Below are 89,684 nucleotides of genomic sequence, written 5' to 3' on the forward strand. Positions count from 1 at the left end.
AATATCAAATATATTAAATTTTAAGGGGGCATTTTATGGAATGGTTAAAATTAATAGGTATTCTAGTTATTATTATCGGATTCCTATTTAAGTTTGATACGATTGCGGTTATTTTAGCTGCTGCAATTGTAACCGGACTTGTATCCGGTATGGATTTCTTTGAAATATTAGACGTCCTCGGCAAAGCTTTTGTCGATAATCGCCTGGTATCTCTTTTCTTATTAACCTTACCTATGGTTGGTTTAATTGAACGATTTGGATTAAAAAAACAAGCAACCGTATTAATCGGAAAGGTTAAATCCATGACCAGCGGACGTTTATTATCCTTATATTTATTAATTAGAGAAATTGCAGGACTCGCTTCCATTCGGATCGGAGGTCATCCTCAATTCGTACGTCCGTTAATTAATCCGATGGTTCAAGGGGCATTGAAAACAAAATATAATTTAAAACCTGAACAAATCGATGAAAAAGATGTGGAGAAAATTAAAGCAGAAGCTTCGGCTATGGAGAACTACGGTAACTTCTTTGGCCAGAATTTATTTGTAGGTGCTGCTGGCGTACTTTTAATGGTCGGTACATTCAATTCACTTGATATTAAAGTCAATGCGGTCAGTTTAGCACTTGCTTCTGTACCAATCGCAATCATCACAATTCTGATTGTCGTAGTTAAAAATATTTTGTTAGACCGTTACTTAGAACGTAAATACAGAAACAAGGAGGATCAAGCATGAGTCAACATACATTAGATACTATCCTTGAGTTCTTTTATATTTTAATTGGTATCCAATTACTTTATACAGCTTACCGTGTATTGCGAGATCCAAACAAAGAAAAACGTATTGGCACTGCCCTCTTTTGGGTATTGCTTGCGATAACATTTATTTTTGGACCGTATATACCAAACGTAATCAATGGTGCACTTATCTTGTTAATGGGACTATTAACATTAACGCGTCAGGTTACTATCAAAAACATTGTGGACGTTACTGAGGAACAAGGTAATCAAGGCGCTGAACGTTTTGGCAATAAACTCTTTTGGCCAGCAGTTGTTTTAGCTGTTGTAGCTGTCATCATTTCAAACTGGACACCTCTTGGTGGCGCTATTGGCTTAGGAATTGCTTCAGTTGTCGGTTTGATTGCTGCGTATTTCATTATCAAGCCTAAAGCAAAATACATGTTATATGACAGTGATAGATTGACACAACAAGTTGGAACAGTTGGTATCTTACCGCAATTCTTAGCAGCATTAGGAGTACTATTTACAGTCAGCGGTGTTGGAAAAGTGATTTCTAACGGTATTTCAAGTTTCTTACCTGAAGGCAATCACTTAATTGGCGCCACTGCGTATATATTAGGTATGGTCATTTTCACAATGTTGATGGGTAATGCATTTGCAGCTTTTACTGTTATTACCGCAAGTATTGGTATTCCTTTCGTCATTGCACAAGGTGCTGACCCTGCAATTGCTGGTGCACTAGCGATGACTGGTGGTTTCTGTGGTACTTTATTAACGCCAATGGCCGCAAACTTCAATACATTACCTGTTGCTTTATTAGAAATGAAAAATGAATTTAGTGTCATCAAAGCACAAATCCCAGTGGCTTTCATATTAATCTTAGTACATATCGGATTAATGTATTTCTGGGCATTTTAATAAACAGATAAAGGAGAAGATAACATGAATATTTTAGTTACAGCTTTTGATCCGTTTGGTAAAGAAAAAACAAATCCAGCTTTAGAAGCAGTGAAGTTATTACCAGAAACAATCGGTGAACATACGATTACGAAATTAGAAATCCCTACTGTATTCAACGAATCGGTTGAAGCTATTAAACAACAACTTAAAATTGAAACATATGATGCGGTACTTGCTATTGGACAAGCTGGCGGCAGATTTGATTTAACACCCGAACGTGTCGGCATTAATGTAGATGATGCAAGAATTGCAGATAATAAAGGTAATCAACCCATTGATGAAGTTATTCAAGAAGATGGCGCACCTGCTTACTTTTCAAATATGCCAGTAAAACGCCTTACACAAGCGATTAAAGATGCAGGTGTTCCTGCTTCACTTTCAAATACTGCAGGAACTTTTGTATGTAATCATGTACTCTATCAATTAGGATATTTGCATGCGACTACTTTCCCTTATATTCAATTTGGTTTTATTCATGTACCGTTCATTCCTGAACAAGTCACGAATAAACCGAATACACCTTCTATGGCGCTAGATACTATTGTTAAAGGGTTGGAAGCGGCAATCTCAGAGTTATCAGCAGATAATCGTGATGAAACTATCGCATTAGGTGAAACACATTAATTTAATAAGATGTATACAAAATAACCGCCTCATCGGGCGGTTATTTTCATATGCTACTTATTCAGTTTACGCTCAGTATAGCTTAAGAAATATTTTATGATTGGCGCGATTAAGAATAAAATGAAGAAAATTCTAAAGATATGGAAACTAGAAATGATGGCTACATCAGCATGTGTTTCCATCGCAACCAAGACAATTTGACTCATACCTCCGGGTGCTGCACCTAAGAATAAATCATTTAACGGCATATGATTAAAGAGTGATATTAAATAGACCATGACACCAGCTAATAAGATGAGCATAACATTTTGGAAAGCAATAGCAACTGCCACGCGTCCTTTTAAATCATTCATTAATTTAGAAATTTGAATACCGATTCTAATCATATAGGCAATCTGTGCTGCTGCAATTAAATAGTTATCCAGTGAAAATGTTTCATTCGTAAACATGTTCCAAGCAATTAATACCACAATTGGAGCCAGCAATTGCTTCGTTGGAAAATTAATTTTTGCCATTACAAAGTAAACGATCGCAATAGCAACAATCAACAATACGATTTGTCCAATATTCAACACGTGAGTGAGCGGTTCAAGTTCCACCAATTTACTGCTAGATGCTTCTCCGCTTCCACTCGACATAAAATAAGACATCATTGGAACCAAGATGACTACGAAGATAACACGTGAAGTCTGTGTTAAACTCACTACTAATATATTGGCACGCTTGTCTTCCTCAGCCATAATTAACATCTGGCTTAATGCTCCAGGAATAACACTTAACAATGCTGTTTCATTATTTACTTTTGCAATCTTTTTAAAGAAATATGCAATCAGTATTGCCATCCCCAACAGCAATACTGTTACTAAAACAATAGATAACCAGTTTTGCGTAATATCATTTAAAACCGTCCGTGTAAATGTGGATCCAATTTGTACCCCTAGTAAAATTAAACCCAACTGACTGAGCCAAAACGGCCATTCTACTTCCAACTTGAAGACTCGGATACAAATGATACTTGCGATTATAGGACCAAACATATAAGGCAGCATGATATTCATTGCAGATAGAATCAAACTGATAACGATTGCTAGTAATAATACGATAATATTATTACGCAATTTTTTATTCATTGATTACCACTACCCTTATCCCACTACTTTTCATTCATTATCATCATAACACGCTTTATACGAAAGTTATAAGAATTGATTTCTAACCGATATTATAATCGTTCACAAAAATAATTTATACAAAAAGAGAGTGAGACACCTAGAATTTGATGTCTCACTCTCTAATTAAGTGAATTTATATTATTTATTTGTGACGCGTTCAAATGCTTTATCAAACGCTTCAATTGTTCTCTCAATATCTTCTTTTGTATGCGCAGTAGATAAGAATGTACCTTCGAATTGAGATGGTGGTAAGAAGACGCCTTCTTTAGCCATTTCACGATACATTTCTGAGAAGAGTTTCAAGTCACTTTGGTTTGCTTGAGCAAAGTTAGTCACTGGACCTTCATTTAAGAAGTAACCAATCATTGAACCTGCTCGGTTAACTGTTAATGGTACATTATGTTTTTCAGCAACTTTTTTCAAACCTTCTTCTAAAATATCTCCAAGTTCATTGAAGTATTCGTAGCTTTCTGGTGTAAGTTGACTCAATGTTTCATAACCACTTGTCATTGCTAATGGGTTACCTGATAATGTACCTGCTTGATAAATTGAACCCACTGGCGCAATTTTATCCATAATTTCCGCTTTACCGCCGAATGCACCGACTGGTAAACCGCCACCGATTACTTTACCTAAGCAAGTTAAGTCAGGCATAACATCGAAGTAACCTTGTGCACAGTTATAACCAACTCTGAAGCCAGTCATAACTTCGTCAAAGATTAATAATGAACCATACTCATTCGTGATATCTCTTAATCCTTGTAAGAAACCTTCAATTGGTGGAACAACCCCCATATTACCTGCTACAGGTTCTACAATCACGCCGGCAATGTCATCGCCATACATTTCAAACGCTTGTTTAATCGCATCTAAATCGTTATAAGGCACTGTAATCGTACTTTTTGCTGTTCCTTCAGGTACGCCAGGAGAATCTGGTAAACCTAAAGTCGCAACACCAGAACCCGCTTTAATTAAAAGTGAGTCACTATGACCATGGTAGCAGCCTTCAAACTTCACGATTTTATCGCGGCCTGTGTAACCTCTAGCCAAACGAATTGTATCTTGAGTTGCTTCCGTACCTGATGAAACCATTCTGACTTTTTCAATTGATGGTACACGGTCGACTACAAGTTCTGCTAATTTAATTTCTTCTAATGTAGAAGCACCAAAACTTGTACCTTTATCGACTGCTTTATGCAAGCTGTCAATCACTTGTTTGTTTTCATGACCTAAAATTAAAGGTCCCCAGCTTAATACATAATCAATATACTCATTTCCATCGATATCATAGATTTTAGAACCTTTACCATGATCCATAAAGATTGCTGGCATATCTACAGATTTAAATGCACGAACTGGACTATTCACACCGCCAGGCATTAATTTTTCTGCTTTTTTAAATGCTTCAATAGACTTTTCGTAACTCATTTATTTGTCCTCCTTATCTAAATAACGACAAACATCTTTCGCGAAATACGTAATAATCATGTCTGCACCTGCACGTTTCATTGAAACCATTTGTTCCATAACGTTACGTTCTTCGTCAATCCATCCTTGTAATGCAGCTGCTTTAACCATACTGTATTCACCGCTGACATTATATGCGATAACTGGAACATACGTTCTTTCTTTAACATCTCTGATAATGTCTAAGTAACTTAACGCAGGTTTCACAATCATCATATCTGCACCTTCTTTTAAGTCACTTTCAAGTTCAAGCAGTGCTTCACGACGGTTAGCTGGATCCATTTGATACGTTCTGCGATCACCGAATGATGGTGTTGATTCAGCAGCATCACGGAATGGACCATAGAAACTTGATGCATATTTAATACCATAGCTCATGATTGGAATATTGTAGTAACCTGCATCATCTAAACCTTTACGAATTTCAGTCACAAAACCATCCATCATATTACTTGGCGCAATGATGTCAGCACCCGCTTCTACTTGAGAAATTGCTGTTTTCACAAGCAATGGTAATGTTTTATCATTATCAACATCATGTGTATGGTCATCAATTAAACCGCAGTGGCCATGATCTGTATATTCACATAAACATGTATCTGCTAACACTAACATGTCTGGATAAAGTTTTTTAGATTTTCTAGTTGCCTGTTGTATGATACCTTCATGTGCATAAGCACCTGTACCCACTGAATCTTTTTCATTTGGGACACCAAAGAACATCACCGCTCTGATACCTAAATCATAAGCTTCTTGCAATTCTTCTTCTAGGTGATTCAAGCTGATTTGATAAATCCCTGGCATAGATGGAATTTCTTGTTTAACATCGTCTCTTTCTACGACAAAGATAGGATAAATCAAATCTTCTTTACGTACGTGATTTTCTCTTACAAGACTGCGCATTGATTCATTAATACGTAATCTTCTGTGTCTATCAAAACTCATTTAAGATTCCTACTTTCTTTTATTGTATAGATTAAACCATCAATTGTTTGTTTTCGTGCTATGACAGCATCATAACCATTTTTACGAACTGTTTCATAAGTTGGTTGACCAATAGCATAACACTCAAAATCAGGTTGTACTTGGCATCGTTTCAATGCTTTAAAAAAGTTCTCAGCGGAAGATGAACTCGCAAATGCAATACCATCAGCTGACTGTTCTTTTAACAACTTAATCGCATAAAGAATATTCTGTTGATGCTCAACAGGTTCATATAAATCAATTTTTACCACATCTGCCCCACGTTCTTTTAATACCTCTTCTAATATAGGTCGTGCTGCTTTACTGCTGGGTATAAAAATAGAGGCTCCTTTTTTGAACGTAAACTTATCTAGAAATCCTTCTTGTGAAAAATCTTCAGGACAAAAATCTACTTCTATACCATGTTGTTCACAAAAGCGTTGTGTTTTTTCACCTATAACTGCTACCTTTTCATAGCGTAATAGTGAAAGATACGGTAAAAAATATCGCACTGCATTTTTAGAAGAAAATACAAGCCAAGTATAAGAACGATTTAAAACAGAATCATCAAAAGCGAGTGGTTCTAATTTAATAAAAGGCAAATGTATCCATCCTTTATCTTCTGTTGGCATTGAACTAGATTGCGTCATTATGACTGATGCACTCATAGCAATTCATCTCCGACTTATAGATTAGGCTTCATCATTTAATGCTTTAATGATTTCATATGCACCTTGTTCTTTCAAGACATCACTTGCTGCTTTGCCAAGTTCAACTGGGTTTTGTCCGTTAACTGTATGTTCAAAGCGTTGTTTACCGTCAGGTGACATGATCAAGCCTGTAAATGTTAGCTGTCCGTCATTATCAACAGTTGCGTAACCTCCAATAGGGACTTGGCAACTACCGTTCATTTCTTTAAGAAACGTACGCTCTGCAGTAACGCATTCTGCTACGCTTTGATTATGCACTTTTTTCAACAGGTCTAAAAGTTCTTCGTCATCACTACGACATTCAATTCCTAGTGCACCTTGACCGATTGCTGGAATGAGTAAATCTGGTTGTAAATACTCGGTAACGATATCATCAGACCAACCCATTCTACGTAGGCCTGCAGCTGCGAGAATAATCGCATCATAATCTTCAGTTTCTAGTTTATTAAGTCTTGTATCGATATTACCTCTAATCCATTTGATTTCAAGATTAGGGTATTTTGCTAGGATTTGTGCGCCACGTCTTAAAGAACTTGTACCAACAATGCTACCATCCGGTAAATCTGCAAGTTTCACATGATTTTTAGAAATAAATGCATCAAATGGAATTTCTCTATCAGGAACACAGCCAAGTGTTAGCCCTTCTGGTAATTCACTTGGCACGTCTTTTAAAGAGTGAATGGCTAAATCAATCTCATGGTCAAATAAGGCTTGTTGTATTTCTTTAACAAACAAACCTTTACCCCCGACTTTAGAAAGTTGTCTATCTACAATCTGATCACCTTTTGTGACGATTTCTTTGATTTCAATATCTAAATCTGGTTGTACCTCTTTTAACTTTTCAATAAATTGACGACTCTGAGTCAATGCCAATTTACTTCTTCTTGAACCAACGACAAGCTTACGCATGCCAACGTCCTCCTCTGCATAAGGTTATACTTTATCCGAAGAAATTCGGAAAATGAGAAATAAACAATAAGTTGAACATACTGAAAAGATAAATCAGCATATTAAATAAAACATGATTTAAAGGGCTTACCCATTTTCTTGTTCGTAAGAGAATGTAGATACCATAACAAATCATTACAATTATTGAAGATACCACTTTAGGATCTAGCAAAATATTGAAACCTATTGTCTGAAAACCCCATTGTGCGCCTAAAATTACTCCGATAATTAAAATAACTAATCCGATGACTGTTGAATAAAACGTCATCTTTTCTAAGCTGTACACACTACCTATTCTAAAATATTTTTGATCGAAATGCTTGTGTTTAAGGTTACGATACTGCAATACATATAACACACCATTTACAAATGCGAGTGAAAATAATGCATAACTGATAATGGCCAGCGAGACATGTATAATCAACAATTCATGATTAACATTGAATTCTGCATCTCGAATATATGTTTCATTTGGTCTGAAGGTATGTATCGACATCACAACAAACCCAATGGCATTAAACAAAAATATAGAAAAGTCTAAATGTTTTACAACACTGATGACTATAGAAATCGATAAAATCATCCAGTTCAAAAAATAAAACACATCAAAGACCGAACCGAGCGGAACCGCTCTGGCCATATTGATATATAAAGACAAAGAGATTGTTTGCAGTAACCAAACAATCCCTAGTGTGTAGAACCCTAAGGTTCTAATTTTATGATTCTTTTTAAAAAAATCATAAAAATAGCAAGAAATACTGAGTAAATAAATCAGCAAGGTTACTTCATGGAAACGCACGAAAAATATATCTTGCATATCATCACCATACTATGGCTGTTTAATCAAAACCTAAGATTTGTCTTGCTGAAAGTCGGCGTTCTTTTTTTGCAAAACTCTTTTCATATTCGCTTTCAGCTTCAATATCAAAGATATTTTGGAACAGCTCTAATTTTTCACTGCTATTTTTATCATTACTCAATTCTTTAGCTTGTTTAATCGGATCTTTCAACATTTGATTAATGATACTTTTAGTATGTTTAGAAATCACTTTACGTTCACGTTCACTTAAATCAGGTAATTTACGGTCAATGCTATCCATAGTTTCTTGTTGGATATGCATTGCTTTTTCACGTAAAGCTCTGATAACAGGAACGACACCTAACATGTTGACCCAATCGTTATGCGTTGCGATTTCATGTGGAATTTGTTCAGCGATTTGCGCTGCTGCTGCTTCTCTTTCACGTAAATTAGCATCAACAAGTCCTTTTAGGTCATCGATATCGTAGCTGAAAATGTTCATGTCGGATTCAATAGCTGGATCAATATCTCTAGGTACCGCAATATCGATTAAAACCATTGACTCTTGTTTACGTTGACGTTTTACAGATTCCATTATATTTCGAGTAATAATATAGTCAGATGCACTTGTTGAACTAATTACTATATCCGCATTGACTAATAAGTTTTCTAATTCTTCCATAGTGGCATAAGAAGCTTGATGCTTCTCTGCTAATTGACGTGCACGCTCAGCTGTTCTATTCACAACCGTAACATGTTCGATACCTGAACCCATTAGGTTCAGTAATGAGAGTTCACTCATTTCGCCGGCACCAATAATCACAGCGTGTTGTGATTTAAAATTGCCGAATACTTTTTTAGCTAATTCTACGGCTGCATATGAAACACTGACAGCATTATCAGCAATATCTGATTCATGATGTGCACGTTTCGCAAATGTGATTGCTTGTTTAAATAAATGATTGAAAATCGTACCTGTTGTACCAACTTCTTGTGCTGTAAAGAATGCATCTCTCATTTGGCCAAGAATTTGTGTTTCCCCTAACACAATAGAATCTAAGCCTGAAGTTACATTAAATAAATGTTCTACAGCTTCATCCCCCACCAATGCTTCAGACATTGATTTGATTTCTTCAACTTCTAAACCGAATTTACGCGCTAAAAAGCGTTGGATGTAATAACGTCCAGTGTGAATCTGGTCTGCTACTGCATAGACTTCTGTTCGGTTGCATGTTGATAAAATCACGTTTTCTAATATTGATTTAGTTTCAAATAAATCAATATGCGATTCTTGTATGGCATCAGCTTTGAAAGCAACTTTCTCTCTCAGTGCTACATCAGCGGTACGATGGTTGATGCTTATCGCAATTATATGCATTTTTAACGCCCTCCATACTATTGACAATACACTAATTATAACACACAAATTTAAACCTTAAAGCCATCAAACCTTTTTAATTAGAAATATTCTAATCTAGAAAAGGCCTAGTCATAATTTTGTCATATTTCACTTTAAATGCTAACTACATCCATATTATTGACACATTTGCTAAAAAGTTGATACTCACAATCTTTATCATGATTCACAGGTTTCATAAACAATAAAGGTCATCTTTTTTACATAAAACTCATTATAAATAACTTTGAATCGCATTCCATATCACTTGTTGATTCTTATTATTTATCGATGAATAACTGATAATTGTATCTTCACTTTCCATTTCAAGTTTTTCTCTAATCACTTTAAGATGCTTTTGAATCTTACCTTTAGCGATTTTATCTTGTTTCGTCGCAATGATTAAAACCGGCAGATCATAATACTTTAAGAAATCATACATCAGTACATCGTCTTGAGTCGGCGCATGTCTAATATCAATTAATTGGATTACCAGCTTCAATTGTTCACGTTCAGTAATATATTTTTCTATCATTTTACCAAACTGTTCTCTCTGTTTTTTACTTACTTTCGCATAGCCATAACCTGGTACATCCACAAAAACAAGTTGTTGATCTATATCATAAAAATTCAATGTTTGTGTTTTCCCTGGCTGTTGTGAAGATCTTGCCATATTTTTACGTCCAATCATACTATTGATGAACGTTGATTTGCCTACATTTGAACGCCCGCTTAACGCCACTTCATCAAGCCCTGTTTCTGGATACTGATCGGGTTTGACTGCACTGATTAACAGTTCTATATTATTTGGGTTGATATTCATATTCGACCTCTTTTCTACTACTTTTAGATTGATTCGCGTTTCATTATATCAAATTTTAATTTTAAAAGTGAATATATTATCAAAAATGCCCATAAAAATAGCACTCTCATACTCTCAACAGAGTAAAAGAGTGCTTGATTTATCTAAACTATGCAGAAGTTTTTTCTAAATTCACTTTGTTACCTTCTGCATCGTACAATTCTGGTGTAGATTCATTATTGATTGTATCAGCAGTGATAACCACTTTTGCTACATCATCTGTAGACGGAATATCATACATGATTTCAATTAATGACTCTTCAATGATTGAACGTAAGCCACGTGCACCAGTTTTACGTTCGATAGCTTTTTCAGCAATCGCTGATAAAGCTTCTTCAGTAAATTCTAGTTCAACATGATCTAGCTCAAGCATTTTTTTGTATTGTTTAACTAACGCATTCTTAGGTTGCGTTAAGATATTTTTCAATGCTGAAATATCTAATGTTTCTAAGTTTGCGACAATTGGAATACGTCCGATAAATTCTGGAATTAATCCATAAGATTGTAAATCTTCTGGACGAATGTGTTCTAATAGTGCACTTTCATCAACTTTCGCCGCTTCATTGCTTGCGAAGCCGATTACTTTTTCACCTAAACGACGTTTGATGACATCATCGATACCATCAAAGGCACCACCAAGGATAAATAAGATATTCGTTGTATCAATTTGAATAAACTCTTGGTTAGGATGCTTACGTCCGCCTTGAGGTGGAACACTTGCAGTTGTACCTTCTAGAATTTTAAGCAATGCTTGTTGAACACCTTCACCTGACACATCACGTGTAATTGAAGTGTTTTCTGATTTACGTGCAATCTTATCAATTTCATCCACGTAAATAATACCTTTTTCAGCTTTATCAATATCAAAGTCAGCTGCTTGGATTAAACGTAGTAAGATATTTTCTACGTCTTCACCAACATAACCTGCTTCAGTTAAACTTGTTGCATCCGCAATCGCAAATGGAACATTCAATGTTTTAGCTAAAGTTTGTGCAAGTAATGTTTTACCGCTACCTGTAGGTCCGATTAAAGCAACGTTACTTTTTTGTAGTTCTACATCGTCATCATTCGGTCCTAGTTGTTGGATACGTTTATAGTGGTTGTATACAGCAACAGATAATGATTTCTTAGCTTTTTCTTGACCAATTACATAGTTGTTTAATTGATCCATAATCTCTTTCGGGGTCGGTAAATCTGTAAATTCTTCTGTAGCAGTTTGCGCAAGTTCTTCTTCAACAATTTCTGAACATAATTCAATACATTCATTACAAATGTACACGCCGCTACCAGCTACAAGTTTCTTAACTTGGTCTTGGTCTTTACCACAGAAAGAACATTTCAATTTTTCTTCATCTTCATTGAACTTAAACATTTATTATTTACACCTCTATTCCATAAAGACTATACTAAAACACTTTATAGTATGCAATAAATGTGTTTATAGACTTTATCGTTTCTTTTAAAACCTGTATATATCCGACATTTTTGCAGGTTTTAGTTCATTTACAATTATTTTTATTTTATCTATGGTGATTTCATTACTTTATCAACTTGTATATTGAATATATCATTTTGTAAAGGTTATGCAACAAAATTGCTTACAAACAATATAGCACAAGCATATCTAAAACGAAATGATTTCGACCGTAAATCACTGTAGAGGATGAAATCACATGTTTTAATTCATATGATGCACATGCATCTCAGTATGAATCAGTTATCATGCAACTTCACCCTCTACCTATTCATTTATTCAATTGGAAATGAATGAATTATTTTTCTTCTTTTTCTTCTTCTTTGTTATCTTCTTTACCTTCAACAAATTTAGCATTGTCTACTAATAAATCGATAACTTTTTTAACACGTACATCACCTTTAATTAAGTCAGTGTTGCCTAATGTTTTCTTGATATCTTCAGCAGAGATACCGAATTGTGTGCTCATTGCTTCTAACTCTTTATCAACATCTTCTTCAGATGCTTCTACGTCTTCAGCATTCGCAATCGCAGTTAATGTTAAGTTAGTTTTAACACGTGCTTCTGCGTCGTCTTTCATTTGTTCTCTTAATTGAGATTCATCTTGACCAGAGATTTGGAAGTAAGTTTCTAAGTTAAGACCTGATTGTTGAATACGTTGTTCGAATTCTTGCATCATACGGTTTAACTCAGTGTTAATCATAGCTTCTGGAATATCTACTTCAGCATTTTCAACTGCTTTGTTGATTGCTTCTTCTTTTTCAATATTTTCAGCATTGACTTTCTTTTCTTCTTCAAGACGTTTGCGAAGATTTTCTTTATATTCATCAACGTTATCTGCATCTGAATCTAATTCGTTCGCAATTTCATCGTCTAATTCTGGAACATTTTTGTATTTGATTTCATTAATTTTTACTTTGAATGTTGCTTCTTTACCAGCTAATTCTTCAGCGTGGTATTCTTCTGGGAATGTAACTTTAACGTCTTTTTCTTCACCAGTTTTTAAGCCAACTAATTGTTCTTCGAAACCAGGGATGAACATACCTGAACCGATTTCTAAATCGTAACCTTCAGCTTGTCCGCCTTCAAATTGTTCACCATCAACATAACCATCGAAGTCTAAGTTTAAAGTATCGCCTTCTTCAACTGCACCATCTTCTTTGATTACCATTTCAGCTAAGTAACCTAAGCTGTGATCAATTTGTTCTTGTAATTCTTCGTCTGTTAATTCAGCATTTTGTCTTTCAATTTCAAGACCTTTGTATTCACCAAGTTTTACTTCTGGTTCAACTGTAACAGTAGCGTTGAATTTCAAGTCTTTACCTTTTTCGATTTGTGTTACTTCGATTTCTGGTTGATCAACTGGTTTGATACCAGTTTCTTCGATAGCTTCACCATAAGCTTCTGGTAATAAGATATCTACTGCATCTTGGTAAAGTGCTTCTACACCAAAACGTTGTTCAAAAATTTGGCGAGGAACTTTCCCTTTACGGAAACCAGGAATATTTACTTGTTTAACTACTTTCTTGAATGCTTGATCGATTGCTTGATCTACTTTTTTAGCAGGAACTGTAACTTCTAAAACGCCTTGGTTACCTTCCTTTTTTTCCCATGTTGCTGTCATGTATAAAAACCTCCATGATAATCCTTTTTTAATTTTTCAACTTTTTCATTATAGCATACGTATAAATTGGTTACAAACCTGGTGATTAGAACGTATACGCAATGTTAAAACAAACTAATTTTTCATTTTCTATCAAGGTCAATAATATCATATTACCCCAATTATTGAGTGATATTCTGTTCTATCGCATGAATCCACTTCAAAACAGGTTCACTCATATGTTTCTCTGCTGATTCTGATAGATTCAACATATCTTCTATATAATTGAAGAATGTGTCAATCCATGCGTCTACAGGTGCTTCTTGTTCGATTTCCAATGGATAAATACCAATTGCAAAACCTTGCAACATCTGTGAAATTTCACTTCGCATCTGACTGCCGAATTGGTCTTCAAATTGTTGCATCACCGCTGGAATTACCTTTTGTGTAAAAGATGCATATTCAAGTCCTGGCAGATCTTTCGGTACGACTTTAAATTCTGCATTATTTTTAACAAAATTGATTTCGTGTTGATACTGCGCTTTTTTCAAATATTCTAAGATAATTGTTTGCACATGCGAATGAAGTCGTTCTTGATTTAAAATTTCCGCAAAAGTTTCCGCAAAGCCATATTGGCCTTCATGCATCATATCGAATAATAAATATAACTGTTGATCAATAGTCAGCGTTGTAAAGCGACTCATTTTTGAAATATAGTGCTTTTTATTTTGATTCAGCTGCATTTGTGCATCTTCTTTAATAGGAAACAACTGCATGCGTATATCATGATCTTTTACTTGATCAATAATCTGATTGAACAGGTTAACACATTCATAATATTGGCCTAACCCATGCAGACTTGTCATATAATACACCATTAAGCGATTATATGCATCGAAGCCTTGTTTCAACAAGATAATCGCTTCTTCACGCAATTCTAAGTATTGTTCCATTCTCAGAAGCATTTCACACTTCAGTAAAGCCAAGTCAGTATCGAGCTCAAAATCTTTTTCATACTTCATAAAAAGATCATACATCTCATCATACTGTTCATGCTTAAAAGATGTTTTAATATCATTAATCAATTTAGATTGATTTTGTGGAAATGGGATTATGTCAGTCATTATTAACACCCGCTTCTAATTAAATGCTTGTAAGATTAATGCACTCCATGTTTCAAAATCATCGTAATTTTCAATTTTACCTTGATTCATCCATTTGATTTTAAGTGTGTCAGTTTCTTTTGCTTCTACACTATTTGAATCTACTCTGATTTTAAATACGACACCTAAATGAACTTCTCCTACTTCGTTCGTATCATCGTTAATAAAACCAATGTATTCCATGTTTTGTGTTTTGCTGCTGTTAAGACCGACTTCTTCTTCTAGCTCGCGTTGTGCGTTCACACGTAAGACTTCATTAATAGATTGTGCATCCATAACATCATTCATATGACCGCCGACACCAATTGATGACTGTCCATGCAGACGACTTTCACCGCCACCAGAAAGGCGTTCATATACTAATATTTCGCCCTTTTCGTTCTCTAATAAACAATATGAAATTAATTGTTTATATGTCGGATCTTCTTCCATATCACCGCGACGTTTCACTTCGTACTTGTCTAAGTTATCGAAAATCGCTTCCCCTGACGGATCATTTTTTGATAAGAAACCATTAAATGCGTCTTTTTCTTTGTTAAAAACAATTTCTCTTGGTACTACAATTATTCTTTCATCAAATTTCGACATGTGTTTCTCCTTTACTTTGTGTTTATGTACTTGTCTGTATTCTATCAAAGTTTTAAAATCAACGTAAAGTTGTATTAAAAAAACTCAATCATCAGTACGCTTATCTACCAATGATTGAGTATTGTAAATGAATTATTTTAAAGCTGCTTTAGCTTTTTCAACTAATTCGCCGAAAGCTTTGTCGTCTGAAATTGCAATTTCAGAAAGCATTTTACGGTTAATGTCGATGTCAGCTTGTTTTAAGCCATTCATTAATTTTGAGTAGCTTAAGCCGTGGTTGCGAGCTGCTGCATTGATACGAGTGATCCATAATTTACGGAAGTCACGTTTTCTTTGACGACGGTCACGGAATGCGTATTGACCTGATTTCATTACTTGTTGTTTAGCTACTTTATATAAAGTATGTTTAGAGCCGAAGTAACCTTTAGCTAATTTGATTACTTTTTTACGACGCGCTCTTGTTACTGTTCCACCTTTAACACGTGGCATATTGAATTCCTCCTTGGTTATATCTATAACTCTGATTATTTTTGATTTGTTTCAGGCGCTTTCTTTATTTCAAAGCTAAAGCTGACCTGTGTGTTTATCTCGTTAATAACTTATTTTTTGTAAGCTAATAATTGTGCTACACGCTTCATATCACTTTTAGAAACTAAAGCTGATTTACGTAATTGACGTTTTTGTTTAGTGCTTTTGTTTGCGAATAAGTGAGAAGTATAAGCTCTTGAACGTTTTAATTTACCTGAAGCAGTTCTTTTAACACGTTTAGCTGCTCCGCGGTGTGTTTTCATTTTAGGCATAATGAAATTCCTCCTGTAATATCTTTAAAAATTATTTTTCTGCTAGTGGTGCTAGCATAATAAACATTTGACGGCCTTCCATTTTAGGCTTTTGTTCAACTGTAGCGATATCTTTGCATTCGCCTGCAAATTTCTCTAATACACGTTGACCAATTTCCTTATGAGTGATGGCACGTCCTCTGAAACGAATTGAAACTTTACATTTATCGCCTTTAGTTAAGAATTTGCGTCCTTGTTTCAACTTAGTTTGGAAATCATGTTCCTCAATTGTTGGACTTAAACGAATTTCTTTAACATTGATAACTTTTTGTTTTTTCTTCATTTCTTTTTCTTTTTTCTGTTGCTCGAATTTGTATTTACCGTAATCCATAATACGAGCAACAGGTGGTTTAGCGTTAGGCGCTACTACGACTAAATCTAAACCAACACGATCAGCCATTTCTAATGCTTCACGTTTTTGTTTAACACCGATTTGTTCACCGTCTTGACCAATGACACGAATTTCTCTTGCGCGAATTCTATCGTTAACTTGCGTTTGATCTTTTGCTATGGTTAACACCTCCGTTATATTTACGAAATATCCCAAGTAAAAAAGAGCGGACACAGAAGTGCCCGCTCTTTTCCATAAAGTCAACGTCATCATTGTAACGTTGTTTTGGACCTGCCAACAGCCTTAAGCGTCGCTACAGGTGAGAAGCGGGAAGCTTCTACTTGGTTCGTTTCGTATTCAACGTATACAATCATATCAACATTACAAGACAAAGTCAATTAAAATTTTTAACTTTATTTAAATTGGCTCATATCCACGTCTTGACTTAAGTCAACTTGTTTCAATGGAATTTTTTTAGTTTTATATCTGATTTTATGATACAAGAAGAATGCTAAGAAAACTGGAATACCCATGTAAGTGATAATGAAGCGATTTGGATCAAAATCACCTGTTTTAATGAAATCAACATCTTGGCCGATAATAACAATCACACATAAGATACCTGCGAAAATCGGACCGAATGGGAACCATTTAGCTTTGTATTTCAATTCATGTTTATCATAATTTTGGACTTTAAAAGCACGTCTGAATCGGTAGTGACTGATTGCAATACCAACCCATGCGATAAAGCCTGTCATACCACTTGCTGCAACGATGTATTCATATGCATCACCGCTTAAGCGTTGTATTAAGAAGATTAATACTGTTACGGCGCCAGTTGCGATTAATGCTAAGAATGGCACACCATGCTTTGTAGTTTTACCAAATGCTGATGCTGCAAGTTTATCTTTACTCATAGAGTACAACATACGTGTTGATGCGTACATACCAGAGTTACCTGCTGATAATACTGAAGTTAAGATAACTGCGTTCATAAATGATGCCGCAAACGCTAAACCAGCATTTTTAAATACTAATGTAAATGGTGATGTCGCGATGTTATCTTCTCCGCCCATCAATGCTGGATGAGTATAAGGAATAATCATACCAATTACAAAGATAGCTAAGATATAGAATAATAAAATTCTCCAGAATACTTGTTTAATTGCTTTTGGTACAGCACGTTCAGGATTTTCTGATTCCCCTGCTGTAATACCGATTAACTCTGTTCCTTGGAATGAGAAACCAGCAATTAAGAATACACCTAAGATTGATAATAAGCTTCCGCCTAAATTACCACCTAAAATCGGGCCGTCACCAGAAGTGAATGTTTCAAATCCGATGAATTTACCGCCCATGATACCGACAATAGTAAGTAAGCCGATACCAATAAAGACAATAACTGTAATTACTTTAATTAATGCAAACCAATATTCACTTTCACCATACACTCTAACTGATAATGAGTTTAAAGCGAAGATGATGATAAGGAAGAGTACACTCCATGCCCATGCAGGAATGCCTTTCATTGGATCCCAGTACTGAATCACTTGCGCTGCAATCGTTACGTCAGCTGCTACAGTGATAACCCAGTTAAACCAATAGTTCCATCCTAAAGCAAAGCCTAATGATGGGTCTACAAATCGTGTTGCGTACGTACTGAATGAACCAGATACTGGTAAGTACGTTGCCATTTCTCCTAATGATGTCATCAAGAAGAACACCATAATACCGATAACTGCGTAGGCGATTAATGCGCCGAGTGGTCCAGCATCATGAATTGCACCGCCAGATGTAACGAATAATCCTGTTCCGATACATCCCCCGATGGCGATCATGGAAATATGACGGTCTTTCAGACCTCTTTGGATGCCTGCATCCTGATTAGATTGATTGTTCATAATCGATTCCTTTCTTTAGTATAGAGGCTTGCATGAATACAAAAAATGATGGCCGCTACAGATATGCGACCATCACTTGAAATTTATCATATACGGTAGCACATCACATTATGTGACAGTCCAGTTCCTATTCGGAAACTGACCCAAAATACAATAGTTATGGCTATTGTAAATTTCGGCATCTTTGCCTTTAACTTATTCAACCTACGCTCCAATAAAGCTTCTGATAAGCAACTCATCAAAGATGCAACCTCTAACACTTTTTTAATATTTAATTAACTACATTGTAATATACCTTAATTCAAGACTGATTTCAAGGTCTTAATTCGAACGTTGTTTTTTTAGACGAATTTCATCGACTAAATTCCAGATGAATTCATCTTTTTCTACAGTTTCTTGATCTTTAGAACCGTATTTACGCACGTTCACTTCATTGTTTTCAATTTCTTTGTCTCCAATTACAAGTTGATATGGGATTTTATGCATTTGTGCTTCACGGATTTTATATCCCATTTTTTCATTACGATCATCAATTTCTACACGCACACCTTGTGATTTTAATTCATCTTGGATTTGACGTGCATAATCATAATGTAAGTCCACATTAACTGGGATGATTTCAACTTGCATTGGTGCTAACCAAGTTGGGAAAGCCCCTTTAGTTTCTTCAGTTAAGAATGCTACGAAACGTTCCATAGTTGATACCACACCACGGTGGATAACTACTGGACGGTGTTCTTCACCATCTTTACCGATATAAGCTAAGTCGAAACGTTCTGGTAATAAGAAGTCAAGTTGAACTGTTGATAAAGTTTCTTCTTTACCCATAGCTGTTTTAACTTGAACGTCTAATTTAGGACCGTAGAATGCCGCTTCACCTACCGCTTCTTCATACGGTAAGTTCATTTCATCTACTGCTTCTTTCAACATTGCCTCAGCTTTGTTCCACATTTCATCATCATCGAAATATTTCTCTGTATCTTCTGGATCACGATAGCTTAAACGGAAGCTGTAGTTTTCGAAACCAAAGTCTTTGTATACTTCTTGAACTAATTCAACTACACGTTTGAACTCTTCTTTAATTTGATCTGGGCGTACGAAGATGTGTGCGTCATTTAAAGTCATACCACGTACACGTTGTAAGCCTGATACCGCACCACTTGCTTCATAACGATGCATTGTACCTAATTCAGCAATACGAATTGGTAATTCTCTGTATGAATGTGGTTTGTTTTTATAAATCATCATATGGTGTGGACAGTTCATCGGACGTAAAACCATTTCTTCAGTTTCGTCCAATTTCATTGGTGGGAACATGTCATCTTGGTAATGATCCCAGTGTCCTGAAGTTTTATATAAGTCAACATTAGCTAAAACAGGTGTATAAACATGGTCATAGCCTAAACTAACTTCTTTGTCTACGATGTAACGTTCAATTTCACGACGAATTGTTGCACCATTTGGTAACCACAATGGTAAACCAGCGCCTACTAATTGACTGTTCATAAATAAGTCTAATTCTTTACCGATTTTACGGTGGTCACGTTCTTTACGTTCTTCAAGCATTTTTAAATGTGCTTTTAATTCTTTTTTATCAAAGAACGCTGTACCATAAATACGTTGTAACATTTTATTGTTGCTGTCACCGCGCCAATATGCACCTGCTGTAGATAATAGTTTGAACTCTTTGATTTTTGAAGTAGATGGTACGTGTACACCACGGCATAAGTCAGTGAATTCCCCTTGTGTATATAGTGTCACATTTTCATCTTCAGGAATTGCATCGATTAATTCTTGTTTATACGGATCGTCTTTAAAGAAGTCTTTCGCTTCATTACGGCTGACTACTTTACGTTCAATTTTATGATTTTCATTTACAATTTGTTTCATTGTTTTTTCGATTTCAGGGAAATCATCTGAAGAGATTTTAGCATCAGTATCGAAATCATAGTAGAAACCGCCTTCAATGACAGGACCTACACCGAATTTCACGTCGCCATACAAACGTTTTAATGCTTGTGCCATTAAATGCGCTGTAGAGTGACGTAACACTTCAAGTGCTTCTTCACTGCCAGGAGTTACGATTTCAATTGATCCATCTTCTTCAAGTGGACGAGTCAAATCAACCATTTGTCCATTAAATTTACCTGCTACTGCTTTTTTTCTTAACCCAGGACTGATTGATTGTGCGATTTCTTCAGTAGTAATGCCTTTATCAAATTCAGAACTGTTGCCATCTGGAAATGTAATACTAATTTTGTCCATTCATAAACGCCTCCATTTATAATCTTCACGTAAAACAAAAAGAACCCCGCCCTATAAAGGGACGAGGTTCTCGTGATACCACCCTAGTTTAAGAAACAGAACATTCCCATGATACTGTTTCTCATCTCTGCATAAGATAACGGTCTTGAGCCGGATATCCATTACGAATATCATTTATCTAAAAGGGAGTAACATATTAGTATGTTAACTGCTTTCTCATCATCAGCAATTTTCTGTATAACAGTGAAAAACATGTCATATCCTTTAATGTTTACGTTGATTTAGATTTAATTCTATTATAACTCATTTTCAAAAAATATCAATCATCACGATAATTCTCGCCGACTAATTCATAGGGTTCTGCTAAAGATTTAATACGTTCCATAATTCTAGCAGCTTTTGTCTGTTCAGAGCCATCTCGCGTCATCGCTAAATGGTGTTCTAAAGCTTTGAAATCAAAGTTTGAGCTAAAGAATGTCGGCAACTCTTGTACCATTCTATAATGCAGTAATGGTCCGATGACTTCGTCACGCACCCAAGGTGTGACTTCTTCTGCACCGATATCATCTAGCATGAGGATATTCGCTTCTCTGACCACTTGTAATTTACGTTCAAATGAACCATCTTTAAATCCATTTTTTAACGTACGGATGAATTCAGGTAGGTATACAATCGTTGAAGGAATCAGTTTGGACTTCAATTGATTGGCAATCGCACCTAAAATAAAGGATTTACCTGTACCAAAAGAACCATATAAATATAAACCTTTAACACTTTCTCCTCTTACGATTGCTTTACATAATTCATCAGCTTTCATAGCTACATTTAAACGTTCACGATTATCCATATAAATATCTGCTAATTTAGCATCTAACGTATCTCTCTGCATATGATGTGAAGTGATTAAATGTGCTTCTCGTTGTTCTTGATCGTGTTTGATTTTGCATGGACATGGAAGGTATTTGATTTTAATTCTGTTATGTTCAATATAGAGTTCAGGTACATGACCTTTAACAAAGTTAGGACAATCTTTGAATTCATGGCCATCATAATGTTTTTGCTGGTCTTTATATTCTTGCAAAATATTCAAGTCTTCTTCAATCATCCGATTCGTTACTTCAGATTGATGTTCTTCTAGGAAGCGTTTAACGTCAGGATCATTAATTACATCTCTTTTGATTTTCTCAAATCTTTTTTGAAAATCTGGAGATGTCTGCATGATATTGCTGAAACGTTTCATATTATTCATCCTCCTTCCATGTTTCTTTTAAGTGTTGTAAAAAGGCTGCACTATCTTGCGCGAGAGATTGGTCGGTTGAAGCGGATGAACGTTTTTCACCTTTCTTACGACGTTTTTCATGTTCTCGATTCAACAGCCAATCAGGTGTAATCTCTTTTGATACAGGATTTCTTCTATTATTAAAGCGTTTTGGACCGCTTTGTTGTTGATAACTTTTAGTTTGACGTTCTTGTTCATCCTTTTTCAACTTCATCACATGATGATAGGCTTCTTCTGCAGAACTGATTTCCAATTTTTTCCAGTTTGATGCAATCTCTAATATATACTTTTTAGTCAATTTCATCCCACTATTTAACATAGCGTATTGTAATAACATATTAATTACACCAAACGGTAATTGTTCTCGCACGATTATGTCTTCTATCATATATTTTTGTTGAGGTGTCGGTTCTGAACCCGACCACCCTGTCAACATATCAATCGGACTTAAATTATCCATTAATTTAAACCATTGTTTAAACTCTTCATCTGTTTGAGGAATAGAATTGATTTCTATTTGTGCCTCTTCTGCAGTTTCTGGTCGAACAGGTTCTGCTTGCGCCTCTAAAGACGGCAATTGATTTTCGTGTTCAATCGCATAAAACGCACGCGCTTGTTTACGCAATTCTTCAAACGAAATTTTTTGTGCACTTGTCAGCGATTTTAAAATCAAATTCTTCATCCCTTCCGGCGTTATACCGTATAGCACAGCGAGTTGTGTAATGAGATGTTTCGTTTTTTCTTCTATTATTTCTGCACTGACAAAATGATTGCTTAGTAATTGATACAACAATTCGAAGTCAAAGTGAACACGGTCTAAGTTCATACCATCGTATTTTTGTGTTTCTGTTATTTGATGTGTCGTATCTACCTTATCTAACGCATGATTTGGTACTTTAAAAACATCTGTAAAATTTCTTGTCACTTCATGATAATTTGATAAATCAACTTGTGTCGTTTCAAAATAACGACGTAATTCATGGAAACGTTTACCCTCAACTTCTTTATAGAGATAAACAGATAACATAGGATCATTGAAAAATGTTTTTGGTGATGGCGGATCGACTAACAAATACACAAATTGTGATTGATTTTCATCATGTTTTGCATAGGTTTTAATCAGTCCAATCGCTTCCAAACGATTCATTTCTTCTCTGAATTGACCTAGGTTTAATTTCAACTCACTCATAATCACATAATGTGTATAGTCTTTTTGTTGTTTAACCTCTGCAAACTGAGAAAGATAATGATACACACCGATGGCTGTTGTGCCGATAAGTGGTGTAAACAAACGGTTCAATACTTCGAGTTGAGATGCAGAAAGTTTTTGTGCTTGCAGCACTTTGAATGGATCTTGCGGACGTAATCCAAAGTCATTTTGACTCAACTTCATCAAGATTCACTCCGTTTATTCTTTTCTTGTAAGATGCCTTGCATAGATTCAAGCAATTGATCGACATCTTTAAATTCTTTATATACAGAGGCGAATCTTACATAGGATACTTGATCCACATGCATTAATAAATTCATCACATGTTCGCCAATTTCTCTTGAAGAAACCTCTGCATGGCCTTCATCTCTTAAACGCCATTCTACTTTATTTGTAATATCTTCAAGCTGTTGATAACCGACTGGTCTCTTTTCACACGAACGAACGAGCCCATTCAATATTTTGTCACGTGAAAACTGCTCACGTGTGCCATCTTTTTTCACTACGATAAGCGGACTCATTTCAATATGCTCAAATGTAGTAAAACGAGTGCCGCAATTTTCACATTCACGGCGTCTGCGAATGGCATTGGCTTCATCAGCATGTCTAGAATCTATCACACGAGAATGCGTAGAATTACATTTAGGGCATTTCATTCATTTTCACCTCTTTAATTGATTACGCCTATTATACTATAAAAGTGCAAGTCACAAAAGAAAGGAAGCCAGCACATAAAAAAACCAGTTAATCAGAGCCCTACTTCTGATTAACTGGTTAAAAATTTATGACAGCAGTTTCAATTAAGCTGTTGCTTTTTCTTTTGTTTTTAACAATTCACCAATTTGAACTGCAATATCAACAACGCGGTTAGAATAACCCCATTCATTGTCGTACCATGCAATCACTTTAACTTTCTTGTCATCCATTACAAGCGTTGACATTGAATCAACGATTGCTGAGTTAGGGTTTGTGTTAAAGTCAACTGATACTAGCGGCTCATCTGAAACAGCTAATACGCCTTCTAAGTCAGCATCTTCAAATGCTTTGTTGACTTGCTCAGCTGTTACATCTTCTTTTAAGTCTACTACTAAGTCTACTAATGAAACGTTTTTAGTAGGAACACGAAGTGCCATACCATGTAATTTACCTTCTAATTCAGGTAAAACTTCTTTCAATGCTTTTGCAGCACCTGTTGAAGTTGGGATAATACTTTCGTTACAAGAACGCGCACGGCGTAAATCTTTGTGTGGGTTATCAATATTTTTTTGGTCGTTTGTAATCGCATGTACTGTAGTCATTAAACCATTTTCGATTCCAAAGTTGTCGTTTAATACTTTTGCTACTGGACCGATACAGTTTGTCGTACATGAAGCATTACTAAAGATATCGAATTCTTCAACATCTAAGCTGTCATCGTTAACGCCTTTAACAACCATTTGTACGTGACCGCCTTTTGAAGGACCTGTTAATAAGACTTTTTTAGCGCCTGCTTTAATATGTGCATCCGCTTTGTCTCCGTGATTAAATTTCCCAGTCGCTTCTATGACAATATCAATATCTAAATCTTTCCAAGGTAAATTTTCTGGATTACGATCTGAAACTAATTTAATATCATGACCATCAATACGAATACCATTTTCTGTCGGTTCTACATTACCGTCATATTTACCATGTGTTGTATCGTATTTTACTAAATGTGCAATCGTTTCTGGAGGATAACTCGCATTAATTGCCACTACATTTAAATCATCATTTTTAGAAGCAATACGCAAAACCATGCGCCCAATGCGTCCCATTCCATTAATTGCAATATTCGTTGTCATAAAAAGCACCCCTCGTTTTATATGTGTTATACTTTATGGAATCAGTATAACATATTCACGTTAAAATGAAAGCGTTTTAGCAAAATAATTAAAAAAATTACTTATCACTAATGATAAGCAATTTTTTGTATTCATGTTCAGATTAAAATCATATTCACATTAAACCTCTTCAGAACTTTGAATATAACCTTCTTCCATCAACAATGCTTCAAGGTTTTGTTTAAGCTCTAGCAACGTACCGCGATTATCAATAACACGATCTGCCATACGACGTTTTTTGTCGATAGAGATCTGACTATATACACGCGCTTTCGCTTCTTCTTGTGTTAAGTCATTACGTTCCATTAAACGTTCCACTTGAATACTTTCAGAAGCATAGACTAACCATGTTTCATCAATAGTATCTTGAAGGTTATTTTCAAATAATAATGGAATATCCATAATTACATTGAAGCCATCTTTTAAATAAGCTTCTTTTTGTCTTTCCATTAAATCTCTCACGATAGGATGTATGATTTGGTTTAATTTCTCTCGCATTTTGTCATCATTAAATACGATTTCACCGACGTATTTGCGATTCATTTCACCATTTTCATCTATCGCTTCATCGCCAAATACTTGGCGGACTTGTTCTAAACCTTCAGAACCTTTTTCTACCGCTTCTCTTGCCGCAATATCCGCATCCACAATTTTAAAACCATGGACTGCAAGCAATTCAGATACAGTAGATTTACCTGTTCCGATTCCGCCTGTTAAACCAATTACTTTTTGCATAATCTAATCTCCCTCGTTCAATTTATTTATTTTTGACAGTTTGGACAAAAGTGACTGTTTCTGCCACCTATCACTTCTGTCTCAATCGGTCCGCCACATACAGGACAGATTTTCTTTTTATATACATTTAAATACTCCTGCATATGTCCGGTTTGACCATCTGCATGGCGATAATCAGAAATGCTGGTTCCGCCTTGCTCAATACCTAATGTTAGAACAGCCACTACTTCATCAAACACACGCTTTTGCTCTTGTTTCGTTAAAGTATTAACTTTGCGTTTTGGATGAATACGTGCATTAAATAAAGCTTCACAAGCATAAATATTACCGCAACCTGCAATAACATGATGATCTAAGATCACTTGTTTAATCGGCTTATTCTGATACCTCGGCAATGCTAATTGTTTTTGATAGTGTGTGTATGCATTGTCATCAAAAGGCTCTGGAGCCATCTTTTCAAATGACGTGTATGCTGTAATATCATCAACATTTTTAATTTCACCAAAGCGTCTAATATCAGAAAAGATTAATTGTTTGCCGTTACTAAGTTTGAAATTGACGTGCCAATGTTTTTGATAATTCGGTACAATAATCTCCGTTAAGTCATTGACTACGAAATAGCCGCCAGTCATTCCTAAATGACTGACTAATACTCTTTTATCTTCATCTTTCTCTAAATATAAAAGAATATATTTACTTCTGCGTTCCACACGTGTAATTTTATAGCCTTCTGTACGATTTTTAAACATCGGCAAATCAATTTGTTTAATAATTGTGTCTCTACCGCTCGCTTTTCCATCGATGACTTTATCCGAGAACTCAACACTTTCAATAATTTGATTAATCACAAAGGGTTCAATCCCTCTTTTAACGTGCTCTACTTCTGGTAATTCAGGCAATTTGCGACCTTCTTTCTATTTTGCATCGTACCATGTTGGACCATAGTTAGTATCCACTTGTAATGGTACTTTTAATTCAATGGCATTATCCATAATATCTTCAATAAATTCACTGAAAGCTTCTACCTCATCTTTTGGCAGTTCAAAAATCAACTCATCGTGTACTTGCAGTAATAAGTGTGCATTGAAATCTGTTTCTTTCACAGCTTTATCATAATTAACCATTGCTAGTTTGATAATATCTGCAGCACTGCCTTGAATTGGTGTATTCATAGCTGTTCTTTCTGCAAAACTGCGTTGATTAAAGTTTCTGCTTGTAATATCAGGGATATATCTGCGACGGTGTAATAATGTTTCTACATAACCTTTTGCTTTCGCATCTTTAACGATATCACTCATATATTGTTTAACGCCTGGGAAACTATCTAAATAATCATCTATAAATTTCTTCGCTGCTTTTCTCGTAATACCTAAACTTTGGCTTAAACCATAATCACTAATGCCATATACTATTCCGAAGTTTACAGCTTTAGCTTGTCGACGCATTAAACCATCTACTTCGTCTGCTTCAACACCAAAGACTTTCATGGCTGTAGCTGTATGAATGTCTCTTCCTTCTCTGAAGGCATTCATCATGCTTTCATCTTGCGTAATATGAGCAAGTACGCGTAATTCAATTTGAGAATAGTCCGCTGAAAGAATAACGTTATCCGCTTCTGCAGGTTTAAAGGCCTTTCTAATGCGGCGACCTTCTTCTAAGCGTACAGGAATATTTTGCAAGTTAGGATCGACAGATGACAGACGTCCTGTTTGTGCAAGTGTTTGGTTAAAGTGTGTATGAATGCGATTATCATCTTGTATCACTTTTTGTAAGCCTTCTACATAAGTAGATTGTAATTTAGATAACTGGCGATATTCTAAGATATCTTCGATAATCGGATGTTCACCTTGTAGTTGTTCTAAAACATCTACTGCAGTTGAGTAACCCGTTTTCGTTTTCTTGATAACTGGTAACTTCAAGTTTTCGAATAATACGACACCCAATTGTTTCGGTGAATTAATATTGAATTCCTCACCTGCTGCTTCATGAATACGAGCAATTAAAGTATCAAGCTTACCTTGAATTTCTCTTTCCATTTCTTTTAGCTCTTCAATATCCGTGTAAATGCCCATTTCTTCCATTTGTCCTAAAATGCGCGCAAGCGGCAATTCTAAGTCATTGAATAAATCTAATTGATTGTACTCTTTCAATGCATCAATCATTACAGGTGTGCTCGCATCAATCGCATCCAAAATCGAAGCAATATAAGGATTCAACACATCATCTTCTGGCACTTGTCGTTTTTTGCCTTTACCAAAAACGTGTACTGCTTCAGGTACATAACCTTGGCCATAATCGACAACTACTGAATGAACATCATCAATTGAGCGAGATGGATTTAAAATGTAGCTTGCTAACATGATATCAAACGTAATATTTTTAATATCGATATTCATGCGATGCGCTTCTGCATATGTTTTTTTCGCATCATAGACATACTTTTCTGTTTGTTCGTCTTCTAACCATTTTATTAACTCAGGATAATTTTGAATCTCATCCGCATTAATCACCACAAAGTGTTCATCTGCTTTAAAGCCGAATTTCAAAATATCTGCAGTGAGATAGTCACCTTCATCTACTTCAAAGTGAAGCGCTGCTTGTTTTAATTGATCAAAGTCAATTGCGTTGAAATCTGTTTCAATATCATATGTTCGATCAGATTCAGTTTCAGTATCGGCATCAACATCGATTTGGTTCAACATTTGTTTAAAATCAAGTTCTTTAAACAGTTCAATTTTTTGTGTTTGATCCACTTCATCAGGCAACTTCGTTTCTTCAAGTGTAACTTCAATTGGACTTTCTCTATTAATCGTTGCTAACTCTTTACTCATCAACGCATCATCATGACCGTTTTCAAGTTTTTCTTTTAACTTTTTACCAGAAACTTCATCTAAATGATTATAAAGGTTTTCAACTGAATCAAATTGATTTAAAAGTTTAATAGCAGTTTTTTCACCGACACCCGCGATACCTGGGATATTATCTGAGCTATCTCCCATTAAACCTTTCATATCAATAATCTGTGACGGTGTTAAACCATTATATTTTTCCGCGATGAATGAAGGTGTGTAATGGTCAACATCTGTCACACCTTTTTTCGTATAGTATATTGTTACGTTATCAGAAGCAAGTTGCGTTAAGTCTCGGTCACCCGTTACAATTATTGTCTCAAAACCTGCTTTATCTGCAGCTTGACTTAACGTTCCAATAATATCATCCGCTTCATAATTTTCTAGTTCATAATGCTTAATATGATACGCATCTAATAATTGTCTGATTAACGGAAATTGTTCACTTAATTCTGGTGGCGTCTTTTGTCTGCCGCCTTTATATTCTTTAAATGTTTGATGTCTGAATGTCGTTTTTCCAGCATCAAATGCGACTAAGAAATGGGTCGGTTTTTCTTCTTTGATAATTTTTTCTAATAACATCGCAAATCCATAAGTGGCATTTGTATGAATTCCTGCACGATTCGTTAAAAGAGGCAATGCATAAAATGCTCGGAAACTTAAACTATTCCCATCAATTAACACTAATTTTTCCACACTATAACCTCCAGAATTGATTTGTTTCTATTTTATCATATGTGACATAGCCACTCATAAAAATAGCGCCGGAATTCCATCCGGCGCATATATTAAGATAACTTAATTGATTTATTTTTATTATCGAAAAATATCACTTTAAACGTTGTACCTACGCCAACTTGACTGTCTATTTGAATACGTCCGTGATAAGCTTCGACAATATGTTTCGTAATAGACAAACCAAGTCCTGTACCGCCTGAATCACGGCTTCTAGCTTTATCTACACGATAAAAACGTTCAAAGATATGTTTTTGATCTTCTGGAGCGATTCCAATCCCAAAATCTTCGACCTCTAAGACACGTTTTTCTCCATCTTTATAGACACGCACATGAATACGACTATCTTGAGGTGAATAGTTAATCGCATTGCTGACGATGTTCACCACAACCTGAGCAATTTTCGATGTTTCGGCATCGATAATCACGTAATCTTCAATATCCGTTTCCAACGTAATATTTTTCTTTTTACCATTTGTATATAAAGTTTTTACGGTGTTTCTCGTTACATCAGATAAATCCACAGGTTCTGTTTCAATTTCTTTTTGTTGTTCAATATGTGATAAATCTAATAAATCTTCGACCAATGACTCAATACGATTAGACTCTTTCAAAATAATATTTAAGAATTCATCCAACGTCGTTTCATCATTCTTCGCCCCATCAATTAAAGTTTCCGCAAATCCTTTAATTGAAGTGATAGGTGTTTTCAGCTCATGTGAGACATTTGCGACAAATTCACGACGCAAATTCTCTAATTTCTTCAAGCTGGTAATATCGTGAAGAACGACAACCATCCCTTGCATTCTTTTCTTTTTACGAGATAAAATCGGCACACAGACGGTATCAAAATAACGTTCGTGAACATTATTCAAATATACTTTGACTTGTTCATTCATCGTTTTCTCGGTTTTAAAGGCATCGATAATCAATGTATTCAATTTACCTTTGATCACACGATTGTAATTTTGATTCACGACATTTGTTTCAGGATTAAACATTTCATAATATGCTGTATTCGCGATAACAATTTTACCGTATTTATCAATCATTAAAACTGAACTTGGTATATTTTCAAGTGTTGTTTTCAAACGATTTGATTGAATTTTTTGTTCGTTATACATTTTTTGTAAACGACGTGCTAATTCATTCGTTGTTACGAATAAGTCTCGCGTTTCTTTCACATTGCTTTCAGGTACTCTGATATGATAGTGCCCTTGTGCTAAGAGTTTCGTCGCATAAGTTACATCATTAATCGGTCTGATATATGTGCGGTTAATGTTTCTAACAATTAAGAAGACTAAGGCAATAATGAATAAACCAATGATCGCAATATATTTCCAAGCTTCAAATTGTAGTTGTGTAATTTCATTATCGTAACCTGTAATTATAATAAAATGATCATTACTAATATATTTATAAGTAAATCTACGATTGTCATGATGCGTATCATAAAGCAGATTAGATGGATTTCCAACTACATTGATGTTTGGATTTGCGGGAACTTTTTTATCTGATTTAAATAATGTTTTACCTCCATCATTGCTATGTATGGATATTGTAAAATTATTTAAGTGTGCGTATTCTTTTAAAGCCTCTTCATGATGTGCTTTGTATGTCTTGTTGATACGCTCAGCATCATGCTTCAAGTTTTCAGCATCTCTCGATGAAATCGTTGTATAAATCGCATGATTGATTAGTAAACCTAAAGCAACAAGACAAGAGATAATCAAGATGGCTAACGTCAGCAGTAATCTTGTGTAAAACTTCAATTTGCAGATTTAGGTCTTTCTAGTTTATAGCCTAATCCACGAACAGTTTTAATAAGCTTCGGCTGCTTAGGGTTTTCCTCTAATTTATCTCTTAAATGACTGATATGCACATCAACAATTCTTGAATCACCAGTAAATTCATAATTCCATACAGAGTTCAACATGTGCTCTCTTGTAATAACACGACCTTGGCGCTCGATTAAATAAAGAAGTAACTCAAATTCTTTAGGGGTCAATTCTAACAGTTCATTATTTTTATATACTTCAAAGTATTCAGGTCTGATTTTGATTGAACCGATGATTACATCTTCACTATCTGTTTCTTCTTCTTTTTGACTGTGAACTTGTTTAGATCTGCGTAAAATAGCTTTTACACGTGCTACAACTTCTCTTGGTGAGAATGGCTTAGTCATATAGTCATCTGCACCGAGTTCCAAGCCTAATACGCGATCAAACTCGTCATCTTTGGCAGTCAACATTAAGATAGGAACAAGATTTCGGTCTGAACGAATCGTTTTACAAACTTCAATGCCATCCAACTTCGGCAACATTACGTCTAATACGACTAAATCTGGTTGTACGGCATTCAGTTTTTGAAGTGCTTCTTCACCGTCATAAGCAACTTCTACTAAATAACCTGCTGTTTCTAAATTGTATTTCAGCAAAGTTACAATGGATTGTTCATCATCGACTACTAAAATTTTTTGTGTCATAGTCTTACCCCCTGTGTATTTTTCATCTTAATTATAACTTATATTTTCAAAAAGATAACATACTACGAAACATCTTTACATAAACTTAACATTCACTTAACAAGTTCAATCATTCAAAAAAATAAAGCTATACCGCCCTTATCAGAGCAGTATAGCTTGAAATCAATTAAGTCTTATAGATTTTTGATTAACTCGTCAGCGAACTCAGAAGTTTTTACTTCTTTAGCGCCATCCATCATACGTGCGAAGTCATACGTTACAACTTTAGATGCAATTGTTTTTTCAATTGAATCAGTAATTAAGTCAGCAGCTTCTTGCCAACCTAAGTGTTCTAACATTAATACTGCACTTAATAATTCTGATGATGGGTTTACTTTATCTTGGTCTGCATATTTAGGTGCAGTACCGTGAGTTGCTTCAAAGATAGCGTGGCCAGTATCATAGTTGATGTTCGCACCAGGTGCAATTCCGATACCGCCGACTTGTGCTGCTAATGCGTCAGAAATGTAGTCACCATTTAAGTTCATAGTTGCTACTACATCATACTCAGCAGGACGCGTTAAGATTTGTTGTAAGAAGATATCAGCAATTGAGTCTTTGATAATGATTTTACCATCTGCAACTGCTTGATCTTGGATTTTGTCCGCTTCTTCTTTACCTTTTTCATCTACTAAGCGATCATGTTGTTGCCAAGTGAATACTTTATCACCGAATTCACTTTCAGCTAAATCATAACCCCATTGTTTGAATGCACCTTCAGTAAATTTCATGATATTACCTTTGTGCACTAATGTAACTGATTTACGATTGTTATCAATCGCATATTGGATAGCTGAGCGTACTAAACGTTCAGTACCTTCTTTAGATACAGGTTTTACACCGATACCAGAAGTTTCAGGGAAACGAATGTTTTTAGCACCCATTTCATCTTGTAAGAAATCGATTAATTTCTTAGCTTCTGGCGTACCTTCTTTAAATTCGATACCTGCATAGATGTCTTCAGTATTTTCACGGAAGATAACCATGTCAGTGTCTTCTGGACGCTTAACAGGAGATGGAACACCTTTGAACCAACGTACTGGACGTAAGCAAGCATATAAGTCTAATGTTTGACGTAATGCTACGTTTAATGAACGAATACCGCCACCGATTGGTGTAGTTAAAGGTCCTTTGATTGCGATTAAATACTCTTCAATCGTATCTAAAGTTTCTTGTGGTAACCATTCGCCAGTTTCATCATATGCTTTTTGACCAGCTAAGATTTCTTTCCATTCGATTTTTTTCTCGCCATTATAAGCTTTTTCAACCGCTGCATCTAATACACGGCTTGCTGCTCTCCAGATATCTGGTCCAATACCATCACCGATGATAAATGGAATAATAGGATTATTCGGTACTAATAAACCGTCTTCTTGTTTAACAATTTTTTCTGGTGCCATTCTAAATTCCTCCGTTAATATAAATTTTGTGATTAATGATTCAAGAATGTCGCTGTTAAAAATTAGCGCTCTTCAATTGGTAAATACTTACGATTTGTTTCACCGATATATTGAGCACGTGGTCTCATAATACGATTATCTCTATATTGTTCGAAAATATGTGCTAACCAACCTGCAGAACGACTGACTGCGAAAATTGGAGTAAATAAATCATGTGGAATATCCATGCTGTGATAAACAGTCGCACTATAGAAGTCAACGTTAGCAATAATGCCTGTACGTTCTTTCATTAAGTCTTCAATCGCTACTGAGATATCATATAAATGTTTTTGACCTGTCTCATCCGTAATTTTTTTACTCATTGTTTTTAAATATTTCGCACGTGGATCTCCGTCTTTATAAACACGGTGTCCAAAGCCCATGATTTTCTCTTTGTTTTTCAATTTATTATCAATATATGGTTCAACTTCATCCACTGAATGAATTTCAGATAACATGTTCATAACACGTTCGTTTGCTCCGCCGTGTAAAGGCCCTTTTAATGAACCTACAGCTGCAACAATACCTGAATACATATCTGATAAAGATGATACTGCACAACGTGCTGTAAATGCTGATGCATTCAATTCATGGTCAGCATGCAATACCAATGCTTTGTTAAATGCTTCAACTTCAATGTCTGTTGGCTCTTCACCACGTAACATATATAAGAAGTTAGCTGCATAGCATAAGCCTTGTTTAGGATAAACTGGCTCTTTTCCTTGTCTTACACGTTCAAATGACGTCACAAGTGATGCCATTTTTGCTTGGATTCTAATTGCACGTTCTAATTTTTCTTCATCCGTTTCTGACTCTGCATTTTCATCAAAGTGTGCAATATAAGAAACTGAAGTTCTTAATGCTGTCATTGGATGAACGTCGTCTGTTGCATAATCTTCGAAATGCTCATAAACTTTTTGGTCTAGTTTTGCATACTCATATAATTTTTCTTGCAACTTGTTCAATTCGTCTTTCGTCGGAAGTCTGTAATTCCATAGTAAGAATACAACTTCTTCAAATAATGCGTTTTCTGCTAAATCATCGATGTCATAACCAGCATATGTCAATTGGCTATCGATAATTGAGCTTACCTTTGTTTCAGCTGCAATTACCCCTTCTAAACCTTTATGCAATTCTGCCATATTAATTTCCCCTTTTCTATAACAAATTGAAATGGCTTTCATTTAGTATTATATCCAATATTAACGGTTTTGTGAACAATTTCGAAACTTTGTATAAAGCGGTTACATTGCTCAAACAGCTAAAACAACCTGTTCAGACCATATCTCATTGCCTTTATTGGTATTATATTACATTTTTATAGTTTTAAGTAACGAAAACCCATGCAAATTAACCGATTATTTTTAATTTATTATCATTCATCATAACTTAAATTCATTGATAATTGCATGAAAATTCTCAATATTTTTAAAAACCATTTGTCATATTCTATGGATATGTGCATAATATTATTAAGGTGCAAAAAGGGAGTTGAATTAATTTATGTCAAACAATTTACAAAGAGAATTAAGCAATCGGCACATACAGTTAATCGCAATTGGCGGTGCGATCGGTACTGGATTGTTCTTAGGGGCAGGACAAACGATTGCGATGACGGGACCTTCGATTTTATTAACATACATCATTATTGGTTTAATGTTGTTTATGTTTATGAGGGGTTTAGGGGAAATCTTAATTACAAACACAAAATTTAAATCATTCGCAGATGTGACAAATGAATATATCGGACCCTTTGCTGGGTTTGTGACAGGTTGGACATATTGGTTATGTTGGATTATCACAGGGATGGCAGAAGTTACAGCCGTAGCGAAGTATGTCAGTTTCTGGTGGCCTGAAATTCCTAACTGGGTCAGCGCTTTAGTCTGTGTACTTGTTTTAATGGCATTCAACTTATTAAGCGCAAAACTTTTTGGAGAATTAGAATTCTGGTTCGCAATTATCAAAGTTACGACAATCATCGTGTTAATCGTTGTCGGATTAGGTATGATATTCGTTGCTTATGAAACTAAATTCGGTCATGCGAGTATCACACACCTTTATGACCATGGTATTTTCCCTAAAGGTGTATCAGGTTTCTTCATGTCTTTCCAAATGGCACTCTTCTCATTCGTAGGGATTGAGTTGATTGGTGTAACAGCTGGTGAAACAAAAGACCCTGAAAAGATTATTCCTAAAGCAATCAACAGTGTACCTGTACGTATCTTACTATTCTATGTAGGATCACTTGCAGTAATTATGTCAATCATTCCTTGGTATAAAGTAGATCCTTCTGACAGTCCATTCGTAAGATTGTTCGCGTTAGTCGGAATACCTTTCGCAGCAGGTATCATCAACTTTGTTGTACTGACAGCTGCTGCATCATCTTGTAACAGTGGTATTTTCTCAAACAGCCGTATGTTATTCGGTTTATCAAGACAAGAACAAGCACCACCTGTTTTCAACAAAACAAATAAAAATGGTGTGCCGCACATTGCAATCTTTGTTTCATGTGCATTATTACTTATCGCAGCATTATTGAACTATATTTTCCCAGATGCAACATTAGTATTCACATATGTAACAACAGTATCAACAGTTTTATTCTTAGTAGTTTGGGCATTGATTATCGTTGCTTATATTAACTATCATAAACGCAATCCAAAAGCACACAAAAATTCAATTTATAAATTGCCAGGTGGACGTTTCTCAGGATACATGATTTTATTTTTCTTCATCTTTGTATTCGCATTGCTATTCGTCAACCCGGTAACAAGAACTGCAGTATTTTTATCTCCAATCTGGTTTATCCTTTTAGGATTAATGTACTGGAGATACACACAACAACTTAAGAAACATCAATCATAAAAATTAAAAATACGCACCCTAACAAAATGCGTTTACTCACTTTTAGAGTAAGCGCATTTTGCTTTGTCTAAAACCTATCCTATCCTCTTCTATCCCCTATATGAGCCCCATAGATTAACAACACTCTCTTTATTATAAATACATATCTGATGTTATATCATGCTTAAAACAATGCATAGACTGCTTTTAAATGCTACATGAATTATAAGGTGATACATTCACTTCCCAAATCAAAATAAAAAACTGTCTGCTCCAGAGGAACAGACAGCTTGTCTAATTAAAGTTTAATATTGATAATTTAGAGATGATTAAAGTACGTTTGCATAACCGTCATATACACGGCCAGTGTTTGCATCAACTGTGATTGTAACATCATCAGCGATTAATTTAGTTGCGTTTTTAGCACCAACGATTGTTGGGATACCTTGTTCTAAACCGATGATCGCACTTGGTGATGTGATACCAGCTTCTTCAGCAACTAAACCAGCAGCTTGTTCTACATAAGGTACGAATGTTTCATCTGTAGAATGAGTAACGATTACTGAGTTTGAAAGATCTCTGCCTTCTAATTCAGAAGCTTCATTAACAACTACTGCGTTACCTACTACTGAATTACGTCCAACACCTTGACCTTTAACAAGTTCGTCACCAACTAAGTGTAATTTCATCATGTTAGTTGTACCTTTTTCACCAGTTGGAACACCAGCAGTGATGATTAATAAATCACCATTTTGAACGCGGCCAGTTTCGATTGCTGTTGCTACTGCATTGTTAAGTAATGCGTCAGTAGTTTTGCGTCCTTTTTTAACAACTGGGAAAACGCCCCATACTAATGCTAATTGACGAGCTGTTTCTGGGTTTGGTGTTACAGCGATAATGTCTGAATGTGGACGGAATTTAGAGATAGTTCTTGCAGTTGAACCACTTTCAGTTGCAGCAACGATTGCTTTAACTTTTAAGTTAAGGGCAGTATGTGCTACAGAAACACCAATTGCATTTACTAAGTTAGTTTCTTCTAATTTAGTACGGTCATTTAATAATTTTTTGTAGTTTTGAGCGGCTTCAGCTGCAACTGCAATGTTTCTCATTGCTTTAACAGCTTCTTCAGGATATAAACCTGCAGCAGTTTCACCAGATAACATAACTGCATCTGTACCATCATAGATAGCGTTAGCTACGTCACTTGCTTCGGCTCTTGTTGCACGTGGGTTACGTTGCATAGAGTCTAACATTTGAGTTGCTGTGATAACTGGTTTACCTAATTTGTTACATTGTCTGATAAGGTCTTTTTGGATTACAGGTACATTTTCAGGTGGAATTTCAACACCCATGTCACCACGAGCTACCATTAAACCATCAGAAACTTCAAGGATTTCTTTAATGTTGTCGATACCTTCTTGGTTTTCGATTTTAGGAAGAATTTGAATGTTAGTATTACGTTCTTCTTCTAAAATTTTACGGATATCTAATACGTCACTTGGACGACGTACAAAGCTTGCTGCGATTAAGTCGATGTTTTGATCGATACCGAAGCGGATATCATCAGCATCTTTATCAGTAATACCAGGTAAGTTAACTTTAACGTTTGGTAAGTTAACACCTTTTTTATTTTTAATTTCACCTGAGTTGAGGACTTCACATAAAACTTCGCCTTTATCTTTATTGATTTCTTTAACTTCTAATTCTACTAAACCATCATCTAATAGAATGTAAGAACCAATTTCAATGTCGTTGATTAAATCTGCATATGTTACAGAAAATTTCTCAGCTGTACCTAAAACTTCTTCCATGCTTACGATAACTTCTTTACCTTTTTCTAAGAAAATCACACCGTCTTTCATGTTGTGTGTTCTGATTTCAGGTCCTTTTGTATCAAGCATGATTGCAATAGTTTTGTCTAAACGTTGTGCAACTTCTCTGATGCGGTCAATACGAACTTTGTGTTCAGCGTGATCACCGTGTGAGAAGTTCAAACGGGCAACGTTCATGCCAGCGTTCATTAATTTTTCTAACATTTCTTCAGATTCTGATGCAGGTCCAATCGTACAAACGATTTTAGTTTTTCTCATTATAAAAGCCTCCTAAAAATTTCACTAAATCTATCATTAAATTGATAATTCTTGTGCTAACTCATACATATCAAAATTAAACTTACTACCTTTATTACTGAAGATATCATCAAATGGTGTTTGAGTTAATTCATTTTGTTTAATGCCAACTCCCAATGCTGTTTTACCTTCAATTAATAATTCTACGGCATGACCGCCAAGTCTTGATGCCAACACTCTGTCTTGTCCAGTTGGGCTACCACCACGTTGGATATGACCGAGTACAGATACACGTCCATCTACATGGATGTATTTTGCTAATTCTTCTGCACAATCTTGTCCTGACATAACACCTTCAGCTACCATAACGATAGAATGTTTTTTACCTCTTTTAATACCGGCTTCTATTTTTTCTGCGATATCTTTGATATCTGTTTTTACTTCTGGAACGAGGATTGTTTCTGCACCGACAGCTAAACCAGCCCACAATGCAAGGTCACCACAATCACGGCCCATAACTTCAATAATAAATGTTCTCGCGTGACTTGAAGCAGTGTCTCTGATTTTATCGACAGAATCAATAATTGTATTGAGTGCTGTGTCAAAACCAATTGTGAAGTCTGTACCTGGAATATCATTATCGATTGTTCCCGGAATACCGATAGTTTGAATTTCAGGGCATTCTTCACTGATACGTTGAGCGCCACGATAACTTCCGTCACCGCCGATTACAACTAATCCATCAATACCATGACTTCTTAAATTTTCAATTGCTTTGGCACGTACTTCTTTGTCCTTAAATTCTGGGCAACGTGCAGAGTAAAGGAATGTACCTCCTCTTTGAATTGTATCTCCCACTGATCCTAGTTCAAGCTTTTTAAGATCATCATTTATCAATCCGAGGTAGCCTTGGTACACACCGTAAACTTCAATCCCATTATAAATGGCAGTACGCACAACTGCTCGAACAGCAGCGTTCATTCCCGGAGCGTCTCCACCACTAGTCAAAACTGCAATTTTTTTCATGACAACTGACCTTCCTAACTTGTATGATTTACATTAAAAATACCATAAAATAGCGTGGTTATCCATAAAAATACCATGCAATCCATAATGTAAACGTTTTATATTTCTATTTTCGAAATATAGCCACACTTTTTATTTAATATGGATACGATAGACATATTTTTACAGTCTAATTTTTTCAATTTCTGCTATTTTTAACCATCATAACCGGATTAATTCTCAAATACAAAATGAAAAGGATTCTACACTCTTCCCTAAAAAAGAAGTATAGAATCCTTTTCCCTTATTGTTCTTTATATTCACCCATTTGACGGAATTTATCAAAACGATCGTCAGCTAACGCTGGACCATCTAATTTTTTCAACGCATCTAAATGAGAAACAAACGCCTGTTTAATACTGCGCGCTTGTTGTTCAATATCTTTATGTGCGCCGCCAAGTGGTTCTGTAATAACTTCATCAATCACACCTAATTCTTTTAAATCAGGTGCTGTGATTTTCATTGTTTCAGCAGCAATTTTTGAAAGGTTGCTATCTTTCCATAACAACGCTGCTGCACCTTCTGGTGAAATCACTGAATACGTACTGTTTTCAAGCATTAACACTCTATTTGCAATACCAATACCTAAAGCACCGCCGCTTCCGCCTTCACCAATAACTAAAGTGATGACAGGTACTTTCAAGCTAGACATTTCTATTAAGTTTTTAGCAATAGACTCACTTTGACCACGTTCTTCAGCAGATTTACCAGGGTATGCGCCTTTAGTATCTATAAATGTAAAGATAGGTCTGTTGAACTTCTCAGCTTGTTTCATTAAACGTAACGCTTTACGGTACCCTTCTGGATGAGCCATTCCAAAATTACGGTAAATATTATCTTTTGTATCTTTACCACGTTGTTGACCAACTACAGTGACTGGCTGACCATTTAAATATCCAATGCCGCCTATCATTGCTGGATCATCTCTGAAATTTCTATCCCCATGTAATTCCATGAAATCATCAAAGATGTATGGAATATAATCTAAGGTTGTAGGTCGTTCTTGCATTCTAGCTAATTGAACACGGTCCCAAGGTTTAAGATGCTTGTATATTTTTTCAGTTTCACGCTCTAGAGAAGCCTCTAACATATCAATTTCCTCTTGCAAATCTACATCATTTTTCTCTTGTGATTCTTTCAAAGCATCTATTTTATTTTTTATATCAAATAACGGCTTTTCAAAATCAAGCATCTTTTTTCACCTCTTGTCCTGTATGCATTTTCAATAATTGACTTAAAGTAGCACGCATATCTTTACGATGAACTACTTTATCTAATTGGCCGTGTTCTAATAAGAATTCCGCTGTTTGGAAATCATCCGGTAATTTTTCATTAATTGTTTGTTCAATAACACGACGACCCGCAAAACCGATTAAAGCACGCGGTTCTGACAAGTTGATATCACCAACTGATGCAAAGCTGGCAGAAACACCACCTGTTGTAGGATGTGTAATATAAGAAATATATAATAAACCAGCATCAGAATGACGTTTCAATGATACGCTTGTTTTACCCATTTGCATTAATGAAATAATACCTTCTTGCATTCTGGCACCGCCACTTGCAGAGAAAAGGATAAACGGCAGACGTTGTTCTGTACAATAATCTATAATACGGCAGATTTTCTCACCGACAACAGAACCCATACTCCCCATTCTGAAACGTGAATCCATAACTGCAACGCCGTATTTTGTACCATCTAATTCGGCTGTTCCAGTTACTACCGCTTCATTCAAATCTGTTTTGCTTTGATCTTTTTGAATTTTTTCTTCGTAACCAGGAAAGTCTAAAGGATTGGCAGATGTCATTCCTTTATCAAACTCTTTAAATGTTCCTTCATCTGAAATTGCTTCAATTCGTTTATATGCAGTCAAAGATAAGTGATGATCGCAATTAAAACACACATTGAGGTTTTCAGATAGTTCTTTTGTATACATGATTTTTTTACATTTTGGACATTTAGTCATGATACCTGATGGAACGTCATTCTGTTTTGAATCTTGGACAGTTACATATTTTTTCTTTTTACTGCCTCGATTGAAAAAATCTTTAAACATTGGTCAACCTCCACATCACTATTATGTTAATTTAAAGACATAACAGTACATTGTAAAAATAATCTATTTAATATCAGTTAATCTCATCGTTTTATTGTATATTTCATCTGGGTCAACTTCAACCCTAGCAACTCCAGATTCCATAGCTGCTTTCGCTACATTGCGTGCAACCGATGGTGCTACACGTTTATCAAATGGTGCTGGAATACAGTATTCCGGTGACAACTCATCCGGCCCAATTAAATTAGCGATAGCTTGTACAGCAGCTTGTTTCATTTTCTCATTAATATGTGTTGCACGTACATCTAAAGCCCCTCTGAAGATGCCTGGGAATGCTAACACGTTATTAATTTGGTTCGGATAATCTGAACGGCCTGTTCCAATTACTCTTGCTCCAGCCGCTTTTGCGTCATCTGGATTAATTTCTGGATTAGGATTTGCCATCGCAAAAATGATACTGTCTTTATTCATTGATTTTACCATATCTTGAGATAATGCATTAGCAACAGAAACACCGATAAAGACATCAGCACCTTGGATAACATCAGCTAACTTACCTTCTTGTTTATCCTTGTTCGTCCATTCTGCCACAAATTCTTTGGTTTCATTCATGCCATGCGGGCGTCCTTTATAAATAGCACCTTTAGAATCACACATAATCATATTGCGCACACCGTATGAATATAATAATTTCACAATCGCAATACCTGCAGCGCCTGCACCATTCAATACCACTTTGATATCTGATAGCGATTTATCTGTAATTCTTAAAGCATTAATCAATCCAGCCATTGTCACGATTGCTGTCCCATGCTGATCATCATGAAAGACTGGAATTTTAGTTTCTTTTTTTAATCGGTTTTCAATTTCAAAACAGCGCGGCGCAGAAATATCTTCTAAGTTGATACCGCCGTAATTAGGTTCTAATAATTTAACTGTTTTGATAATTTCTTCTGTATCTGTTGTATTCAAAGCTATTGGTACACCACTTACCCCAGCAAAGCTTTTGAATAGAACTGCTTTACCTTCCATTACAGGAATACTTGCTTCAGGACCAATATTACCTAATCCTAATACTGCAGTGCCATCTGTTACTACAGCTACAGTATTGCCTTTAGATGTATAATCATAGACTTTACGAGGATCCTCATAAATCTCTTTACATGGTTCTGCAACACCAGGAGAATAAGCTAAACTTAATTCTTCTTTATTTGTAACTTTTACTTTGGGTGTAACATCAAATTTACCTTGATTTCTTTTATGCATTTCTAAAGCATCGTCTCTTAATGACAAACCAATCGCTCCTTTGTTCTGTATCTTAATATCGAAATAAATTCACGCATATTATGTTCAATCTATTACTGAGTTGTTTTATTATTTTTACCGAAAATTTACAATAAACTTTTGGTTTTAGTACTACTCTGAATTTTATGTACTGATTATAACACAGATGTCACTGTTTCACTGATTCTCATGGGTTAAATTATTAATTTCCTTAATTTTGTCAATGAATTGCTTAAAAGTTTTAAAAGTCTGTAACTAATGCAATCCATTGTCACAGACTTCTATTACATTAAGCGAATATTTTCAGGATCAATTTGTTCAACCAATCTTTCAATCGTGTCAACATCACGTTCAATTCTTCCAACTTGCCGCATTTGGTTTGACTGTTCATCATAAAAATATATTGGAAGTTGTTGATGTGTTTCAGATGTTTCAGTATCAAACTCTAAATCATCAACATTAATTTTTCTGAGTATAATACGTGTTGCTTTTTCAAACATCGTTTTTTCATATGCATCTAAATCTTGTATTTCATTAATAATTAATTGATGCTTTTGATTTCTATTTTCGAATTTCCCTTTTACAATAAACGGTTTTTCTTCTAATAGAAGTGTTTCATAACGTTGAAAAGTATCAGGGAAAATAACACCATCTAACGTGTGCTCACCATCATTTAAAGTCGCAAAAGCCATCGGTTGCCCTTTTTTTGTACGAATACGTCTCAGTGTGTCCATTTGTACAAGTACAGGTTGATGATTGTTCGCATTGTTTAATTTATAAATGCCTAAAAACTGTTTTGAATCAAACAATTTTTCCATTGGATGTTTTGTAATATAAAATCCTAAGTATTCTTTTTCAAAGTTACTTAATGCTAAATCAGGCAACTCTTCTTTTTGTTGGTACTCTAATTTCGGTGTCACAAAGTCAAAAATCAAAGCATCTTGTTCGACTTGACTTGATGAATCTAAAACCTCATCTAATGTTCCTAATAAGGTTGCACGTGTTTCACCGAATTGATCAAATGCTCCCACTAATATGAGCGCTTCTAATAACTTACGTGTTTTAACACGCCCAGATAAACGGCGTGTAAAATCAAAGAAATCTTTATATCGACCATTTTGATAACGCTCATCTACAATGGCTTTAACACTTTGATAACCGACACCTTTGATGGTACCTAAAGATAAATAAATACCTTGTTCAGCTGCTTTATAATACCAATGACTTTCGTTGATGTCTGGAGGTAAAATCTTTAAGTTCATCGTTTTAGCTTCAGCAATCATCTGTTCAGTCTTTTTCTCACTGCCAATCACATTCGTTAAAATATTGGCATAAAAATAATTAGTATAATGTACTTTTAAATACGCCATCGTATAGGCGACTTTAGAATAACTCACCGCATGAGCACGTGGGAAACCATAATCTGCGAATTTAAGAATTAAATCAAAGATTTGTTTACTTAATTGTTCTGAGTAGCCATTTCGACTGGCACCTTCTACAAAGTGTTGACGTTCATTTTCCAACACAGCCCGATTCTTTTTACTCATTGCTCGACGTAAAATATCCGCTTCTCCATAACTGAACCCTGCGAACTTACTTGCAATCTGCATGATTTGTTCTTGATAAATAATAACACCGTATGTGGATTTTAATATCGGTTCTAAATCAGGATGGAGATAGGCCACTTTAGATGGGTCATGACGTCTAGCAATATATGTCGGTATTTCTTCCATTGGACCTGGGCGATATAAAGAAGTCATTGCGACAATGTCCTCAAAATGTTGCGGCTGTAAACGTCTTAACGCATCTCTGACACCGTCTGATTCTAATTGGAATAATCCGGTTGTTTCCCCTAATGACAACATTTTAAATACTTTCTCATCATCAAAAGGAATAGATTCTATATCAATATCGATATTTAAATCTTTCTTTACTTGATTGATGATTTGGTGAATGATGGATAAATTTCTCAGACCTAAAAAGTCGATTTTCAACAAACCAAGTCGTTCGTCTTCAGTCATTGTCCACTGTGTTAATAGACCCGTATCTCCCATTAATAATGGTACATATTGATATAATGGGCGTTCGTTAATAATAATGCCTGCCGCATGCGTTGATGTATGTCTCGGCAATCCTTCTAATTTCCTACTGAGTTTGAACCACATTTCATGCCTATGATTGCGATGCACAAAGTCTTTAAATGCTTGTGTGTCATAAGCTTCATTTAAAGTTATACCTAATTTAGACGGAATTAAATGTGAAATTTCACTGAGTGTTTTTTCTTCAAACCCCATAATACGTCCTACATCTCTTGCGACTGCTTTCGCTTGTAAATGTCCGAATGTCACAATACCTGAAACATGGTAATCTCCATATTTTTGTTGTACATATTCAATCACACGTTCACGTTTTGTATCTTCAAAGTCGATATCAATATCTGGCATTGTGACACGTTCGGGATTTAAAAATCGCTCAAATAATAAGTTATATTTTAATGGGTCAATCGTTGTGATATTCAACAAGTAACTGATTAGAGAACCTGCAGATGAACCACGACCTGGACCGACCATGACATCTTGTGTTTTCGCGTAATGAATCAGATCGCTTACAATTAGAAAATAATCTTCGTACCCCATTTTCGTAATGACATCGAACTCATAATCTAAACGTTTTCTATACTGAGGAGTATCTAAGTTCATACGTTTAATAGCATTATCTAATAATTGGTATAAGTATTCTTTAGATGAAGTACCTTCAGGTGTATCATACTGTGGTAACAGTGATTGATGATATTCAATCGTAATATTACATTGATCAGCAAGGTCATTTGTATTATCAATAATGTCTTGAGATAAACTCAAGCTATCTATATCAGCTTGGCTATATAAATAGGCATGCTGTTCGCTACCTGTATTTACCAAGTCTAACGCTTTATTATTTTTAATTGCTTGCAATGCACTGACAGTTTCAGCATCTGCTTCATCAAGATATTTTGCTTCTTGCATCCACACTTGATTTAAATCTAATTGTTCTGCTGCACCGCTGCTTAAATGATCCGTGAATACATCTGCGTGTTCATTAAACATTTCCGCTAAATTCATTTGTTCAGCATTGATACGCTTAAAAATAATGACTAAATCATTTTGGTAATGTTTTAGCCATTCTGTAGAAATCGTACGTTTATCTTGTATTTTAATTGCTGAAGAAAGTTGATATAACGATTTTAATCCTTGATTATTTTTAGCTAATAATACTGTTTCTAACTCTGTTAAGCCATCACTTAAATCTACAGTCATACCGATAATGGGTTTGATGTCTGCTTGTCTGCATGCATCATAAAATTGAGGGACAGCATACAAGACATTTCTATCAGTTAGTGCCAACGATTGATAGCCTTCTGCGACTGCTTTTTCAACAATGTCAGAAACACGTAGACTAGATTCTAGCAAATCATACGCAGTGTGGATATTTAGATGTGCCTTCATAATTTTGTCCCTCCCTTTTTAATATTGTGCAGTTAGTCTATTAATTTTTGATTTAAGGCTTCTGCTAAACGATCAAATTCTTCCCAACTATAAACTGTAACACCAGATGCATTCGGGTGTCCGCCGCCTCCAAATTGTTGTGCAACGTCATTGATAACAACTTTTTTAGAACGCAGACGACAACGAATATCTTCGCCTTCATCAACTGCAAAGACCCAAATTTTTAAACCGCGTAAATCAGCAATTGTATTTACAAATTGAGAAGCTTCGTTCGGTTTAATATCAAATTGTTTTAAAACATCTTGTGTAATTTGAACTTTCGCAAAGCCGTTGTCATTAATTTCAAAGTTTTGTAGCACATAGCCTTGGAATGGCATAAGTTTAGGATCTTTTTCAGCCATTTTATTCAATTCTGCAGTGTGGTCAAATGGATATTTTAAAAGTTGTGCCCCAACTTCCATTGTATGCGCACTTGTATTGCTGAATAAGAAACGACCTGTATCGCCAACGATACCTAAATACAGTAAGCGTGCTGTTTCTGCATGAATGATGGATGTATCATTAAAATGCGCAATGATATCAAAGATGATTTCACTTGTTGATGAAGCTTCAGTGTTCACATAATTTAACTCGCCATATTGATCTAATGCAGGATGATGATCTATTTTGATTAAACCTTTACCATTAGCAAAACGTTGATCATCAATACGAGGCGCATTAGCTGTATCACATACGATGACTAATGCTTCTTTGTAAGTATCATCACTTACTGCATCAAATGTTCCCATAAAATCTAAAGAAGGCTCACTTTCACCTACAGCATAGATATTTTTATCTGGAAATTTTAATTGTAAATAAGATTTTAAACCTAATTGAGAACCATAGGCATCTGGATCTGGTCGCACATGTCTATGGATAATAATTGTATCTTCTTGTTCAATTCGGTTCATAATTTCATTAAATGTATTCATATCATTACTCCTTCATTATCTGTTGATGCAGTACATCAGCTTTCTAGCATTTGACAAATAATCAATGCTTTAGCTACATCTTGTTGTCCTTCACGCATGCTGACCTCAATTTTAGCAAAGTGTCTCCCAACATCTAACATGTCATAATTAATTTCAAGTTCTGTTTCAATAGAAACTGTCTTCATATAAATAATACTTAAACTTTCAATCATAACTTCTTGTTTTTTTATTTGACGCATTTTATAGCGAATCGTTTCTTCAATAATTGCGACAAAAGCACCTTTACTTAACGTCCCGTATTGGCTTGTCAGTTGGGGTGCAACATCTACAGTAATTTTATCTTTATTAATTGAAATGTACTTGCCGACTTGATCATTGATGGTCTCTCCTACTTGCGGTTGACGTCCTAATAATTGCATAGCACGCAGAACATCTTCACGTGATACTACGCCAAGTAATTTCTTATTGATTGTCGTGACCGGCAGCAATTCAATACCTTCCCATATCATCATATGCGCACATGTCGCAACAGTTGTAGACACTTGCACATTTAACACCGGTTTAGTCATTACTTTATAAAGATATTCTTCTGAATCTTTTGCAATAATATCTTTACTTGTCACAATCCCGACCAATTTAAAGTCATCATCGACAACTGGAAATCTTGAATGTCCTGTCTCTTGTGAACGACTTTTGACATCTGCAACTTTCATTGTTTCTTTCAATACAGTCTCTTCAGTGACAGGTTTAACAATATCTTCAACAATTAAAATTTCTTTACGAATGATCTGATTATACATCGCACGGTTAATCATATTCGCAACTAAATATGAATCGTAATTAGACGATAAGATAGGCAAATCATGTTGATCTGCATAACGTTTAATTTCAGGTGTTGTACTAAAACCACCTGTAATCAACACTGCACTGCCATGTCTCAATGCTTCTAATTGTACATCCGTCCTATTACCGACAATCAACAAAGTATTTTTAGTCAGATATTTAACCACATTTTCTAATTTCATGGCACCAATAGCAAACTTAGTCAGCGTGTTATGAAGACCGTTACGACCTGCAAGTACCTGACCATCAATAATTTTAACAATTTCACCAAACGTTAAATGTTCGATTTCTTCTCTAGTTTTCTTTTCTATTCTCACAGTTCCGACTCGATCTATGGTAGCGACGAGTCCAAGTTGTTCAGCATCTTTAATTGCACGGTAAGCTGTTCCTTCAGATACCTCTAAATCTTTTGCTATTTTACGGACAGATATTTTCTGACCCACAGCGAGTGATTCAATGTGTGCAAGAATCTGTTCATGTTTTGTCATTACTTACTTCCCTCATTCTCTGCTTACTCTTCTTATTAATTATAACTTGATTCAGTCTAAAAATCGAAGTTAATCTCTCTTGAATTTTAACATGTTATAGGTGGAGTACCTAACTCAATAGTTGACATTTTGTAATTTAAATACGGTTTGTTAAGTTGACAATAAATTTAATTGGAAAAGTTGACACATTTTTATTAGAATATGTATTAAGGAGGGATTGAGAATGTATAAAAATATTTTACTCGGCGTTGATACTGATTTAGAAAACAAAAAAGCATTAGCTAATATCAGAAAATTGTCTGGTGAAGGCACAATTGTCACATTATTAAATGCGATCACTGAACAAGATGCACAAGCATCTATTAAGGGCGGCACACATTTAAACGATTTAACAAAAGCGCGTAGTCAAGAATTACAACCAACACGTGATATTCTTGATGAATACGGTATCGAATACGATGAAATCATTGTACGCGGTAATCCAAAAGAAGAACTTGTTAAGTTTGCGAACAGTGGTGATTATGACATTTTAGTAGTAAGTAACCGTAAAGCACAAGAGCAAAAGAAATTTGTGCTAGGCAGCGTCAGCCATAAAGTCGCAAAACGTGCTCATATCCCAGTATTGATTGTAAAATAATGAAAAATGCTTGTACATTGAGTTGTACAAGCATTTTTATTATCTGTGTTATTAGAATTCTACAGCTTCACCTGGTTTTAAGATTTGTACTTCGCCTTCTTTAACCAATTTCTTGAATTCTTCAGGATCTTGTTCAATATATGGGAATGTGTTGTAATGCACAGGCACAGTGATTTTCGGTTTGATAAACTCGTTGATTGCGTAGCTAGCATCTTCAATACCCATTGTGAAGTTATCACCGATTGGTACGAAGCATACATCCACTGGATGACGATCTGCGATTAATTTCATATCACTGAATAAGCCAGTGTCACCGCAGTGATAAATCGTTTTGCCTTCAATTTCTAAAATCAAACCAGTTGAAGAACCTAAATAAACTGGAATACCGTTTTCATTTGTGATACTTGAACTATGGAACGCTTGTACATACTTAACTGTTCCAAAGTCAAATTCCCATTTACCTCCGATATTCATTGGGTGTACATTTTCTACACCTTGTGCAGTTGATAAATAATCTGCAACTTCCGCAAGGCCGACAACTGTCGCATTATTTTTTTGCGCAATTTTCACAGTATCACCGAAGTGGTCTGCGTGACCATGCGTTAAAATAATATAATCTACCTCTAAATCTTCTGCATTTAAATCTGATAAATCATTACCAGTAATAAATGGATCTACGATGACTTTCTTGCCGTTTGCTTCAAAATAGATTGTTGATTGTCCATGAAATGATAATTCCATTTTAAAAAGCCCCCTTATGCTTCAATCTTAACTCTAGTATAACATTTACTCCACTTTAGTCTAAATGACACCATTGCCTTTTGAATTCTGAACCGCTTTGACTTAAAATAAAGTTAATCATACGAATGGAGGTTGAAGAATTTTGAAAACAGAAGAAATTGTTAATGAAATACGTAATCAAGATGCAGGGGCTGCTTGGATTACGACACCGCTTAACGTATTCTACTTTTCTGGCTACTTAAGCGATCCCCACGAACGTTTATTAGCCTTGCTAATTACTGCTGAGGGTGAAGAAGTTTTATTTGTCCCTAAATTAGAAGTAGAAGAGGTTAAAGCCTCTCCGTTCACTGGTAAAGTTGTCGGTAATGCTGATGGTGAAGATCCATTTAAGCTTGTAGATTACAACTTTGATAAAATTCTTGTGGAAGAAGATCATCTGACATTAAAACGTCAAAAAGAATTAATTGAAGGATTTGGTGTTGAAACATTCGGTTCAATTGACCAAACAATCAAAGATTTACGTAATGTCAAAACTCCTGAGGAAATTGACAAAATCAAAGAAGCTGCAAGACTTGCTGATAAATGTATTGAAATCGGAGTAGATTTCTTAGAAGAAGGCGTAACAGAAAAACAAGTGGTACGTCATATTGAGTATGAAATTCAAACAAAATACGGTGTCAGTGCAATGAGTTTCGATACAATGGTCTTATTTGGTGACCATGCTGCTTCACCACATGGTATTCCTGGTGATCGCCAACTTCAAAAAGATGAATATGTCTTATTCGACTTAGGTGTTATTTATGAAAACTATTGCTCAGATATGACACGAACAGTAGCTTTCGGTAACCCAAGCGAAAAAGCACAATCTGTTTATAATGTTGTATTAGAAGCTGAAAAAGCTGCAATTGACATGATTAAACCGGGCGTAGTTATTGGTGACGTAGACAGAAAAGCACGCGGTATTATTGCTGATGCTGGTTATGGTGAATACTTCGTACACCGTCTTGGTCACGGTTTAGGCTTAGAAGAACATGAATATCAAGATGTTGCTGGATTCAACACAAATCAATTTGTTCCAGGTATGGTTGTCACAGTTGAACCTGGTGTTTATGTTCCTGGTGAAGTGGGAGTCCGTATCGAAGACGACATCTTAGTCACTGAAGATGGAAATGAAGTCTTAACACATTATGATAAATAATGAGAGAGTATTGATTTAAGGTGGAGTACGAATACTCCACCTTTTTTATGAGCTGAAAAATTTCTATGTATAGAAAGACGCCACCCCATCGCTGTTCATACCCCAAACAGCAATGAGATGGCGTCATTTTTGATGTTTTCAGAGCTTTATACGCTCCTTACATCCCATTAAATTAATAATTAATTTAATGCTTGATCTACTGGTGTATACGGAAGATCAAACGTGTTAGCTACACCTTCATTTGTAACTTTACCGTCGTACACATTCAATCCTAAAGATAATGGTTGGTTATCTTTCAATGCTTGTAAATAACCTTTGTTTGCGATTTGTAGCGCATAAGGTAATGTCGCATTGTTTAAACCAATTGTAGAAGTACGTGGTACCGCACCTGGCATATTTGCTACTGCATAGTGAACCACACCATGTTTAACATAAGTTGGATCATCATGCGTTGTAACGTGGTCAGATGTTTCGAAGATACCACCTTGGTCGATAGCGATATCTACCAATACAGCACCGTCTTTCATGTCTTTAACCATTTGTTCAGTTACAAGTTTTGGTGCTTTAGCGCCTGGAATTAATACCGCACCGACAACTAAATCACTTTGCGTAACATTTTGTTCGATATTAAGCGGGTTAGACATAACTGTATGCACACGTCCGCCGAATAAATCATCAAGTTCTTGTAAACGTTTTGGATTAACGTCTAAGATTGTTACGTCGGCACCTAAGCCTAAAGCGATTTTCGCTGCGTTTGTACCTGCTTGGCCGCCACCGATAATTGTGACTTTACCTTTAGGTACACCAGGAATTCCTCCTAGCAATACGCCCATACCGCCATAAAATTTTTGCAAGAATTGCGCACCGATTTGTGTCGCCATTCTACCTGCAACTTCACTCATTGGCGTTAATAATGGTAATGATCTATCTGGTAATTGCACCGTTTCGTATGCAATCGCAACGACTTCATTATCAACAAGTTCTTTTGTTAATGTTTCGTCGTTTGCTAAGTGTAGATAAGTGAATAAGATTAAATCTTTCTTGAAATATTTGTATTCTGGTTCAATTGGTTCTTTAACCTTGATAACCATTTCAACATCCCAAGCTTCGCCAGGTCCATCAACAATTGTTGCACCTGCGTCTTTATAATCCTCATCTGTAAAGAATGAACCTTCACCTGCGCTGCTCTCTACTTTAACTGTGTGCCCTGCTTCAACTAAAGCATGAACACCGCTTGGTGATAAACCTACTCTGTTTTCATTATTTTTTATCTCTTTTGGAATACCTATTTTCATTCCGTACACCTCCCATCCTTATCCTAACGCTTATATGCTGAAAGCGCAATCATTACGGTTGGAAAAGGATGATAAGATTAAGTTATCATGAAAGATAAGATATTCATAAAATTCAATCAATTATAAAAATTCAATCGCTACTTTTATTTCTAATATTCTGTCAATGTGGTAAAATATAAGTGAATAGAAGAAGGAGGTCATGTACGATGTTAACTTATAAAAATATTTTAATCGCAGTAGATGGATCACAAGAAGCTGAATGGGCATTCAATAAAGCGGTGGAAGTAGCGAAACGTAACAACGCTAAACTTATCATCACTAATGTTATTGACTCTAGAACATATACTTCATACGAAGTTTATGATGTTCAGTTCACTGAAAAATCTAAACAATTCGCTGAAGAATTACTTAGAGGTTATAAAGATTTTGCCCAAAAAGAAGGCGTGGAAGACGTTGAAACACTCCTTGAGTTTGGTTCACCTAAAGCAATCATTCCTAAAAAAATCGCACAAGAAGTCAAAGCAGACTTAGTTATTTGCGGTACTTCTGGTTTGAATGCGGTAGAACGCTTTATCGTAGGATCTGTTTCAGAAGCTATTGTTCGTCATTCACCTTGTGATGTTCTAGTAGTTCGTACAGAAGAAATGCCTGAAGATTTCGAACCTCAAGTAGCAACTGAAGAATTACGTAAACAATATCAAGCAAGATAATTAATTTGCTTTTACTATGAGTGTTTGACCGGTCAGTTAATAACTGATCGGTTTTTTTATTACTTTAAAAATTATCATTACGCATAAAAAATCCAGTTAATAAGGTTATTTCCCCTATTAACTGGATGAATTTTATCAATTATAAACTACCGAATTTAACTGCATCACGTGCAATCATTACTTCTTCGTTTGTTGGAATAACTAATACTTTAACTGGTGAATGTGGGTAGTTGATAAATCCTTCTGAACCATGAATTTGTTCGTTTTTCTTAGGATCCCAATAAACACCCATGAATTCTAAACCTTCTAATACACGGCCACGCACTTCGTCAGAGTTTTCACCGACACCTGCAGTGAAGACAATAACATCTACACCGTGCATTTTCGCTGTATAAGAACCAATATATTTGTGGATACGTGAAGCAAATACATCTAGTGCTAATTGTGCACGTGTTTTACCTTCATCCGCATCTTGTTCTAAGTCACGTAAGTCACTTGAAGTACCTGAGATACCTAATAAACCTGATTCTTTATTTAGGATATCTAACACTTCTTCAGCGTTTTTACCTGTTTTTTCCATAATATATGGAATTAATGCTGGGTCAATATCACCAGAGCGTGTACCCATTGTAACACCTGCTAATGGTGTGAAGCCCATTGAAGTATCTACTGATTCGCCGCCATCGATTGCTGCAATAGAAGCACCGTTACCGATGTGACAAGAAATAATACGTAATTCTTCAATTGGACGATTTAAAATTTCAGCAGCACGTTGTGATACATATTTATGGCTTGTACCGTGGAAACCATATTTACGGATGCCATAGTCTTTATAGTAATGGAATGGCAAGCTGTATAAATATGCTTGTTCTGGCATTGTTTGATGGAATGATGTATCAAACACTGCAACATGTGGAATATTCGGCAATAATTTTCGGAATGCACGAATACCCATTAAGTTTGCTGGATTGTGAAGCGGTGCTAATTCTGTCAATGATTCAATTTGTTTCTCTACCTCGTCTGTAACTAACGCAGATTCAGGGAATAATTCCCCACCATGAACAACACGGTGTCCTGTACCATCAATGTCATTGATGTCACGAATAATACCGTGGTTAATCAAGCTATCCAACATTAAATCAACAGCTTTTACGTGGTCGCTGATTTCTTTTTCATCAGTATACTTTTGACCATTAAATTCTACTGTGATTTTTGAGCCTTTAAGGCCGATACGCTCAATTAAACCTTTACTTATTAATTTTTCTTCAGGCATTTCTATAAGTTGGAATTTCAGTGATGAACTACCTGCGTTAATTGCTAACACTAATTTTGACATAAAACTATGCCTCCAATATTTACATTTTCTTTTACCATATCTATTTAACCATTAATACAGTTCAATTTCAAGATTATTACAGTTTATTTTTTGTGATGATTTTGTTGCAGCCATTCTGACAATTCTTTTAAAAATCCTTGAAACTGTTGCGGAGATTTAAAATCTGGTATATTAGCCAACAACACTTCAACAGCATGCGTTACCTCGCGTTCTTTTTTCTGTAAAATCAGGATTGATTTGCGAGATTGCTCAGTTTTGAACAAAGTTTTCGGTAAGTTCAAGAATGCTTGCATTTCTGTATCTGTTGCAATGAATTTTTCGAGCTGTTTTACATGTTCACCTTCAAAAATATTGCTAGGCACAATTAAAAATGCAAAACCTGCAGCTCTTAAGGCTTCAATTGCTTGTTCAATTAATAAGAAATGCGCATAACTATGTCCTTCTTCAAATCCCAATTTCATTTCATGACTGCGATCATCTACTGGATAATAACCTACAGGCAAATCTCCAATCACGACATCCGCTTCTTCAAACGGTAAAGGCAATATCGCATCTTGTGGGTAAACATCAAAAGGAATTTCCAAGAAATTCGCTAGATGTACACTGACACGAGATAACACTGGATCCACTTCAACAAGATGATGCATTAATGTCTGTTCTGTTAACACTTCATGCACAGTTGCACTTAAATGACCACTGCCGCTGGTTAAATCAACAATGTTCAGTTCTTTTTTATCTTGTGTAAACTGTTGTACTAAGAATCCAAGAATCAAGCCGATCGAGTCAGGAGTAATTTGGTGATTTGCCTGAATATCTTGTTCTTGCAACAAGCTTAAATATGCAAATTGGAAAGCTTTACGTCGGTCTGCTAGTGTTGCTTGTTCTAATAAGTCACGGTCATTACGATAAATCTGTTCCATCGCAAGCCCTAAGTTCTCAATAAAACTTTGACCATTTTCTTTATTGAGTTCTTTTGTTTTAGTATCTAATTCATGAAACAAACGTTCCATAATTGTTTGTTCTTCAGCCATTTTAAAATCCTTCCTAAAAAGACTGCTCATAATCAATGAATCTAAAATCCTTACACTAATTATGAGCAGTCTGGTCTAAATTTATTAACTTAAAATTACTTTAAATACTTGCTTTACTTTAGTCTAATTCTCTATATGCTTTTAATGCAGATTCGAAATCAGGGAAGTCTGTTCCTTCATTCACGATTTCTTTATAAACAACTTTGTTATTTTTATCTAATACGAATACTGAACGCGCTAATAATTGTAAGTCGTCCATTAATACGCCAAAGTTTTTACCAAATGAATGTTTTTGGTAGTCACTTAATAAAATAACATTGTCTAAACCGCTTGCTGCACACCATCTTTTTTGAGCGAACGGTAAGTCTTCAGAAATAGTAAGCACTACGCCACCTTCTTCTGATGCTGCTTCTTCGTTGAATTTACGTGTTTGTTTATCACAAACCCCTGTATCAATAGATGGTACTGCACTGATTAGTTTTTTCTTGCCTTCGTAATCTGCAAGTGTAACTTCTTCTAAATCATTGTTTACTACTGTGAAGTCTGGTGCTTCTTGCCCTTCTTCTACTGCATTACCTACTAATGAAACGGGATCTCCGCCGAATGTAATTTGTACCATATTAATAAACAACCTCCTGAGATTTTGTTAGTACTTTTTCTTTACCCCATTATACCGATATCAACACGTCAACTCCAATATTTATCCTTCGATTGAATGAACTATTTACTATTTTTCATGTAGAAGATGCCTTGAATTGAAAGATTTATCGTCATAAACAAAAAGTAAACTGCGTACAGTTTAAGACGCAGTTTACTTTAATTAAACCATTGATGCATATAATCATAGATATTTTTAAGAATTAATGCACTCGTTACGATGACAAACAATACTCTGACATAACCGACACCTTGTCTCAGTGCAAATTGCGCACCTGCATAGGAACCGACAATCATACTGAAAGCCATAATCAAACCGATCCCGTAATCAACTTTGCCTAGCAACATAAATAACAATAATGCACCGATATTTGAAGCGAAATTAAGGACTTTCGCGTTACCAGCAGCACTTAAGAAATCAAATCCGACTATCAGTAAAGTGAACAACATGAACGAGCCTGTGCCTCCACCTAAAAAGCCGTCATAAAAACCGATCAGTAATAGTACACTTGTAAAGAGAATCGCTTTTTTAGTTGAAAGCTTTTGATATGTTCGTATACTGCCCCAATCTTTACGCACGAGTGTATAAATCATCACAATCGTTAAGATGATTATGACAAGCGGCTTTAAGACTGAAGCTGGTAAAAAGGAAGCCAAGCTCGCACCACCCACTGCCGCTAAAAAGACAAATGGGAAGAGCTTGCCTACAATTTTCAAATCGACCTTGCCGGAACGTATAAACTTAATCGCACTGGTTAAAGAACCAAATGAACTTGCTAGTTTATTTGTTCCAAGTGCAGTTGCTGGCGGGAGACCTATGGCGAGTAGAGCCGGTGTAGATATTAAACCACCGCCACCAACTACTGCATCAATAAACGCAGCTAAAAATCCAAATACAATTATGATTAATATCAGTGTCAAATCCCATTCCACGATGTTTACCCCTTTTTACTCACATATTACTTAGAATAAATCTTCCATTAACGCTTCTGTTGTTTTGTCTTTTTGACTTTGATAGTTTTTAGTGACTTCAATAGTTTCAATACCTTCTACAGCACGATCAATCATTTCACTAAAGTCATATACACTTTCATAGCGTTCTACCTTTTCAAAATCAGGTTCTGTAACCGGGTTTTTAGGAGTGAAAATTGTACAGCAATCTTCAAATGGTTGAATTGATGTTTCAAACGTACCATATTGTTTTGCTTTAATGACAATTTCTTCTTTATCTAAAGTTAATAATGGACGTAAGACTGGCGTTGAAGTAACATGGTTAATCGCATACATACTTTTAAGTGTTTGGCTGGCAACTTGTCCTAAGTTTTCACCATTAACAATCGCATCTGCGCCAATTTGATGTACTACTTTATCAGCAATGCGCATCATCATTCTTCTTGTAGATGTCATAGTATAGCGTTCATGGACTACTTTATGAATTTGTTTTTGAACTTCTGTAAATGGAACGATGTGCAATTTGATCGGCCCTACACGTTCAGCTAAGATACGCGTTAGTTCAATGACTTTTTCTTTAGCTTTTTCACTTGTAAATGGCGGACTATGGAAATGAATGGCTTCTACTGTTACACCACGACGCATGATTTCCATACCTGCTACTGGTGAATCAATACCGCCTGATAACATTAATAATGTTTTACCGCCTGTACCAACCGGTAATCCGCCAACGCCATCAATCACACGGTCATAAATATAAATTGCATCTAAGCGTACTTCTGTTTTAATGACATGATCTGGTTGTTTAGCATTTACATGGACTTGTTCATTGTTTTCTAACACTGCCCTGCCAAGCATACGTTGTAATTGATACGTATCATATGGAAATTGCTTGTCCGCACGTTTCACATCGATTTTGAATGAATCTCCGTCTGCATAGGCTTTCGCAAATTCACTTGCTTGTTTTTTCACTACTTCTAAATCTTTTTCAAGCTTCATCACAGGACTGATGGACTTCACACCAAATACTTGGCTAATACGACGCATAATTTCTTCGATATCCGCTTCAGGTGTGACTTCAATATACATTCTGTCTCGGTTTGCTTTAACATGGTAGCCTTGAAGCGGCATTAAAGCCTGTTTGACATTTGAACGTAAACGGTTCACAAACATTTTTCGGTTCGCACCTTTAAGCGTTAGTTCACCATAACGCACTAAAATATGATCATAGATCATTTCTTTAACAACTCCTTCATTTCTTCATAAACAATTTTAAACGCTTCTTTAAATCCTTCAATGTCTGATTCAGTCGTTATTGCACCCATAGAAATACGAATACTGCCTTCAATTCTTGATTCACTGATCCCCATCGCTAGTAACACTTCATTTAAACGACTATGTTTTGATGAACATGCACTTGTTGTAGATAACATGATACCTTGTTTTGAGAAAGCATTGACTAATACTTCCCCTTTCACGCCATCAAATCCAACATTTAGAATATGTGGTGCACTTTGATGTGGTGAATTCACATGTACCCCTGGATACGCTTTAAAGAAGTTTCGTAAGTCTTCATTCCATTCAGTCAATCTTGAATTCAGTTGTTCTTGTTCGCTTACAGCATGTTTCAACGCTTTAACAATCGCAATATCTACCGGTAAATTAACTGTTCCACTTCTTAAACCATATTCTTGGCCACCGCCATGAATCACAGGTTCAAGATTATGAATATTACGTACTAATAATAAACCCTGTCCCTTTAAGCCATTAAACTTATGACCGCTAAAACTAACACTGTCTACACCATTAAAGTGTAAAGAAGTTTTTCCAATAGCTTGCACAGCATCCACATGAAAATGTGCTTTTGGATACGCTTCAAGTATTTCCGCAATCGCTTCAATCGGTTGAATTTGGCCAGTAATATTATTAACGTGCATACATGTGACAAGACCAACATTCGGATTCATCAATGATTTTAAGTGTTCTAAATCAATGGTGCCTGCTTTTGTCACATTCACATAACGTAATTTAAACCCTTCTTCTTCTAAGTGACGCATCACTTCTAACACTGATGGATGTTCTAAAACAGAAACAATAATTTCATCAGCATAAGGTTTTCGGTTATAAGCAGCACCTTTTAATGCCATATTATTGGATTCTGTCGCACCACTTGTAAAAATAATATCGTATCTATCTTCTAAGTTCAGAATTTGGTTGATTTGTAACTTCGCTTGTTTCAACAATTGTTCAGCTTGCAAACCTGCTTGGTGTGGACTATTCGGATTAAAATATAAATCTTGGTTGACTTTAACAAAGGTGTCTAACACATCTTGTGCAGGTTTTGTAGTCGCTGCATTATCTAAATAAATCACTTTTCGTCACTTCCACTTAATGAATTCTATCTTTTTAAGTCTTTTGTTCCAATTTTAATATTTTACCACAAATCAATGAATTCTCAATAAGCAAAAAGAAGGCGAGAACAAAATACTGCTCTCGCCTTCTTGTATAAAGTACTAAATTTGACTTTGTGAAACAACTTCATCTTCAATACGTTGTGAAATCCCTGGATCTAATGAATCTAAAGCTTGTTCTGCAATTTCAATCGCACGTTTGTATCTATTATTTTTAAATAGACGTTCTGCTTCATTCAAGCTCTTATCAATGCTGCTGTCATCTTTACGATAACGGTTACCATACTGGATTAATTTTTCAGCAAGAACTGCATTGACTAAAACATCCATTGCTTCATTTTCGAAATTATTCATTTGTAAGACAACTTTTGTAACTTTATCTTTCAAATGCTTCACATGGATTGGACGTTCATCAAACTGACTGTTGATTTCACGCACTTCATGGTCAATTTCGTTTTTCATAATAATGAAGCGTTCTGGAACACTTGTTAAGTTAGAAGCTAATAACTTACGATAAATTTCTTCTTTCTTACTTTGCACACGTAACAAGTTATCTTCTGCTTCAGCTTCATCTTCACGTAATTGAATTAAATGGTTTTGAAGTTTTTCTTGTTTTTCATTAATCACTTTAACGTGATCTTCGATATACGCTAAATTGTCTTGAACTTCACTGTAACGTACTGTCGATTTTGACATTTCTCTTAAAATTTCATCATAAACTGAGATCAAGTTTTGAATTTCATTTTCAAATTGACGTACATTTTGAATGTCTGTCTCATTGATATAGTAATTTTCACGTACATATTCAATTTCCGTTTGTAATGTATAATTTGTATCTTTCGCACGGAACAAGTCATTTGTGATAACTTCTTTCGTTTCATCTACTTTATTTTTCGATTTCACTTCATGCTCGATTAAATCATACATTTCATCAAGTTGATCATTGATAGCGTTTAATTTGTCGTTTGCTTCTTCAAGTTCTAAACGACTGATCATCGGTTCAACAAAGCTCAACTCTGTTTTCATTGATTGTAAGTTACTGTCGACTTTAACATGGTCTAAATCATAGCCTTCAACTTTCAAGTCTCTGCAACCATATTTCAAGTCTTGGAATTGACCTGGAAGTTCTTTTTGCGCTTCTCGGATTAATTCCGGAATTTCTTGCATATCTTTTTGTAAGTAATTGATGTCTTCGTTAAGCGTTTTAATATGCTCATAAGCTTGTTTGTAGTTCCCCTCTTCTTTTAACTCAGTATACTTAACAAGCTCTGGTTCGAACAACTCAATTTCTTTTTCTAATGGTGCTGCCGCTTCACCGAATTGATGACGGTTTGCTAAAACATCACGTTTCATTTCACGGTATGCAACTTTGCTTTCTTCAAATAAGCGGTCACTTTCTTTATGCAAAGCTAAAATGTTTTCAACTTCTTCAGTTAATTTTGCATGTTGACTTTCATAACGATCCATTAATGCGTTTGCATCGTCTAACTCAGCTTGTGCTGCAGCAAATTTGAATTTATCAAAGTTTTCTTCCGCATTATGAATTTTCTCTTCAACCGGACTTAAATTATCATTAGTATTTTTTAATGATTCGCGCTTTAAGCGGTCATATTCTAGTTGTGTTTCACCCTCAAGGGTTAAATCGTCCAACTCTTTCAGACGATCGTCTAATGTTAGTTTCTCAACCTCTATCTTGCGCTCTTCGGTTTTTTCGACCACTTGACGTTTTGAAGAACGGAGATAGAACATGATACCGACAATTATAAGTGCAATAATTATAATTGCTAAGATGATATACAGTGCCATTGTTTTCTCCTCCTATTTAATCACTTCTCATTATAGCGTAATTTCTTGCCTCATTAAAATAAAATATTAATTTTCTTTATACAAATTGCTGATTAAGCACCTTAAATTGAAGTCTTATAGATGTCCATATTATAATATGGAAAATGCTAGACAGAAAAGAGGTCATTATTTATGAAACAAACGACGACAAACTACCAATCAATTGCACAACAAATGAAAGGTTTAAATGCAGATGAAAAATATTTAATCACTTTGCTAAGTAACACTTCTGCCCTTTTAAACGAAAACTTAGATAATATTAATTGGATTGGTTTTTATTTAATGGAAGCAGGACAACTCATTTTAGGGCCCTTCCAAGGCAGACCTGCTTGTACACCTATTCAAGTCGGCAGTGGTGTTTGCGGAACATCTGTTGAAAAAGATATCGTTCAACGTGTAGAAGATGTTCACCAATTCCCTGGTCACATCGCATGTGATGCACGTAGCCGATCAGAAATTGTCATTCCATTGCATCGTGATGGTGAAGTCATCGGTTTATTAGATATTGATGCACCGATCACAGGACGCTTTACTCAAACTGATGAAGAAGGCCTAGTCTCATTAATGAAAATTCTTGAAGAACAAATTGCACGAACAGTGAAATAATTGTTTTGCATGGAAATATAGATAAACCCTTGACTTTATTCGTCATAATGGTACAATACTCTTTGTGTGAAATAACGAAAGTAGCAATTGTATATTAATAGGCTCTATGTTGTTCCCAACGCGGACGTGCCGTGTAACCGGAGCTATGAGGCGAGGACACACAAAACAATATATCCTATTAAGCATACAATACTCTTCTTTGTTTTTTCATAACAACTACAAAAAACAAAAGGAGGAGTCTTAACATGGCTCGATTTACAGGTTCAAACTGGAAAAAATCTCGTCGTTTAGGTATCTCTTTAAGCGGTACTGGTAAAGAGTTAGAAAAACGCCCTTACGCACCAGGTCAACATGGTCCAAACCAAAGAAAAAAATTATCAGAATATGCGATTCAATTACGTGAAAAACAAAAATTACGTTACTTATACGGAATCACTGAAAGACAATTCCGTAACACATTCGATATCGCTGGTAAACAATCTGGTGTTCACGGTGAAAACTTCATGCGTTTACTTGCTCGTCGTTTAGACGCAGTTGTATATGCTTTAGGTTTAGCACGTACACGTCGTCAAGCACGTCAATTAGTAAACCACGGACACATCGAAGTAGATGGTGGTCGCGTTGATATCCCATCATACACTTTAAAACCAGGTCAAGTGATCTCAGTTAGAGAAAAATCTCAAAAACTAGACATCATCCTTGAATCAGTTGAAATCAACAACTTCGTACCAGAATACTTAGAATTCGACGAAGAAAAATTATCAGGTACTTTCGTACGTATTCCAGAACGTAGCGAATTACCAGCTGAAATCAACGAACAACTTATCGTTGAGTACTACTCAGGTAAATAATAATTTCGAGATTTCGATACTGCATCTTTTCAAAAGGTGCAGTATTTTTTTATGTTAATTTTCCCCTTCCCTTTTATAAGCGCTAGTATTATTCAGTTGTTTGCGTCATAATATAATTACTAAATAGAAGGAGATGTGCAACGTGAAAAACTGGTTGAAAAATAATAGATTGATTATGATACTAGCTGGTGTTTATCTTGTTTCTGGTTTCATCTTCTTACCAAGTTTTACTGAATACTTTGATAAAAGTTATTTTGAAAAATCAATATTAAAAGTGATCATTGATGCTTTTATAGCCAACTTCGGCTTTGCATTATCTTTATCCCTTGCGATTTCTTTTGTACTTTCAGCTATTATTATGACGTATCAATATTTTAAAAATGACGAAGTAGATAACGTAATAAAAAGTTTTGCGTTTATCGTTTTAGTGGTTAACGTGTATGTATTTGTTAGTACTTTGATTTTATTATCAATTACCCAAGATAATGGTGAAGCGATTTTTGCGTTATTTGGATTCTTTTATGGTTTCACAAAGTATCTGCCTTGGGCTTATAACATGATTAATGAACGATTCAATATATCAGACATAAAAATGAATAAAAAATAAAGGATGCCTGTAAAATCAGACATCCTTTTATTATGCACGATGCGCTTTGGCTTTTTTTCGTTTTACTACTCTATAGATAGTAACTCCTATAATGATGATTACCCAGCTTAATAACTCTTTTTTATCCAGTCTTTGGATAGGTTTGAGGTTAAATTTCATCGTTGTTCGAGAAAAACAGATATGAGTTCTCAATCGTTCTTCTCTTATCTTCCCTTCTGTTAATTAGATAATTTAATTATACAAGTGGTATTCTAATTAATCAATCTAATTCAAAATAATGATTTGGGCCATCTGTAATGATGCCATCTACCCCATCAATCATAAGTTTTCTAATATCATTGATATCATTGACTGTATAAGGCAATACTTTTAAGTGATGCAAGTGTGCCCTTTCTATAAACTTTTGGTTAACGAGTTCATAATTAGGATTAGCATACTCACAAAATTTAGCTAATTTATTAAAATTCGGCATTTTAAACAAATATTTTTTCTTACTTAACAACACACCAAGAGAATACTTTCGTGTAAGTTTAGAAATTTTCTCTATACTTCTTTCATCAAATGATTGGATAATGACCTTATCTGCATCTAAATGGGCATCTTCTATTTCTTTTAATAATTGTTCTTCTATATTTGGATATTTACTTGGCTTCTTAATCTCAATCAGTAAAGTCGTATCATGTGGTTCAACTAACTTTGCGACTTCTTTAAATGTCATAATCTTTGCGCCTATAAATGTCGCATCTTTCCATGAACCGAAATCATAGCTTTTTAATTCATCTCGCGTATAATCTTTAACATACCCACTTCCATTAGAAGTTCGATCTATTTTATCATCATGGATAACAACGAGTTGTTGATCTTTAGTTAAATGCACATCTATTTCTAGCATATCTACTGAAGCGTTCAATGCTGCTTTATAAGCCAGTAACGTATTTTCTGGATAGTCTAATGAAAATCCACGATGTGCAATAATTTGAAAATCCTCACTCGGAATGACTTTTTCCATGTTATTCACCCTTTTAATATGATTGTAAAAACAATCTATCATAATTTAAACGGAGGTCAAAGAGATATGGCAGAACATGATTTTATTGTGACAACGCAATGGAGCGGCGGCAGAGATGAAACTGGCACTGTTAAAGGCGATGTTTTAAACGAGTCTATTTCTATTCCAAGCTCGCTTGGAGGTGTTGGCGAAGGTACAAATCCAGATGAAATGTTAATTGCTGCTGCCTCTTCTTGTTATATCATTTCATTAGCAGCAACTCTAGAACGTGCGCATTTCACTGATATTTCTATTAATCAATCTTCAGTCGGTACCGCTTCTCTCAACAACGGTAAATTCAAAATGGAGAAAATTACGCATCATCCTAAAATTACTGTTGATGTTCATCAAAAAGAAGCACTTGAAAAAAGATTAGATAAACTTTTAAAAATTGCTGACAATAACTGCATGATATCTAATTCAATCAGAGGTAATGTTGAGATTGAAATCGATGCAGTCATTCTATAACAGTGACCCAACTTTGGTTGGGTTGCTTGTTACTTTATATTAAAACGCTTACAATATCAGTTTGATATAAAATCATCAATTTTAAGTAAAAGTATACTTAAATTGCCTTTATTATTTTCAGAATATTTGGTAAGATTAATGAATCTTACATTAGGGGGAAATCTATATGTATCATCATCCATTGTTATTGACACCTGGACCAACTCCGATTCCTGAACGCATTCAACGCGTCATTCAAGAACCGATGATTGGTCATCGCACAAAAGAATTTGAAGCAATTGCAGAAAAAGCATATAAAGGGTTAAAACCTGTATTCGGGGCTGAAAACGACGTTTTAATCTTTACTTCCAGTGGGACAAGCGCTTTAGAAGCAAGTATGGTTAATCTGTTAAATCCGAATGACCATGTGGCTGTAATTGTTTCTGGTGACTTTGGTAATCGTTATAAACAAATCGCTCAAACATATTTTAAAAATGTACATGTCTTTGAAGTAGCTTGGGGAGCAGCAGTAGACGTTGAGGCATTTATTCAATATCTAAAAGCATTACCAGAACCTGTAACTGCCGTTTACAGTCAATATTGTGAAACATCGACTTCTGTCCTTCACCCTATTCATGAATTGGGTAAAGCGATTCACAAAAACTTCCCAGAAACATACTTTGTAGTAGACGGTGTAAGCTGTGTCGGGGCTGTAGATGTCAACTTAAAACGTGACTACATTGATGTCTTAGTGTCAGGAAGTCAAAAAGCAATCATGTTACCACCAGGCTTGGCATTTGCGGCTTATTCTGATCGTGCTAAAGCACGTTTTGCAGAAGTTAAAACACCTCGTTTTTATTTAGACTTCAATAAATATATTGCTTCTGCTGAAAAAAATTCAACACCATTTACACCGAATGTGAGTCTGTATAAAGGTGTTGCTGCCTATGCAGATTGGATTGAAGAACAAGGCTTTAAAAACGTAATAGAACGCCATAACGTCATCAGAGATGGTTTAAGAGCTGCATTAAAAGCTTTAGACTTGCCATTACTTGTTAAAGATGAATTTGCTTCACCAACTGTAACCGCATTTGTGCCAAATTCTCCAAGCGAAGTCACAACGATTAAAAATGAATTACTAGACCGTTTCAATATCACAATTGCTGGCGGTCAAGGTAAATTAAAAGGTCAAATTCTACGTATTGGTCATTTAGGTCAAATCGATACTGCCGACATTTTACAATGCATCAGCGCATTAGAAATTGTACTTTCAGAAATACGTCATCAAACATATATCGGCAAAGGTACTACAGCATATTTAGAGGTGGTAAAAGCTTATGTATAAAATTTTAGTATCAGATCCCATCGCTAAAGATGGTTTACAAACTTTATTAGACGATCCAGATTTCGAAGTAGATATTGATACAGGACTTTCTCCTGATGAACTAATAGAAAAAATTAAAGCATATGACGGTTTAATCATACGAAGCCAGACACAGGTAACACCTGAAGTCATTGAAGCTGCTGAAAATTTAAAAATCATTGCACGTGCAGGTGTCGGTGTCGATAACATTGATAGAGACGCAGCTACAAAGCATGGTGTATTAGTGATTAATGCCCCTGATGGTAATACTATTTCAGCAACAGAACATTCAATGGCAATGATACTTGCGATGGCGCGTCAAATACCTGAAGCCAACCAATCATTAAAAGAAGGTAAATGGAATCGTTCTCAATTTAAGGGTACAGAGTTGTATCATAAAACACTTGGTATCATCGGTACAGGACGTATTGGTCTAGGTGTCGCTAAACGTGCGAAAAGTTTTGGTATGAAAATTATCGCATTTGATCCTTACTTAACTGCTGAAAAAGCAAAAGAAATAGATATCGAGCGTGCCTCAGTTGATGAAATTGCACAACGTGCTGATTTTGTAACAGTCCATACCCCACTGACACCTAAAACGAAAGGTTTAATCAATGCTGATTTCTTTGCTCAAGCAAAACCTAATTTACAAATCATCAACGTTGCACGTGGCGGTATTATTGATGAACAAGCTTTAGTTGATGCTTTAGATAAAGGTTTAATTGCACGTGCTGCTATTGACGTATTTGAACATGAACCTGCAACTGATTCACCTTTAACTAAACACGATAAAATTGTTGTAACACCGCACTTAGGTGCTTCAACAGTTGAAGCTCAAGAAAAAGTGGCCGTCTCTGTTTCAAATGAAATAGAAGAATTCTTCCACACAGGTAATGTCCGACATGCGGTCAATGCACCAAAAATGATTTTTGGCGAAGAAGATAATGAGTTACAAGAATACTTGAACTTATGTGATATGGTCGGCAAAGTATGTATCCAATTATTAGGTAAAGCACCACGTGAATTGAAAATTAAATTCAGCGGTGAATTAGTTAAAGAAGATACAAATATTTTAACACGTACGATTGCTAAAGGAATTTTATCTCAAGATCTAGCTGAACGTGTAAACTTGGTTAATGCCCTCTTCTTATTAAATGAACAAAACGTTGTTTATAATGTGGAAAAAGATGCGAAATCACGTTCATTCAACAACTATATTGAATTAACAATGATTAACCGTGATCGTAAAGTAACAGTCGGTGCCACTGTCTTAAACGGCTATGGTCCACGTATCGTTCAAATCAATGACTACCCTGTTGATTTCAAACCAGAAAAATATCAATTAGTCATTCATCACCAAGACCGTCCAGGTATCGTAGGACGCACTGGACAAATTTTAGGTGAATATGATATCAACATCGCTTCTATGCACTTAGGACGTACTACACAAGGCGGTAATGCGATGATGATTATCTCAGTCGATATGCCTGTTTCTGACGAAGTTATCGCTGCATTACATCAAATCGATGGATTTGAATCTATTCAATTTGTAGACTTAAATAAATAATAATCACAAAAATACCGGCAAACTGGAAATAATATCCAAGTTTGCCGGTTTTTCATTACAATAAAATTGAACGAATATCTAATACATTATCCACAATATAATCTGCGTGATATGATTCTAATTCTTCTTTCGCTTTTTTACCTTTTAAACCGGTTAAAGTACCGATAAACGTTGCACCTGTCTTTTGTGCACTGAATAAATCTGCAAGAGAGTCACCGACTATGTATATCTCTTCTCCAGCAAATACCTGTTCTTGTTGTTCGGCGTAATTTTGATAATCCGCTTCATTATTACCGTTATATGCGGCAACATAACAAAACGGGTTCGGTTTACCTAATGGTTTAAGTTCAGGGAACATTTCTTCTGCCTTTAACACTTCACTCGCTGATACAATGTGTGACTCATCAAAGTATTTTAAAAAGCCTTTATCTTCAAATGGCACTAACGTTTCCGTTCTTGGTCGACCTGTCGCAACTGCGAGCGTATAGCCAGCTGCTTTTAAGTCACTTAATAATGTTTTGAGTTGATCCGCTTCAGCCAATTCTTCTTCATGATAAATATAACCTGTTTTAAAATCGCTTCTCGGTATTTTTTCTTCAACTTTTCGATATAAACGATGACCCAAATACCATTCTTGGAATACTTCTTGTGCAATTTCCCATAAGGGACTGCGGATTTCAAATAACTCAGTATGTTTTGTATCAAGTTGTTCTGCCGCATAGTTGCGTAAATCACGGTAAATTTTTGTTTTACCTGATTCTGCGTTTTCGATAAAGTAAAGCGGCTTCATAAAGTCAACTTGTTGACGACCGACCAAGTCTCCTACTTCTTGAATGGTCACATCTGTAAAAGGATGTGCTGTTAAAAAGGCTTCCCTGTCCTCTTTCGATAACGTTTTGAGTAAATCTATCAAATGAATGGATAACACAATAAACAACATATCCCAGTTGGAGTTCAAACCACGAGATTTCATCGCATTTAAAATGTTATCTTGATCAAAAACAACTTGGCGAATCAAGTTGATTTCGCTGTCATTAATAGAATTAAATGTCACAGTCGGCATTAATTTTAAAAAGTGCTGACTCATCAGCATTTCGTATACCGTTAATGCTGAAACATCAAAACATCTTTCTTCACTTAAAAATACACCATCAACATCAAATAATACTGCTTTCATTTCTCCACCTACTTCGGAAAATTCAGAATAATTAATATTATACAAAGTTATACATAAATAAGCAATAGAACGGAGACAACTCTTCTTAAAGCGTCTCCGTTCTTATGACTTTATTCTGATTCTAATTGTCTTTCTACTTCATCTGCGACTTGTTGAACCTGTGTACCGATAATGACTTGAACATTATGTTGGCCGCTTGTTGTTACACCCGCAGCACCGGATTGTTTAATTTGCGCTTTATCGATTTGATCAATATTTGCTACTTCTAAACGTAAACGTGTAGCACAGTTCGTTAGTGAAGTAATATTTTCTTTACCACCTAATCCAGAAATAATTTGTGTAGACATTGCGCTATATTTGCCACCTTTGCCCGTCTCACTTGAAACACCTTCTTCATCCACAGGGTCAGCAATCTTTTCATCTCCACGACCAGGAGTATTTAAATTAAAGACTGAAATAGCCACTCTGAACACTACATAATAAATTACAAAGAAGACAACACCCTGTACCATCAACATCCATGGATGATTAGAAACCGGATTGATTAATGATAATAAGAAGTCAATCAGTCCTGCACTAAATGAGAAACCTGCAGTCCAATGGAAAAGTGCAGCGATGAATAAAGAAAAACCTGTTAACAATGCATGAATTACAAATAATACTGGAGCTGCAAACATAAATGCGAATTCGATCGGTTCAGTTACACCTACAAAGAAGGCTGAAATCGAACCAGCGAGCATTAAACCAGCAACACGTTTCTTTTGTTTAGAATCCGCTGTTTGATACATAGCAAGAGCAGCTGCTGGCACACCAAACATCATCACTGGGAAGAATCCAGCCATATATCTGCCTGTGATACCTTTAACCGCACCTTCTCCTGTTTGGAATTTCGCAATATCATTAATACCTGCTAAATCAAACCAGAATACTGAATTTAATGCGTGGTGTAATCCAGTTGGAATTAATAAACGGTTGAAAAATCCGTACAGGAATGCACCGAATGCGCCGAAATCCATAATCCATTTACCAAATGAAATAATACCACTATACACGAATGGCCATACAAATAATAAAATAATCGTCAAAATAACCGATAAGAATGCTGTCATAATAGGTACTAAACGCTTACCACTAAAGAATGACAAAGCAGTCGGTAATTCGGTCCCACTGAATTTGTTGTAACAAAATGCCGCAATTAAACCGATAATTAAGCCGATAAATACATTTTGGTTATTCATAGCGGTAAAACCGATGTTTAAGCTATCTTCTTTTACACTTAAAATTTTTGCTAAAGTTTCTGTTTTTAATACTGACGTCACAACAAAGTAACCAACAACTGCCGCAAGTGCCACAGAACCATCGTTCTTTTTGGCCATACCTAGTGCCACACCAATCGCGAAAAGTAAGCCGAGTTGTTCTAAAACTGCGATACCGCTTTGGAAAATAAATTCAGCTAAAGTTGGTGTAACCTCTAAAGCCTTTAATAAATTTCCAATACCAATAATAATAGCTGCTGCTGGTAAGACGGCAACGGGAAGCATTAATGAGCGTCCAAGACGTTGTAAAAAGTTATACATTGTTCATCCTTCTCTCTCTATATAAAATGATTGAAAACACATAAAAATAAAGTCAGATGCGGTGAAGGAGCTGCGTTCTCTACCATCATCTGACTTTGATGTCATGTTATTATTTAGGTAACTGTTTTAATTCTTGTTGTAAGGCTCTTGTACGTTTAGTTAATTCTTGTGTAATATAGTCCACTTTTTCATGACGTTTTTTTAAATGGTCTGGTAAAGCGTTCGTATCAATCGGTTCACCGAAAATAATTTTAGCTTTGCCTGTTACTAGACCAATAATTTTATCTGGACCTTCATAAGCTGCAGGTACAATAGGTACTTTTGCCATCATAGCAATCGTAGCTGCACCACGTTTTAATGGTGTTTCTTCAGAAGTACGATGTCCTGCTGGGAACATACCGATTGTTTTATTTTTCTTCAATAAATTCACAGGTGTTTTAATAGTACTTGGTCCCGGATTTTCACGATCCACTGGAAAAGCATTTAATGATTTTAAGAAGTTGCCGAAAGCCGGGTTATAAAATAACTCTTTCTTAGCCATATAATGGATTTGATTTGGGTAAAGTGCCATACCAAGCATAATCACTTCGTTATAACTTTCATGGTTGCAAGTGACCACATAACGATTTAGTTGCGGTACATTTTCTCGTCCATAAACTTTAAGCGATTTACTTAGTTTGACAATAATCCAATATAAAATACTGCTGATAAATTTATACATTCTGTCACCTACTAAATTGTTTATTTAACTATACAAATTCTATCACTTCCGCCCCTTGGCAACAAGCCTATTTCAAGCTTCTATTGATTCTGTCATCATCTTATAAAGTTTGTCATAGCAAAATAGTAGAAATTATGTACTAAACATATGATAATAATAAAAAGAAACATATTGGGAGGAATTCAATGACTGAATACTATAACGAAAATTATCAACCGCCTAAGCGTTCGTTCCCATGGTTACGTGTGATTCTCATCGCTTTACTTTCGGGAATCGTCGGCGCTTTAATTGTCTTCGGTGCCACAAAATTGATGAATTCATCAAATGACGGTGCGACTGTACAAGAAGCCTCAAATAGTAAAGGCGGCAATGTCTTAGACGGTAAAAGTTCAAAGTATAAATCTGTTAATCAAATGATCAATGATGTCTCACCTTCTATTGTTGGTGTAATCAATATGCAGAAAGCACAAAGCTTAGAAGATTTCTTCAATGGCTCTGCTGGTAAATCACAAGAAGCGGGTATCGGTTCTGGTGTAATTTATCAAAAATCCGGTGACAGTGCGTATATCGTTACTAACAATCATGTGGTGGATGGTGCAAGTGAAATCAAAGTTCAATTACATGATACAAAAAAAGTCGATGCTAAATTAGTCGGCAAAGATGCATTAACTGATATCGCGGTATTAAAAATCGAAAATGCACCGGGCACTAAAGCTATCCAATTCGCAAACTCATCAAAAGTTAAAACAGGAGACAGCGTTTTTGCGATTGGTAACCCATTAGGATTAGAATTTGCGAATACTGTGACATCAGGTATCATTTCTGCAAATGAACGTACGATTGAAACACAAACATCTGCCGGTAATAATAAAGTGTCAGTGCTACAAACCGATGCAGCAATCAACCCTGGTAACTCAGGCGGTGCTTTAGTCAATTTAGATGGCGATCTTGTCGGCATCAACTCTATGAAAATTTCTATGGCACAAGTTGAAGGTATCGGATTTGCGATTCCAAGTAATGAAGTGAAAATTACAATCGAACAACTTGTAAAACATGGTAAAGTCGAACGCCCTTCTATTGGTATCGGTACAATCAACATGAGCGACATTCCTGAACGTTATAAACGTGAATTAGATACTGATCGTAATGATGGTGTCTATGTGGCGAAAGCTTCAGGCAGCAGCGAACTTAAAGAAGGAGACATTATCATCGAAGCAGATGGTAAAGCAATTAAAGATGATAGTGATTTAAGATCTTACTTATATGAAAATAAAAAGCCTGACGATACATTGAAAGTTAAAGTTATCCGTGATGGCAAGAAACAAGATCTAGATGTACGTCTAGGTAAAAAATAATCGTTTGAACATATATTAAAACGCTTGAAGCAGGACATTCCTCTTCAAGCGTTTTATTTGTTTATATTCATTTCTGAAATAATAATATTATTGGTATTTCACCATGAAGTATTTCTTTTTACCGCGACGTACTATTGTAAATTCATTATCAATTTTATCTTCGTCAGTAATTTCATATTTTAAATCCTGTTGACGTTCACCATTAATGTAAATCGCACCGTTTGATACATCTTCACGTGCTTGGCGTTTAGAAGAAGAAATACCCGCTTCTACAATGAAATCAACAATATTTGTTGTATCATGGTCGACTGCAGCTTGTGGTACATCTTTAAAGCCTTCACGTAATTCTTGACTGCTTAAAGCTTTTAAATTACCGCTGAATAATGCTTCTGAAATACGAATCGCATCATCTAAGGCAGCTTGACCATGAATAAAGCTTACAACATTTTCAGCAAGTGCTTTTTGCGCTTCACGTTTATGAGGTGCTTCATTTTTAGATGCTTCTAATTGTTCAATTTCTGCTTTATCTAAGAACGTAAAGTATTTTAAGAACTTGATAACATCTTCGTCAGATGTATTGATCCAGAATTGGTAAAGTTCGTATGGGCTTGTTTTTTCAGCATCTAACCAAACTGTACCTGATTCGGATTTACCGAATTTCTTACCATCTGCTTTTGTAACTAATGGAATTGTGAAACCAAACGCTTCTGTTTGACCGTACATACGGCGCATTAATTCGATACCACTTGTGATATTACCCCATTGGTCAGAGCCGCCGATTTGAACTTTACAGTTAAATTCACGGTTTAAATGACCGAAATCAATTGCTTGTAAAATCATGTATGTGAATTCAGTGTAAGAAATACCTTTTTCTAAACGTGATTGTACTGAGTCTTTACCTAACATGTAATTCACGCCTACATGTTTACCGTAATCACGTAAGAAATCAATTAATGAAATTTGGCTTAACCAATCTTTATTGTTAACAAGTTGTGCTGCACCTTCACCAGAGAAATTAAAGATTTTATCCATTTGTGCACCGATACCACGTACGTTATCTTCAACTTGTGATTCTGTTTGTAAAACACGTTCGTCCGTTCTGCCTGATGGGTCTCCAATCATACCTGTACCGCCGCCGATTAATACAATCGGTTTATGACCGTATTCTTGGAAACGACGTAAAGTTAATAATGGTAATAAATGACCGATATGCATACTGTCAGCAGTTGGGTCCACACCACAGTATAATGTCACTTGCTCTTTATCTAATAATGCTTTTAAACCTTCAGCATCTGTTTGTTGATAAACTAGGCCACGCCACTCTAAGTCTTGTAATAATTCATTTGTCATATCATATTCCTCCTCATATTTTGTGTTTGCTGTGTTTTAGAAATTTGGAAAATAAAAAAACCCTTACAGAAAAATTCTGTAAGGGCGCATCTATTGCACGGTACCACCATACTTAAAAAGGTTACTTTCATTAATGATACGTTCATTAAGTCAAACGTTGGATACTTTTTATTAAGGCAACAGGTGTATTCACTGATTTGTTGTTACTGGTTCGCAGCATCCACCAGTTCTCTGAAAACAATCAAATGAGTTACTTTTCCTTATCCAAAACATATTAATTTGTATTCATTATAATCAACTGTTTTTTAAAAGTCAACTTGAATTCAATTATGCTATACTATGTTTAATTAACGGAGGCGAAACATGAAACCATTCAAACTTAATGCACCCTTAGCTTCTACCCCGCTTCGTATCTTTGAACTATGGTATAAGCGGATTAAATATTCTTTTGTTTGGCTGTTCATCATTATTTTGCTGACTTTGAGTTTAGCAACCGGTTTATTAGTCGGTTTCTTTATGAGTATGACAGCGCAGTCAGAAAATATTACAGATACAGAATTACGTGAGGCTGTACTGAATGTACCTGGTGATGAACAAGTCAATTATGCTAAAAAAGATTTCTTATCACAATATGATGAATCACAAAACCCATTGTTAGTTGGACCGAAAAGCGTGAATGCTTTAATACCTAAAGCTTTAATTGCTTCTGAAGATTCACTGTATTATAAACATGATGGAATCTTACCTAAGGCATTACTGAGAGCTATTTATCAAGATATATTTGAAACAGAGGTCTCTTCAGGCGGTAGTACCATTACCCAACAAGTGATTAAGAATCAGGTGTTGAATAATGATAAGACCTATAACCGTAAAGCAAATGAAATTGTATTGGCACTCAAACTTGAACGGATTATGACTAAAGAAGAAATCTTATATACGTATTTGAACATCGTTCCTTTTGGACGTGATTATAATGGCGACAACATTACAGGTATTGGATCCGCTTCATTTAGTTTATTCGGGAAACCGCCAAGTGATGTGAATTTGCCGGAAGCGGCTTATCTTGTCGGATTAGTTCAAAGTCCTTATTATTACACACCTTATGAAGCAGACGGCACACTTAAACCTAAAGATGAACTCGAAATCGGCTTACAGCGCCAACATTATGTACTATGGCGTATGAGAGTAGAAGGATTGATTTCTGAATCTACGTATGAAAAAGCAGAAAAATATAATATAGAAGCACATTTAATGACAAAAAGACCCTGAAGTCATGAGTAATATACTCACACTTCAGGGCCTGTTTTAGTTATAGCTTAAATTAGAATAAACCTTTCGCATGGCCGTCTTCTGTAACGTCCATATTTAATGCAGCTGGTTTCTTAGGTAAGCCAGGCATTGTCATAATCGCACCTGTTAAAGCAACGATAAAGCCAGCACCTGTTTTAGCTTGTAATTCTCTGATTGTGATTTCGAAATCATCAGGCGCACCTAATAAATCTTTGTCATCTGAGAATGAATATTGTGTTTTAGCCATACATACTGGGTAATTATCCCAACCGTTTTCTTTAATTTGTTTCAATTGTTTTTGTGCTTTGCTTGTAAATGTTACTTTTTTACCGCCGTAGATGTTTTTAACAATTTTTTCGATTTTTTGTTCAATTGGTTCATCAAGTTCATAAGTATTTTTGAAATCATGTTTTTCATTTAATACTTCTTTCACTTGTTCAGCTAATTCAATGCCGCCTTTGCCGCCTTTTTCCCAAACTTCAGTTAAGGCAATACGTACATTGTTTTCTTTTGCCCAGTCTTCAACTACTTTAGTTTCAGCATCTGTATCTGCTACGAATGCATTTAATGCTACGACTGGTTCTACACCGAATGAACGGATGTTTTTGATATGACGTGCTAAGTTTTCTAAACCGTCTTTAACTGCTTGAACATTTTCTTCTTTCAAGTCATCTTTTGCTACGCCGCCATGCATTTTCAATGCACGGATTGTCGCAACAACTACAGCAGCACTTGGTTCGAATCCTGCTTTACGTGATTTGATGTTCATGAATTTTTCAGCACCTAAGTCTGAACCGAATCCAGCTTCAGTCACCACAACATCAGCTAGTTTACGTGCTGTTTCAGTTGCAAGAATTGAGTTACAACCATGTGCAATATTTGCGAATGGCCCACCGTGAATTAATGCTGGTGTACCTTCGATTGATTGCACTAAGTTAGTTTTGATTGCGTCTTTAAGAATCATCGCAATTGCTCCTTCAACTTCTAAATCAGCAACCGTAACTGGTTTGCGATCACGTGTATATGCAACTGTAATGTTAGCGATACTTTCTTTTAAGTCTTTCAAGCCAGTGCTTAGGCAAAGAATCGCCATAATTTCAGATGCTACTGTGATGTTGAATCCATCTTCACGCGGAACACCTTGTGTTGGTCCACCAAGACCTACAACAACTTGTCTTAACGCACGGTCGTTCATGTCTAACACACGTTTCCATTCGATACGACGTTGGTCAATGCCTAACGCATTACCTTGATGGATGTGGTTATCAATAAATGCTGATAACGCGTTGTTTGCTGTTGTAATCGCATGGAAGTCACCGTTGAAGTGTAAGTTGATATCTTCCATTGGTAATACTTGTGCGTAACCGCCGCCAGTTGCGCCACCTTTAATACCGAATACTGGACCTAATGCTGGCTCACGTAATGCCATAATGACATTATCTCCTAATTCATGGAAGGCATCTGCTAAACCAACAGTTACAGTTGATTTACCTTCACCAGCTGGTGTTGGACTCATTGCAGTAACAAGAACAACTTTCCCTTTGTCCCCATTGTCTTTTAATTGGTTAATGTCAATTTTAGCTTTATAGTGACCATATGGTTCTAAAGCATCTTCCGAAATACCAATCTTTTCTGCAATGTCTTTAATTGGTTGTAATGTAGCTTGATTCGCGATATCCAAATCTGATAAATGACTCAATTCATTCAGCCCCTTATTTAGTAATTGAATTACAGTCTCAGCAACCATCCGTTCACTTTATTTACCACGTACTTTTATGCCCTCAACGCTTTTAAAATACGTTTAGATAAATGCAGTAAATAGAGACTTGCTTCAACTGTTTTTAAAACCTTTTACATCATTCATCATATCGAAATATACATTTATTGTCGAACATATTCATCATTAATTTTTAAGTATTCTTACTTTTATGGTAATATTACAAAAATAGATGATAAAATTTTATGTAAAACCTTTATTTTGCAATAATGAAAGCGATACCAAAACATTGATTTTATTTTGATATCGCTCATATGATCAACCTATTTTATTGTTAGTTTTTTATATACAATTAGTCTTCCATTGTACTTAAATCACCTTCAGGAAGATCAAGTTCCCAAGCTTTTAATACACGTCTCATAATTTTACCTGAACGTGTTTTCGGTAATTTATCTTTGAATTCAATTTCTCTTGGTGCAGCGTGCGCAGATAAACCGTGTTTGACGAATGTTCTGATATCTTCTTTCAATTCATCATCTGGTTCATAGCCATGATTTAAAGCAACGAATGCTTTAATAATTTCACCACGTACTGGGTCTGGTTTACCAATAACACCTGCTTCTGCGACTGCAGGATGTTCCACTAATTTAGATTCCACTTCGAATGGTCCGACACGTTCACCAGCAGTCATAATCACATCATCAACACGACCTTGGAACCAGAAGTATCCATCTTCATCTTGATATGCTGAATCTCCTGATACATACCAATCACCAATAAAGTATGAATCATACTTTTCTTGGTTTTTCCAAATTTTACGCATCATGGATGGCCAGCCTTTTTTAATGGCTAAGTTACCCATTCGATTCGGTGGTAACTCATTACCTTGGTCATCCACAATAGCCGCTTCAATACCAGGTAATGGTTTACCCATAGAACCTAGTTTTACATCCATAGAAGGATAGTTGACAATCATATGACCGCCTGTTTCTGTCATCCACCAAGTATCTAAAACAGTGTGTTCTAATACTTCTTTTGCCCATTTAATTACTTCTGGGTTTAATGGTTCACCTACAGAATACACTTCTCTTAATGATGATAAATCGTATTTCTTCACAACGTCGTCTCCTGCACTCATTAACATACGTAACGCTGTCGGTGCTGTATACCAAATTGTGACTTTAAATTCTTCAATCATGCCATACCATGCTTCAGGAGAGAAACGTCCCCCAGCAATACAGTTTGTCACACCGTTTAGCCAAGGTGCGAAAATACCGTATGAAGTACCAGTTACCCAACCTGGGTCTGCTGTACACCAATAAATATCGTCTTCTTGTAAATCAAGAACATATTTACCTGAAATATAGTGTACAATCATGGCATCTTGAACATGTAACACACCTTTAGGTTGTCCTGTAGAGCCAGAAGTATAATGTAAAATCAAACCGTCTTCACGATCTAACCATTCGATATCAAATGAATCGCTAGCATCTTCCATTTCTTGTTGAAAATCTACGTATTCATCGTCTACCCCATCATTATCGACGATGACAATTTTCTCTAAGTTTGGTAAGTCGTCTTTTGGAATTCGATCTACTAAATCTTTCGTTGTTACAATTACTTTCGCATCACTATTATCTAAACGGTCAGCAACTGCTTTTTCCATAAACGCTTCAAATAATGGTCCGACAATTGCACCAATTTTTAAAATACCGAAGAACGCAAAGTATAACTCTGGTGTTCTTGGCATAAAGATAAAGACACGATCCCCTTTTTCTACTTGTGCTTTATCTTTTAGTACGTTTGCGGCTTTATTCGATAATTGCTGCATTTCTTTATAAGTATAACTTTCTTTACGTTTGGCATCTTTGTAGTTTAAGGCCACTTTATCCCCAAGGCCATTATCTACGTGACGATCAATACATTCATATGCCATATTGATCTTTCCTGTTTCATACCATGAAAAAGCTTTTTCTACGTCTTTCCAATCAAAGTTCTGATACGTTTCGTCATAGTTTTGAAGGTTATAATTACCTTCTCCCCCTTTATAAATATCAACTTTCATTTGAATTGCCCCCTTTGTTTGAAATCGCTTTCAAAAACCATTATACAAAAATCATAGTAAATTTTCAAAAATAATTGCGATAATTCTGATTTGTGTGTAAATTGATGTTAAAACCATTATAATTAAATTAATACGTGGAAACATATCATTTTAGTGAAAAAGTAAATTTGAGCACTCTCATCTTAGGAGAATATGAAAAAGGATGTGGCAAGATGGAACATGTCAAAACGTATGTAAAACAAACATACACACGTCACGATACAACTTATGTTATTGAAGGTCCTGTACCACGTAAACAACTTGAACAAATGGATTACGATGATGGTTTGGATGCATTTAGAAGACCTATCGAACAATTTGAAGCGATTCAAGAAATTAGTGAATTACCAGAAGGTCGTATTTACGTCTTACGACATGAAAACACCATTGTCGGATATGTCACTTATCATTATCCTGATCCATTAGAACGTTGGTCTACAGGCAACCTGCCCTATTTAATTGAGCTTGGTGCCGTTGAAATAGCCTTACCGCATCGCGGTACAGGATTAGGTAATGAACTCATTAAAACGAGCTTAAGTGAAGATGAATTTGAAGATTATATTGTGTTAACAACTGAGTATTATTGGCACTGGGATTTGAAAAACTCTAAATTAGATGTCTACGAATATAAAAAATTAATGCAAAAGTTGATGTCTCATGGGGGTTTAGAGATTTTCGCAACTGATGATCCTGAAATTACAGGACATCCAGCAAACTGTTTAATGGCAAGAATCGGTGCACGTATCACATTAGACCAGATGGAGGCGTTTGATGATATACGTTTTATGAACCGCTTCTTCTACTAAAGGGGAGATTTTATGAGTCAAAACAAAAAACAAACGGGGTATGTTTATTCAAATCAATTAATGCGCTATCGGTTCAGTAATGAACATCCTTTTAATCAAATGCGCTTAAAATTGACGACTGAACTGTTAATCGATGCAGGATTACTGAGTTCAAGTCAAATTATTACACCGAGAATCGCCACAGATGAAGAATTAACACTTATACATTCTTATGACTACGTAAATGCGATTAAACACGCTTCTCGTGGAATTTTAAGTGAGGTAGAATCCAAAAAATATGGTTTTGCGAACGAAGATACATCACAGTTTAAACATATGCATCAACATAGTGCACGTATTGTAGACGGTGCTTTAAAACTTGCTGATATGATTGTACAAGGAGAAGTTAAAAACGGGTGTCATTTAGGCGGTGGATTACATCATGCATTGCCAGGCCGCGCAAATGGCTTCTGTATTTACAATGATATCGCCATTACCGCTAAATACTTATCTGAACGCTATAACATGAAAGTGATGATTATAGATACAGATGCACATCATGGGGACGGTGTGCAATGGAGCTTCTATACACAAAATGAAATTCTGAATTATTCCATTCATGAAACGGGTAAATTTTTATTTCCAGGTTCAGGTCATTATACAGAACGCGGCAAAGAACAAGGTTTCAGTTATTCTGTCAATGTTCCGCTTGAACCTTATACAGAAGATGATTCATATATTGATTGTTTTAAACGCACTGTCACACCTGTTGTTAAATCATTCAAACCTGATATTATTTTAAGTGTACATGGTGTTGATATTCACTATCTCAATCCACTTACTCATATGAATTGTACTTTAGATTCACTCTATGCTATTCCCTATTATATTAAAGCGTTGGCAGATGAATATACAGATGGGAAAGTCATGATGTTCGGTGGCGGTGGATATAACATTTGGCGCGTTGTTCCAAGAGCTTGGAGTCATGTCTTCTTGAGTTTGATGGATGTGCCGATTCAACATGGAGATTTACCGAAAGAATGGGTAGAAAAATGGCGAACTTATGCGCCGACTGATTTGCCAACGACTTGGGAGGATAAACGTCTAGATTATATGGAAATTCCACGTACTGCAGAAATTACTGCTAAGAACTTAAAACATGCGAACCAGGTTGCGAGTTGGTTCTGATTAAATGAAGGAAAATAAAAAAGTCTGGAGGAAAGTAATGTGACTTTCTTTCAGACTTTTAAATTTATACATCTTATTTTGTTGTACCGCGATACTCTATACGATATGGTAAAATGACCGTTGAATCTTCAATCGTTTCATTATTCATATATTTAGTAAGTAAACGCATACCTACTGCACCGATGTCATAAAGCGGTTGAATGACACTTGATAGTTGCGGACGTACCATTTCAACTAAACGTGTATTATTAAAGCTTACAATTTGTAAATCAGATGGAATGTTGATATTCGCATCTTCAGCCGCATGGACAATACCAATAGCTTGTTCATCACTGATAGATAAAATTGCATCTGGTTGATACGCTTTAATATCTTCAAAAGCTTTAATACCATCGCGATATGTTTCTTTACCTCTGAAAGTCAGATTATCTTCTAAAGATAAACCATGTGATGCTAGTGTATCTCTTAAACTAGATAATACATCGTTTTCTGCTTTTTCAGAGTTATTGCCGCCAACAAAGGCAAAGCGTTTTGCGCCAGAATTGATTAAATGATTAGTCACTTCTTCAGCAGCTTGTTTATAGTAGATATTTACAGAAGCAACTGTATTATCATCATCACTTGTTCCTGAAACTACAACAGGTACAGAAGAGTTTTCAATTAAACTTTCCAATTCTGCATCGAGTGTTCCGCCTAAGAAAATAATACCATCTACTTGTTTGCTGAGCAGATTGTTAAAAATTTCTTTAGCTTTTTCTAAATCATTGTCAGAGTTAGAAATAATTGAATGATATTTATACATCGTTGCAATATCTTCTAACCCTCTTGCGAGTTGAGAATAGTATACATTCGAGATATCTGGAATAATTACCCCGACTGTTGTTGTTTTTTTACTTGCTAACCCTCGTGCAACAGCATTAGGTCTGTAGTTAAGCTTTTTGATGACTGCATTTACTTTATCTCTAGTTTCTGGTTTGACATTTTGGTTGCCATTTACCACACGAGAAACAGTTGCCATGGAAACACGCGCTTCTCTTGCAACATCATAAATAGTAACGGTCATAATATCACCCTTTCTGAAAGCGTTTCAAACACTATTATAGTAAGTTTTCACAACATTTTCAAAGTGTACCATAATTTGTCACAATCTCAAAACAAAACTTTCTGCTGTCACTGTTTTGTCACACATATGATGTTTTGCAAAACACAAAAAAGCCCTTTAAATCAAAGGTTTGAATACTTTAATTTAAAAGGCTTTCAATTAACTATATATTAGCGTAATTGCTTGCTATCGTACATATCAGCAAGTGGTTTTAGTTCATCATAGAATTTGTTGAATTGTTCAATATCCATTTGTTGTCCGCTATCACTTAATGCAACAGCTGGATCAGGATGTACTTCTGCCATAACACCATCTGCACCTACTGCTAAAGCTGCTTTAGCTGTTGGAAGCATAATATCTTTTCTTCCTGTACTATGTGTTACGTCTACCATTACTGGTAAGTGTGTACCTTGTTTAAGGATCGGTACTGCTGAGATATCTAAAGTATTACGTGTTGCTTTTTCGTATGTTCTGATACCACGTTCACATAAGATAATATTTTGGTTACCTTGTGATGCGATATATTCTGCTGCGAAAATGAACTCTTCAATTGTCGCAGATAAACCACGTTTTAATAAAATTGGTTTGTTTGTACGTCCTGCTTCTTTTAATAATTCGAAGTTTTGCATGTTACGTGCACCAATTTGGAACACATCTAGGTAATCATCTGCCAATTCTAAATCAGCTGGTGTTACGATTTCACTTACAACATTTAAATTATATTTATCTTTAACGTTTTTAAGAATTTTCAATCCTTCTAATCCTAGACCTTGGAAGTCATAAGGAGAAGTACGTGGTTTGAAAGCACCGCCACGGATGAATTTTAATCCTTTACTTTGTAAGTCTTGAGCAACTGCATCGACTTGTTCTTGTGATTCTACTGAACATGGACCGAAAATGAATGACTTGTTGCCATCACCAATAACTCCACCATTGTCAAAGCGTACAATTGTATCTTCTGCTTTTAATTTTCTTGAAACAATTAAATGTTTTTCACGATCAGATTTTTGTAAGTCAGTGGATGCTTTAAATATTTCTTTGAATAATTGTTTAATTACATTATCGTTAAATGGACCATTATTTTTTTCGATTAAAGCATTCAACATTACTTTTTCACGTTCAGGATCATAAACCTTAGTACCTTGTTTACGCTTTTCATCCCCTATTTTCTGTGCTAACTTACCACGTTCTACTAGTAAGTCTAAAATCTTTTCATTAATGTCTTGAATTTCATTTCTGTACTGTTCTAACTTATTCATTATTTGGTCACCTCTATGTAATTTTTGCATCCAATTTATCACGCTTTAAAGCGATAAAAATATTGAATTTAACAGTTATTCTAGCAAGAACTTTATCATTAATCAAGAGGAAAAGCGAAATAAATCAAATTGTTTCGATTATTATTAATTTTCTCACAATTCCTTAACTAGATTTAACCAAAAGTAAAAAAGAAAATCAACCTCAAAAAGAATAAGGTTGATTTCTTTTAGGTACAATTAGTCATTGAATGTTTTCTTTTCAATTTTCTTCGTAGTTGTTTCACCTTTTGGTTGTGTCTTTGTAGTGTTATTCGTTGTTTTCTTATTCGCTGGTGTTACACTAGGTTTCTTTGTTGATTTGTTTGCAGCTGATTTTGTTGTCTTTGTTGTTGTTTTTTGTGTCGTTGTTTTGTTTCCTTTTGCTGCTGGTTTTTGTGTTGTTGTTTTTGTAGTTTTTGTCGCATCTTTCGGTGAAGTAGCTTTCGCTGTTTGCTTAGTTGTTGATGCATTTTTCTTAGGTGTGTTTGTTGTTTTAGTTGTTTCTGTTTTCGTTGTTTTTGTATCATTAACAGTCTTAGATTCTACTTTACCTGATGCTTCTGGTGTTTTGTGTGCTTCTGAATGATTAGCAGTTGCTTTATCATGCGTAATAACACCTTTATTGAATGAAGCTTTCTCATGTGTTTGTGCTGTACGTTTTTCAGCATCTGCAGGTTTTGCTGCTTTAGCATCCGCAGCTTTTTTGCTTCCTGCTGCTGTTGCTGCAGCTGCAACTGTAACTAATACTGGAACTGTTTTAAAACCACTTGATTTTACTGGTTTAGCTTCAAATAGTTCAGCTACTTTAGCTGCTACTGTATTATCATTTTCAATTAATTTAGCTTTTTCTTTCGCTGCTAATGCATTTCCTGTTGCTGTAAATTCATGGAAAGGCACTGTATCTGGTTGTGAAGATTTTAAAGGATTGTTGTCTGTTTGAACATCTTGAGCTTGCGGAGAAACATTTGCTAAATCATGTGCTGCTGCTTCATTACGAATTGCTTCACGTTGCGCTCGTAATGCTTTTGGATCTGTTTCTTGTTCATCATTGTTGAATTTTTGTTTTACATCAGATTTAAGCTGTTGTGCTTTATCTTTAATATCTTGAATTTGACTTTGTGCATTTGCTTTAAGCGCATCTGTCTGTGCAGACACTTTTTCTTTCACTGATGGTTTCTTTGCTTCTGCTGGTTGATTTTGCTTTTCAAGTTGTTTACGTTTTTTCACTTGATTAATCACAAAACCACCTGCTGTACCAATAAATATTCCTGCGATGAACCCATAAACGAAATCTTTACGGACAGTATCAGACATAGCTTCAACTTCGTAAATTTCTAATCTAGCTTCGTCGTTCTTTCTCATGTATTTGCCTCCTATAAAGTAAAAGCACTTAAACAAAGTTGATTCAACCTCATTTAAGTGCAGTTAGTACGTCTTATAATTGATAATGTAGCCTACAGATGAGGTACACAGTTCCAATTAGAACTGCATTTAACCATTATCCTCTGTAGTTTGCACTTTCTCTACGTTGTTTTCTGTATTGCCATTTATCAGCAATTTCCATCGCAACGTTTGACCATTGGATGACTTGTGAAATTTTATCTTCGTTTTGAGAAATATTATGTGCAATTGAGTTAGTTACTCGGTCCACTGATCCATCTAAATCTTGGATAGAGTCACCGATACCTTTTACTCCATCAACTACAGAATTTAAGCGGTCCACTTTATCTTGAATATCTTCAGTTAAGCGGTTTGCTTTATGAAGTAAATCTGTTGATTCTCTTGTAATCCCTTGAATTTGTCCTTCAATTCCATCAAGAGTCTTAGCCACGTAGTCTAAGTTTTTCTTAACAGATAAAAGAACAACTACAATTCCGATTACTAATACTAAAAATGCTATAGCTGCAATTAGACCTGCTATAGGTAAAATCCAGTCCATTAAAAACGCCTCCTAAATTGCTTATGTCTTATTTTTACTTAATACCCATACATATTTTAACATAAACATATTAAAATTCATTAATTACTCCGTGATTGTCTAAATAGGCACGTTCAACTTTTTGAATATCCCCTGCACCCATAAATAAAATCACAGCATCTTCATATGATTTCAATATATTTACATTTTTTTCACCGATTAATTGCGCACCTGGAATGCGATCAATTAAATCTTGAATTGTCAAACTGCCTTCATGTTCACGGATAGATCCGAAAATATCACATAAGAAGACACGGTCTGCTTTATTCAAGCTTTCAGCAAACTCATTCAAGAACGCTTTTGTTCTAGAATACGTATGCGGTTGAAAGACAGCGATAACCTCTTTATGTGGGTATTTTTTACGTGCTGTCTCAATTGTAGCATTAATTTCGCGCGGATGGTGGGCATAATCGTCAACAATTACTTGATTATGTACTTTTGTTTCATTAAATCTACGTTTCACTCCGCCGAATGTTTCTAACGCTTCTTTAATATTTTTTACATCAAGACCTTCTAAATGACAAACCATAATAACCGCAAGTGTATTTAAAATATTATGATCCCCGTATTGCGGTGATAAGAAATGGTCGAAGAATTTACCGTCAATGTACACGTCAAACGATGTACCATGTTCTGTAATTTGAAGGTTATCAGCATAAATATCTTCATCTTTTTCTAATCCATAGTAATAAACAGGAACATCTGCTTTAATTTTTCTTAAATGGTCATCTTTACCCCATGCGATAATTGCTTTTTTGACATTATGCGCCATTTCTTGGAACGCACTTGTAACGTCATCAATATCTTTAAAATAATCAGGATGATCAAAGTCGATGTTCGTCATAATCGCATAATCCGGATGATAACTTAAAAAGTGACGTCTATATTCACATGCTTCAAACGCAAAATATTCACTTTGAGGAATACCTAAACCTGTGCCATCACCAATTAAGAAAGAAGTTCTTTTATCTCCATTCATTACATGTGATAAAAGGCCTGTTGTAGATGTTTTGCCGTGTGCACCTGTCACAGCTACAGACGTATACTGCTCAATGACATGGCCTAAGAATGTAGGATAATCAATAATTTCTAATCCTAATTCTTTTGCGCGGACAATTTCTTCATGTTCATCTGAAAAGGCGTTTCCTTGAATAACAACCATGCCTTTTTGAATATTGTCTGGGTTAAATGGCAAAATTTTAACCCCTTTATTTCTTAATGCATCTTCTGTAAACACATATTGGTCGATGTCGGAGCCCTGAACTTCATGGCCTAAATCATGCATAATTTGCGCCAATGAACTCATACCAGAGCCTTTAATACCGACAAAATGATAGTGTGTCATACTTAAACTCCTTCTTTCTTATTCCTCATTTATTTCAGCTGCAGTCAAATAAACTTCTCTTGGTTTCGAACCGTTCGAACCTGAAATATAACCCAACGCTTCAAGTTGGTCAACAATTCGTGCAGCTCTATTGTAACCAATTTGGAAATGACGCTGAATGAGTGATGTTGAGATATTGCCCTCTGCAACCATAAATCGACATACATCATCAAACAACTCATCTTTAGGTTGTGCTTTTGTTTGTTTTAACAATTCTTTTTCTTCAAATAAATATTCCGGTTCACGTTGTGCCTTAATAAAATCGACAACTGCATCGATTTCTTCATCAGACACAAAGCTGCCTTGAACGCGAATTGGTTTATTCATACCATTACCTAGATACAACATATCACCGTAACCAAGTAAGCGTTCTGCACCGCCGCTATCTAATATAGTTCTTGAATCCACACTAGATGATACCATAAATGCGATACGAGTTGGAATATTCGCTTTGATTAATCCTGTAATAACGTTTACAGATGGACGTTGTGTTGCTACAAGCATATGAATACCGCATGCACGTGCTTTTTGTGCAATTCTCGCAATAGATTGCTCTACATCTTGCGGTGCCATCATCATTAAGTCTGCAAGCTCGTCGATTACAATGACAATTTTAGGCAAACGTTGCTCGTATGAAGCTTTTTTATTGAAAGCTGTAATATTTCGCACATGATATTGCGCAAATAATTTATAACGTCTTTCCATTTCATCAACAGCCCACTTCAAGCTTTGTGTTGCTGCTTTGACATCTGTGATCACAGGTGATACTAAATGCGGTAAACCATTGTATGGTGCTAACTCTACCATTTTCGGATCAATCAGCAAGAGTTTCAACTCTTCTGGATGATTTTTATATAATAGTGAAAGTAATATGCTGTTAATACAAACAGATTTACCTGAACCCGTAGCCCCTGCTATCAGTGCGTGTGGCGTTTTCGCAATATCCATTAATAACGGTTCATTATTGATGCGATTACCCATCGCAACTGTTAATTTAGATTCTGCATTCTTAAATTGAGGACTCTCAATAATAGATTTTAAGTTCACTTTTGTTGGCGATATATTTGGTACTTCTATACCTACTAAACTTGTACCTGGAATCGGTGCCTCAATTCGAATATCTTTGGCGGCTAAAGCCATTTTCAAATCATCATGTAATGCAGTGATTCTAGAAACTTTTACCCCTTTTTCAACAGATAATTCAAAACGTGTCACACTAGGTCCTTCTGTAACATTCTTAACCTCTGCAGGTACATTGAAGTAATAAAATGCATCATTCAGCTCTTCTTTTTTCTCATCTATCCACTCTTGGTCAACTTCATGTACTTCTGGTTCATCTAATAAACCTAGACTTGGCAGTTTTAAATTAGGTCCTTTTCGAATACCTTCGTGATGTGCTTGAACAGGTTCCTTTTGTGCAGTTACAGGTTGCTTAACTTCCTCTTGTGCATTAGATTGTGTCGTTTTTGCTGTCTGTACGTTTGTTGTGATATGTCCTTGTTCAGCTTTTGGTTGATCAGAATTTTGATTTTCATGTTGTGATGATTGTGGTTCACTGTCGTCATGAGTCGAAACTTCAGTCGTTTGTGAAGCCACGCTTTGTTCAGGCTCTGAAGAAACCGCAGAATCATTTGTTTGTGTTTTTGATGTTTGTGCAGCTTTACGTTTTTGTGCATCCATCATACGACGTTTGTCTGATGGTGTCATCATCACATTGAACGGCTTAGCACCTTTACGAATTGGACGAGAAATTTTCGGTTGTTCAGTTTTAACTTCTTCTGCCTCTGCTTTATTTTCTTCTTGTTCTTCATTATTAGAGTCAGGTGTAGAAACTTTTTCAGTAGTTTCTTCTTGTTCAAATGATTCTTCTTGTTCCTCTTTTATTTCTGTTTTTGACTCTTCTTTTTCTGCATCATCAGATTTTGGTTGATCTGGTTTCAATTGAGGTTCAAGGCTCGATTTTGCTTTTTCTTCTGTGACTTCTTCTTTAGTTTCATCAGTTTTCGTTGCCTCTGATTTAGATGTATTACTATCTGGTGCTAACACAGGTTCTTGAACCTCCGTAGAATTATCTTCTTGTGGTTCATCCTGTTCATCTTCAGATTCTTCTGTTGTTTCTTGTACTGGTTCTGATTCCTGTTCGGTTTCAGTACTTTCATGCACTTCAGTTCCATTTACAGGTTCTTCTGGTACTTCTTCCTGTTCACTTTCAACTGGTTCTTCTTCATCTTCAATTTCAGTATATTGTGCTTCAGAAACTTCTGGTAAAGGTTCAGGAGACTCTGTTAGATTTTCTGTCTCAGATTGAGGTGATTCTGATTCAAGTTGTTGTGTTTCTTCAGGAGCATCTTCCACAACTTTAACGTCTTGTTCGTCTAATTGATGCATGTCTTGAACTTGGTTTAAATCTACTTCTTCATAGTCAAAGTCGTTTTGTGGTTGTGTTGATGTTTCTTCAGACGTTTCTGTTTGTATGTGTTCTGAGGTAGGTTGTTGTGTTTCTTCGCCTTCTTGGTCTTCAGCAGCTCTGGCTTCTTTTTCTTTTTCAAAGCCATTTTCTTGGAAGACTGGATCTTCTACATACTGTTTGGCTTGTTCAGCATACATTTCATCAATAGCCTTTTGAATTGAGCTGACATCTTCTTGTTCACGTTTTTGTTGAAGTGCTTCTTTGAATTTTTTGCGTTGTAACACTTTTCGTTCGCGTTCACGTCGAATTTCTTCAACAATTTGTGAAGCATAAATATTATTAATATTAATTGTATTATCCGCTTTAGAATAATTAGGTGTTTGTTTCACTTGGTGTTGTGAATC

General features: G+C 35.5%; 75 protein-coding genes, 1 riboswitch and 1 other annotated feature. Of the genes, 17 read left to right on the top strand and 58 right to left on the bottom strand.

The annotated features are described in order from the left end of the window. The first annotated feature begins 35 nt into the window (after window positions 1–35). From CD112_RS06120 to pcp, 3 genes are read left to right on the top strand one after another with little or no spacing between them, the layout of a single operon-like run. A complete protein-coding gene (locus CD112_RS06120) occupies window positions 36–734 on the top strand; it encodes a DUF969 domain-containing protein (protein WP_023016078.1) in 699 nt (232 codons plus the stop codon). Beyond that, window positions 731–1,657: a DUF979 domain-containing protein gene (locus tag CD112_RS06125; protein WP_023016079.1), complete on the top strand. Its 927-nt coding sequence runs from the start codon at window positions 731–733 to the stop codon at window positions 1,655–1,657. The genes CD112_RS06120 and CD112_RS06125 overlap by 4 nt, the downstream gene beginning before the upstream one ends. Before the next feature lie 24 nt (window positions 1,658–1,681). Continuing rightward, the gene (gene pcp / locus CD112_RS06130; RefSeq protein WP_002481142.1) at window positions 1,682–2,323 is read left to right on the top strand and encodes a pyroglutamyl-peptidase I; all 642 of its coding nucleotides are present in this window, start codon (window positions 1,682–1,684) and stop codon (window positions 2,321–2,323) included. 53 nt (window positions 2,324–2,376) lie between these two features. Here pcp and CD112_RS06135 read toward each other — a convergent pair whose 3' ends face one another. The 28 genes from CD112_RS06135 to CD112_RS06270 form a co-directional block, all read right to left on the bottom strand. After that, window positions 2,377–3,453, bottom strand: coding sequence for an AbrB family transcriptional regulator (locus tag CD112_RS06135; RefSeq protein WP_002481143.1), 1,077 nt, complete (start codon window positions 3,451–3,453; stop codon window positions 2,377–2,379). 180 nt (window positions 3,454–3,633) lie between these two features. Further along, window positions 3,634–4,923 (bottom strand): glutamate-1-semialdehyde 2,1-aminomutase, encoded by a 1,290-nt coding sequence (gene hemL / locus CD112_RS06140; protein ID WP_103364022.1) that lies wholly within the window; start codon window positions 4,921–4,923, stop codon window positions 3,634–3,636. Then, window positions 4,924–5,907 (bottom strand): porphobilinogen synthase, encoded by a 984-nt coding sequence (hemB, locus tag CD112_RS06145; RefSeq protein ID WP_103364023.1) that lies wholly within the window; start codon window positions 5,905–5,907, stop codon window positions 4,924–4,926. Next, window positions 5,904–6,593: a uroporphyrinogen-III synthase gene (locus CD112_RS06150; protein WP_070626883.1), complete on the bottom strand. Its 690-nt coding sequence runs from the start codon at window positions 6,591–6,593 to the stop codon at window positions 5,904–5,906. The genes hemB and CD112_RS06150 overlap by 4 nt, the downstream gene beginning before the upstream one ends. A 24-nt stretch (window positions 6,594–6,617) precedes the next feature. Next, complete coding sequence (hemC, locus tag CD112_RS06155) at window positions 6,618–7,544, bottom strand: hydroxymethylbilane synthase (protein ID WP_002481147.1); 927 nt, start codon at window positions 7,542–7,544, stop codon at window positions 6,618–6,620. 31 nt (window positions 7,545–7,575) lie between these two features. Beyond that, window positions 7,576–8,400 carry a cytochrome C assembly family protein gene (locus CD112_RS06160; protein WP_002481148.1) on the bottom strand — a complete coding sequence of 275 codons (825 nt, stop codon included), beginning with the start codon at window positions 8,398–8,400 and terminating at the stop codon, window positions 7,576–7,578. A 22-nt stretch (window positions 8,401–8,422) separates the two neighbouring features. After that, a complete protein-coding gene (gene hemA / locus CD112_RS06165) occupies window positions 8,423–9,760 on the bottom strand; it encodes a glutamyl-tRNA reductase (RefSeq protein WP_103364024.1) in 1,338 nt (445 codons plus the stop codon). A 253-nt stretch (window positions 9,761–10,013) separates the two neighbouring features. After that, entirely contained in the window at window positions 10,014–10,601 is a 588-nt protein-coding gene (yihA, locus tag CD112_RS06170) for a ribosome biogenesis GTP-binding protein YihA/YsxC (protein WP_103364025.1), read from the bottom strand. 148 nt (window positions 10,602–10,749) lie between these two features. Next, window positions 10,750–12,012: an ATP-dependent Clp protease ATP-binding subunit ClpX gene (gene clpX / locus CD112_RS06175; protein WP_023016082.1), complete on the bottom strand. Its 1,263-nt coding sequence runs from the start codon at window positions 12,010–12,012 to the stop codon at window positions 10,750–10,752. 400 nt (window positions 12,013–12,412) lie between these two features. Beyond that, window positions 12,413–13,738 (bottom strand): trigger factor, encoded by a 1,326-nt coding sequence (tig, locus tag CD112_RS06180; RefSeq protein ID WP_103364026.1) that lies wholly within the window; start codon window positions 13,736–13,738, stop codon window positions 12,413–12,415. 161 nt (window positions 13,739–13,899) lie between these two features. Beyond that, complete coding sequence (locus tag CD112_RS06185; RefSeq protein ID WP_103364027.1) at window positions 13,900–14,841, bottom strand: hypothetical protein; 942 nt, start codon at window positions 14,839–14,841, stop codon at window positions 13,900–13,902. Between the two features lie 15 nt (window positions 14,842–14,856). Next, complete coding sequence (locus CD112_RS06190) at window positions 14,857–15,468, bottom strand: NUDIX domain-containing protein (RefSeq protein ID WP_023016085.1); 612 nt, start codon at window positions 15,466–15,468, stop codon at window positions 14,857–14,859. Between the two features lie 132 nt (window positions 15,469–15,600). Continuing rightward, window positions 15,601–15,957, bottom strand: a complete 357-nt coding sequence (rplT, locus tag CD112_RS06195) for a 50S ribosomal protein L20 (RefSeq protein ID WP_002481155.1) — start codon at window positions 15,955–15,957, stop codon at window positions 15,601–15,603. A 110-nt stretch (window positions 15,958–16,067) separates the two neighbouring features. Beyond that, window positions 16,068–16,268 carry a 50S ribosomal protein L35 gene (gene rpmI, locus CD112_RS06200; RefSeq protein WP_002481156.1) on the bottom strand — a complete coding sequence of 67 codons (201 nt, stop codon included), beginning with the start codon at window positions 16,266–16,268 and terminating at the stop codon, window positions 16,068–16,070. Window positions 16,269–16,299: 31 nt separating this feature from the next. After that, window positions 16,300–16,827, bottom strand: a complete 528-nt coding sequence (gene infC, locus CD112_RS06205) for a translation initiation factor IF-3 (protein WP_031262802.1) — start codon at window positions 16,825–16,827, stop codon at window positions 16,300–16,302. A 23-nt stretch (window positions 16,828–16,850) separates the two neighbouring features. Beyond that, window positions 16,851–16,987 (bottom strand) — a sequence feature (ribosomal protein L20 leader region). A 64-nt stretch (window positions 16,988–17,051) separates the two neighbouring features. After that, window positions 17,052–18,539: an amino acid permease gene (locus CD112_RS06210; protein WP_002481158.1), complete on the bottom strand. Its 1,488-nt coding sequence runs from the start codon at window positions 18,537–18,539 to the stop codon at window positions 17,052–17,054. An 88-nt stretch (window positions 18,540–18,627) separates the two neighbouring features. Continuing rightward, window positions 18,628–18,803, bottom strand: a riboswitch (Lysine riboswitch). A gap of 57 nt (window positions 18,804–18,860) precedes the next feature. Then, window positions 18,861–20,804, bottom strand: coding sequence for a threonine--tRNA ligase (thrS, locus tag CD112_RS06215; RefSeq protein WP_002481159.1), 1,944 nt, complete (start codon window positions 20,802–20,804; stop codon window positions 18,861–18,863). A 319-nt stretch (window positions 20,805–21,123) separates the two neighbouring features. Next, window positions 21,124–22,044 (bottom strand): primosomal protein DnaI, encoded by a 921-nt coding sequence (gene dnaI / locus CD112_RS06220; protein WP_002481160.1) that lies wholly within the window; start codon window positions 22,042–22,044, stop codon window positions 21,124–21,126. 1 nt (window position 22,045) lies between these two features. Continuing rightward, a complete protein-coding gene (dnaB, locus tag CD112_RS06225; protein WP_103364028.1) occupies window positions 22,046–23,476 on the bottom strand; it encodes a replicative helicase loading/DNA remodeling protein DnaB in 1,431 nt (476 codons plus the stop codon). Then, the gene (gene nrdR / locus CD112_RS06230; protein WP_002481162.1) at window positions 23,476–23,949 is read right to left on the bottom strand and encodes a transcriptional regulator NrdR; all 474 of its coding nucleotides are present in this window, start codon (window positions 23,947–23,949) and stop codon (window positions 23,476–23,478) included. The genes dnaB and nrdR overlap by 1 nt, the downstream gene beginning before the upstream one ends. A gap of 144 nt (window positions 23,950–24,093) precedes the next feature. Continuing rightward, entirely contained in the window at window positions 24,094–25,116 is a 1,023-nt protein-coding gene (locus CD112_RS06235; RefSeq protein WP_023016088.1) for a glyceraldehyde-3-phosphate dehydrogenase, read from the bottom strand. A 159-nt stretch (window positions 25,117–25,275) separates the two neighbouring features. Next, entirely contained in the window at window positions 25,276–25,890 is a 615-nt protein-coding gene (gene coaE / locus CD112_RS06240; protein ID WP_103364029.1) for a dephospho-CoA kinase, read from the bottom strand. A gap of 26 nt (window positions 25,891–25,916) precedes the next feature. Beyond that, entirely contained in the window at window positions 25,917–26,789 is an 873-nt protein-coding gene (mutM, locus tag CD112_RS06245) for a bifunctional DNA-formamidopyrimidine glycosylase/DNA-(apurinic or apyrimidinic site) lyase (protein ID WP_070864730.1), read from the bottom strand. A gap of 15 nt (window positions 26,790–26,804) precedes the next feature. After that, window positions 26,805–29,435 carry a DNA polymerase I gene (gene polA, locus CD112_RS06250; protein ID WP_023016091.1) on the bottom strand — a complete coding sequence of 877 codons (2,631 nt, stop codon included), beginning with the start codon at window positions 29,433–29,435 and terminating at the stop codon, window positions 26,805–26,807. Window positions 29,436–29,527: 92 nt separating this feature from the next. Then, the gene (gene pnpS / locus CD112_RS06255; RefSeq protein ID WP_002481167.1) at window positions 29,528–31,246 is read right to left on the bottom strand and encodes a two-component system histidine kinase PnpS; all 1,719 of its coding nucleotides are present in this window, start codon (window positions 31,244–31,246) and stop codon (window positions 29,528–29,530) included. Then, window positions 31,243–31,959, bottom strand: coding sequence for a response regulator transcription factor (locus CD112_RS06260; RefSeq protein ID WP_002481168.1), 717 nt, complete (start codon window positions 31,957–31,959; stop codon window positions 31,243–31,245). Before CD112_RS06260 ends, pnpS begins: the two co-directional genes overlap by 4 nt. Before the next feature lie 173 nt (window positions 31,960–32,132). Continuing rightward, window positions 32,133–33,398 carry an NADP-dependent isocitrate dehydrogenase gene (gene icd / locus CD112_RS06265; protein ID WP_002481169.1) on the bottom strand — a complete coding sequence of 422 codons (1,266 nt, stop codon included), beginning with the start codon at window positions 33,396–33,398 and terminating at the stop codon, window positions 32,133–32,135. A gap of 62 nt (window positions 33,399–33,460) precedes the next feature. After that, the gene (locus tag CD112_RS06270) at window positions 33,461–34,579 is read right to left on the bottom strand and encodes a citrate synthase (RefSeq protein ID WP_023016092.1); all 1,119 of its coding nucleotides are present in this window, start codon (window positions 34,577–34,579) and stop codon (window positions 33,461–33,463) included. A 361-nt stretch (window positions 34,580–34,940) separates the two neighbouring features. On the opposite strand from CD112_RS06270, the gene CD112_RS06275 reads away from it, so the two are divergent. Further along, window positions 34,941–36,302, top strand: coding sequence for an amino acid permease (locus CD112_RS06275; protein ID WP_002481171.1), 1,362 nt, complete (start codon window positions 34,941–34,943; stop codon window positions 36,300–36,302). Between the two features lie 308 nt (window positions 36,303–36,610). Here CD112_RS06275 and pyk read toward each other — a convergent pair whose 3' ends face one another. From pyk to CD112_RS06315, 8 genes are all read right to left on the bottom strand, one after another. Then, window positions 36,611–38,371 (bottom strand): pyruvate kinase, encoded by a 1,761-nt coding sequence (gene pyk, locus CD112_RS06280; protein WP_002481172.1) that lies wholly within the window; start codon window positions 38,369–38,371, stop codon window positions 36,611–36,613. A gap of 36 nt (window positions 38,372–38,407) precedes the next feature. Next, window positions 38,408–39,376 carry a 6-phosphofructokinase gene (gene pfkA, locus CD112_RS06285; protein ID WP_002481173.1) on the bottom strand — a complete coding sequence of 323 codons (969 nt, stop codon included), beginning with the start codon at window positions 39,374–39,376 and terminating at the stop codon, window positions 38,408–38,410. Between the two features lie 283 nt (window positions 39,377–39,659). After that, a complete protein-coding gene (locus tag CD112_RS06290; protein ID WP_023015968.1) occupies window positions 39,660–40,607 on the bottom strand; it encodes an acetyl-CoA carboxylase carboxyltransferase subunit alpha in 948 nt (315 codons plus the stop codon). Continuing rightward, window positions 40,600–41,472: an acetyl-CoA carboxylase, carboxyltransferase subunit beta gene (gene accD / locus CD112_RS06295; protein WP_002481175.1), complete on the bottom strand. Its 873-nt coding sequence runs from the start codon at window positions 41,470–41,472 to the stop codon at window positions 40,600–40,602. Before accD ends, CD112_RS06290 begins: the two co-directional genes overlap by 8 nt. Before the next feature lie 63 nt (window positions 41,473–41,535). Beyond that, window positions 41,536–42,765, bottom strand: a complete 1,230-nt coding sequence (gene ystJ, locus CD112_RS06300) for an NADP-dependent malic enzyme (protein WP_002481176.1) — start codon at window positions 42,763–42,765, stop codon at window positions 41,536–41,538. Window positions 42,766–43,040: 275 nt separating this feature from the next. After that, window positions 43,041–46,241: a DNA polymerase III subunit alpha gene (locus CD112_RS06305; protein WP_103364030.1), complete on the bottom strand. Its 3,201-nt coding sequence runs from the start codon at window positions 46,239–46,241 to the stop codon at window positions 43,041–43,043. A 32-nt stretch (window positions 46,242–46,273) separates the two neighbouring features. Then, window positions 46,274–47,212, bottom strand: coding sequence for a DHH family phosphoesterase (locus CD112_RS06310; protein WP_103364031.1), 939 nt, complete (start codon window positions 47,210–47,212; stop codon window positions 46,274–46,276). Window positions 47,213–47,247: 35 nt separating this feature from the next. Further along, window positions 47,248–48,543 (bottom strand): DRTGG domain-containing protein, encoded by a 1,296-nt coding sequence (locus CD112_RS06315; RefSeq protein WP_002481179.1) that lies wholly within the window; start codon window positions 48,541–48,543, stop codon window positions 47,248–47,250. A 223-nt stretch (window positions 48,544–48,766) separates the two neighbouring features. Between CD112_RS06315 and CD112_RS06320 the strand changes: the two genes are divergently transcribed. Continuing rightward, window positions 48,767–49,180 carry a universal stress protein gene (locus tag CD112_RS06320; protein ID WP_002481180.1) on the top strand — a complete coding sequence of 138 codons (414 nt, stop codon included), beginning with the start codon at window positions 48,767–48,769 and terminating at the stop codon, window positions 49,178–49,180. 51 nt (window positions 49,181–49,231) lie between these two features. On the opposite strand, the gene CD112_RS06325 is transcribed toward CD112_RS06320, so the two are convergent. Next, the gene (locus tag CD112_RS06325) at window positions 49,232–49,921 is read right to left on the bottom strand and encodes a metal-dependent hydrolase (RefSeq protein ID WP_002481181.1); all 690 of its coding nucleotides are present in this window, start codon (window positions 49,919–49,921) and stop codon (window positions 49,232–49,234) included. A 142-nt stretch (window positions 49,922–50,063) separates the two neighbouring features. Here CD112_RS06325 and CD112_RS06330 point away from each other — a divergent pair, with 142 nt between their 5' ends. Beyond that, on the top strand, window positions 50,064–51,119 hold the full coding sequence (locus tag CD112_RS06330; protein WP_002481182.1) for a M24 family metallopeptidase: 1,056 nt from the start codon (window positions 50,064–50,066) through the stop codon (window positions 51,117–51,119). Between the two features lie 179 nt (window positions 51,120–51,298). On the opposite strand, the gene ald is transcribed toward CD112_RS06330, so the two are convergent. Next, the gene (gene ald, locus CD112_RS06335; RefSeq protein WP_023015972.1) at window positions 51,299–52,414 is read right to left on the bottom strand and encodes an alanine dehydrogenase; all 1,116 of its coding nucleotides are present in this window, start codon (window positions 52,412–52,414) and stop codon (window positions 51,299–51,301) included. 206 nt (window positions 52,415–52,620) lie between these two features. Here ald and CD112_RS06340 point away from each other — a divergent pair, with 206 nt between their 5' ends. Beyond that, on the top strand, window positions 52,621–53,124 hold the full coding sequence (locus CD112_RS06340; RefSeq protein ID WP_002481184.1) for a universal stress protein: 504 nt from the start codon (window positions 52,621–52,623) through the stop codon (window positions 53,122–53,124). A gap of 139 nt (window positions 53,125–53,263) precedes the next feature. Here the strand turns inward: CD112_RS06340 and CD112_RS06345 are convergent, their stop codons facing one another. The 7 genes from CD112_RS06345 to ezrA all read right to left on the bottom strand — a co-directional run bounded on the left by CD112_RS06345 (window position 53,264) and on the right by ezrA (window position 61,316). Then, window positions 53,264–54,460 carry an acetate kinase gene (locus tag CD112_RS06345; protein ID WP_002481186.1) on the bottom strand — a complete coding sequence of 399 codons (1,197 nt, stop codon included), beginning with the start codon at window positions 54,458–54,460 and terminating at the stop codon, window positions 53,264–53,266. Window positions 54,461–54,543: 83 nt separating this feature from the next. Continuing rightward, on the bottom strand, window positions 54,544–55,491 hold the full coding sequence (locus CD112_RS06350) for a class I SAM-dependent methyltransferase (protein WP_103364032.1): 948 nt from the start codon (window positions 55,489–55,491) through the stop codon (window positions 54,544–54,546). Window positions 55,492–55,609: 118 nt separating this feature from the next. Further along, the gene (gene tpx, locus CD112_RS06355) at window positions 55,610–56,110 is read right to left on the bottom strand and encodes a thiol peroxidase (RefSeq protein ID WP_002481188.1); all 501 of its coding nucleotides are present in this window, start codon (window positions 56,108–56,110) and stop codon (window positions 55,610–55,612) included. 197 nt (window positions 56,111–56,307) lie between these two features. Beyond that, entirely contained in the window at window positions 56,308–57,081 is a 774-nt protein-coding gene (locus tag CD112_RS06360; RefSeq protein ID WP_057509811.1) for a TSUP family transporter, read from the bottom strand. A gap of 30 nt (window positions 57,082–57,111) precedes the next feature. Next, window positions 57,112–58,335, bottom strand: coding sequence for a tRNA uracil 4-sulfurtransferase ThiI (gene thiI / locus CD112_RS06365; protein ID WP_103364033.1), 1,224 nt, complete (start codon window positions 58,333–58,335; stop codon window positions 57,112–57,114). Beyond that, a complete protein-coding gene (locus CD112_RS06370) occupies window positions 58,332–59,471 on the bottom strand; it encodes a cysteine desulfurase family protein (protein ID WP_103364034.1) in 1,140 nt (379 codons plus the stop codon). Before CD112_RS06370 ends, thiI begins: the two co-directional genes overlap by 4 nt. 141 nt (window positions 59,472–59,612) lie before the next feature. Then, window positions 59,613–61,316: a septation ring formation regulator EzrA gene (ezrA, locus tag CD112_RS06375; protein ID WP_103364035.1), complete on the bottom strand. Its 1,704-nt coding sequence runs from the start codon at window positions 61,314–61,316 to the stop codon at window positions 59,613–59,615. Between the two features lie 171 nt (window positions 61,317–61,487). Between ezrA and msrC the strand changes: the two genes are divergently transcribed. From msrC to CD112_RS06390, 3 genes are all read left to right on the top strand, one after another. Beyond that, window positions 61,488–61,961 (top strand): free L-methionine (R)-S-oxide reductase MsrC, encoded by a 474-nt coding sequence (msrC, locus tag CD112_RS06380; protein WP_002481193.1) that lies wholly within the window; start codon window positions 61,488–61,490, stop codon window positions 61,959–61,961. A 245-nt stretch (window positions 61,962–62,206) separates the two neighbouring features. Beyond that, entirely contained in the window at window positions 62,207–62,812 is a 606-nt protein-coding gene (gene rpsD, locus CD112_RS06385; RefSeq protein WP_002481194.1) for a 30S ribosomal protein S4, read from the top strand. Between the two features lie 142 nt (window positions 62,813–62,954). Next, window positions 62,955–63,419: a hypothetical protein gene (locus CD112_RS06390; RefSeq protein ID WP_002481195.1), complete on the top strand. Its 465-nt coding sequence runs from the start codon at window positions 62,955–62,957 to the stop codon at window positions 63,417–63,419. A 259-nt stretch (window positions 63,420–63,678) separates the two neighbouring features. Here CD112_RS06390 and CD112_RS06395 read toward each other — a convergent pair whose 3' ends face one another. Further along, window positions 63,679–64,428, bottom strand: coding sequence for a glycerophosphodiester phosphodiesterase (locus CD112_RS06395; protein ID WP_103364036.1), 750 nt, complete (start codon window positions 64,426–64,428; stop codon window positions 63,679–63,681). Between the two features lie 66 nt (window positions 64,429–64,494). Here CD112_RS06395 and CD112_RS06400 point away from each other — a divergent pair, with 66 nt between their 5' ends. The 3 genes from CD112_RS06400 (at window position 64,495) to serA (ending at window position 67,844) form a co-directional block, all read left to right on the top strand. Then, the gene (locus CD112_RS06400) at window positions 64,495–64,935 is read left to right on the top strand and encodes an SACOL1771 family peroxiredoxin (RefSeq protein WP_070625233.1); all 441 of its coding nucleotides are present in this window, start codon (window positions 64,495–64,497) and stop codon (window positions 64,933–64,935) included. Window positions 64,936–65,101: 166 nt separating this feature from the next. Continuing rightward, on the top strand, window positions 65,102–66,259 hold the full coding sequence (locus CD112_RS06405) for a pyridoxal-phosphate-dependent aminotransferase family protein (protein ID WP_103364037.1): 1,158 nt from the start codon (window positions 65,102–65,104) through the stop codon (window positions 66,257–66,259). Next, window positions 66,252–67,844 (top strand): phosphoglycerate dehydrogenase, encoded by a 1,593-nt coding sequence (gene serA, locus CD112_RS06410; RefSeq protein ID WP_103364038.1) that lies wholly within the window; start codon window positions 66,252–66,254, stop codon window positions 67,842–67,844. Before CD112_RS06405 ends, serA begins: the two co-directional genes overlap by 8 nt. 55 nt (window positions 67,845–67,899) lie before the next feature. Here the strand turns inward: serA and CD112_RS06415 are convergent, their stop codons facing one another. From CD112_RS06415 to CD112_RS06425, 3 genes are all read right to left on the bottom strand, one after another. After that, window positions 67,900–69,021, bottom strand: coding sequence for an HAD family hydrolase (locus CD112_RS06415; RefSeq protein ID WP_023015978.1), 1,122 nt, complete (start codon window positions 69,019–69,021; stop codon window positions 67,900–67,902). 110 nt (window positions 69,022–69,131) lie between these two features. After that, window positions 69,132–70,598, bottom strand: a complete 1,467-nt coding sequence (gene nagE / locus CD112_RS06420; protein ID WP_103364039.1) for an N-acetylglucosamine-specific PTS transporter subunit IIBC — start codon at window positions 70,596–70,598, stop codon at window positions 69,132–69,134. Window positions 70,599–70,707: 109 nt separating this feature from the next. Then, the gene (locus CD112_RS06425; protein WP_002481202.1) at window positions 70,708–71,319 is read right to left on the bottom strand and encodes a lysophospholipid acyltransferase family protein; all 612 of its coding nucleotides are present in this window, start codon (window positions 71,317–71,319) and stop codon (window positions 70,708–70,710) included. Between the two features lie 185 nt (window positions 71,320–71,504). On the opposite strand from CD112_RS06425, the gene CD112_RS06430 reads away from it, so the two are divergent. Beyond that, a complete protein-coding gene (locus tag CD112_RS06430; RefSeq protein WP_002481203.1) occupies window positions 71,505–72,674 on the top strand; it encodes a S1C family serine protease in 1,170 nt (389 codons plus the stop codon). A gap of 87 nt (window positions 72,675–72,761) precedes the next feature. On the opposite strand, the gene tyrS is transcribed toward CD112_RS06430, so the two are convergent. Continuing rightward, window positions 72,762–74,024 carry a tyrosine--tRNA ligase gene (tyrS, locus tag CD112_RS06435; RefSeq protein WP_002481204.1) on the bottom strand — a complete coding sequence of 421 codons (1,263 nt, stop codon included), beginning with the start codon at window positions 74,022–74,024 and terminating at the stop codon, window positions 72,762–72,764. 363 nt (window positions 74,025–74,387) lie between these two features. Between tyrS and CD112_RS06440 the strand changes: the two genes are divergently transcribed. Then, window positions 74,388–75,293, top strand: coding sequence for a biosynthetic peptidoglycan transglycosylase (locus tag CD112_RS06440; RefSeq protein ID WP_103364040.1), 906 nt, complete (start codon window positions 74,388–74,390; stop codon window positions 75,291–75,293). A 52-nt stretch (window positions 75,294–75,345) separates the two neighbouring features. Here CD112_RS06440 and CD112_RS06445 read toward each other — a convergent pair whose 3' ends face one another. Together CD112_RS06445 and acsA are read right to left on the bottom strand one after the other, a co-directional pair. Then, window positions 75,346–77,013: a formate--tetrahydrofolate ligase gene (locus tag CD112_RS06445; protein WP_103364041.1), complete on the bottom strand. Its 1,668-nt coding sequence runs from the start codon at window positions 77,011–77,013 to the stop codon at window positions 75,346–75,348. Window positions 77,014–77,383: 370 nt separating this feature from the next. Then, entirely contained in the window at window positions 77,384–79,096 is a 1,713-nt protein-coding gene (gene acsA / locus CD112_RS06450; protein WP_002481207.1) for an acetate--CoA ligase, read from the bottom strand. Window positions 79,097–79,308: 212 nt separating this feature from the next. Between acsA and CD112_RS06455 the strand changes: the two genes are divergently transcribed. Both CD112_RS06455 and CD112_RS06460 read left to right on the top strand, forming a co-directional pair. Continuing rightward, on the top strand, window positions 79,309–79,941 hold the full coding sequence (locus CD112_RS06455; protein ID WP_002481208.1) for a GNAT family N-acetyltransferase: 633 nt from the start codon (window positions 79,309–79,311) through the stop codon (window positions 79,939–79,941). Window positions 79,942–79,953: 12 nt separating this feature from the next. Then, window positions 79,954–81,108, top strand: a complete 1,155-nt coding sequence (locus CD112_RS06460) for an acetoin utilization protein AcuC (protein WP_103364042.1) — start codon at window positions 79,954–79,956, stop codon at window positions 81,106–81,108. A gap of 73 nt (window positions 81,109–81,181) precedes the next feature. On the opposite strand, the gene ccpA is transcribed toward CD112_RS06460, so the two are convergent. From ccpA to CD112_RS06490, 6 genes are all read right to left on the bottom strand, one after another. Continuing rightward, the gene (ccpA, locus tag CD112_RS06465; RefSeq protein WP_103364043.1) at window positions 81,182–82,171 is read right to left on the bottom strand and encodes a catabolite control protein A; all 990 of its coding nucleotides are present in this window, start codon (window positions 82,169–82,171) and stop codon (window positions 81,182–81,184) included. 209 nt (window positions 82,172–82,380) lie between these two features. Next, entirely contained in the window at window positions 82,381–83,472 is a 1,092-nt protein-coding gene (locus CD112_RS06470; RefSeq protein ID WP_031262773.1) for a bifunctional 3-deoxy-7-phosphoheptulonate synthase/chorismate mutase, read from the bottom strand. Window positions 83,473–83,706: 234 nt separating this feature from the next. After that, the gene (locus CD112_RS06475) at window positions 83,707–84,870 is read right to left on the bottom strand and encodes a hypothetical protein (RefSeq protein WP_070626259.1); all 1,164 of its coding nucleotides are present in this window, start codon (window positions 84,868–84,870) and stop codon (window positions 83,707–83,709) included. A 136-nt stretch (window positions 84,871–85,006) separates the two neighbouring features. Beyond that, a complete protein-coding gene (locus CD112_RS06480; protein WP_002481213.1) occupies window positions 85,007–85,447 on the bottom strand; it encodes a DUF948 domain-containing protein in 441 nt (146 codons plus the stop codon). A 70-nt stretch (window positions 85,448–85,517) separates the two neighbouring features. Beyond that, window positions 85,518–86,831, bottom strand: coding sequence for a UDP-N-acetylmuramate--L-alanine ligase (gene murC / locus CD112_RS06485; protein WP_002481214.1), 1,314 nt, complete (start codon window positions 86,829–86,831; stop codon window positions 85,518–85,520). Between the two features lie 18 nt (window positions 86,832–86,849). Further along, the coding region (locus CD112_RS06490) for a DNA translocase FtsK (protein ID WP_258026692.1) at window positions 86,850–89,684 on the bottom strand (2,835 nt) is incomplete at its 5' end.

It is taken from the genome of Staphylococcus simulans, from assembly GCF_002902285.1.
GTDB classification, from domain to species: Bacteria; Bacillota; Bacilli; order Staphylococcales; family Staphylococcaceae; genus Staphylococcus; species Staphylococcus simulans.

What these genes read in the sequence shown, in the direction of transcription:
- CD112_RS06120 (WP_023016078.1), top strand. Translation starts at nt 36, where the DNA reads ATGGAATGGTTAAAATTAATAGGTATTCTAGTTATTATTATCGGATTC.
- CD112_RS06125 (WP_023016079.1), top strand. Translation starts at nt 731, where the DNA reads ATGAGTCAACATACATTAGATACTATCCTTGAGTTCTTTTATATTTTA.
- pcp (WP_002481142.1), top strand. Translation starts at nt 1,682, where the DNA reads ATGAATATTTTAGTTACAGCTTTTGATCCGTTTGGTAAAGAAAAAACA.
- CD112_RS06135 (WP_002481143.1), bottom strand. Translation starts at nt 3,453, where the DNA reads ATGAATAAAAAATTGCGTAATAATATTATCGTATTATTACTAGCAATC.
- hemL (WP_103364022.1), bottom strand. Translation starts at nt 4,923, where the DNA reads ATGAGTTACGAAAAGTCTATTGAAGCATTTAAAAAAGCAGAAAAATTA.
- hemB (WP_103364023.1), bottom strand. Translation starts at nt 5,907, where the DNA reads ATGAGTTTTGATAGACACAGAAGATTACGTATTAATGAATCAATGCGC.
- CD112_RS06150 (WP_070626883.1), bottom strand. Translation starts at nt 6,593, where the DNA reads ATGAGTGCATCAGTCATAATGACGCAATCTAGTTCAATGCCAACAGAA.
- hemC (WP_002481147.1), bottom strand. Translation starts at nt 7,544, where the DNA reads ATGCGTAAGCTTGTCGTTGGTTCAAGAAGAAGTAAATTGGCATTGACT.
- CD112_RS06160 (WP_002481148.1), bottom strand. Translation starts at nt 8,400, where the DNA reads ATGCAAGATATATTTTTCGTGCGTTTCCATGAAGTAACCTTGCTGATT.
- hemA (WP_103364024.1), bottom strand. Translation starts at nt 9,760, where the DNA reads ATGCATATAATTGCGATAAGCATCAACCATCGTACCGCTGATGTAGCA.
- yihA (WP_103364025.1), bottom strand. Translation starts at nt 10,601, where the DNA reads ATGAATATCAACCCAAATAATATAGAACTGTTAATCAGTGCAGTCAAA.
- clpX (WP_023016082.1), bottom strand. Translation starts at nt 12,012, where the DNA reads ATGTTTAAGTTCAATGAAGATGAAGAAAAATTGAAATGTTCTTTCTGT.
- tig (WP_103364026.1), bottom strand. Translation starts at nt 13,738, where the DNA reads ATGACAGCAACATGGGAAAAAAAGGAAGGTAACCAAGGCGTTTTAGAA.
- CD112_RS06185 (WP_103364027.1), bottom strand. Translation starts at nt 14,841, where the DNA reads ATGACTGACATAATCCCATTTCCACAAAATCAATCTAAATTGATTAAT.
- CD112_RS06190 (WP_023016085.1), bottom strand. Translation starts at nt 15,468, where the DNA reads ATGTCGAAATTTGATGAAAGAATAATTGTAGTACCAAGAGAAATTGTT.
- rplT (WP_002481155.1), bottom strand. Translation starts at nt 15,957, where the DNA reads ATGCCACGTGTTAAAGGTGGAACAGTAACAAGAGCGCGTCGTAAAAAA.
- rpmI (WP_002481156.1), bottom strand. Translation starts at nt 16,268, where the DNA reads ATGCCTAAAATGAAAACACACCGCGGAGCAGCTAAACGTGTTAAAAGA.
- CD112_RS06210 (WP_002481158.1), bottom strand. Translation starts at nt 18,539, where the DNA reads ATGAACAATCAATCTAATCAGGATGCAGGCATCCAAAGAGGTCTGAAA.
- thrS (WP_002481159.1), bottom strand. Translation starts at nt 20,804, where the DNA reads ATGGACAAAATTAGTATTACATTTCCAGATGGCAACAGTTCTGAATTT.
- dnaI (WP_002481160.1), bottom strand. Translation starts at nt 22,044, where the DNA reads ATGAAACGTTTCAGCAATATCATGCAGACATCTCCAGATTTTCAAAAA.
- dnaB (WP_103364028.1), bottom strand. Translation starts at nt 23,476, where the DNA reads ATGAAGTTGAGTCAAAATGACTTTGGATTACGTCCGCAAGATCCATTC.
- nrdR (WP_002481162.1), bottom strand. Translation starts at nt 23,949, where the DNA reads ATGAAATGCCCTAAATGTAATTCTACGCATTCTCGTGTGATAGATTCT.
- CD112_RS06235 (WP_023016088.1), bottom strand. Translation starts at nt 25,116, where the DNA reads ATGACAACGAATATTGCAATTAATGGAATGGGACGCATTGGGCGCATG.
- coaE (WP_103364029.1), bottom strand. Translation starts at nt 25,890, where the DNA reads ATGCAAAAAGTAATTGGTTTAACAGGCGGAATCGGAACAGGTAAATCT.
- CD112_RS06260 (WP_002481168.1), bottom strand. Translation starts at nt 31,959, where the DNA reads ATGACACAAAAAATTTTAGTAGTCGATGATGAACAATCCATTGTAACT.
- icd (WP_002481169.1), bottom strand. Translation starts at nt 33,398, where the DNA reads ATGGCACCAGAAAAAATTGTTAAACAAGAAGACGGTTTATTAGTACCG.
- CD112_RS06270 (WP_023016092.1), bottom strand. Translation starts at nt 34,579, where the DNA reads ATGGCAGAATTGCATAAAGGTTTAGAAGGGGTAATTGCAGCTGAAACA.
- CD112_RS06275 (WP_002481171.1), top strand. Translation starts at nt 34,941, where the DNA reads ATGTCAAACAATTTACAAAGAGAATTAAGCAATCGGCACATACAGTTA.
- pyk (WP_002481172.1), bottom strand. Translation starts at nt 38,371, where the DNA reads ATGAGAAAAACTAAAATCGTTTGTACGATTGGACCTGCATCAGAATCT.
- pfkA (WP_002481173.1), bottom strand. Translation starts at nt 39,376, where the DNA reads ATGAAAAAAATTGCAGTTTTGACTAGTGGTGGAGACGCTCCGGGAATG.
- CD112_RS06290 (WP_023015968.1), bottom strand. Translation starts at nt 40,607, where the DNA reads ATGCTTGATTTTGAAAAGCCGTTATTTGATATAAAAAATAAAATAGAT.
- accD (WP_002481175.1), bottom strand. Translation starts at nt 41,472, where the DNA reads ATGTTTAAAGATTTTTTCAATCGAGGCAGTAAAAAGAAAAAATATGTA.
- CD112_RS06305 (WP_103364030.1), bottom strand. Translation starts at nt 46,241, where the DNA reads ATGAAGGCACATCTAAATATCCACACTGCGTATGATTTGCTAGAATCT.
- CD112_RS06310 (WP_103364031.1), bottom strand. Translation starts at nt 47,212, where the DNA reads ATGAATACATTTAATGAAATTATGAACCGAATTGAACAAGAAGATACA.
- CD112_RS06315 (WP_002481179.1), bottom strand. Translation starts at nt 48,543, where the DNA reads ATGACAAAACATGAACAGATTCTTGCACACATTGAATCACTCGCTGTG.
- CD112_RS06320 (WP_002481180.1), top strand. Translation starts at nt 48,767, where the DNA reads ATGTATAAAAATATTTTACTCGGCGTTGATACTGATTTAGAAAACAAA.
- CD112_RS06325 (WP_002481181.1), bottom strand. Translation starts at nt 49,921, where the DNA reads ATGGAATTATCATTTCATGGACAATCAACAATCTATTTTGAAGCAAAC.
- ald (WP_023015972.1), bottom strand. Translation starts at nt 52,414, where the DNA reads ATGAAAATAGGTATTCCAAAAGAGATAAAAAATAATGAAAACAGAGTA.
- CD112_RS06340 (WP_002481184.1), top strand. Translation starts at nt 52,621, where the DNA reads ATGTTAACTTATAAAAATATTTTAATCGCAGTAGATGGATCACAAGAA.
- CD112_RS06345 (WP_002481186.1), bottom strand. Translation starts at nt 54,460, where the DNA reads ATGTCAAAATTAGTGTTAGCAATTAACGCAGGTAGTTCATCACTGAAA.
- CD112_RS06350 (WP_103364032.1), bottom strand. Translation starts at nt 55,491, where the DNA reads ATGGCTGAAGAACAAACAATTATGGAACGTTTGTTTCATGAATTAGAT.
- tpx (WP_002481188.1), bottom strand. Translation starts at nt 56,110, where the DNA reads ATGGTACAAATTACATTCGGCGGAGATCCCGTTTCATTAGTAGGTAAT.
- thiI (WP_103364033.1), bottom strand. Translation starts at nt 58,335, where the DNA reads ATGATCTATGATCATATTTTAGTGCGTTATGGTGAACTAACGCTTAAA.
- ezrA (WP_103364035.1), bottom strand. Translation starts at nt 61,316, where the DNA reads ATGGCACTGTATATCATCTTAGCAATTATAATTATTGCACTTATAATT.
- msrC (WP_002481193.1), top strand. Translation starts at nt 61,488, where the DNA reads ATGAAACAAACGACGACAAACTACCAATCAATTGCACAACAAATGAAA.
- rpsD (WP_002481194.1), top strand. Translation starts at nt 62,207, where the DNA reads ATGGCTCGATTTACAGGTTCAAACTGGAAAAAATCTCGTCGTTTAGGT.
- CD112_RS06395 (WP_103364036.1), bottom strand. Translation starts at nt 64,428, where the DNA reads ATGGAAAAAGTCATTCCGAGTGAGGATTTTCAAATTATTGCACATCGT.
- CD112_RS06400 (WP_070625233.1), top strand. Translation starts at nt 64,495, where the DNA reads ATGGCAGAACATGATTTTATTGTGACAACGCAATGGAGCGGCGGCAGA.
- CD112_RS06405 (WP_103364037.1), top strand. Translation starts at nt 65,102, where the DNA reads ATGTATCATCATCCATTGTTATTGACACCTGGACCAACTCCGATTCCT.
- serA (WP_103364038.1), top strand. Translation starts at nt 66,252, where the DNA reads ATGTATAAAATTTTAGTATCAGATCCCATCGCTAAAGATGGTTTACAA.
- CD112_RS06415 (WP_023015978.1), bottom strand. Translation starts at nt 69,021, where the DNA reads ATGAAAGCAGTATTATTTGATGTTGATGGTGTATTTTTAAGTGAAGAA.
- nagE (WP_103364039.1), bottom strand. Translation starts at nt 70,598, where the DNA reads ATGTATAACTTTTTACAACGTCTTGGACGCTCATTAATGCTTCCCGTT.
- CD112_RS06425 (WP_002481202.1), bottom strand. Translation starts at nt 71,319, where the DNA reads ATGTATAAATTTATCAGCAGTATTTTATATTGGATTATTGTCAAACTA.
- CD112_RS06430 (WP_002481203.1), top strand. Translation starts at nt 71,505, where the DNA reads ATGACTGAATACTATAACGAAAATTATCAACCGCCTAAGCGTTCGTTC.
- tyrS (WP_002481204.1), bottom strand. Translation starts at nt 74,024, where the DNA reads ATGACAAATGAATTATTACAAGACTTAGAGTGGCGTGGCCTAGTTTAT.
- CD112_RS06440 (WP_103364040.1), top strand. Translation starts at nt 74,388, where the DNA reads ATGAAACCATTCAAACTTAATGCACCCTTAGCTTCTACCCCGCTTCGT.
- acsA (WP_002481207.1), bottom strand. Translation starts at nt 79,096, where the DNA reads ATGAAAGTTGATATTTATAAAGGGGGAGAAGGTAATTATAACCTTCAA.
- CD112_RS06455 (WP_002481208.1), top strand. Translation starts at nt 79,309, where the DNA reads ATGGAACATGTCAAAACGTATGTAAAACAAACATACACACGTCACGAT.
- CD112_RS06460 (WP_103364042.1), top strand. Translation starts at nt 79,954, where the DNA reads ATGAGTCAAAACAAAAAACAAACGGGGTATGTTTATTCAAATCAATTA.
- ccpA (WP_103364043.1), bottom strand. Translation starts at nt 82,171, where the DNA reads ATGACCGTTACTATTTATGATGTTGCAAGAGAAGCGCGTGTTTCCATG.
- CD112_RS06475 (WP_070626259.1), bottom strand. Translation starts at nt 84,870, where the DNA reads ATGAGAAAGAACGACGAAGCTAGATTAGAAATTTACGAAGTTGAAGCT.
- CD112_RS06480 (WP_002481213.1), bottom strand. Translation starts at nt 85,447, where the DNA reads ATGGACTGGATTTTACCTATAGCAGGTCTAATTGCAGCTATAGCATTT.
- murC (WP_002481214.1), bottom strand. Translation starts at nt 86,831, where the DNA reads ATGACACACTATCATTTTGTCGGTATTAAAGGCTCTGGTATGAGTTCA.